The 112,645-nt window shown below is 71.0% G+C and carries 100 protein-coding genes, 1 tRNA gene and 6 pseudogenes (1 of these 107 cut by a window edge); 40 read left to right on the top strand and 67 right to left on the bottom strand.

Annotated features, from left to right (window positions below):
- Both ACWC09_RS13100 and ACWC09_RS13095 read right to left on the bottom strand, forming a co-directional pair.
- Positions 1-1,837: the 5' portion of a SpoIIE family protein phosphatase gene (locus tag ACWC09_RS13100; RefSeq protein WP_450850594.1), read on the bottom strand. It extends 239 nt beyond the left edge of the window; the window shows 1,837 of its 2,076 coding nt (coding positions 1-1,837); its start codon is at positions 1,835-1,837; its stop codon lies beyond the left edge, outside the window.
- A gap of 86 nt (positions 1,838-1,923) precedes the next feature.
- Positions 1,924-3,132, bottom strand: coding sequence for a DUF6777 domain-containing protein (locus ACWC09_RS13095; protein ID WP_450850593.1), 1,209 nt, complete (start codon positions 3,130-3,132; stop codon positions 1,924-1,926).
- A 134-nt stretch (positions 3,133-3,266) separates the two neighbouring features.
- Between ACWC09_RS13095 and ACWC09_RS13090 the strand changes: the two genes are divergently transcribed.
- Positions 3,267-4,688, top strand: coding sequence for a lipase maturation factor family protein (locus tag ACWC09_RS13090; RefSeq protein ID WP_450850646.1), 1,422 nt, complete (start codon positions 3,267-3,269; stop codon positions 4,686-4,688).
- Positions 4,689-4,692: 4 nt separating this feature from the next.
- Here the strand turns inward: ACWC09_RS13090 and ACWC09_RS13085 are convergent, their stop codons facing one another.
- Genes ACWC09_RS13085 through ACWC09_RS13050 form a run of 8 tightly spaced genes read right to left on the bottom strand, consistent with a single transcriptional unit; the run spans position 4,693 to position 12,539 of the window.
- Complete coding sequence (locus ACWC09_RS13085) at positions 4,693-5,526, bottom strand: amidohydrolase family protein (RefSeq protein WP_450850592.1); 834 nt, start codon at positions 5,524-5,526, stop codon at positions 4,693-4,695.
- Positions 5,523-5,837: an L-rhamnose mutarotase gene (locus ACWC09_RS13080; protein ID WP_450850591.1), complete on the bottom strand. Its 315-nt coding sequence runs from the start codon at positions 5,835-5,837 to the stop codon at positions 5,523-5,525. Before ACWC09_RS13080 ends, ACWC09_RS13085 begins: the two co-directional genes overlap by 4 nt.
- Positions 5,834-6,820 (bottom strand): aldo/keto reductase, encoded by a 987-nt coding sequence (locus ACWC09_RS13075; RefSeq protein WP_450850590.1) that lies wholly within the window; start codon positions 6,818-6,820, stop codon positions 5,834-5,836. The genes ACWC09_RS13080 and ACWC09_RS13075 overlap by 4 nt, the downstream gene beginning before the upstream one ends.
- Positions 6,817-7,572 carry an SDR family NAD(P)-dependent oxidoreductase gene (locus ACWC09_RS13070; protein WP_450850589.1) on the bottom strand — a complete coding sequence of 252 codons (756 nt, stop codon included), beginning with the start codon at positions 7,570-7,572 and terminating at the stop codon, positions 6,817-6,819. The genes ACWC09_RS13075 and ACWC09_RS13070 overlap by 4 nt, the downstream gene beginning before the upstream one ends.
- Positions 7,569-8,909 carry an L-fuconate dehydratase gene (locus tag ACWC09_RS13065; RefSeq protein ID WP_450850588.1) on the bottom strand — a complete coding sequence of 447 codons (1,341 nt, stop codon included), beginning with the start codon at positions 8,907-8,909 and terminating at the stop codon, positions 7,569-7,571. Before ACWC09_RS13065 ends, ACWC09_RS13070 begins: the two co-directional genes overlap by 4 nt.
- Positions 8,910-8,948: 39 nt before the next feature.
- The gene (locus tag ACWC09_RS13060) at positions 8,949-9,977 is read right to left on the bottom strand and encodes an ABC transporter permease (protein WP_450850587.1); all 1,029 of its coding nucleotides are present in this window, start codon (positions 9,975-9,977) and stop codon (positions 8,949-8,951) included.
- Positions 9,970-11,469, bottom strand: coding sequence for a sugar ABC transporter ATP-binding protein (locus tag ACWC09_RS13055; protein WP_450850586.1), 1,500 nt, complete (start codon positions 11,467-11,469; stop codon positions 9,970-9,972). Before ACWC09_RS13055 ends, ACWC09_RS13060 begins: the two co-directional genes overlap by 8 nt.
- Entirely contained in the window at positions 11,466-12,539 is a 1,074-nt protein-coding gene (locus ACWC09_RS13050) for a sugar ABC transporter substrate-binding protein (protein WP_450850585.1), read from the bottom strand. The genes ACWC09_RS13055 and ACWC09_RS13050 overlap by 4 nt, the downstream gene beginning before the upstream one ends.
- A gap of 164 nt (positions 12,540-12,703) precedes the next feature.
- Between ACWC09_RS13050 and ACWC09_RS13045 the strand changes: the two genes are divergently transcribed.
- Positions 12,704-13,405, top strand: a complete 702-nt coding sequence (locus ACWC09_RS13045) for a FadR/GntR family transcriptional regulator (protein ID WP_450850584.1) — start codon at positions 12,704-12,706, stop codon at positions 13,403-13,405.
- A 169-nt stretch (positions 13,406-13,574) separates the two neighbouring features.
- On the opposite strand, the pseudogene ACWC09_RS13040 reads toward ACWC09_RS13045, so the two are convergent.
- From ACWC09_RS13040 to ACWC09_RS13015, 6 genes and pseudogenes are all read right to left on the bottom strand, one after another.
- Positions 13,575-16,589: pseudogene (locus tag ACWC09_RS13040) on the bottom strand (alpha-mannosidase); the annotation flags it as partial.
- Between the two features lie 54 nt (positions 16,590-16,643).
- Positions 16,644-18,644 carry an endo-beta-N-acetylglucosaminidase gene (locus ACWC09_RS13035; protein ID WP_450850583.1) on the bottom strand — a complete coding sequence of 667 codons (2,001 nt, stop codon included), beginning with the start codon at positions 18,642-18,644 and terminating at the stop codon, positions 16,644-16,646.
- The gene (locus ACWC09_RS13030; RefSeq protein WP_450850645.1) at positions 18,641-19,888 is read right to left on the bottom strand and encodes a glycoside hydrolase 5 family protein; all 1,248 of its coding nucleotides are present in this window, start codon (positions 19,886-19,888) and stop codon (positions 18,641-18,643) included. The genes ACWC09_RS13035 and ACWC09_RS13030 overlap by 4 nt, the downstream gene beginning before the upstream one ends.
- 42 nt (positions 19,889-19,930) lie before the next feature.
- Positions 19,931-20,782 carry a carbohydrate ABC transporter permease gene (locus ACWC09_RS13025; protein WP_450850582.1) on the bottom strand — a complete coding sequence of 284 codons (852 nt, stop codon included), beginning with the start codon at positions 20,780-20,782 and terminating at the stop codon, positions 19,931-19,933.
- Entirely contained in the window at positions 20,779-21,708 is a 930-nt protein-coding gene (locus ACWC09_RS13020) for a carbohydrate ABC transporter permease (protein ID WP_450850581.1), read from the bottom strand. Before ACWC09_RS13020 ends, ACWC09_RS13025 begins: the two co-directional genes overlap by 4 nt.
- A gap of 9 nt (positions 21,709-21,717) precedes the next feature.
- The gene (locus ACWC09_RS13015) at positions 21,718-23,007 is read right to left on the bottom strand and encodes an ABC transporter substrate-binding protein (protein WP_450850580.1); all 1,290 of its coding nucleotides are present in this window, start codon (positions 23,005-23,007) and stop codon (positions 21,718-21,720) included.
- A gap of 219 nt (positions 23,008-23,226) precedes the next feature.
- Here ACWC09_RS13015 and ACWC09_RS13010 point away from each other — a divergent pair, with 219 nt between their 5' ends.
- From ACWC09_RS13010 to ACWC09_RS12985, 6 genes and pseudogenes are all read left to right on the top strand, one after another.
- On the top strand, positions 23,227-24,237 hold the full coding sequence (locus tag ACWC09_RS13010; RefSeq protein ID WP_450850579.1) for a LacI family DNA-binding transcriptional regulator: 1,011 nt from the start codon (positions 23,227-23,229) through the stop codon (positions 24,235-24,237).
- Positions 24,238-24,497: 260 nt separating this feature from the next.
- The gene (locus ACWC09_RS13005) at positions 24,498-24,653 is read left to right on the top strand and encodes a hypothetical protein (RefSeq protein ID WP_450850578.1); all 156 of its coding nucleotides are present in this window, start codon (positions 24,498-24,500) and stop codon (positions 24,651-24,653) included.
- 120 nt (positions 24,654-24,773) lie between these two features.
- Positions 24,774-25,000, top strand: a pseudogene (locus ACWC09_RS13000) (SAM-dependent methyltransferase); the annotation flags it as partial.
- Positions 24,992-25,220 (top strand): annotated as a pseudogene (locus tag ACWC09_RS12995) (Scr1 family TA system antitoxin-like transcriptional regulator); the annotation flags it as partial. The pseudogenes ACWC09_RS13000 and ACWC09_RS12995, both read left to right, overlap by 9 nt.
- Positions 25,221-25,239: 19 nt before the next feature.
- Entirely contained in the window at positions 25,240-25,749 is a 510-nt protein-coding gene (locus ACWC09_RS12990) for a MaoC family dehydratase (protein ID WP_450850577.1), read from the top strand.
- The gene (locus tag ACWC09_RS12985; RefSeq protein ID WP_450850576.1) at positions 25,746-26,354 is read left to right on the top strand and encodes a DedA family protein; all 609 of its coding nucleotides are present in this window, start codon (positions 25,746-25,748) and stop codon (positions 26,352-26,354) included. The genes ACWC09_RS12990 and ACWC09_RS12985 overlap by 4 nt, the downstream gene beginning before the upstream one ends.
- A 142-nt stretch (positions 26,355-26,496) precedes the next feature.
- Here ACWC09_RS12985 and ACWC09_RS12980 read toward each other — a convergent pair whose 3' ends face one another.
- Genes ACWC09_RS12980 through ACWC09_RS12970 form a run of 3 tightly spaced genes read right to left on the bottom strand, consistent with a single transcriptional unit; the run spans position 26,497 to position 32,246 of the window.
- Complete coding sequence (locus tag ACWC09_RS12980; protein ID WP_450850575.1) at positions 26,497-28,038, bottom strand: alpha-L-fucosidase; 1,542 nt, start codon at positions 28,036-28,038, stop codon at positions 26,497-26,499.
- Positions 28,039-28,057: 19 nt separating this feature from the next.
- Positions 28,058-29,905 (bottom strand): family 20 glycosylhydrolase, encoded by a 1,848-nt coding sequence (locus ACWC09_RS12975; RefSeq protein WP_450850574.1) that lies wholly within the window; start codon positions 29,903-29,905, stop codon positions 28,058-28,060.
- Positions 29,898-32,246: an alpha-L-fucosidase gene (locus ACWC09_RS12970; RefSeq protein ID WP_450850573.1), complete on the bottom strand. Its 2,349-nt coding sequence runs from the start codon at positions 32,244-32,246 to the stop codon at positions 29,898-29,900. Before ACWC09_RS12970 ends, ACWC09_RS12975 begins: the two co-directional genes overlap by 8 nt.
- Positions 32,247-32,489: 243 nt before the next feature.
- On the opposite strand from ACWC09_RS12970, the gene ACWC09_RS12965 reads away from it, so the two are divergent.
- Together ACWC09_RS12965 and ACWC09_RS12960 are read left to right on the top strand one after the other, a co-directional pair.
- Positions 32,490-33,839 carry an amidase gene (locus tag ACWC09_RS12965; RefSeq protein ID WP_450850572.1) on the top strand — a complete coding sequence of 450 codons (1,350 nt, stop codon included), beginning with the start codon at positions 32,490-32,492 and terminating at the stop codon, positions 33,837-33,839.
- A gap of 93 nt (positions 33,840-33,932) precedes the next feature.
- The gene (locus ACWC09_RS12960; RefSeq protein ID WP_450850571.1) at positions 33,933-34,571 is read left to right on the top strand and encodes a LysE family translocator; all 639 of its coding nucleotides are present in this window, start codon (positions 33,933-33,935) and stop codon (positions 34,569-34,571) included.
- A 23-nt stretch (positions 34,572-34,594) separates the two neighbouring features.
- On the opposite strand, the gene ACWC09_RS12955 is transcribed toward ACWC09_RS12960, so the two are convergent.
- Positions 34,595-35,077, bottom strand: a complete 483-nt coding sequence (locus ACWC09_RS12955; RefSeq protein WP_450850570.1) for an N-acetyltransferase family protein — start codon at positions 35,075-35,077, stop codon at positions 34,595-34,597.
- A gap of 54 nt (positions 35,078-35,131) precedes the next feature.
- The gene (locus ACWC09_RS12950) at positions 35,132-35,305 is read right to left on the bottom strand and encodes a hypothetical protein (protein ID WP_450850569.1); all 174 of its coding nucleotides are present in this window, start codon (positions 35,303-35,305) and stop codon (positions 35,132-35,134) included.
- Positions 35,306-35,675: 370 nt separating this feature from the next.
- On the opposite strand from ACWC09_RS12950, the gene ACWC09_RS12945 reads away from it, so the two are divergent.
- From ACWC09_RS12945 to ACWC09_RS12930, 4 genes are all read left to right on the top strand, one after another.
- Positions 35,676-36,782 (top strand): ABC transporter ATP-binding protein, encoded by a 1,107-nt coding sequence (locus tag ACWC09_RS12945; RefSeq protein WP_450850568.1) that lies wholly within the window; start codon positions 35,676-35,678, stop codon positions 36,780-36,782.
- A 17-nt stretch (positions 36,783-36,799) separates the two neighbouring features.
- Positions 36,800-37,987, top strand: coding sequence for a permease (locus tag ACWC09_RS12940; RefSeq protein ID WP_450850567.1), 1,188 nt, complete (start codon positions 36,800-36,802; stop codon positions 37,985-37,987).
- Between the two features lie 95 nt (positions 37,988-38,082).
- Positions 38,083-38,478, top strand: a complete 396-nt coding sequence (locus tag ACWC09_RS12935) for an HD domain-containing protein (RefSeq protein ID WP_450850566.1) — start codon at positions 38,083-38,085, stop codon at positions 38,476-38,478.
- 25 nt (positions 38,479-38,503) lie between these two features.
- Positions 38,504-39,319 carry an SDR family oxidoreductase gene (locus ACWC09_RS12930; protein ID WP_450850565.1) on the top strand — a complete coding sequence of 272 codons (816 nt, stop codon included), beginning with the start codon at positions 38,504-38,506 and terminating at the stop codon, positions 39,317-39,319.
- A gap of 17 nt (positions 39,320-39,336) precedes the next feature.
- Here ACWC09_RS12930 and ACWC09_RS12925 read toward each other — a convergent pair whose 3' ends face one another.
- From ACWC09_RS12925 to ACWC09_RS12910, 4 genes are all read right to left on the bottom strand, one after another.
- On the bottom strand, positions 39,337-39,570 hold the full coding sequence (locus ACWC09_RS12925; protein ID WP_450850564.1) for a hypothetical protein: 234 nt from the start codon (positions 39,568-39,570) through the stop codon (positions 39,337-39,339).
- A gap of 79 nt (positions 39,571-39,649) precedes the next feature.
- The gene (locus ACWC09_RS12920) at positions 39,650-41,143 is read right to left on the bottom strand and encodes an SDR family NAD(P)-dependent oxidoreductase (RefSeq protein ID WP_450850563.1); all 1,494 of its coding nucleotides are present in this window, start codon (positions 41,141-41,143) and stop codon (positions 39,650-39,652) included.
- 135 nt (positions 41,144-41,278) lie between these two features.
- Positions 41,279-42,613, bottom strand: coding sequence for a wax ester/triacylglycerol synthase family O-acyltransferase (locus ACWC09_RS12915; protein ID WP_450850562.1), 1,335 nt, complete (start codon positions 42,611-42,613; stop codon positions 41,279-41,281).
- Between the two features lie 281 nt (positions 42,614-42,894).
- The gene (locus ACWC09_RS12910; protein WP_450850561.1) at positions 42,895-45,210 is read right to left on the bottom strand and encodes a GH92 family glycosyl hydrolase; all 2,316 of its coding nucleotides are present in this window, start codon (positions 45,208-45,210) and stop codon (positions 42,895-42,897) included.
- A 264-nt stretch (positions 45,211-45,474) separates the two neighbouring features.
- Here ACWC09_RS12910 and ACWC09_RS12905 point away from each other — a divergent pair, with 264 nt between their 5' ends.
- A complete protein-coding gene (locus tag ACWC09_RS12905) occupies positions 45,475-45,861 on the top strand; it encodes a hypothetical protein (RefSeq protein ID WP_450850560.1) in 387 nt (128 codons plus the stop codon).
- Between the two features lie 12 nt (positions 45,862-45,873).
- Here ACWC09_RS12905 and glgC read toward each other — a convergent pair whose 3' ends face one another.
- From glgC to ACWC09_RS12890, 3 genes are all read right to left on the bottom strand, one after another.
- The gene (gene glgC, locus ACWC09_RS12900; RefSeq protein WP_450850559.1) at positions 45,874-47,094 is read right to left on the bottom strand and encodes a glucose-1-phosphate adenylyltransferase; all 1,221 of its coding nucleotides are present in this window, start codon (positions 47,092-47,094) and stop codon (positions 45,874-45,876) included.
- Between the two features lie 94 nt (positions 47,095-47,188).
- Positions 47,189-48,340, bottom strand: coding sequence for a glycogen synthase (gene glgA / locus ACWC09_RS12895; RefSeq protein WP_450850644.1), 1,152 nt, complete (start codon positions 48,338-48,340; stop codon positions 47,189-47,191).
- A gap of 38 nt (positions 48,341-48,378) precedes the next feature.
- Positions 48,379-49,098 carry a (2Fe-2S)-binding protein gene (locus ACWC09_RS12890; protein WP_450850558.1) on the bottom strand — a complete coding sequence of 240 codons (720 nt, stop codon included), beginning with the start codon at positions 49,096-49,098 and terminating at the stop codon, positions 48,379-48,381.
- Between the two features lie 210 nt (positions 49,099-49,308).
- On the opposite strand from ACWC09_RS12890, the gene ACWC09_RS12885 reads away from it, so the two are divergent.
- Complete coding sequence (locus ACWC09_RS12885) at positions 49,309-50,418, top strand: DMT family transporter (protein WP_450850557.1); 1,110 nt, start codon at positions 49,309-49,311, stop codon at positions 50,416-50,418.
- Here ACWC09_RS12885 and ACWC09_RS12880 read toward each other — a convergent pair.
- Positions 50,408-51,547: a transglycosylase family protein gene (locus tag ACWC09_RS12880; protein ID WP_450850556.1), complete on the bottom strand. Its 1,140-nt coding sequence runs from the start codon at positions 51,545-51,547 to the stop codon at positions 50,408-50,410. The genes ACWC09_RS12885 and ACWC09_RS12880 overlap by 11 nt on opposite strands.
- Positions 51,548-51,826: 279 nt before the next feature.
- Between ACWC09_RS12880 and gndA the strand changes: the two genes are divergently transcribed.
- Complete coding sequence (gene gndA / locus ACWC09_RS12875; protein ID WP_450850555.1) at positions 51,827-53,266, top strand: NADP-dependent phosphogluconate dehydrogenase; 1,440 nt, start codon at positions 51,827-51,829, stop codon at positions 53,264-53,266.
- A 123-nt stretch (positions 53,267-53,389) separates the two neighbouring features.
- Here the strand turns inward: gndA and ACWC09_RS12870 are convergent.
- The 6 genes and pseudogenes from ACWC09_RS12870 to ACWC09_RS12845 form a co-directional block, all read right to left on the bottom strand.
- Positions 53,390-53,539: pseudogene (locus ACWC09_RS12870) on the bottom strand (LLM class F420-dependent oxidoreductase); the annotation flags it as partial.
- Positions 53,540-53,995: 456 nt separating this feature from the next.
- On the bottom strand, positions 53,996-54,226 hold the full coding sequence (locus tag ACWC09_RS12865; RefSeq protein WP_450850648.1) for a hypothetical protein: 231 nt from the start codon (positions 54,224-54,226) through the stop codon (positions 53,996-53,998).
- Positions 54,227-54,769: 543 nt separating this feature from the next.
- A pseudogene (locus ACWC09_RS12860) lies at positions 54,770-55,192 on the bottom strand (arylsulfatase); the annotation flags it as partial.
- 56 nt (positions 55,193-55,248) lie between these two features.
- The gene (locus ACWC09_RS12855; protein WP_450850554.1) at positions 55,249-55,602 is read right to left on the bottom strand and encodes a GNAT family N-acetyltransferase; all 354 of its coding nucleotides are present in this window, start codon (positions 55,600-55,602) and stop codon (positions 55,249-55,251) included.
- Positions 55,599-56,054, bottom strand: a complete 456-nt coding sequence (panD, locus tag ACWC09_RS12850) for an aspartate 1-decarboxylase (protein ID WP_450850553.1) — start codon at positions 56,052-56,054, stop codon at positions 55,599-55,601. The genes ACWC09_RS12855 and panD overlap by 4 nt, the downstream gene beginning before the upstream one ends.
- 151 nt (positions 56,055-56,205) lie before the next feature.
- The gene (locus ACWC09_RS12845) at positions 56,206-56,412 is read right to left on the bottom strand and encodes a hypothetical protein (RefSeq protein WP_450850552.1); all 207 of its coding nucleotides are present in this window, start codon (positions 56,410-56,412) and stop codon (positions 56,206-56,208) included.
- 190 nt (positions 56,413-56,602) lie between these two features.
- On the opposite strand from ACWC09_RS12845, the gene ACWC09_RS12840 reads away from it, so the two are divergent.
- The gene (locus ACWC09_RS12840) at positions 56,603-57,352 is read left to right on the top strand and encodes a DUF6585 family protein (RefSeq protein ID WP_450850551.1); all 750 of its coding nucleotides are present in this window, start codon (positions 56,603-56,605) and stop codon (positions 57,350-57,352) included.
- A gap of 237 nt (positions 57,353-57,589) precedes the next feature.
- Here the strand turns inward: ACWC09_RS12840 and ACWC09_RS12835 are convergent, their stop codons facing one another.
- Complete coding sequence (locus ACWC09_RS12835) at positions 57,590-60,544, bottom strand: LuxR C-terminal-related transcriptional regulator (RefSeq protein WP_450850550.1); 2,955 nt, start codon at positions 60,542-60,544, stop codon at positions 57,590-57,592.
- A gap of 307 nt (positions 60,545-60,851) precedes the next feature.
- Between ACWC09_RS12835 and ACWC09_RS12830 the strand changes: the two genes are divergently transcribed.
- On the top strand, positions 60,852-62,228 hold the full coding sequence (locus tag ACWC09_RS12830) for a right-handed parallel beta-helix repeat-containing protein (RefSeq protein WP_450850549.1): 1,377 nt from the start codon (positions 60,852-60,854) through the stop codon (positions 62,226-62,228).
- Here the strand turns inward: ACWC09_RS12830 and ACWC09_RS12825 are convergent.
- Positions 62,119-62,730: an AsnC family protein gene (locus ACWC09_RS12825; protein WP_450850548.1), complete on the bottom strand. Its 612-nt coding sequence runs from the start codon at positions 62,728-62,730 to the stop codon at positions 62,119-62,121. The genes ACWC09_RS12830 and ACWC09_RS12825 overlap by 110 nt on opposite strands.
- 38 nt (positions 62,731-62,768) lie before the next feature.
- Between ACWC09_RS12825 and ACWC09_RS12820 the strand changes: the two genes are divergently transcribed.
- From ACWC09_RS12820 to ACWC09_RS12810, 3 genes are read left to right on the top strand one after another with little or no spacing between them, the layout of a single operon-like run.
- Positions 62,769-62,903: a hypothetical protein gene (locus tag ACWC09_RS12820; protein ID WP_450850547.1), complete on the top strand. Its 135-nt coding sequence runs from the start codon at positions 62,769-62,771 to the stop codon at positions 62,901-62,903.
- Positions 62,900-64,330: an amidase gene (locus tag ACWC09_RS12815; protein WP_450850546.1), complete on the top strand. Its 1,431-nt coding sequence runs from the start codon at positions 62,900-62,902 to the stop codon at positions 64,328-64,330. The genes ACWC09_RS12820 and ACWC09_RS12815 overlap by 4 nt, the downstream gene beginning before the upstream one ends.
- Positions 64,327-65,568, top strand: a complete 1,242-nt coding sequence (locus tag ACWC09_RS12810; protein WP_450850545.1) for an NAD(P)/FAD-dependent oxidoreductase — start codon at positions 64,327-64,329, stop codon at positions 65,566-65,568. Before ACWC09_RS12815 ends, ACWC09_RS12810 begins: the two co-directional genes overlap by 4 nt.
- A gap of 9 nt (positions 65,569-65,577) precedes the next feature.
- Here the strand turns inward: ACWC09_RS12810 and ACWC09_RS12805 are convergent, their stop codons facing one another.
- The gene (locus tag ACWC09_RS12805; protein ID WP_450850544.1) at positions 65,578-67,020 is read right to left on the bottom strand and encodes an APC family permease; all 1,443 of its coding nucleotides are present in this window, start codon (positions 67,018-67,020) and stop codon (positions 65,578-65,580) included.
- 59 nt (positions 67,021-67,079) lie between these two features.
- Positions 67,080-67,781, bottom strand: coding sequence for a FadR/GntR family transcriptional regulator (locus ACWC09_RS12800; RefSeq protein ID WP_450850543.1), 702 nt, complete (start codon positions 67,779-67,781; stop codon positions 67,080-67,082).
- 154 nt (positions 67,782-67,935) lie between these two features.
- Here ACWC09_RS12800 and ACWC09_RS12795 point away from each other — a divergent pair, with 154 nt between their 5' ends.
- On the top strand, positions 67,936-69,351 hold the full coding sequence (locus ACWC09_RS12795; RefSeq protein WP_450850542.1) for an amino acid permease: 1,416 nt from the start codon (positions 67,936-67,938) through the stop codon (positions 69,349-69,351).
- Between the two features lie 41 nt (positions 69,352-69,392).
- On the opposite strand, the gene ACWC09_RS12790 is transcribed toward ACWC09_RS12795, so the two are convergent.
- The 3 genes from ACWC09_RS12790 to ACWC09_RS12780 form a co-directional block, all read right to left on the bottom strand.
- Positions 69,393-69,737 (bottom strand): ArsR/SmtB family transcription factor, encoded by a 345-nt coding sequence (locus ACWC09_RS12790; RefSeq protein ID WP_450850541.1) that lies wholly within the window; start codon positions 69,735-69,737, stop codon positions 69,393-69,395.
- Complete coding sequence (locus tag ACWC09_RS12785) at positions 69,734-70,192, bottom strand: SRPBCC domain-containing protein (protein WP_450850540.1); 459 nt, start codon at positions 70,190-70,192, stop codon at positions 69,734-69,736. Before ACWC09_RS12785 ends, ACWC09_RS12790 begins: the two co-directional genes overlap by 4 nt.
- Positions 70,193-70,270: 78 nt before the next feature.
- A complete protein-coding gene (locus tag ACWC09_RS12780) occupies positions 70,271-72,172 on the bottom strand; it encodes an ABC transporter ATP-binding protein (RefSeq protein WP_450850643.1) in 1,902 nt (633 codons plus the stop codon).
- A gap of 183 nt (positions 72,173-72,355) precedes the next feature.
- Here ACWC09_RS12780 and ACWC09_RS12775 point away from each other — a divergent pair, with 183 nt between their 5' ends.
- The 3 genes from ACWC09_RS12775 (at position 72,356) to ACWC09_RS12765 (ending at position 75,441) form a co-directional block, all read left to right on the top strand.
- Positions 72,356-73,336 (top strand): lysylphosphatidylglycerol synthase transmembrane domain-containing protein, encoded by a 981-nt coding sequence (locus ACWC09_RS12775; RefSeq protein ID WP_450850539.1) that lies wholly within the window; start codon positions 72,356-72,358, stop codon positions 73,334-73,336.
- 108 nt (positions 73,337-73,444) lie between these two features.
- A complete protein-coding gene (locus ACWC09_RS12770) occupies positions 73,445-74,209 on the top strand; it encodes a crotonase/enoyl-CoA hydratase family protein (protein WP_450850538.1) in 765 nt (254 codons plus the stop codon).
- A gap of 137 nt (positions 74,210-74,346) precedes the next feature.
- Complete coding sequence (locus ACWC09_RS12765) at positions 74,347-75,441, top strand: mechanosensitive ion channel family protein (protein ID WP_450850537.1); 1,095 nt, start codon at positions 74,347-74,349, stop codon at positions 75,439-75,441.
- Between the two features lie 12 nt (positions 75,442-75,453).
- Here the strand turns inward: ACWC09_RS12765 and ACWC09_RS12760 are convergent, their stop codons facing one another.
- Positions 75,454-76,995 (bottom strand): M1 family metallopeptidase, encoded by a 1,542-nt coding sequence (locus tag ACWC09_RS12760; RefSeq protein WP_450850536.1) that lies wholly within the window; start codon positions 76,993-76,995, stop codon positions 75,454-75,456.
- Positions 76,996-77,172: 177 nt separating this feature from the next.
- Here ACWC09_RS12760 and ACWC09_RS12755 point away from each other — a divergent pair, with 177 nt between their 5' ends.
- Both ACWC09_RS12755 and ACWC09_RS12750 read left to right on the top strand, forming a co-directional pair.
- Positions 77,173-79,392 (top strand): NADP-dependent isocitrate dehydrogenase, encoded by a 2,220-nt coding sequence (locus ACWC09_RS12755; RefSeq protein ID WP_450850535.1) that lies wholly within the window; start codon positions 77,173-77,175, stop codon positions 79,390-79,392.
- A gap of 205 nt (positions 79,393-79,597) precedes the next feature.
- The gene (locus tag ACWC09_RS12750; protein ID WP_450850534.1) at positions 79,598-79,897 is read left to right on the top strand and encodes a hypothetical protein; all 300 of its coding nucleotides are present in this window, start codon (positions 79,598-79,600) and stop codon (positions 79,895-79,897) included.
- Here the strand turns inward: ACWC09_RS12750 and ACWC09_RS12745 are convergent.
- Together ACWC09_RS12745 and ACWC09_RS12740 are read right to left on the bottom strand one after the other, a co-directional pair.
- A complete protein-coding gene (locus ACWC09_RS12745; RefSeq protein WP_450850533.1) occupies positions 79,881-80,987 on the bottom strand; it encodes a DNA glycosylase AlkZ-like family protein in 1,107 nt (368 codons plus the stop codon). The genes ACWC09_RS12750 and ACWC09_RS12745 overlap by 17 nt on opposite strands.
- Before the next feature lie 137 nt (positions 80,988-81,124).
- Positions 81,125-81,466: a DUF5713 family protein gene (locus ACWC09_RS12740; protein WP_450850532.1), complete on the bottom strand. Its 342-nt coding sequence runs from the start codon at positions 81,464-81,466 to the stop codon at positions 81,125-81,127.
- A gap of 52 nt (positions 81,467-81,518) precedes the next feature.
- Here ACWC09_RS12740 and ACWC09_RS12735 point away from each other — a divergent pair, with 52 nt between their 5' ends.
- A complete protein-coding gene (locus ACWC09_RS12735; RefSeq protein ID WP_450850531.1) occupies positions 81,519-82,067 on the top strand; it encodes a YciI family protein in 549 nt (182 codons plus the stop codon).
- A gap of 6 nt (positions 82,068-82,073) precedes the next feature.
- Here the strand turns inward: ACWC09_RS12735 and ACWC09_RS12730 are convergent, their stop codons facing one another.
- Together ACWC09_RS12730 and ACWC09_RS12725 are read right to left on the bottom strand one after the other, a co-directional pair.
- The gene (locus tag ACWC09_RS12730) at positions 82,074-82,925 is read right to left on the bottom strand and encodes an RNA polymerase sigma-70 factor (RefSeq protein WP_450850530.1); all 852 of its coding nucleotides are present in this window, start codon (positions 82,923-82,925) and stop codon (positions 82,074-82,076) included.
- The gene (locus tag ACWC09_RS12725; RefSeq protein ID WP_450850529.1) at positions 82,922-83,500 is read right to left on the bottom strand and encodes a carboxymuconolactone decarboxylase family protein; all 579 of its coding nucleotides are present in this window, start codon (positions 83,498-83,500) and stop codon (positions 82,922-82,924) included. Before ACWC09_RS12725 ends, ACWC09_RS12730 begins: the two co-directional genes overlap by 4 nt.
- A 93-nt stretch (positions 83,501-83,593) precedes the next feature.
- Here ACWC09_RS12725 and ACWC09_RS12720 point away from each other — a divergent pair, with 93 nt between their 5' ends.
- Positions 83,594-84,394 (top strand): N-formylglutamate amidohydrolase, encoded by an 801-nt coding sequence (locus ACWC09_RS12720; RefSeq protein WP_450850528.1) that lies wholly within the window; start codon positions 83,594-83,596, stop codon positions 84,392-84,394.
- A gap of 116 nt (positions 84,395-84,510) precedes the next feature.
- On the opposite strand, the gene ACWC09_RS12715 is transcribed toward ACWC09_RS12720, so the two are convergent.
- From ACWC09_RS12715 to ACWC09_RS12705, 3 genes are read right to left on the bottom strand one after another with little or no spacing between them, the layout of a single operon-like run.
- Positions 84,511-85,014, bottom strand: a complete 504-nt coding sequence (locus ACWC09_RS12715; protein WP_450850527.1) for a hypothetical protein — start codon at positions 85,012-85,014, stop codon at positions 84,511-84,513.
- 5 nt (positions 85,015-85,019) lie between these two features.
- Complete coding sequence (locus tag ACWC09_RS12710; protein WP_450850526.1) at positions 85,020-85,595, bottom strand: RNA polymerase sigma factor; 576 nt, start codon at positions 85,593-85,595, stop codon at positions 85,020-85,022.
- A 59-nt stretch (positions 85,596-85,654) separates the two neighbouring features.
- The gene (locus ACWC09_RS12705) at positions 85,655-87,091 is read right to left on the bottom strand and encodes a S8/S53 family peptidase (RefSeq protein ID WP_450850525.1); all 1,437 of its coding nucleotides are present in this window, start codon (positions 87,089-87,091) and stop codon (positions 85,655-85,657) included.
- 149 nt (positions 87,092-87,240) lie between these two features.
- Between ACWC09_RS12705 and ACWC09_RS12700 the strand changes: the two genes are divergently transcribed.
- Complete coding sequence (locus ACWC09_RS12700; protein WP_450850642.1) at positions 87,241-89,805, top strand: CHAT domain-containing protein; 2,565 nt, start codon at positions 87,241-87,243, stop codon at positions 89,803-89,805.
- Between the two features lie 24 nt (positions 89,806-89,829).
- Here the strand turns inward: ACWC09_RS12700 and ACWC09_RS12695 are convergent, their stop codons facing one another.
- Together ACWC09_RS12695 and ACWC09_RS12690 are read right to left on the bottom strand one after the other, a co-directional pair.
- Entirely contained in the window at positions 89,830-90,093 is a 264-nt protein-coding gene (locus ACWC09_RS12695) for a hypothetical protein (RefSeq protein ID WP_450850524.1), read from the bottom strand.
- A gap of 146 nt (positions 90,094-90,239) precedes the next feature.
- Positions 90,240-92,144: a LuxR family transcriptional regulator AbsR2 gene (locus tag ACWC09_RS12690; RefSeq protein WP_450850523.1), complete on the bottom strand. Its 1,905-nt coding sequence runs from the start codon at positions 92,142-92,144 to the stop codon at positions 90,240-90,242.
- Between the two features lie 95 nt (positions 92,145-92,239).
- Between ACWC09_RS12690 and absR1 the strand changes: the two genes are divergently transcribed.
- Entirely contained in the window at positions 92,240-93,325 is a 1,086-nt protein-coding gene (gene absR1 / locus ACWC09_RS12685) for a beta-glucuronidase AbsR1 (protein WP_450850522.1), read from the top strand.
- Between the two features lie 311 nt (positions 93,326-93,636).
- On the opposite strand, the gene ACWC09_RS12680 is transcribed toward absR1, so the two are convergent.
- The gene (locus ACWC09_RS12680; protein ID WP_450850521.1) at positions 93,637-94,596 is read right to left on the bottom strand and encodes a helix-turn-helix transcriptional regulator; all 960 of its coding nucleotides are present in this window, start codon (positions 94,594-94,596) and stop codon (positions 93,637-93,639) included.
- Positions 94,597-94,662: 66 nt separating this feature from the next.
- Here ACWC09_RS12680 and ACWC09_RS12675 point away from each other — a divergent pair, with 66 nt between their 5' ends.
- The 3 genes from ACWC09_RS12675 to ACWC09_RS12665 are packed head-to-tail and all read left to right on the top strand — an operon-like array spanning position 94,663 to position 96,397.
- On the top strand, positions 94,663-95,034 hold the full coding sequence (locus ACWC09_RS12675; protein ID WP_450850520.1) for a hypothetical protein: 372 nt from the start codon (positions 94,663-94,665) through the stop codon (positions 95,032-95,034).
- A 33-nt stretch (positions 95,035-95,067) separates the two neighbouring features.
- Positions 95,068-95,913 (top strand): helix-turn-helix domain-containing protein, encoded by an 846-nt coding sequence (locus tag ACWC09_RS12670; RefSeq protein WP_450850519.1) that lies wholly within the window; start codon positions 95,068-95,070, stop codon positions 95,911-95,913.
- Between the two features lie 46 nt (positions 95,914-95,959).
- Positions 95,960-96,397 (top strand): VOC family protein, encoded by a 438-nt coding sequence (locus ACWC09_RS12665; protein WP_450850518.1) that lies wholly within the window; start codon positions 95,960-95,962, stop codon positions 96,395-96,397.
- 6 nt (positions 96,398-96,403) lie between these two features.
- Here ACWC09_RS12665 and ACWC09_RS12660 read toward each other — a convergent pair whose 3' ends face one another.
- Positions 96,404-97,381 carry a cytochrome c oxidase assembly protein gene (locus tag ACWC09_RS12660; RefSeq protein ID WP_450850517.1) on the bottom strand — a complete coding sequence of 326 codons (978 nt, stop codon included), beginning with the start codon at positions 97,379-97,381 and terminating at the stop codon, positions 96,404-96,406.
- Between the two features lie 201 nt (positions 97,382-97,582).
- Here ACWC09_RS12660 and ACWC09_RS12655 point away from each other — a divergent pair, with 201 nt between their 5' ends.
- On the top strand, positions 97,583-98,110 hold the full coding sequence (locus ACWC09_RS12655) for a hypothetical protein (protein ID WP_450850516.1): 528 nt from the start codon (positions 97,583-97,585) through the stop codon (positions 98,108-98,110).
- Between the two features lie 152 nt (positions 98,111-98,262).
- On the opposite strand, the gene ACWC09_RS12650 is transcribed toward ACWC09_RS12655, so the two are convergent.
- The 10 genes from ACWC09_RS12650 to ACWC09_RS12605 all read right to left on the bottom strand — a co-directional run bounded on the left by ACWC09_RS12650 (position 98,263) and on the right by ACWC09_RS12605 (position 106,300).
- Complete coding sequence (locus ACWC09_RS12650) at positions 98,263-99,636, bottom strand: NtaA/DmoA family FMN-dependent monooxygenase (RefSeq protein ID WP_450850515.1); 1,374 nt, start codon at positions 99,634-99,636, stop codon at positions 98,263-98,265.
- Between the two features lie 20 nt (positions 99,637-99,656).
- A complete protein-coding gene (locus tag ACWC09_RS12645; RefSeq protein WP_450850514.1) occupies positions 99,657-100,868 on the bottom strand; it encodes an LLM class flavin-dependent oxidoreductase in 1,212 nt (403 codons plus the stop codon).
- Between the two features lie 112 nt (positions 100,869-100,980).
- Positions 100,981-101,067: a putative leader peptide gene (locus ACWC09_RS12640; protein WP_450850641.1), complete on the bottom strand. Its 87-nt coding sequence runs from the start codon at positions 101,065-101,067 to the stop codon at positions 100,981-100,983.
- Positions 101,068-101,117: 50 nt separating this feature from the next.
- Positions 101,118-101,843 (bottom strand): GNAT family N-acetyltransferase, encoded by a 726-nt coding sequence (locus ACWC09_RS12635; protein ID WP_450850513.1) that lies wholly within the window; start codon positions 101,841-101,843, stop codon positions 101,118-101,120.
- 76 nt (positions 101,844-101,919) lie between these two features.
- On the bottom strand, positions 101,920-102,942 hold the full coding sequence (locus tag ACWC09_RS12630; RefSeq protein WP_450850512.1) for an ABC transporter substrate-binding protein: 1,023 nt from the start codon (positions 102,940-102,942) through the stop codon (positions 101,920-101,922).
- 66 nt (positions 102,943-103,008) lie between these two features.
- The gene (locus ACWC09_RS12625) at positions 103,009-103,806 is read right to left on the bottom strand and encodes an amino acid ABC transporter ATP-binding protein (protein WP_450850511.1); all 798 of its coding nucleotides are present in this window, start codon (positions 103,804-103,806) and stop codon (positions 103,009-103,011) included.
- Positions 103,803-104,783 (bottom strand): amino acid ABC transporter permease, encoded by a 981-nt coding sequence (locus tag ACWC09_RS12620; RefSeq protein ID WP_450850510.1) that lies wholly within the window; start codon positions 104,781-104,783, stop codon positions 103,803-103,805. Before ACWC09_RS12620 ends, ACWC09_RS12625 begins: the two co-directional genes overlap by 4 nt.
- Before the next feature lie 160 nt (positions 104,784-104,943).
- Positions 104,944-105,093 carry a hypothetical protein gene (locus ACWC09_RS12615; RefSeq protein ID WP_450850509.1) on the bottom strand — a complete coding sequence of 50 codons (150 nt, stop codon included), beginning with the start codon at positions 105,091-105,093 and terminating at the stop codon, positions 104,944-104,946.
- Between the two features lie 99 nt (positions 105,094-105,192).
- Positions 105,193-106,056 carry a glutathione S-transferase C-terminal domain-containing protein gene (locus ACWC09_RS12610; protein WP_450850508.1) on the bottom strand — a complete coding sequence of 288 codons (864 nt, stop codon included), beginning with the start codon at positions 106,054-106,056 and terminating at the stop codon, positions 105,193-105,195.
- Between the two features lie 130 nt (positions 106,057-106,186).
- Positions 106,187-106,300, bottom strand: a complete 114-nt coding sequence (locus tag ACWC09_RS12605) for a putative leader peptide (RefSeq protein ID WP_450850507.1) — start codon at positions 106,298-106,300, stop codon at positions 106,187-106,189.
- Positions 106,301-106,548: 248 nt separating this feature from the next.
- Here ACWC09_RS12605 and ACWC09_RS12600 point away from each other — a divergent pair, with 248 nt between their 5' ends.
- The 3 genes and pseudogenes from ACWC09_RS12600 to ACWC09_RS12590 all read left to right on the top strand — a co-directional run bounded on the left by ACWC09_RS12600 (position 106,549) and on the right by ACWC09_RS12590 (position 109,204).
- Positions 106,549-107,823, top strand: a complete 1,275-nt coding sequence (locus ACWC09_RS12600) for a hypothetical protein (RefSeq protein WP_450850506.1) — start codon at positions 106,549-106,551, stop codon at positions 107,821-107,823.
- 435 nt (positions 107,824-108,258) lie between these two features.
- Positions 108,259-108,381: pseudogene (locus ACWC09_RS12595) on the top strand (SDR family oxidoreductase); the annotation flags it as partial.
- Between the two features lie 40 nt (positions 108,382-108,421).
- Positions 108,422-109,204: an SDR family NAD(P)-dependent oxidoreductase gene (locus ACWC09_RS12590; protein ID WP_450850505.1), complete on the top strand. Its 783-nt coding sequence runs from the start codon at positions 108,422-108,424 to the stop codon at positions 109,202-109,204.
- Positions 109,205-109,303: 99 nt separating this feature from the next.
- On the opposite strand, the gene ACWC09_RS12585 is transcribed toward ACWC09_RS12590, so the two are convergent.
- On the bottom strand, positions 109,304-110,092 hold the full coding sequence (locus ACWC09_RS12585) for a hypothetical protein (RefSeq protein ID WP_450850504.1): 789 nt from the start codon (positions 110,090-110,092) through the stop codon (positions 109,304-109,306).
- A gap of 49 nt (positions 110,093-110,141) precedes the next feature.
- Here ACWC09_RS12585 and ACWC09_RS12580 point away from each other — a divergent pair, with 49 nt between their 5' ends.
- A complete protein-coding gene (locus tag ACWC09_RS12580; protein WP_450850503.1) occupies positions 110,142-110,438 on the top strand; it encodes a hypothetical protein in 297 nt (98 codons plus the stop codon).
- 90 nt (positions 110,439-110,528) lie between these two features.
- On the opposite strand, the gene ACWC09_RS12575 is transcribed toward ACWC09_RS12580, so the two are convergent.
- On the bottom strand, positions 110,529-112,316 hold the full coding sequence (locus tag ACWC09_RS12575) for an ABC transporter ATP-binding protein (RefSeq protein ID WP_450850502.1): 1,788 nt from the start codon (positions 112,314-112,316) through the stop codon (positions 110,529-110,531).
- Positions 112,317-112,530: 214 nt separating this feature from the next.
- Positions 112,531-112,604: transfer RNA gene (locus ACWC09_RS12570), tRNA-Pro, on the bottom strand.
- Positions 112,605-112,645 lie beyond the last annotated feature (41 nt).

Here is a 112,645-nt window from a genome sequence, read left to right as displayed (position 1 = left end):
TCAGGGCGTTGGTGATCAGCTCGTCGGCGACCAGTTCGACCTCGTCGGCGCGGTCCCTGGCGCCCCAGGCCCGGACGGCGGCCCGGATCATGTGGCGGGCGTGGGTGAGGGCCTCCGGGTCGCCGGGGGCCACATGCTGCTGGAGCCGGCCGCCGGACTGCGGGGTGTCCAGGCCGCGGCGGCGCAGCAGGAGCAGGGCGACGTCATCGTCGCCGCCGCGTTCCTCCGCGACGTCGATGAGGCAGTCCGCGAGGTCGCGTACGTCTTCGGGTCCGCCCTTGACCAGTGCGATGAGGGTCTGCATGCCGTCGTCGAGGTCGGCGCCGGGCTGTTCGACCAGACCGTCGGTGCACAGGAGGAGGGTGTGTCCGGGGTCGAGTTCGAGGGTGCCGACCGGGTATTCGAGACTGCCGAACTCGGCGGACAGGCCCAGCGGGAGCCCGCCCTCGACGGCGACGCGGCGGCAGCTGCCGTCGGTGCCCCGGATCAGCGGGTCGATGTGGCCGGCCCGGACCATCTGGACGACCCCGGTGGACAGGTCGGCTTCGGCGTAGAGGCAGGTCGCGAAGCGATCGGTGTCGAGTTCGCGGAGGAAGACGGAGGCGCGGGCCATCACGGTGGCCGGGGTGTGCCCCTCGGCGGCGTAGGCGCGCAGCACGATGCGCAGCTGACCCATGACGGCGGCCGCGTGCGTGTCATGGCCCTGGACGTCGCCGATGACGGCGCCGACCCGGCCGCCGGGCAGCGGGATCAGGTCGTACCAGTCGCCGCCGATGTCCCGGCCGAGGGCGCCCGAGCGGTAGCGGACGGCGACGTCGGCGCCCCGCACGCTGGGGATGGTGCGCGGCAGCATGGCCTGCTGGAGGCCGCTGGCGACGTCCTTCTCCTGCTCGTAGAAGGTGGCCCGCTGCAGACTTTGCGCGATGCTGCTGCCCAGGGCGAGCAGGACGTTGCGGTCCTCGGGCGAGAAGCCGCGCCGGTCGCTGTAGAGGAGGCCCATGGCGCCGATCGGGCGGGCCTGCACGATCAGCGGGAGATAGGCGGCCGCGGTGATGTTCAGGTCGGTGATGTGCGGCCACAGGACGGGGTAGCCCTTCGCGAACTCCTCCGGTGACTCGATGAAGCGGGGCATGAGGGTCCGTACGACCTCGCTCATCGGGTAGGGGTCGTCTATACGGGTGACCAGGGTGCCGGGCACGAAGCTGCCCTCCGGCCCCTCGGCGATCAGCCGGATGCGGCCGGCCTCGACCAGGCCCATGACCAGGCTGGTGGCGCCGAGATGGGTCAGGCCGTGGGTGTCCTTGAGGACGTCGATGACGTCCTGGACGGTGCGGGCGTGGGCGAGGGCGGCCGTGGTGAGCTGGACGACGTTGGTCTGGTCGCGCCGGGCCGCGGCCTGGTCGGCCTGCTCCCGGCGGGCCGCGAGTTCGTCGAGTTCGTCGGTCGCGTCCCGGACGATGCCGATGATCCTGCGGGGGCGGCCCGTCTCGTCGCGCCGGATGTAGCCCTGCGTGTGGGTCCAGCGCAGGCTCCCGTCGCGGCGGCGGATGCGGAGGTAGGCGCCGTAGTTCTCGCTGCCGTCCTTCAGGGCTTGGGCGACCAGGGCGTCGAGCCGGTAGGCCTCCGCGGGCGGGACGCGGATCGCGAGGGTCTCGGGGTGGTCGTCGTACTCGTCGGGGCGCAGGTCGAAGACCTCGTGGGCCTGGGCGTCCATGTGGAACAGGCCGCTGTCCAGGTCCCAGTCGAAACTGCCCATGCGGTTGAGCGCCAGGATCGGATCCGGGTGGGCGGGCCAGTCGTCCGGGAGTGACAGGGCGCTCGCTCCCCGATCAACCATGGGGCCACCTTGCCAGGGTTTGACCGATTCTTCGACCGGGACGACAGGGTTGGTTCGCAGGAGTTCGGGCCGGAGGCATGCCCCGCTCAGCCGCCGAAGACGTCGGTGGGGCTGTCGAAGATGCTGCCGGTGGTGGTGTCGTCGGGGATCAGTCCGCCGCCGTCGGGCTGGTCGGGGGTGTCGGGCACCGTCTGCGGGCCGATGTCGGCGGAGGGGGTCCGAGACGTGTGGGGCTTCCCGGGCACGGTGGCCGAGGTGCTCGTCGGCGGGGTGGCGGTCACCGTCGCCGTCGGGCAGCCGGTGGGCGGTGTGTACGGCTTCCCCGTCGGTACGACGCCGGTGGTGGCGCCCGGCGTGACGGTCGCGGTCGGCCTCACGCAGTCGGTGGCCGGTGCGGACGGCGGAGCCGAGGACTCCTCGCTCGGCGAGGCACTGGTGGTGTTGCCGGGACCGGCGCTGGACCGGCTGCCGTCGGGGCTCGGAGTGGGAGTCCTCGTGTATGTCGCGGTCGATGTCGGAGGGTCCGGCGGCGGTACGACGTGGTCGTGATGGACGTCGTGCCCGATGGGCCGCTCGATCCAGGTGTTGTTGACGACGTTGATGATCGTGATGTTGGTGACGACCTGGGGCGCCGGGGTCACGACGATCACCTGGGTGGGCCGGTAGCCGGACCAGGGGTGTCCGTTGGTGCCGTGGCGCCCCTGCTCGGCGACGGGCGGCTGCAGCGGATTGCCGCAGGCGCAGCGCACGCGGGGGACGCCCCGGTTGTCGACCAGGACGGCGGTGCCGGCCTGGAGTACGGACGGGAAGCTGGTGAGTCGGCCGCCGCGGAAGCCGTGGTCGGTGACGCGGGTGTCGGCGCGCAGCGCGACGGGGGCGAGGCCGCGCAGATAGTCCGGGACGGAGGCCTGGGAGATGCCCTCGGCCTGAGCGAAGGCCCGGGCCTTGGACGGGTCGGAGGTCAGGTAGTCGATCTGCCGGTTCACGTCGCAGCTGCCGACGCGCTCCGTGCCGCCGTAGAGGCCGGGGGTGGAGCCGGAGATCGACCGCACGGCCCGGGAGGTGCCCGTCGGGGTCGACTGCGGCGGCCGGGCAGCCGGCGACGGGGCGGCCGGCGAAGTGTCGGTGGATTCGGTGAACGGGTCCGGTCCCTGGGCCGCGACCGGCTGCAGGAAGACCTCTCCGCTCTCGCTGTCCGCCCTCGTGGCCTGGTCGCCGTTGCCGCCGCAGCCGGCGACGAAGAGCGCCACCGAGAGCGCGCAGGCGGTGACGAGGGTTCCGGTGACTCTCCGCACCTTGTCCTCCTGCCTCACTTCAGGCAATTCGTCACTATTGTCTGCTTCACTCACTCGGGTTACGCAAGCGGAGGATGGTTACACGGAGCGTGACACAGGGTTCCGGCGCGACACTGGAGTGGGAGGGCACGGCCGTGGACTGGTTCACCACACCCGACTACTGGATGAGCCGGCTGGTCTTCCAGCGGGCTCTGGCCGGTGTGTACCTCGTGGCCTTCCTCACGGCGGCTCTGCAGTTCCGCGCGCTGATCGGCGAGCGCGGCATGCTCCCGGTCCCGCGCTTCACGGAACGGGTGCACTTCAGGCGGGCGCCGAGCCTGTTCCAACTCCACTACTCCGACCGCTTCTTCGCGGCCTGCGCGTGGACGGGCTGCGCGGTGTCGGCGGCACTGCTGGCGGGCCTGGACTCCTCACTCCCGCTGTGGGCCGGGATGTCGCTGTGGCTGATCCCCTGGGCGCTCTACCTCTCGATCGTCAACGTGGGCCAGACCTGGTACGCGTTCGGCTGGGAGTCCCTGCTCCTGGAGGTCGGCTTCCTCGCCGTGTTCCTCGGCAACGACGACATCGCTCCCCCGTTCGTCGTCCTGTTCCTGCTGCGCTGGATCCTCTTCCGGGTCGAGTTCGGCGCGGGCCTGATCAAGATGCGCGGCGACGCCTGCTGGCGAAAGCTGACGTGCCTGGACTACCACCATGAGACCCAGCCGATGCCGGGCCCGCTGAGCTGGTTCTTCCACCATCTGCCGAGGCCCGCGCACCGGGTCGAGGTGGCCGCGAACCACGTCACCCAACTCGTCGTCCCCGTCCTCCTGTTCGCCCCGCAACCGGTGGCCACCGCGGCAGCCTCCCTGATGATCGTCACACAGCTCTGGCTGGTCCTGTCCGGCAACTTCTCCTGGCTGAACTGGATCACCATCGTGCTGGCCGCGTCCGCGCTACGGCTCCCGGCCGACGCACCGTCCGTGCCGAACGCCCCGCTCTGGTACGAGGTCCTGGTCCTCGCGACAGCCGCCCTGCTCATCGGCCTGAGCTACCACCCGGTCGCGAACATGATCTCCCGCCGCCAGGTCATGAACCGCTCCTTCGACCCGCTCCATCTGGTCAACACCTACGGCGCGTTCGGCAGCGTCAGCCGGCTCCGGTACGAGGTGGTGATCGAGGGCACCTCCGACGACGTGCCGCGCGAGGACTCGGACTGGCGGGAGTACGAGTTCAGGGGCAAGCCGGGCGATCCACGGCACTGGCCACGTCAGTTCGCCCCGTACCACCTCCGCCTGGACTGGCTGATGTGGTTCGCCGCGCTCTCCCCGTCCTACGCCGGCTCGTGGTTCGGCACGCTGGTGGAACGGCTCCTGGAGAACGACCGGGACACCCTACGACTCCTCCGCCACTCCCCGTTCCCCCCGGACGCCCCGCCTCGCTTCATCCGGGCGCGACTGTTCCGGTACCGGTACACGAGTTGGCGGGAGTTGCGGGAGACGGGGGCGTGCTGGGAGCGGACGTTCGTGCGGGAGTATCTGCCGCCCACGCGGTTGTCAGGGGTGAGCCGGCGGTCCTGAGCCCTCACAGGCCGTACACCCGGGCCGCGGTCTCTCCGAACACCTCCGCTCGCTCCCTGTCACTCAGGTTGACCACCAACTCCACGGTGGAATCGGCGACTTGGGCGTATGACGCGGCCAGGGTGCACACCGGCCAGTCGGAGCCGAACATCAGTCGCTCGGGCCCGAAGCACTCCAGGGCGACCTGCGCGTAGGGGCGGAGGTCGTCCACCGTCCAGGAGTCGGGGTCGGCCTCGGTGACCAGCCCCGACAGTTTCGCGACCGTGTTGGGCTGGGCGGCGAGGGCGTGGAGGTCGGAGGTCCAGGGCTGCAGGGTGCCGGAGACGACAGGGGGCTTGCCCAAGTGGTCGAGGACGAAGGTGAGGTGGGGGAGGGACGCGGCCGCCTTGGCGCATGCCGGGAGTTGGTGGGGCAGGACCACCAGGTCGTAGACCAGGCCCGCCTCCGCCACCGCCGTCAGGCCTCGGCGTACGTCCGGGCGTAGCAGCCACTCGGGATCCGGTTCGCCCTGGACCTGGTGGCGGATGCCCTTGAGGTACGCGCCCCCGGGCAGTTCGCGCAGGCGGGCGAGTTCGTCGGTGATGTCGGGGCGGGTGAGGTCGGTCCAGCCGACGACGCCGGCGATCAGGTCGTGGCAGGCGGCCAGGGCGAGGAACTCCGGGGTTTCCTCCGGGACGGTGATCGTCTGGACGAGGACCGTGCGGTCGACGCCGGCCGCGCGGGCCTCCGGTTCCAGATCAGCGACCGTGAAGTTGCGGCGGATCGGGCTGTGTTCGGGAATCCAGTCCTGGTCCCGGACCGACAGGTCCCAGACGTGGTGGTGGGCGTCCACCGTCATGGCAGCTCCCAGACCACGGGCAGCCCCGCGTCCGCGCCGTCGTCGGAGTAGTCGTGGACGACGTCCAGCAGCTCCGCCATGCGGGCCTGCCAGGTGACGTTGACCGGGAGTTTCTCGAGCTCGGCGAGGAGGCGGCCGTAGTCCTCGCACTCCAGGACATGGAAGAGGTCGGTGCCGCTGCGCCAGATGGTCCAGGAGGTCGCGCCGGCCGCGCGGATGGCGTCCGTCAGCTCCTTCGGAACCTCGCGGTGGGCGGCCTCGTACTCGGCGATGCGGTCCGCGCGGACCTTGGTGTGCAGGGCGACTCTCATGACGATTCCTCGCTGGGGACGGGGGCCTCGGCGGGCAGGAGTTCCTCGGCGCGCAGTTCCTGCCAGAAGGCGGCGGGCACATCGGCCGCGAACTGCTCCGCGGCGTCCCGGACTTCCCCGGCCGAGCGCGCGCCGACGAGTACGCTCGCGACCGCCGGATGCGCCGCACAGAAGGCCAGGGCCGCGGCCCGCAGGGTCGTGCCGTGGCGGTCCGCGATCGCCTTCAGGTGCAGGGCACGGTCCAGCAACTCGACAGGAGCTGCCGCGTAGTTGTACGTCGCTCCCGGTTTCGGGTCCGCCAGCAGACCGGAGTTGAAGGCGCCGCCGATCACGACGGACCTGCCCCGCTCCTGCGCCGCCGGCAGGAGTTCGCTGAGCGCGCGCTGGTCGAGGAGCGTGTAGCGGCCGGCACACAGGACGACATCGACGTCCGTGTCGCGAAGGAAGCGGGTCAGCATCTCGGCCTGGTTCATGCCGACGCCGATCGCGCCGACCACGCCCTCGGAGCGGAGCTTCTCCAGGGCCGGGTACGCCTCCCGGAAAGCCTGTTCGGCGTGGTCGTCGGGGTCGTGGATGTAGACGACGTCGGCGCGGTCGAGGCCGAGCCGTTCGAGGGCGGCCTCCAGGGTGCGCCGTACGCCGTCCGCGCTGAAGTCCCACACACGGCGATGGGTGGCGGGCACCGCGAAGCCGTTGGCCAGGTCGTCTCCGCCGCCGTCCCAGGGCTCCAGGCGGCGGCCGACCTTGGTGGAGATCGTGAACTCCGCCCGTGGGTGCTCCCGCAGGGCCGCACCGAGGCGGCGTTCGGACAGTCCGAGGCCGTAGTGCGGGGCCGTGTCGAAGTAGCGGATGCCCTGCTGCCAGGCGGCCTGAACGGCCTCGTGCGCCTGCTCCTCGCCGACCTCGGTGTAGAGGCTGGCGATCACCGCCCCGCCGAAGCCCAGCGGGCTGACCTCGACCTCGCTGCCGCCGAGCCGGTTCACTGGCCCACCGGCCTCAGACGAAGGCCCTGCATACCGCCGTCCACGGCGAGGGAGGTACCGGTGGTGGCACCGGACAGGGGGCTCGCCAAGTAGGCGATGGCACCGGCGACCTCGGATGCCGAGACGAGACGGCCGGTGGGCTGGCGGGCCTCCAGGGCGGCGCGTTCGGCGGCCGGGTCGGTGGCCTTGGACAGCAGGCGGCCGATCCAGGGGGTGTCCGCCGTACCGGGGTTGACGCAGTTGACGCGGATGCCCTCGCGGACGTGGTCGGCGGCCATCGCGAGAGTCAGGGAGTACACGGCGCCCTTCGTCGCGCTGTACAGCGCGCGCTGTGGCAGGCCTGCCGTGGCGGCGATCGAGCAGGTGTTGACGATCGCCGCGTGCTGCGACTCCCGCAGGTGTGGGAGGGCCGCGCGGGCCACGCGCACCATGCCGACCACGTTGACGTCGAGGACCCGGTGCCACTCGGCGTCGTCGTTGTCCTCCACCGTCCCCTGGGCGCCGATGCCCGCGTTGTTGACCAGTACGTCGAGGCCGCCCAGCTCGGCGACCGCGGCGGCCACCGCCTCCCGTACGGAGGTGTCGTCGCTGACGTCGGCCCGGAAGCCGAGCAGCGGCTTCTCGACCGAGGAGGGGTCGAGGTCGAGGACGGCGACCTGGGCGCCGCGGGCGGCCAGGAGGTCGGCCGTGGCCCGTCCGATGCCGGAGGCGCCGCCCGTGACCAGGGCCTTGAGGCCCTCGAAGTCGCTCATGCGGCCTGTCCCTTCTTCTCGTCGAGGTCGGCGACCCAGAAGTCGCCGTCGGGGAAGGTGTACCGCGCGATCGACTCGGGACGCATGGCCGCCGAGAAACCGGGTGCGGTGGGTGCCGTGTAGTGACCCTCGCGGATCACCACCGGGTCGAGGAAGTGGTCGTGCAGATGGTCGACGTACTCGATGACCCGGTCCTCGGTGGTGCCGGTGACCGCCACGTAGTCGAACATCGAGAGGTGCTGGACGAGTTCGCACAGGCCCACGCCGCCGGCGTGCGGGCAGACCGGTACGCCGAACTTGGCGGCGAGCAGGAGGATGGCGAGGTTCTCGTTGACGCCGCCGACGCGGGCCGCGTCGATCTGGACGACGTCGAGGGCGCCGGCCTGGAGGAGCTGCTTGAAGACGATGCGGTTCTGGACGTGCTCGCCGGTGGCGACCTTGACCGGGGCGACGGCCTCGCGGATCGCCGCGTGGCCGAGGACGTCGTCGGGGCTGGTGGGTTCCTCGACCCAGTACAGGTCGAACTCGGCGAGGGCCTTGGTCCAGCGGATCGCCTCGTCGACGTCCCAGCGCTGGTTGGCGTCGATCGCCATACGAATGTCCGGGCCGACGACCGCACGGGCGACCCGGCAGCGGCGGATGTCGTCGTCGAGGTCGGCGCCGACCTTCAGCTTGATCTGTGTGAATCCGTCGGCGACGGCCTGGGCGGCGAGGCGGGTGAGCTTCTCGTCGCTGTAGCCGAGCCAGCCGGCGGAGGTGGTGTACGCCGGGTAGCCGCGCTCCAGCAGGCGGGGGATGCGCTCGGCGGCGCCCTGTCGGCCGCGGCGCAGGATGTCCAGCGCCTCCTCGGGCGTGAGCGCGTCCGTCAGGTAGCGGAAGTCGATCTGCGAGACCAGCCACTCGGGGTCGGCCTCGGCGAGCAGCCGCCACAGGGGCTTGTCGGCGCGCTTGGCGGCGAGGTCCCACACGGCGTTGATGACCGCGCCGATCGCCATGTGCATCACGCCCTTCTCGGGCCCCAGCCAGCGCAGTTGGCTGTCCCCGATGAGGTCCCGGTAGACCGCTCCCGGGTCGGCACACAGCTCGTCGACCGACCGTCCGACCACGTGGTGGCGCAGCGCGTGGATCGCGGCGACCTGGACCTCGTTGCCCCGCCCGATGGTGAAGGTGAAGCCGTGCCCCTCCGGACCGTCCTCGGCATCGGTGCGCAGTACGACGTACGCGGCCGAGTAGTCGGGATCCGGGTTCATCGCGTCGGAGCCGTCGAGCTCGCGCGAGGTCGGGAACCGGATGTCGTGGGTGTCGACCGCTGTGATGCGGACGGGCGTCGGGGACACGGAGGGCCTTTCGGTCGGTGACAGAGAACGGTGTCGGTGTCAGTCCTGGGCGCGGCCCGTCGTCACACGGGCGATCATGAGGGCGACCAGGATGATTCCGCCGTAGATGGCCTGGATCCAGAAGGACGGCACCTGGGCGAGGGTGAGCAGGTTCTGCACGACCCCGAGGAGGAGTACGCCGGTCAGGGCGCCGAACATGGTGCCCTTGCCGCCGTCGAGGCTGATGCCGCCGATGACCGCCGCCGCGAACACGGTGAAGATCATGTTCTGGCCCTGGTTGGCACTGATGGCGCCGACGTACCCGGTCTGCATGATCCCGCCGACGGACGCGAGCACGCCCGCCACGACGAACACGCCGAGCATGACCCGCTCGACGCGGATACCGGCCGCGCGGGCCGCGTCCGCGTTGCCGCCGATGGCGTAGAGGGCGCGTCCTATGCGGTGGTACTTCAGGACGAGCCCGGCGACGGCGAAGGCGACCGCCGCCAGCCATATGGACATCGGGACGTTGAGGAAGGTGCTGGTGGCCAGGGTGTAGAAGCTGTCGGGCATGCCGAACAGGGTCTTGCCCTTGGTCGCGCCGACCAGCAGCCCGCGCAGGACGATCAGCATCGCGAGCGTCACGATGAAGGCGTTGAGCTTGAACTTGACGACGAGGATGCCGTTGAAGGCGCCGACGGCTCCGCCCACCAGGAGGATCGCGAACAGGGCGAGTCCGGCGGGGAGTTCGGTACCCCAGCCGGACTGCGCGGAGGGCAGCACGAGGAGGGCCCCGACGGCGGGGGCGATACCGACGACCGATTCGAGGGACAGGTCGAACTTGCCGGTGATCAGGACGAGCGACTCGGCGAGCACGACCATCGCGAGCGCGGCGGAGGCACCGAGGATCGAGATCAGGTTGCGCTCGGTGAGGAACGCGTCGTTGACCACCGCGCCCAGCACCATCAGCAGCAACAGGGCGGGTACGAGGGCCAGTTCGCGGGCCCGGCGCAGCAGTACCGTCTTGGCCGACCGCGCGACGGGGGCGCTCGGCGGTGCGAGCGGTTCGGCCGCCTTGGTGTCAGCCATGGTCCACTCCTTCGATGGAGGCGATCAGCTCGTGGTCGCGCCAGCCCGCCGGATGCTCGGCGACGACGCGGCCGTGGAAGAGGACGAGGACGCGGTCGCAGCGCCGCAGGTCGTCGAGTTCGTCGGAGACGACGAGCACCGCGGTGCCGTCCTCGCGGGCGGTGTCCACGCGGGCGAGCAGGGACTCCTTGGACTTCACGTCGACGCCCGCGGTGGGGTTGATGAGGACGAGGAGCGTCGGGTCGGAGGCGAGGGCACGGGCCATGACGACCTTCTGCGCGTTGCCGCCGGACAGGTCGGAGACCGGCTGCTCGGGGCCCTCGGTGTGGATGTCGAGGCGGTCGATCAGCTCGGTGGCGAAGCCGCGTTTGCGGTCGGTGCCGATGAAGCCGAAGCGGCCGAGCCGGTCGAGGACGCTCATGGTGGCGTTGTCGCCGATGGTCATGGAGCGCACCAGGCCCTGCTCGTGCCGGTCGCGCGGGACGCACCCGACGCCTGCCTCCAGGGCGGCCTGCACCGAGCCGAACTTCAGCCGCTCGCCGTCGAGTCGGGCCCATCCGGCGGTGGGTGTGCGCAGGCCCGCGAAGGCCTCCGCCAGCTCGATCTTGCCGCTGGCGCTGGACCCGGCGAGCCCGACGACCTCGCCGCGCCGGACGGTCAGGTCGATGTCCTCGTACGCCTCCGAGGTGAGCCCGCGTGCGTCGAGGAGGACGGGCGCGCTGTCGTCGACGAGCCCTTCCTGTACGGCCTGTTCGGCGATGGTCTCGATGGACTCCCCCGCCATGGCCTCGATCAGCGCCGCCCTCGGCAGGTCGGCGACCGGGGCCGTGGTGATCCAGCGCGCGTCGCGCAGGACGGTGACGGTCTGGCAGACCTCGTAGACCTCCTGCAGATGGTGGGAGATGAACAGGAAGGTGACACCTGAGTCCTGCAGGCCGCGCATCCGGTCGAAGAGCCGCTCGATCTCGCGGTTGTCGAGCTGGGCGGTCGGCTCGTCGAGGATGATGAAGCGGGCGCCGAAGCTCAACGCCCGTGCGATCTCCACCATTTGACGGTCCTCGACCTTGAGGTCGGCGGTGCGCGCCTCGGGGTCGACGTGCACGTCCCAGGTGTCGAGAAGGGCGGTCGCCTCGCTCCTCAGCCGACGCCAGCTGATGAAGCCCCGGCGCTGCGGCTGACGGTTGATGAAGAGGTTCTCGGCGACCGTCAACTCAGGGACTACGGTGGGGTGTTGGTAGACGCAGGCCACCTTGCGGCGCCATGCGTCGCGGTCGGCGAGCGGGGGCGCGGGCTCACCGTCGAAGCGGACCGTGCCCTCGTCGGGCGCCTCCAGGCCGGTCAGGATCCGGACCAGGGTCGACTTGCCGGCGCCGTTGCGGCCGACGAGGGCGTGGGACTCGCCGGGCAGCACGGTGAGCCTGCCCTCCGCGAGGGCGGTGGTGGGGCCGTAGCGCTTGACGATGTCCCGCGCCTCAACAAGTGGCGTACTCATTTGACCGTGTTGCCCCAGAGCTTGGGGTCGTCGACGTTGGACTTGGTGACCAGTGGGGCCGGCAGCTGGTCCTCGAGGATGCCGCTGGGCAGCTTGACGATGGTCGAGTCGTGGTCGGTCGGGCCGGGCTTGAAGGTCTTCCCCTCCATCGCCGCCTTGATGTAGTACATGCCGTACTTGGCATAGGCGTCGGCCGGCTGGGAGACGGTCGCGTCGATCTCGCCCTTGCGGATGGCGTCGAACTCCTGCGGGATGCCGTCGTTGGAGACGATGACGATGTGGCCCTTCTGGCCCGCCGTCTTCAGCATGTTCTTCGACTTCAGGGTCTGCAGGGTGGGCGCGAGGTAGACGCCGCCGGCCTGCATGTAGATGCCCTTGATGTCGGGGTTGGCGTTCAGCAGGGTGTCGAGCTTCGAAGCGGCCGTGTCGGACTCCCACTTGGCGGGGATCTCCAGGACCTTCAGCTTGGGGTACTTCTTCTTCACGCAGGACCGGAACGCCTCCGAACGGTCCCGGCCGTTGACCGAGGCCAGGTCGCCCATGATCTGCACGACCTTGCCGCTGGTGACGTGCTGGCCCAGGTAGTCGCAGGCCTTCGTGCCGTACGCGACGTTGTCGGCGCGCACCACCATCGCGACCTTGCCCTTGTCCGGCGCCACGTCGACAGCGACGACCGGCACGTCCTTGCGCTCGGCCTGGTCGAGGCCCGCCTCGATGGCGGCGCTGTCGAGCGGGGCCACGACCAGGCCCTTGACGCCCTGGTTGAGCTGGTTGTTGATGTCGGTGATCTGCTGCGAGGGGTCACTGTTGGAGTTGACCGTCTTCAGCGCGTCGACGCCCTCGGACTTCGCCATCTTCGGCACGTAGTCGTTGTACGACTGCCAGAACGGCGAGGTCAGCAGGGGCAGGATCACCCCGACCTTGCCGGTGCCGCCGCCTCCCGCACTACCGGAGCCCCCGGTGTCCTTGGTGCTGCCGCACGCGGCGAGCGCGAGCGAGGCGCTCGCGGCCACCACCATCACTGAGACCATGCGAAACCTGTTCCGCTTCCCCACTGTTCTGCCGGGCATCTGGCGGCTCCTCGTTGAGCGTGTTCGAGCAGATGACCGCATACTTATCAGACCACTCGGCCAGAACAACACCCTCCAGCGGCAGATTTTCACGGATTCGAGCCATAGTGGTCCGACCACATCGCCGGTTAGACTGCGGCGCACCCGGTGAGTGGAGGAATGGCGTGGACGAGACAGCCCCGCAGAAGGGCACCGTGACCCAACGCGCCATCGAGCAGATCAAGGCGCTGATCGCGGAGGGCAGGCTGGAGCCGGGCCAGCGCCTGCCCACCGAGCGCGACCTCGCCGTCCAGCTGGGCATCTCCCGCAGCTCGATGCGGGAGGCGATCCGCGCCCTCACCGTGCTCGGCGTGCTGGAGGCCCGCCACGGCTCCGGCATCTACGTCACCCAGCTGGAGGCCGGCGATCTGCTGGAGACGTTCGGCGTCGTCGCCGACCTGTCCCGGGGCCCGCGTCTGGTGGAGCTCCTGGAGGTCCGCCGCATCCTGGAGTCGACGGCCACGGCACTGGCGGCGGCCCGCATCACCCCGGACCAACTGGCCGAGGTCGAGAAGCACTTGATGGCGATGAACGCCACGGACGACCCGGACGAGATCATCGCCCACGACCTCGCCTTCCACCGCGAGATCGCCACGGCCGCCGGCAACGAGACCATGGCCGCCATCCTGGAGGGCCTCTCCTCCCGCACCTTCCGAGCCCGGGTGTGGCGCGGCTATCAGGAGGAGGGCGCCTTCGAGCGCACCCGCCGGGAACACACGGCGATCCACCGCGCGCTGGTGGCCCACGACCCGGAGGCGGCCCGGGCGGCCGCGGCCGCGCACGTGGGGGAAGTGGAGCAGTGGCTCCGGACGCAGTTGGGGGGCTGAGAGCCCTTCCGACCGATCGAGTCCCCTGCCGACCTGATGTCGGCCTCCTGGCGCACGAGGACATGCACTGCCGCGACTCGTGGTCCTCTCAACGGCTCTTCGAGAACGGGCAGGCGACAGCCGGGCGAAGCCCCGCCCGGCTGCCGGCCGCTCCCGCCACGGTCCAGCCCCTCCGCATCCGCAGGGTGACCAGCTCGAACGGCCGCAGGCGTACGGCGACGCGGTCACCGTCGTGCTCGACCGCCGCCGCGTCGGACAGCGGCCGTTCCAGCAGGTCCGTCGCCGTGACCTCCGCGACCTCGAAGCCGGCCGTCAGCACCGCCCTGGCCCGTCCCCCGTGCGCCTCGTGGAAACGGACCACGACGTCCCCGCTGCCGTCGTCGGCCAGCTTGACCGCCGTGACCACGACGGCCTCCTGATCCACCGTCACCAGCGGCGCGACCTCGCGCGCACCGTCGACTCGCCGCTGCGGAAGGTTGATCCGCCATCCCTCCCGCACGGCGTCCCCGATCCCCGCCCCCGGGACGAGAGCGTGCCGGAAGCGATGGACGCCCTGGTCGGTCTCGGGGTCCGGGAAGCGCGGGGCGCGCAGCAGGGAGACGCGGACCGTGGTGGTCGTACCCCGGTCGCCGTCCGTGCGCACGGTGCGGGTCACGTCATGGCCGTACGTCGAGTCGTTGACGACCGCGACGCCCCAGCCGGGCTCCTCGAAGTGGACGAAGCGGTGGTTGCAGGCCTCGAACTTGGCGGCTTCCCAGGAGGTGTTGGTGTGCGTGGGGCGGTGAAAGTGCCCGAACTGGGTCTCCGACGCATAGCGTTCGGCGTGCAGGTCGAGCGGGAAGGCGAGCTTCAGGAACTTCTCCGTCTCGTGCCAGTCCACCTCCGTGTCCAGCACCAGCCGCCGCTCCCCCGGCGCCAGTGACAGCACCTGAGTGACACGCGAGGAGCCGAAGGACCGGACGATCCGCACCGATGTGCCGTCCCCGCCGGGGGTCACCTCGTCGGCGTCCGTGAGGTCGGTGACCGTGTTGCGGTAGAACTCGTCCACGTCCCAGGCGTCCCACATGTTCGGGAAGTCGGGGTGGAGTTGAAGGAGGTTGGCGGCCCGTCCCGGGGCGATCGTCTCGCGGTCCGCCTCGATGTCGTACGCCGAGACGACCAGCCCCTGCGCGTCGATCACGATCCGCAGGAGTCCGTTGTCGAGGACGTGTCCGCCCTCAGGGCGTGAAGTGAGGGTGGTGGCGCCTTGTGCGACCGCCGTGCCCGCGCCGCCCGCCGGGACGCCGGCGCGGGTGTGCGGGGCCGAATTGAAGACGAGGGGCGTCGATCCCTCGCCCGCCAGGGCGCGTTGGGCCGCATCGACGATGGCGTTCAACTCGGCGGCGAGGCGCTCGTAGGTCGCCCTCGCCTCCCGGTGGACCCAGGCGATGGACGAGCCGGGCAGGATGTCGTGGAACTGGTGCAGCAGCACCGTCTTCCAGATACGGTCCAACTCCTCGTACGGATAGGGGAATCCGGTCCGTACGGTCGCCGTGGCCGCCCACAGCTCGGCCTCGCGCAGGAGGTGTTCGCTGCGGCGGTTGCCCTGCTTGGTCCTGGCCTGACTGGTGAGGGTGGCGCGATGGAGTTCGAGGTAGAGCTCGCCGGCCCAGACGGGCGGTTCGGGGTATTCGGCCTCGGCCTTCTCGAAGAACTCCCGCGGTGTCTCCCAGGCGACGGTCGCCGAGCCCTCCAGGTCGTGGACACGGGCCGCCTTGGCGACCATCTCACGGGTCGTGCCGCCGCCGCCGTCGCCCCAGCCGGTCGGGGCGAGCGAGTGGCGGGCCACTCCCTTGTCCTTGAAGTTGCGTGCCGCGTGGGCGAGTTCGCTGCCCTTCATGGAGCAGTTGTAGGTGTCGACGGGCGGGAAGTGGGTGAAGATCCGGGTGCCGTCGATGCCCTCCCAACGGAAGGTGTGGTGCGGGAACTTGTTGGTCCGGGACCAGGAGATCTTCTGTGTGAGCAGCCACTTGGACCCGGCCGCCTTGATGATCTGCGGGAGCCCGGCGGCGAAGCCGAAGGTGTCCGGCAGCCAGGCCTCCTCGTTCTCGATGCCGAACTCGTCGAGGAAGAACCGCTTGCCGTGCACGAACTGGCGGGCCATCGCCTCCGAGCCCGGCATGTTGGTGTCCGACTCCACCCACATCCCGCCGGCCGGCACGAACCGCCCGTCCGCGACCGCCTTCTTCACCTTCGCCCACACCTCCGGCCGGTGGTCCTTCACCCATGCCCACTGCTGGGCCTGCGACATGGCGAAGACGAAGTCGGGCTCGTCGTCGAGGAGTGCGGTCATGTTGGAGGTCGTACGGGCGACCTTGCGGACCGTCTCGCGCAGCGGCCACAGCCACGCCGAGTCGATGTGGGCGTGACCGACGGCGCTGATCCGGTGGGCGGACGGGGCGGCGGGGGTGCTCAGGACCTCGGCCAGGCGTGCACGGGCCTGCTCCGCGGTGCCGTTGACGTCCTGCAGGTCCACCGCGTCGAGCGCCTTCTCCACCGCCCGCAGGATCTCCCAGCGCCGTGCCGACTCCACCGGCAGCTCGGCCATCAGCTCGCCGAGCACCTCCAGGTCGAGGACCAGCTGCCACACCGTCTCGTCGAAGACGGCCAGGTCCATCCGGGTGAGGGTGTACTGCGGTTCGCCGCCGGCTGTCTCCTTGTCGCCCAACTGGGTGGGCAGGAAGGGGTGGTAGTCGAGGATGACGGGGTTGGAGGCCGCCTCGATGTGCAGGCGCACCTCCTCGCCGCCCTCGGCGGGCGCGCCGACGCGCACCCACTGGTTGCGTGGGTTGAGGCCCTTCACCGGGGTGCCGTCGGGCCGGTAGACCAGGCCCTCGCACTGGAAGCCGGGCATGTTCTCGTCGAAGCCCAGGTCGAGGACCGCTTCGACCGTCCGGCCGGCCCACGCCTCGGGGACCCTTCCGGTGACCCGGAACCAACTCGTCCCCCACGGAGCACCCCACCGGGCGCCCACCGCGATCGGCTCGGGCTCGGCCGCCAGTCCCTCCTCCACCGGCACCGGCTCGCCGGGCGCGTGCCACACCGCGACCTCCAGCGGCACGGACTCGGGGTACACGGCGGGCCGGATGCGCTCGTCGAGGACACGCTTGAGACGGGCTTCGACCAGGGTGCGGTCGTCATGCATGCGGGGTGCTCCAAGGGTGGGAGAAGGATACGGCGGATACGACTGATACGGGTGCTACCAGGTGTGGGTGACGGTGACGGGGTCCGACGAGGTGTACGGCTCCCCCACGGCACGCAGCTCCAGCCGCGCCTCCGTCTCGCCCTGTTCGGGCTGGAGGCCGGCCAGGAAGTAGGCACGCTGGCCGGTGGCTCCGAGGAAGCGGCGGGTGCCGTCGGGCAGGAGGCGGTGGAGGGTGTAGTGGCGTACGTCGCCGGGCGCCGGGTCCCAGGCGAGGCGCAGGTCGCCTCCGGTGGCAGCGGTGATGCGGAGGCCGGAGGGGGCTACGGGGGTGTCGACCGTGTCCCGTACCGCCAGCGCACCCAGTCGCCACTGCACGGGACCATCGATCGCGGTGAGTCGCACACCGATGGCACGGATGGTTCCTGAGAGGCCTGTGAGCGGGACAGTCACAGTGTTCCAGTTGTTGACCGAGTTCACGGGCAGATAGGTGTACGGCGGTGTCGCACCCGGTGAACTCGGCTCGGCTGTGGCCACGGCGAGCTCGACGTTCACGGCGCCCGCGTCGACCCGGTGCGTGAGCTCGACAACCGTGTTCACGGCAATCGGCAGGTGTGTCGCGTACAAGTCGAGCACCGCGGGTTCGCTCAGTTCACCCTCCACCAGCACACTGCTCCCACCCCGCCACGCGTCCGCGAAGTCGAACGAGACAGTCGGCCGCTCCCCCGCCGTCCGCACCACCCACCGCCGCGACGGCAGCCGGTCCTGCAGCCCGAGGTGGTTCCACGCCACGTCCGACGTGACGGCCCCCTCCTCGTACCACCGCAGCCCATGCCCCGTGTTGAAGGTGCTCGCGAACGGCACCCCGCTCACCGTCGACCGATCCGCGACCGACACGGCGGGCGCCCGCCAGGGATCACCTGCGTCCGGCTGCGCGGGATCGAGCGAACGCCCGGTCCAGAACCGGTCGTCGGCGGCGTGGAAGTCGGCCGGCGTCCGGGAGGCCGGGAGGTGGTTACGGGTCCACTCGGGCCGGTAGAAGCCGATCGACGTGATGTGCGCCGTGGCGCTCGGCACGATCGCGTCCCAGCTCACGCTCGTACCGGACCCGTTGGACTCGACGTCGACCCCCGCCCACAACTCGTAGCGGCTGCGCCCCAGTTGATCGGCCTTCGTCCCGGACGAGGACAGTGTGCTCGCGCTCCACCGGAAGTCGACGAACATGTCGTCGGCGGCCTGGAAGAAGGCCTGGTTCTGGCTGTTCAGCGCGCCCTGCCAGCTCACCGTCCCGTTCACGGTCATCGCGTCGTACCAGGTCACACGCTGCCCCCGTGCGGAGGCCAGCGACTTCAGCTCCTTGACGAAGCCGAGCATGTCAGCGCCCAGGGCCGCATCCCCGCCGCCGGTCTCGGCGTTGACGAACCATCCGTCGAAGCCGTACGCGGCGGCGACGGCCACCAGCTGGGCGGCGAGCGGACAGTGGCCGGAGGAGTCCTTCTGGACCAGGTCGCGGGTCCACTGGAGCCGGCCACCGTAGGCGGTGGGCGGCAGGAAGATGTTGCCGAGGACGGGCACGCCGTGGCGGTGGGCGGCGTCGACGACGGGCGCGTTCGGCGCGAGGATCAGCCCTTCTCCCGACGAGCCGCCCCAGAAGACGAGTTCGTCGAGGTAGGCCCAGTGGGTGAGGGCGTAGTAGTCGGCGGTCGCCGAGCCCTGGGAGGGGTTGCCGGAGGTCGGCCCGAAGGAGACCAGCGACTGGATGCGGGCTTGCCCGGAGCGGGCAGTGCTGTTCGCCGGGGTCGGGGTGAAGCGGGGCGCGAGCGGCACGGAGGCGGCGTTGAAGGCGAGGTCGGTGTCGCCGTCCGCCGTCCAGGACTTGAGGCTGCGCCAGGTGATGCCGGCGCCGGGGGTGCCCGAGGGCAGCGAGTCCGGGTACCAGTAGGAGGCGTACGGCTGAGTGGCCGTGGCGGCGGCCTTCGGGGCGGCGGAGGCCGGCAGGGGCGGGAGCAGGGCGGCTGCCGCACCGGCGAGCAGGACGGTGCGTCTGGTGGGGTTCACGAGCTGGTGCCTCCTTGTGGGGTGGGGAGTACCTGTTCGGGAGTGACGACTTCGGTGATGCCGCGGGCGGTGAGGTGGTCCTTGTCGTCCGCGCGGGTGTCGAGGACGGTGGTGGGGCGGGCGCCGTCGGCGGTCAGCCGGAAGTAGGCGTCGAAGACGGGGCCGCCGGGTGCGCAGAGTGAGCGGACGGCCGGATCGGCGGGGACGACGAGCGCCGTGGTCCTGGGAGCGGCCGCGTAGGTGTCCGCGCGAGCCGCGGCCTCGGTCAGGACCCGTGCCGCGTCCTTGGGACGCCGGTCATTGGTCAACAGGCCGAGCCCGTACTCGAGTTCGGGAAAGTCCGCGAGCTCCCGGGACACGTCGTGGGAGCACCACCAGGTGATGCCCCACAGGTCGGGGCAGTCCAGGGCGTTCGCGACGGTCGCCTCGGTGAAGGCGGCGGCATGCTCGGGCGGGATCAGCGGGGCGGGGGCGCCGACCTCCTGGAGCCAGACGGGGCGGTGCGGGTCACCGGCCCAGGCCCTGCTCAGTTCGACGAGGTACGCGGCGTGGTGTTCGGTGGGGACGGAGGTACGGCCGTGGCGCTGGGCGGTGCCGTTGAAGACCCAGGAGTGCACGGCTGTCATGGCGCCGTGCCGGGCGGCCTGGGCCGGGGTGAACGGCATGTCGTCCTGGTACCAGGTCGCGTCGTACTCGGCGTGCAGGTGCAGCCGGCCCGGGGCGCCCTCCGCGCAGGCGGCCAGCATCCGCACCAGCCAAGCCTCGATCTGCTCCTCGGAAGCCCGGTCGGGATCGGGATGCGGGCACGCCGAGAACTGGTTGACCTCGTTGCCGAGGGTCATGCCGAGGAAGTTGGGGCGGTCGGCCAGGGCGGTGGCGAGGGTGCGCAGGTAGGCGGCCTGGCCGTCGATCACCGCCGGGTCGGTGAAGAGGTTCCGTCGGTGCCAGGTCCGTGTCCAGGACGGCAGGAAGTCGAAGCTGCTCAAGTGCCCCTGCAGACCGTCCACGTTGACGTCGAGTCCGCGTTCGGCGGCGGCGTCCGCGAGGGCCACGAGCTGCTCCACGGCCCGGGGCCGGATCAGCGTCCGGTTGGGCTGGAAGTACGGCCACAGCGGGAAGACCCGGATGTGGTCGAGCCCCAGGGCGGCGATGGAGTCGAGGTCGGCGCGTACGGAGTCGAGGTCGAAGTCGAGCCAGTGGTGGAACCACCCTTCGCTGGGGGTGTAGTTGACGCCGAAGCGCACGGCAGCAGACATGCAGCAGTCCTTGAGGCTCGATGGCGGCGGTCAGCCCTTCACGGCCCCCTCGCCCACCCCGCGGAAGAAGTACCGCTGCAGACAGGCGAAGAGGGCGATCAGCGGGGCCACGGCGATGACCGTGCCCGCGGCGACGAGCCGTTCGTCGTTGGCGAAGGTGCCGTGCAGATAGTTGAGGCCGATGGTCAGGGTGAACTTGGAGGGGTCGCTCAGCACGATCAGCGGCCACAGGAAGTCGTCCCAGGCGCCCATGAAGGCGAAGATCGCCACGACCGCGACGGTTCCCCGCACCGACGGCAGCGCGATGCGCAGGAACCGCTGCCAGACGTTGGCGCCGTCGACATAGGCCGCCTCCTCGATCTCGTACGGCAGGTTGAGGAAGGCGTTGCGCATCAGCAGCACGTTCATGGCGCCGATGCAGCCCGGCAGGACGACACCGATGAGGGTGTTGTTGAGGCCGAGCTCCCGCATGGTCGTGAACTGGGCGATGATGATGCCCTCGACGGGCACGAGCATCGCCAGGATGAAGACGAGGGTGGCGACCCGACGCCCCCGGTACCGGAGTCGGGCCAGGGCGTAGCCGGCGAGGGCCGAACCGACGCAGTTCGTCACGACGTTGGCGGTAGCGACCTTCAGCGAGTTGAAGGCGTAGTCCCAGACCGGGATGGTGTCCGCGACCCGTTCGTAGTTGTGCAGGGTGGGATGGCCGGGCAGGAACTTCGGCGGGGAGCTGAAGATGTCCTCGGTCGGCCCCTTGAGCGAGGTGGACAGCTGCCACAGGAACGGGCCGACGGTCAGGGCGAGTACGGCGAGCAACAGGGCGTAGCGCAGGGCGAGTTCCCAGACCCGGACGCGGCGGCCGTGTTCGTCGGTGATGCTCACGCCTCGCTCCTCCGGTCCGCCCGCAGCACCAGCAGCATCAACGCGACGGTGACGACGAAGACGACGACCGAGATGGCCGAGGCGTAGCCGACCCGGCCCGTCAGTCCGGTTCCCGTGCGCTGGACCAGCATCACCAGCGTCGTGTCCTCCCCCGCTGGGCCCCCGCTCGGCCCCGCCATCAGATACACCTCGGAGAACACCTTGAACGCGGCGACCGAGGACAGCGCCCCGACCAGCACCATGGTGGACCGCACGGCCGGCACCGTGACGGCCATGAACCGGCGCACCGCCCCGGCACCGTCGACCGCGGCGGCCTCGTGCAGTTCCCGCGGGACGTCGGCCAGAGCCGCCAGATAAATGATCATGTAGTAGCCGAGGCCCTTCCACACCGTCACGGCCATGGCGCTCAGCAGGAGCAGCCACTGGTCGCTGAGGAAGCCGACCCGGCCGACTCCGACCGTCTCCAACAGGGAGTTGATCAGGCCGCGTTCGTCCAGCAGCCACACCCAGATCAGCCCGACCACGACGATCGAGGCGACGACCGGGGTGTAGAAGGCGGACCGGAAGAAGGTGATGCCGGGGATGTTCTTCTGCACCAGCAGCGCGAGCAGCAGCGGCAGGACCACCAGCGCGGGGACGACTCCGAGGACGTAGAGCGTGCTGTTGCGCAGGCCGATCCAGAACATGTCGTCGTGCAGCAGCTCGCGGAAGTTGGCGAGCCCGACGAACGTGCCCGGGATCAGGGTGCGCCGGTCGGTGAAGGCGTTGACCAGCGTGGAGACGAACGGGTACAGGATGAACACGCCGGTGATCAGCAGTCCGGGTGCGGCGAACAGCCAGGGGCTGGCGGGCAGTTGGCGCCGCACGCGCTGCTCACCCCGACGGCTTTGCACGCGCCGCACCCCGGACACGGAGGACAAGGCCATCTCCCGTCCCTAACCCTGCTGCTGGAGAAGCGTGTTGCAGGCCTTGACAGCGTTGTCGAGAGCCGCCTTGGGACTCTCCTTGCCCTGCAGGGCCTTGGCGACCTCGTTCCGCAGCGCCGTCTTCATCTGCTCGCTGAACAGTACGGGCGTGTAATTGACCGCGTTCTTCAGGGACTTGGCGGCGGCGATCCGCACCCGCGTCTCGTCGGTCCCGTCCTCCTTGGTGAAGTACGGGTCGTCGAGGGAGCCGGCGGTGCTCGGGAAGATGGCGACCTTCTTGGCGAAGGACATCTGGTGCTCGGCGTCGGTGACCCAGTGCGCGAAGGCGACGGCCGCAGGGGTGTGCTTGGTCTTGGAGTTGACCATCACGCCCATCACGTACATGTTGACGTGCCCGGTGCTGGTGATCTGGTCGGTGATGCCGATGTTCTTGTACAGGTTCGGCGCGTTCTTCTTGAAGTTGCCGAGGTCGAGGGCGCTGCCGGGGTTCATGGCGACGGCCTCGGTGAGGAACTTCTTGCCGGACGACTCGGGGGTGGCGGTCAGCGCCTGCGGGTCGAGCGCCTTGGCCTCGTACAACTCCTTGTACTTGGTGAGGAGTTGTACGCCCTTGGCGTCGTTGAAGGAGAAGGCGGTGCCCTGCTTGTTCATCAGCTCGACGCCGTAGCGTCCGAAGTCCTCGACGGTGGGGACGTTGGCGAGGGTGGCGACCTTGCCGTCGCTCTTCTTCGCCAGCTCCAGGGCGTCGTCGAAGAGTTCGTCGTACGTCTTCGGCGGCTGGTCGGGGTCGAGGCCGGCCCTCTTGAAGAGGGACTTGTTGTAGAAGAGCGGGCCGGTGTTGAGGTACCAGGGGAAGGCGTACGTGCCGGTCATGCCCGGAATCCGGTGGCTGGCCCAAGCGCCCGCCAGATACTCCTTCCTGTACTTCGCGGCGGCCTTGTCGAGGTCGAGTGCGAGGCCGGCCTTGGCGAGCGGGGCGACGAGGTCCGGGGAGACGTTGACGACGTCCGGCAGGGTGCCGCTCGCCGCGTCCGCGCTGATCTTGTCGGCATAGCCCTCGGCGGGCTGGTCGATCCACTTCACATGGGTGTCGGGGTACTTCTTCTCGAAGTCGGCGATGACACCCTCGAAGTACGACTTGAAGTTGGCGCGCAGATTCCAGGTCTGGAAGGTGATGTCGCCCTCGACCTTGCCGGAGGCGTCGGTCGAGCCGCCGTCGTCCCCGGAGCCGCAGGCGCTCAGCGGCAGGACGAGGGCGGCAACGGCGGCCGCGGCGAAGGTTCTGCGGGATGTGGGCACGGTGAACCGGCCTCCTTGGGGGCGGAGTTGGCCAATGACGCAGACCTTGCACGCCGTTTCCCGGGCCCGTCAATGGCTCCCACAGAGCTAATCTCATTAGTTGCTAATACGCATTAGAGAGTTCCAGCTGAACCGCATTAGTGCATACTGACCCGGGAATGTGTCAGTGGATTGGGGAACAGCGTGTCAGGCAAGCGGTCACCGGCGCGCCGCCCGACGATGAAGGACATCGCACGGCACGCCGGCGTTTCCCAGAGCGCCGTCTCGTTCGCCCTCAACGACCGTCCCGGTGTCTCCGAGGTGACCCGCGACCGGGTGCGCCGGGTGGCCGAGCAGCTGGGCTGGCGGCCCAGTGCGGCGGCCCGCCAGCTGTCCGGGGAGGGCGCGGCGACGGTCGGCTTCGTGCTCGCCCGACCCGCCGACACCCTCGGCGTGGACTCCTTCTTCCTCCAGCTCGTCTCGGGCATACAGGAGGTGCTGGCCGAGCGGCATCTCGGCCTGCTGTTCCAGGTGGTCGAGGACGTCGACGACGAATGTGCCGTCTATCGCCGCTGGTGGGCGGAGCACCGGGTGGACGGCGTCCTCGTCGTCGACCCGCGCACCGACGACCCGCGCCCGGACCTCCTCGACGAGCTCGGCCTGCCCGCCGTGGTGATCGGCGGCGCCCCCGACGAGCGCCACCCCGGCCTGTCGACGGTCTGGGCGGACGACGCGGGCGCCATGGCCTCGGTCGTGGACGAGCTCTCCACGCTCGGCCACCGCCGGATCGTGCACATCGCGGGCCTTCCGGGCCTCGCCCACACCGAGCGCCGTATCCGCACCCTGCGCGCGGAGGCCGAGCGCCGGGGCCTGACCGAGGTGGAGTCGGTGACCACCGACTACTCCGACGCGGAGGGCGCGGCGGTCACCCGCCGGGTCCTGCGGCGCCCCGCTTCCCCGACCGCGCTGATCTACGACAACGACGTGATGGCCGTGGCCGGCGTCGCCACCGCGGCCGAACTGGGCTTCTCCGTGCCGGCCGATGTGTCGGTGGTGGCCTGGGAGGACTCGGCGCTGTGCCGCATGGTCAAGCCGTGGCTGTCGGCGCTGTCCCGGGACAGCGTGGAGTTCGGGCGTACGGCGGCCAGGGAGCTGACGGCGCTGGTGGACGGCGGACCGGCGCGGACGGTGCGGGTACCGGTGCCTCGGGTGATCGTGCGGGACAGCACCGGGGTCGCACGAGGGGCCTGAGCCGGAAGCGGGCCGTGCTCTCCACCAGCGGCGGACGCACCGCACCCGGCTCGCCGTCCACCGTGGCCGCCACGTACGTGAGCATCCGGCCCACCCGTCGGTTGAGGTCGCACGGCAGGTTCAGGGTCGGGGCCGACGCCTCGTCCAGCCGCGCGCTCTGCTCCGGGGTCAGCCGGACCTCCGGCCCCACGAGGTCGGCCTCCAGGAGCTCGCCCGTCCCTGCGGCATGAGGCCGTCCCCCTTCCACCGGCACTTCCGCGGTGGCGACCATCGGGTTCGCGGGCGGCTTCGACAGCGCCTCCCGGTTCGGCCGCGCGTACCGCCGTCGCTTCGGGCTGCCGCCGGGACGGGACGCCGTACGGCTGCGGGCCGCGCCACGCCAGGAGCCCACCGCGGGTTCACCGACGCCCAGGTGACCGCCGTGGTCGAGACGTCAACGGCCGGACACCGCAGGCGACTTCGTGTGACGCTTTCCCCATGACTTCCGAAGACCCGCTGGACGACCGGCTGCAGCTCGACCCGCCCACTCGGCGCGTGTGGGGAACTTCCTGCTCGGCGGCAAGGACAACTACGCCGCCGACCGTCAGGCGGGCGAGATGATCCTCAAGATGTTCCCGGCCATCGCCCTGCTCGCGCGCCTCCAACGGCGCTTCCCGGTCCGGGCGTGAGCCGTCTCGCCGGAGAGGCGGGCATACGTCAGTTCCTGGACATCGGCACCGGGCTGCCCACCGTCGACAACACCCACGAGGTCGCCCAGCAGGTCCCCTTCCACGTCGGCGGCCACGCCGCGGCCGGCGGCCCGATCACCGTGCTGCGCTTCCCGGTCCCGGACCTCCATCGTCTACCTGGAGCAGCTCTCCAGCGCCCTCTGCCTCGACAAGCCCGAGGATGTCGACCACTACCTCGCGGTCATGGACCGGCTGAGCCTGGTCGCGCTGTCGGCCACGGACTCGGTGGGCTTCCTGGAGCGGGTCCTGGCCGAGTATGGAGCACATGGGATCAATGACCACCACCACGCTGAGCGACGCCGACTTCGCCGTGCCCGCCGAGGACCGCTGGTTCGAGGACTACGTCCCGGGCGCGGTCTACGTCTACGGCAGCATCACCGTCACGGAGGAGGAGATCCTCCGCTTCGCCGACGAGTTCGATCCGCAGCGCATCCACACCGATCCGGAGGGTGCGCGACAGGGCCCCTACGGCGGTCTGATCGCCAGCGGCTGGCACACCTGCGGGATCATGATGCGGCTGTACGCCGACCACTACCTCAGCAAGGTGGCCGGGCTGGCCTCGCCGGGCATCGACGAACTGCGCTGGGTGCGCCCGGTCCGCCCAGGTGACACGCTGTCCTTGCGGACGACCGTGCGCAGTGCTCGGGTCTCCCGCACCAAACCGGACCGCGGCCTGCTCCACACCGGGATCGAGGTCCTCGACCAACACGGAGAGCCGGTCCTGACCATGACCGCGATGAACATCCTGCTGCGCCGCCCGGACAGGGTGCTGGTCAGACCATGAGCACGCTTCTCCACTGGCTCGACGACCTGTCCGGGCCCGTGGTGTACGTGGTGGTCGTGGCGTTGGTGTTCGCCGAGGACGCGCTGTTCTTCGGGTTCCTGCTCCCCGGCGAGACCGCCGTGATCGTCGGCGGAGTGCTGGCCCGACAGGGCGTCGTCAACCTGGCCTGGCTGACCGTGGCCGTCGTCCTCGCGGCGATCATCGGGGACGGTGTGGGCTACGAGATGGGCCGGCGTCTGGGGCCACGTCTGCTGGGCAGCCGCCCGCTGCGCCGGAAGGCCGAGCGGGTGGAGAAGTCGCGCGACCTCATCCGGCGGCGCGGCGCGGCCGCGGTGTTCCTCGGCCGCTTCGTCGCCCTCTTCCGCTCCTTCGTCCCGGCGATGGCGGGCGCCTCGGGCATGCCGTACCGCCGCTTCCTGCTGTACAACGCGCTCGGCGGTGTCATCTGGGGGGTCGGCAACGCCCTGCTCGGCTACGCCGCGGGAGCCGCGTACGAGCGTGCCGAGAGCCTGGTCGGCCGGACCGTCGCCGTGGTGACGGCCGGGCTCGCGATCGTGGCCTTCGTCGTCTGGCGTGTCCGCCGGTACCGCCGAGACCATGCGTGACCGCGACCGGGCCCGCTGATCCTGGCCGGAGCGGCCCTGGCCTGCTCCGTGGGCATCCTGACGTCCCCGCGCCCCGAGAGCCTTCCCGACGAGCAGTCACCAGGTCGCCGACGTCCTGGTGACCGCCCCGCGCGGGCTCCCCTCAGACCCGCGACCGGTACAGCCCGAACTCCGCGAGGTGTACGGCCGCCCGTGCCGCCGTGACCCGCAGCCGCCAGCGCCGGGCCCGCACCGGCGCGTCCAGCAGCAGGATGCGGCTCGCGCCGATCGTGCCGGCGGTCGCGACCTGCGTCCAGGAGCCGCCGACCACGGCCTCGACCACGAAGCCCTCGACCTGCTGACCGTGTCGGATGTCCTCGGCGAGCCGGACGCGGTCCACCTCACGGGCCGCACCGAGGTCGACGGTGCGCACCCCGGCCGAGTCCGTGACGTGCGCGCCCCGGGCCAGGTCGGCGGGCAGCTCGGCCTCGATCCGCTCACGGAACTCGCGCAACCGTGTCACGTCCCGGTCCGCGAGCAGGCCGTCCGTGTCCGGCGGCACGTTGAGCAGCAGGACCGAGTTGCGGCCCACCGAACCGAAGTAGATGTCGATCAAGTCATCGACGCTCTTGGGGAGCTGGTCGGGGTGGTAGAACCAGCCGTCGTGGATCGACACATCACATTCGGCGGGCCACCACTGCAGGTAGTCGGTGTTCGGCTGCGCCGTGACGAGCGCGCTGCGGCTGCCCTCGTCGGCGGTGTCGTACGACAACGCCCAGTCGGTACGCCCGTACTGGTTCTCCTTGACCGGGATGACACTCCACTCGTTCTCGCGCGCGGTGCCGCCCTCGTTGCCGACCCAGCGCACGTCCGGGCCGGTCACGGCGATCGCCGCGTCCGGGGCGAGTGAACGCACCAGCGTGTACCAGCTGTCCCAGTCGTAGTCCTCGACCTTGCCCGGCGGGATACGGCCCTGCGCCCCGTCGAACCACACCTCGTCGACGGGGCCGTACTCGGTGAGCACCTCGTAGAGGGTGTTGAGCATATGGGCGCCGTAGTCGGTGGCGTCCAGGGTGTAGGAGCGGTCCGGGGTGCGGTCGTCGCCGCCGACGAGGGTGGGGATGGTGCGCGTCGAGCGGGCGCTGCCGTTGGCGTAGTCCCCGTGCAGGTACTGGTTCTCGTCGGCGGGCGAGATGTAGACGCCGACCTTGAGGCCGTGGCGGCGCATGGAGTCGGCGAAGGAGCGCAGGACATCGCCGTGGCCGCCCTCCCAACTGCTCGACGCCACCGTGTGGTTGGTGTACCGCGAGGGGTAGAGGACGAAGCCGTCGTGGTGCTTGACGGTGAGGATCGCGAGCTTGAAGCCGCCGTCGAGCAGGGCCCGCGCCCACTGGTCGGTGTCCAGGCCGGCGGGCTGGAAGACATTCGGGTCCTCGTCGCCCGTTCCCCATTCGAGGCCGGTGAAGGTGTTGACCCCGAAGTGCAGGAACGCCGTCTGACCGAGCTGCTGCCAGACGATCTGCCGTGCGGTGGGCCGGACTTGGGAGGCCTTGCGGACCAGCTCGTCCGGAGTGTCGTCGGGGCTGACGGAGATCAGGGAGCCGGCCGGACCGGCCGCGGAGACCGCCAGGGCGGGCGCCGCGGGGACGCCGACCGAGGCGAGCGCGACGGCCGAGGCGACGAAGGTACGTCTGGAGACTGCCATGGTGTTCGGGCTCCTCGGGTCAGGCGGCGGTCAGGTGCCACACGGCGGGGGTGCGCTGGTCCGGCGGGTACTGGACCAGTCGGCCGTCGTCGGTGACGCTCAGCGCCATCTGCGTGATCGTGTTGACCAGTCGGTAGCCGCCCTCGCCGGGCTGCAGCTGCCAGCGCTGCAGGGTGTCGGTCGCGTCACAGGCCGCCCGGTCGGCCTCGACGCCGGGCTGGAGCGGCACGTTGAGCGTGAGCTTGCCCCCACTGATCTCCAGGCAGCCGTCGGTGGTCCTGAGGGAGGCATAGCCGTCCGCGGTGCGCGTCAGGTCGGCCGTGAAGGACGCGCCGTCGGTGGTGAAGGTGTACGACCCCTCCGGCACCGGCAGCCGCGTCAGGTCCCGCCACCCGGGAGCGTGCCCGACTGCTGTGCCACGCGCGGTGAACTGGGCGTATGTGGCGTCGGGATGCGGGTCGCCCCAGGTGGCCTGCGCGATGTGGCGCAGGGCGGGCCACAGCTCGACGGCCACCTCGTTCTCGGTCTCACCGCGGCCGTTGTCCGGCCAGAGGCTGATCTTCGCGCCGGTGATCCCCTTGCTGGAGGCGACCTTCTCGCCGTCGAAGCTGCGCGGGTCCCAACTCTGGTCGTACAGCGACGCGGTGTCGGAGTGGAAGCCGCCGCGGATCAGGTAGAGCGAGTAGGCGGCGTTCATCAACGGATAGCCCTGGGCGATGAGTTGGCTGGGCTTGACGGCCACGTTCAGCCAGTGCTCGACCGTCGTCCCCGCCGCCACCGGCACGGTGTTGGCGCCGGTCAGACCGTCGTTCCAGATGCGCAGCCGCTTGCCCTTGCTTGCCGCGTAGGCCTGGACCCGGTTGATGAAGTCGATGTAGGCGTCCTGCGGAGTGGCGCTCGAACCGTACTTCTCCTGGGCGTACTTGAGCATCTGCGGGTACTTGGAGTAGTCCGAGCCGAGCATGTACTCGTCGGCGCCCATGTGCCAGGACTTCGCGGTGAAGACCTGTGCGTACTCGTCCATCAGGCTGGTGTAGTAGTCGAAGGCCGACTGCTGGGTGACGTCGAGCCGGGCGGGCTGCTTGTTGCCGTCGGAGTCGGTCAGCTGCAGGTCGGGGCGGTTCTCTATCCACGGGTCCATATGGCCCGGGGAGTTGATCTCGGGGATGATCTCGACGTGGTACCTGTCGCCCAGGGCGACCAGCTGCCGTATCTCGTCCTTGGTGTAGTAGCCCCAGGTGTCGGCCTCGGGATGGGCGTCGCTCTTCACCTTCAGCTCGACCAGCAGCTGGTTGAGTTTGTCGTACGCCATCTCCCGGACGAGGTTCTCCAGCCAGGGCAGCGTGATGTGGATGTAGCACGCGCAGACGCCGACACCCCGCTCCTTGTAGCGCGGTACGTCGACCGTCCGCCCGGCCGGTATCCGGTCGCCCTGCGCGAGGAGTTGGAGGAGGGTGCGGGTGCCGTAGAAGGCGCCGGTCTCGGTGGCACCGGTCACCGACAGCCGCTTGCCGGCCTGGAGTTCGTAGCCCTCGGCGCCCAGTGAGGTCCGGGACGGCTGGACGTCGATCACGATGTCGCCGCTACGAGCGCCCCCGGGGACGATCGGAACGGTGCCGTGGCCCGCCGCCCGCAGGTCGTCGGCGAGCGTGCCGGCGACCCGGCGCTCGGCCGGAGTGTCGGCGACCAGCCGAGCACCCGACCCGTACACGTAACCACCTTGTTCCGCCGACCAGTTGGTCAGCGCGGGCACCGTCACCGGTGCCTTCTGCTGCTCCTGCGCGACGGCCGATGTCGGCACCACGAGCAGCGTCAGCGCCGCGACCGCACCGAGCAGCCGCAGCGCTCTCTTTCTCAACTCACCCATGCCACTCCACCTTGAACACCCACACGTACCGACCCGCCTTCCGGGCCGTCTCGGGAACGTCGATCACCAGGGCACCGCCCCGCACGGTCCAGCTCAGCGGCCGGTCGTGGCCGAGCAGCGTCACCTTGTCGCCGGCCCGGATCGGCACCGGCGCCTCGACCATGAGCTGCGCGCCCGGCTCGGCCAACGAGTGGATGTAGAACGCCTCGTCGGGACGGACCGTGAACCGCAGGTCCTCGCCGAGTTCGGCCATGCGCGACCAGTACGTGGTGTCGTAGATCGCCTCGCCGTTGGTGCGCAGCCAGGCGCCGGTCTCCCGCAGCCGGGTCTGCAGGATCTCCGCGATGGTGCCGTCGGCGCGCGGGCCGATGTCGAGCAGGAAGTTCCCGTTCTTGGAGACGATGTCGACGAGGCTGCGCACGACCTCCTCGGCCGTCATGTAGGCGTCGTCGGGGGTCGCGCTGTTGTAGCCGTAGCTGAAGGGGTCGAGTCCCCGGCTGGACTCCCACTTGGCGACGACCGTGTTCTCGTACGTCGTGTACTCGGGCGTCGTGAAGTCGTGGAAGGCGATGCCCGACCGGTTGTTGACCGTCACGTCGATCGGACGGGCCCTGTTCTTCGCGTGGTTGAAGTACTCGGCGAGGACGTGAAGGCTGTCGTTCACGCCGCCGATGTCGCACCAGATGATCTCCGGGTCGTAGCCGTGGACCAGTTCGAGCATCTGCGGGGCCTGATAGTCCCTCACGTAGTCCTTGCCGGAGGTGTATCCGGTGTAAGGGACCGGTTCGAGCGTGTACGGGTTGCGCGGGGCGTGGCCCATCCACGGGTTGTCCGGGTTGAACCACTCGGGCATCGAGAAGTAGAGCCCGCGGTGGAGTTCGGGCGTGTACCGCCGGGACGCCTCGAACAGCTCCTTGATCAAGTCCCGCTTGGGGCCCATCTGCACGGCGTTCCGATCGGACACCTTGGTGTCCCACAGCGCGAAGCCCTCGTGATGTTTGGAGGTCAGTACGTGGTACTGGGCACCGGCGTCGCGGAACAGCTCCACCCACGCCCGCGGGTCGAACTTCTCGGCGCTGAAGCGCGGGATGAAGTCGTCGTACGCGAAGTCCTCGCCGTAGGTGGCCCGGTGGTAGGCGTAGGTCGGGTTGTTCGGGTCCTGCATCTGGTCCCAGTACCACTCGGCGTACTGCTTGCCGACCGGCGCCCAGGCGGGCACCGAGTAGACGCCCCAGTGGATGAAGATGCCGAACTTGGCGCCGTTGAACCAGTAGGGCGCCTGGTGGCCGGAGAGGGAGGCCCCGGTGGGCTGGTAGTCCGCGGTGCCGAGCGTCAACTTGCCGGACTGTACGGCGACTTGGGACCCGCGCCCGCTGACCCGCACCGTGCCGTCCTGCTCGGTTCCGGGTGCGGTGCCCGCGCGGTTGCGGATGCCGACGCGGACGCGCGCCTGTTCACCGGGGCCGAGGCGGCGGATGCGGGCGGGCTCGACCGTACGGGCACCGGGGACGTCGACGCGTACGGAGACCTCGTCACCGGTGAGGATCGCGACGGTGCCGGCGTTGACGACGGTCGCCTCGACGCTCTGGGCCCCGGTGCGGTCGAGCAGCGAGCTAGTGGAGTGGGCGTTTCGCAGGGTCAACGCCCGTCCCTGGGCGACGGGTTGGAGCGAGAGCGCGAAGATGTGCAGGGCCGTCCTGCCCGCCTCGGCCGGGTCGCCGACCGGCAGGGTGATCGCGACGGCCTCACGCTGCGGATCGGCCCAGACCTCCGAGGTGCCGATCCCGACGCCGTGCTCGTCCTTGGTGCCGTCCGGCGTGTAGCGATACGGCGCCGACAGCGAGCCGCCCGCCGCGTACCAGTCGGCGCCGCTCAGCCCGGCGGTGGTCGTGGTGCCGTCGGCGTAGTGGACGGTGGCCTTGCCGGAGGCGTTGCCGTAGCTGCCGGCGGTGAGGAAGACGGCCGAGAGGTAGCGGCCCTTGGGAAGCTCGATGCGCTGGCCGAGGGCGACGACATTGTTCTTGGCGCCGGCGGTCGAGGTGGGGAAGTCGAAGGGGATGCCGTCGACCTCGACCCGGCCGGCGGGGAGTTCCTCGCCCGGGAACGTGTAGCCGGAGCCGTCGAAGTCACCGCCCCTGGCGGTGGCCGTGTCGATGCCGTCGTTGTCGAAGAGGGTGTCGATCGGCACGGGGAGCGGGTCGGGGACGGGGACCCACTGCCCGGCCCGGCCGGCACCGGGTTCGGCGGCCCGAGCGTCCGTCGCGGAGGTGAGGGCGAGGGCGGCAGAGGCGGTGACACCCGCGGCGGCGCCCAGGACCTGACGTCTTGGATACGTACGCATGAGCGGCTCCAATTCATCGGATGTCTGATCATTGGGCTGCGATCAGGGGCTGTCAATGGGGCGCGGACGCAGCCGAGTTGAGCCATTGGTCGGATGACCCGCTGGTCAACGAGCACATACTCAGAACCGGCGCTCAAAAAGTCCAAGAAGACGGGCCCGAATGTCCAAGACCGGCCGCCCCTCGACGTGACGCCCCGGTACGGGCACAGTTCTCCCTACATACTCGCCAGTAAAGGAGCGCCCGTGACCAGCTGGGTCGGCCGGAGTGCCACCGAGATCGCCGCCGCCGTACGCGAGAAGCGGGCCACGCCCCGGGAGGTGGTGGCCGGGCATCTCGACCGGATCGAGCGGCTGGACGGACGGGTCGGAGCGTTCCGGGTGGTGCGCGCGCAGGCGGCGCTCGCCGAGGCCGACGAGGTGGCCTCACGCGCCGATCTGGCCGAACTGCCCCTCGCGGGCGTGCCGGTGGCCGTCAAGGACAACCTGGCGGTGCGCGGCGAGTCCACCCGGGTCGGCTCCGCCGCGACACCGGACACGCCCGCCGCCGAGGACCATGTGACCGTGGCCCGGCTGCGGGCGGCGGGCGCGGTGGTCGTCGGTCTGACGAACGTCCCGGAACTGTGCATCTTCGGCACCACGGAGGGCGTGCACGGCACCGCCCGCAATCCGTGGGACCTCACCCGCACGGCGGGCGGCTCCTCGGGCGGCAGTGGCGCGGCCGTCGCGGCCGGCTTCGTGCCGATCGCCCTCGGCAACGACGGCATGGGCTCGCTGCGCATCCCGGCGGCCAACTGTGGCCTGGTCACCATCAAGCCGGGCCACGGCGTCGTCCCGGCGGGCATCGGCGACGGCGACTGGTTCGGCATGTCGGAGAACGGTCCGCTCGCGACCACGGTCGAGGACGCCCGTCTGATGCTGGCGGTCCTCGCGGACACGGACACCGAGGCCGTACGGGCGCCCGAGCCCGCCGTACGCAGCATCGCCGTCTCACTGCGCAGCCCGCTGACCGGCGTCGCCATCACCAAGCCGTACACGACCGCGGCCCGCGACGCCGCCGGCGTCCTGATCAAGGCCGGCCACCAGGTCCGTCGCGCCGACCCGCCGTACCCCCTCTCCCTGAGCACGACCTCCCTCGCCCACTGGACGGCGGGCACGGCCGTCGACGCCCAGGGCCTCGACCCGCGCCTCCTCACCCGGCGCACCCGCGTCCACGCCGCCATCGGCCGCCGCTTCCTGAACAGCGTCCGCACCAGCGACAGCCGGGACCGGCTGCGCCGCCGCATGGAACCGTTCTTCGCCGAGTACGACGTCCTGCTCACCCCGGCGCTGGCCCGCCGCTCCCCCAAGTCGGTGGCCTGGCACGAGCGGGGCTGGCTGCCCAACATCCTCGCCAACACCAACTACTCGCCCCTCACTCCGCCCTGGAACCTGACCGGCTGGCCCGCGATGTCCGTCCCCTTCGGCACCCTGCCCTCCGGTGCCCCCACCGCCGTACAGCTGGTGGGCCGCCCGGGCTCGGAGGCCCTGTTGCTGGAGGTGGCGGAGCAGCTGGAGAAGCTGCATCCGTGGCAGCGGACGGCACCTCTGGACTGAGGCCCGCGCCGGCAGGCCACCGACCGAAGCGGGTGAGCGGGGACCGGGAAAATAGGGCTGAGGGCCGACCCCTGCCCGTGCTTGCATGGACCCATGATGTCCACCGACCGTCTGCTCGCCTTCGCGGCGCTGTCCTTCCTGCTGATCGTGATCCCCGGTCCGAGCGTCCTGTTCGTGATCGGTCGGGCCCTCGCGCAGGGACGCCGGGCGGCGCTGACGACCGTCGTGGGCAACACGCTCGGCGCCTACCTGCTCGTCGTGGCCGTGGCGGTCGGCATCGGCTCGGTCGTGGAGCGTTCGGTCCTGGTCTATACGGCGCTCAAGCTGGCGGGCGCCGCGTACCTGGTGTACCTCGGCGTCAAGGCATGGCGTGAACGCGGCTCCCTGCGGGCCGTGTTCACCGGCGCCGGATCCGCCCACAGTGCGCTGCGCACCTTCTGGGAGGGGTTCGCGGTGGGCGTCACCAACCCCAAGACGATCGTCTTCTTCGCGGCCGTGCTGCCCCAGTTCGTCGACCGGGGCGCGGGCCATGTCACCCTGCAGATGCTCCTGCTCGGCCTGGTCTTCAACGCCATCGCGGTGGCCTCCGACAGCGTCTGGGGCCTGGCCGCGTCCACGGCCCGCGACTGGTTCGCCCGCTCCCCGCACCGCCTCTCGCTGATCGGCGGGGTCGGAGGCCTCACCATGATCGGCCTGGGTGTGACGGTGGCGGTGACGGGGCGCAAGGACTAGGGCGACTCCCCCCGAAGCGTCCTCTACAGCGCCCGGTACATCACATGCAGCCCGACCCGTCCGTGGCGCGGGTGCTCGAACGCCTCCGGCACCGTCCCGAGAATCTCGAAGCCCAGCGACAGCCACAGCTTCACCGCCGGGTTGGTCTCCACGACCGCGTTGAAGACCATTCCGCGGTAGCCGTCGGCCCGGGCCGCCTCGACGACGTGCTCGGCGAGGGCCCGGCCGATGCCACGGCCTGCCTGGTCCGGGTCGACCATGAAGCCGGCGTTGGCGATACGCGCGGCGGGGCCGCCGTAGTTGGGGGTGACGAAGGCGGAGGCGACGATCGCGCCGGTCTCGTCCTCGACGACGTAGACCCGCTTGGCCGGGTTCATCCACAGGGACCGGGCCGCCTCCTCGGAGGTGGCCCGGTCCCAGGTGTAGGTCTCACCGGCGGCGACGATGCGGTGCCAGAAAGGCCAGATCCACGGCCAGTCCTCGGCCGCGGCTTCTCTGATCTGCATGGGCGCGAGTCTGGCACGCCCATGCGGTCGGCGATCGCGAGGGTCCTGCGGGGGTCAGTCGACGCTGGGCAGGATGTGGGGCTCGGCGAGGTCGTCCTCGTAGCCCGCCAGACGGATCGGGGCCGCGTGGGCCCAGACTTCCAGGCTGCCGAGTTCGTCCGACCGTCGGCCGGGGCGCTCCGTGCGTTCCTCGGGGCGCTGTTCGCGATTCGTCTTCTCCGGTGTCACCGCGCACTCCTTATGTGTCGGGTCACCCTCGGGGCGTGCCGGCCACTGGCGGTCCGGCGCCTGACGCCCGCTCGGGTGTGAGTCGAAAGCAGTTCGGACGCGGTGGCGCCGGTAACTCGTGTACGAGCAGGCCGTTGTCGGCTCGCCCCGGGACGGACGTGGGTGTGGGTGGGACCCGGTGGTGCTGTCCGTCCGCTCCAGATTAACCAAATGAGCGGCACCCCGCTCTATGGGGTTGAAAACTTGGGGTTACTGTCGTGAGACGCCCTGTTTCATCCCCATCTCCTTTCACTCATTCGGTCTAGAGTCGTGCCGAGGGGCAACACCCGTTCCACTCTGGGTTCCAGGACCTGTGCGGGAGGGGGATGTCATGGCGTCCGTCACCTTCGAGAAGGTCACCCGGCGCTTCCCGTCGGGCGACCGGCCGGCCGTCGACTCGCTCGACCTCGAGATCGAGGACGGCGAGTTCATGGTGTTGCTCGGACCTTCCGGGTGCGGGAAGTCGACCTGTCTGCGGCTGCTCGCCGGACTGGAGGACGTCGATGCGGGGTCCATCCACATCGGCGTCCGGGACGTCACCCATCTTCCGCCCCGGGACCGGAACGTCGCGATGGTGTTCCAGAACTACGCGCTGTACCCGCATTTGTCGGCTGCCGACAACATCGGCTTCGCGCTGAGGATCGCCCGCATGCCGCGCCGGCACGCCCGCCAGCGGGTCGAGTTCGCCGCGTCCGTCCTCGACATCGAGCAGTACCTGGAGCGTAGGCCCAGGACGCTGTCGGGCGGCGAGCGGCAGCGGGTGGCGACCGGGCGGGCACTGGTGCGGGATCCGCGGGTCTATCTGATGGACGAGCCGTTGTCGAATCTCGACGCCCGGCTGCGGGTGGAGACCCGGGGGCAGATCGTCCGGATGCAGCACCATCTCGGCATCACCACGGTGTACGTGACGCACGACCAGACGGAGGCGATGGCCATGGGCGACCGCCTCGCCGTGCTCAGGGGCGGGGTGCTGCAGCAGGTGGGCCGGCCGAGGGAGGTGTTCGCGCATCCCGCCAACACGTTCGTGGGCGGCTTCATCGGCTCGCCGGCGATGAACCTGTTCCGGCTGCCCCTCCGCGCCGACGGCGTCCGGCTGGGCGGCCTGGACGTGCCGCTGCCCCGCTCCGTTCTGAGGACCGCCGCGGCCGAGGGCGCCGACGCGGTCGTGCTCGGCGTCCGGCCCGAGCGGTTCGAGGTCCTCCCGGCGGAGGACCGTACGACCCCCGGGCTGGACCTGGTGGTCGAGGCGGTCGAGGACACCGGAGCCGTCGTGTACCTGCACACCACCGCGGGTCCGACCGACGAGCTCGGGCATCTCGTCGTCCGGCTCCCGGGACGGCCGACGCACGGCAGGGGCGCCTCCCTGCGCGTGACGGTCCACGCGGACGACCTGCACTGCTTCTCGGCCGTGACGGGCAGGTGCTACCGATACCCCTAGGGGGTACAGTCGTCCGCATGTCCGCGATCCTCCACGCACTGTCCATCGCCGGTTCGATGACCTGGGAGATCACCTGGGCCCTGGTCCTCGGCTTCGCGCTGTCCGCCGTGGTCCAGGCGGTGGTGCGCCGCTCCACCGTCGTCCGCCTCCTCGGCGACGACAGCCCCCGCACCCTGTCCCTCGCGGCCGGCCTCGGCGCCGCCTCCTCGTCCTGCTCCTACGCCGCCGTGGCCCTGGCCCGCTCCCTGTTCCGCAAGGGCGCGAACTTCACCGCCGCCATGGGCTTCGAGATCGCCTCCACCAACCTGGTGGTCGAACTGGGCGTGATCCTGGCCCTGTTGATGGGCTGGCAGTTCACCCTGGCGGAGTTCGCGGGCGGCCCGATCATGATCGTGCTGCTGGCCGTGCTGTTCCGGCTCTTCCTGCGCGAGCGCCTGCTGCGGCAGGCACGCGAGCAGGCCGAGCGCGGGGTGGCCGGTTCCATGGAGGGTCATGCCGCGATGGACATGTCGGTCGGCGGCGAGGGGTCGTTCGCACGGCGGCTGCTGTCGCGGGACGGGTTCACCTCGGTCTCGCACGTCTTCGTGATGGAGTGGGCGGCGATCCTGCGCGACCTCGTGGTGGGCCTTCTGATCGCGGGCGCGATCGCCGCCTGGGTGCCCGACTCCTTCTGGCAGTCCTTCTTCCTGGAGGGCCATCCGCTCGCCGCCAAGCTGGTCGGCCCGCTCCTCGGACCGCTGGTGGCGATCGCCTCGTTCGTCTGCTCGATCGGGAACGTGCCCCTGGCCGTCGTCCTGTGGAAGGGCGGCATCAGCTTCGGCGGCGTGGTCGCCTTCATCTTCGCGGACCTGTTGATCCTGCCGATCCTGAACATCTACCGGAAGTACTACGGCCTGCGGATGACCGCCTTCCTGCTGGCCACCTTCTACACGGCGATGGTCCTCGCGGGCTACGCCGTGGAGCTGGTCTTCGGCGGCCTCGGGCTGGTCCCCGACCAGAGCACGGCGAAGATCCCGGACGAGGGGATCTCCTGGAACTACACGACCTGGCTCAACATCGCCTTCCTGCTGCTGGCCGCGGTGCTGGTCTGGCGGTTCGTGCGGACGGGCGGGGCCGCGATGCTGCGGATGATGGGCGGAGCGCCGCCCGCCGAGCCGGACACCGCCCCCGCGCACCATCACCATCACCATCACGGACCGCAGTGAAAGGGCCACGCAGTTCAAGTCCCGTTGGCCGATTCGAAACACGGCCATGATCTGCTGACGGACGGCAACGGCTTGTCCGGCGGAAGGGCTGACGCATGGAGCTGCGCAGTGTCGAAGAGCTGATGGATCTGCTGTACGCCTGCCGGTACCAACACGCGCTGCGCACCGCCGCACTGCTGCGCCGCAGCCGCCCCGCCGACAAGGAGCTCCAGGTCGCGGGGCTGGTGCACGACATCGGACAGTTGCTCAGCCCCGGTGACGAGACCCGCCGGACCGAGTGCGCGGCCGAGGCCGTACGGCCCCTGCTCGGCGAGCGTGTCTACCGTCTCGTACGCCGTCATGGCCCGGCCGGCGACGACGACCTGCTGCGCCTCAGGCTGGCGGACGAGGAGAGCCTGGCCGCCGGGTTCGACGCCGGCGTCCTGGAGGACTGGCGCACCGTCCTGGAACTGGTGGCGGCACAGAACTCCCGCCTCGGGGCTGTCGACTGACGGACCGTCATGAGACGGTACGGCGATGACGTCGTCGTACGCGCAGGACGGGCTGGAGGGCCGGGTCGCCGTGGTGACCGGCGGGAGCCGGGGCATCGGGCGGGCGGTCGCCGAGCGGCTGGTGGCCGCCGGTGCGCGGGTGTGCGTGACCGCGCGGGACGCGGACGAGGTGCGGCGTACGGCCGCTGAGCTGGGCGGTGTGGGGGTGAGCGGCAGTGTCGGCGATCCACGGCATCTGCGGGAGGTCGTCGACAGCGCTCTGGGCGCGTTCGGCCGGATCGACGTGGTGGTCAACAACGCCGCGACGAACCAGCCGTACGGGCCGCTGATGGAGGCCGATCCGGGGACATGGCGGGAGGCCTTCGTCGTGAACGTCGAGGCGCCGCTCAGGCTGGTGCAGGGTGCCTGGCGGGCGTGGATGCGGGAGCATGGCGGCTCGGTGGTCAACGTCTGCACGGAGGGGGCCGCACATGTCGGGCCGAACGTGGGGGCTTACGGCACCAGCAAGGCGGCCCTGCTGCATCTGACCCAGCAGCTCGCGGGCGAGCTGGCGCCGAAGGTGCGGGTGAACTCCGTCTCCCCCGGGCTCGTGCGCACCGAGATGGCGCGGTTCGTGTGGGAGCCGGACGAGGAGCGGGTGGCCGCCGGGCTGCCGCTCGGGCGGATCGGGGAGCCCGACGACATCGCACGGGCCGTGGTGTGGCTGGCCTCGGACGCGGCGCGCTGGATCACCGGCGCCGATCTGCTGGTGGACGGCGGCACACGCGTGAGGACGGCGCACCCCGGAGCGGGGTACGCCGTCCATGACTCTCTTCGCTCATACGCACCACCTCGCTCGTGACGGTGGCTGGGGCTCCCTCACGGGAACAGTGCGATCCCCACGAGGATCAGCAGGATGATGCCGGCGACGAGCGCGACCGTGGCCCACGTGCCGCGGTGCTTCACCGGCATGGTGGGCCCGCCTCCGCGGGGCCTGTCCTCCGGCAGTACGGCGTGGTCCGGGCGGTCGCTGCCGTAGAACTCCTCGTCCGTCGGGTAGCGGTTGCGCGGATCGTTCTGTGCGCGTGGATCAATGCTGTGTGGACTGCCCATGGTCACTCCCTGGCGCGGTACTCACCAGGGTCCGGGTTCCCGACGGGCGCCGGTACACACGTCACGATCGGTGGTGCTTTCACCACTTTCCGGGCGCGTAGTCCTTCAGGAAGACGCCGTACAGGTCCTCGCCCTGCTCGCCGCGCACAATCGGATCGTAGACCCGGGCGGCCCCGTCGACCAGATCGAGCGGGGCGTGGAAGCCCTCCTCGGCCAGGCGCAGCTTGTCGTAGTGGGGGCGCTCGTCGGTGATCCAGCCGGTGTCGACGGAGGTCATGAGGATGCCGTCGGTCTGGAACATCTCCTGGCCGCTGGTCCGGGTGACCATGTTCATGGCGGCCTTGGCCGCGTTGGTGTTCGGGTGGCCCGCGCCCTTGTAGCCGCGGCCGAAGACGCCCTCCATCGCGGAGACGTTCACGACGTACGCGCGTCCGCTCCGCGCCTTCTTCGCGGCGGCGGCCATCACCGGGCGCAGCGCGCTGATCAGGATGAACGGCGCCGTGTAGTTGCACAGCTGGGTCTCGAGGAGCTCCACCGGGGAGATCTGCTCGATGGTCTGCACCCAGGTGTTGGTGTCGACGACGTCCGGGACGAGGCCGCCCGCGTCGATGGCGGTGCCGTCGAGGTGCCGGGCGACGCTGGCGTTGCCGGCGACCAGGGCCAGATCGGCGACCTGCTGGGCGTCGAGGCCGCTGGTGCCGAGGGGCAGGGCCGCGAGGCCGTCGACCGCGCCGGAGTTGAAGGCGCCGATGACGTGGTGGGCGGGGAGTTCACCGGCGGGCAGCGGGGCGCTCTCGCCGTCGACCAGGGCGGCGTAGGCGGAGGGCAGACGGCGTACGGTCTGTGTCGCGTTGTTGACCAGGATGTCGAGCGGGCCCGCCTCGGCGACCTGCTCGGCGAGGGCCACGGCCTGGGCCGGGTCGCGCAGGTCGATGCCGACGACCTCCAGGCGGTGCATCCAGTCCGCGGAGTCGTCCATGGCCTTGAAGCGGCGGATGGCGTCCTTCGGGAAGCGGGTGGTGATCGTGGTGTGCGCGCCGTCGCGCAGCAGCCTGAGCGCGATGTACATGCCGATCTTGGCGCGACCGCCGGTGAGCAGGGCGCGCTTGCCGGCGAGGTCGGCTCGGACGTCGCGCTTCGTCCGGTTGAGGGCGGCGCAGTCCGGACAGAGCTGATGGTAGAAGTAGTCGACTTCCACGTACCGGGTCTTGCAGGTGTAGCAGGAGCGCGGGCGCTGGAGTATCCCCGCGATCCGGCCCTCCTCGGTGATCGACGACGGGAGGATGCCCTCGGTCTCGTCGTCGATGCGCTGGGCGGATCCGGTCGCGGTGGCCTCGGTGACCGCCTTGTCGTGGGCGGTCTTGGCGGCCCGGCGCTCCTGGCGGCGCCGCTGCTTGACCGTGCGGTAGACGCCGGCGGTGGCCCGGCGCACGGCGATCGCGTCCGGGTGGTCGACCTCCAGCTCGTCGAGCTCGTCGAGCACGCTGAGGCAGACGGCGAGCCGCTCCGGGTCGATGCCGGGCCCGTAGACCACCTCGTCCGTGGTCGCCGAGCCTTCCTCTGTCACCGTCATCGCGCTGCCGTTTCCCTGATCACCCGAGCGGCGCTCCGATCGCACCCGCTGTCGAACAGCGAATTTTACGGAGCGCCGGGCCCGTCCTCCAAACCCGCTCGCGAGTGAGCCGCAGGGGTGCGCCGGAAACGGAGCTCAGGAACCGCATGCGGTGATCAGCGTCTCCACCTCCGCGGTGAGCGCCGCGGCCAGGCGGTCCAGGTCCGGTACCGCCTTCGCGTCCGCCACGAGCCCGTAGTGGACGTGTCCGCGATACGTCGACACCGCCACCGCGAGGGCCTGGCCGCGGGCCAGCGGGGCGAGCGGGTAGACCTCGGTGACCGGGTTGCCGCCGAGCTTCAGGCCGATGCTGGGCAGCGGGACGCTGGTGACCAGGATGTCGAACCAGAGCCGGGCCGCCTGGCTGACCAGGGGACCGCCGAGCCGGTGGGCGAGCGGGGGCACATGGTCGGCGAGCAGGGCGACGGCGCCCGCGCCCCGGTTGGGGCCGGCGTCCTTGTTGCGGTCCATGGCGGTGCGGACCGTACCGAGACGGCCCAGCGGGTCGGGGTCGTCGACCGGGAGCCGCATCAGGTAGCCGGAGAGCCGGTTGCCCTGTGGGTGGGCGGTGCGCGGGCGGCGCTTGGAGACGGGGATCAGGGCGCGGGGCGCGACGCCCTCGCTGCCGTCGCCGCGCTCGTCCAGCCAGCGGCGCAGGGCGCCCGCGACGACCGCGATCAGCACGTCGTTGACGGTGCCGCCCTCGGACTTGCGGATGCGGTGCACGTCGTCGAGGTCGAGAACCACGCCGGCGGTGCGGCGGGTGCCGGTGGCCTCGGCGGCGAAAGCGGGCGAGGAACGCACCGCCAGGCTCGACACGGCCACGGAGGCGCCGATGTCGAGAGCGCGCCCCACGTCGGACACGGCGCCCCTCACCAGCCCGGGCAGCTTGCGCACATCGGGCAGCAGCCCGCCCTTCGGCTCCTCGGGGCGGGGCTTGCGGACCGGCATGTCCATCGGGTCCAGGACGGCGGCGGCGAGCGCCAGCGCGCGCAGCCCGTCGGCCAGGGCGTGGTGGAACTTGAACAGCACGGCGAAGGAGGTGCCGTCCTCCCCCGGCAGCACATGCGCCTCCCACGGCGGCCGGCCGCGCTTCAGCGGACGCTCCATCAGCCGGCCCGCGTCCGCGTGGAAGTCGGCGGTGGGGGCGTGCAGCCGTACGTGGTGGAGGGGATCGAAGTCGGGGTCGGCCTCGCGGGTGGCACCACCGAAGGCCGACGGCCGGAAGGAGAACGGCTGCCATACGTCCCGGATCCGCATCCGCAGTCCGGGCACCGCCGCGGCCCGGGCCGCGAGGAGGTCGGCCGCGTGGGCACCCGCGGCGGGCGAGTGGGCCGAGAAGACGCCGAGTGCGCCGAGGTGCATGGGATGTTCGGCGGACTCGATGTTCCAGAAAGCCAGGTCGAGAGGAGCGAGCAGGTCAGATGTCAATGGCTTGCCTCGCGTCGACGACGGGTGAGCAAGCAGTCAACCCCCCGCAGGTGATTACGGTCAAGTACGATCAAGCTACGCACAGTTAACAACGGATTAAGTCCCGTCGCACGGCGGCGGGTGTGACCCATGGGACACCTGTGGTCACACCCGTGCGGGTGATCCGGTCACGGCCCAGTCAAGCGGGCATCGTCGAGCAATGGGGCCGGCGTCCACCAGTACGCCGTGCTGCCCGCGCCCCGCCGCGACGAGCGGGGCCGGGACTCGTCAGGCTTCCGGCGTCACTTCAGCGCAGGCGGTGCGGCCTGTGCCGAGGTGCCCCACTCGGACGGGCGCGGGCCGACGGTGAAGTCGAGCGAGTGCAGGGAGCGGAGGTCGGCCGTCGTCACATAGGTGCGGGCGTGCGGTGTCCCGTCCGTATGGACCGACTGGATGTAGCGGTCGGTGGCGGAGGTGCCGGGAGCGGTGATCGTGAAGGTGCCGTGCGGGTAGTACCGGCGGTCCAGGGCCAGGTCGACCCGGTCGAAGACCGGCGTGGACAGGCCCCAGGTGTCGTAGCCGGGCTGGACCGGGAAGATCCCGATGGACGACAGCACGTTCCAGGCGGACATGGTGCCGAGGTCGTCGTTGCCGGTCATGCCGGTCGGACCGTCCGTGAACAGGGTCAGCGCGGCGTGCACGACGTCGGTCGTCTTCCAGGGCTGACCGGTCGACAGATAGGTGTACGGGGCGATGAGGTCGGGCTCGTTCTGCGGGTTGTACCTGTCGGCGTTGTAGTAGGCGTACGGTCCGTTGACCCACACCTCGCGTGCCGTCCTCGCCGGGTCGGCCAGCAGCCGGTCGTAGGCGAAGAACGAGTCGAGCCGGGTGTTGGCCGCCTGCTCGCCGCCGATCAGGGCGACCATGCCCGGCAGGTCCTGCGGCACCAGCCACTGGTACTGCCAGGACGTGCCCTCGTGGAAGCCCACGCTCTGCGCCGGGTCGGCCGGTCCGGCGAAGGCGCCGAAGGCGTCGCGGGCGCGGAAGAAGCCGGTCGAGGGGTCGAAGATGTTGCGGTAGTTCTGCGAGCGGGCGGCATAGCGCGCCGCGTCGGCGTCATGACCGAGGTCGCGCGCCATCTGGGCGAGCATCGCGTCCGACAGGGCGAACTCCAGGGTGGCCGAGGCCCCCTGGTGGTAGTCGGAGTCGCCCATCTTCGTCTTCGGCCGGCCCTTGACGTACGGGGCGAACCCGTCCGCGATGTACTCCCTGTTGCTCTCCCGGCCCACGTACATCGAGTCGACGGGCGGCACCCCGTCGGCGTTCCGCCGCAGCGCCCGGTAGGCCTGTTCCTCGTGCCCCTTGAGCAACCCCTGCTGATAGGCGTTGGTCAAAAACGGTGTGACCGGGTCCCCGGTCATGATGTTCGTCTCGACCGTGCCGTAGCCCCACTTGGGCAGCCAGCCGCCGTCCTCGGAGATCCTGATCACCGAGAGGGCCATGTCCCGGGCCTCGCGCGGCGCGAGGAGGGACAGCAGTTGGGACTGGGTGCGGTAGGTGTCCCACAGGGACCAGTTCTGGTAGTACGTGAAGCCCCTGGCGCGATGGATGCCCAGGTCCCAGCCCCGGTAGCGGCCGTCGGCATCACTGCCGATGTTCGGTGCCAGGAAGGACCGGTACAGGGACGAGTAGAAGGTCCGGCGCAGGGTCTCGTCGCCGCCTTGGACGCGCACCAGGTCGAGCCGCGCCGCCCAGGCCCGCCGGGCCGCCTCGCGCACGGTGTCGAAGGACCGCCCGCCCTCGGCACTCAGGTTGGCCGCCGCGCCGGCCGGGTCGACGTACGACAGCGCGGTGGTCGCCTGGACGGTACGGTCCTCGGTCGTGTCGAAGCGGACATAGGCGCCGCCGGCTCCCGTCCTGGCGCCCGCCGTGACCGTGCCGCCGTCCCAGGTGCCGTAGGCGGTGAAGGGCCGGTCGAAGCGGGTGACGGTGTAGACGGTGTACGGCTTGGTGTCCTGGCAGAAGCCATGACCGCTGATCTCGGTGCGCACGGTGTGGTCGTCGAGGATCTCGACACTGCTGGAGACCATCTTGTGCAGCGCCTGGCCCGCGTTCAGCAGCACGTTGGCCTTGTCGGTGGCGGGGAAGGTGTAGCGCTGCACGCCGGTGCGCGCGGTCGCCGTCAGCTCCGCCTCGATGCCGGTCTTCAGGCCGACCCGGTAGTAGCCGGGGCTCGCCGACTCGTCGTCGTGGCCGAATTCGGCCGCGTACCTGGCGTCGTCCGTCTGTGTGACGTCACCGGTCGTCGGCAGCACCGGCAGGTCGCCGCCGATGCGGCACCCGACCCCCGAGAGGTGGACCAGGGAGAAGCCGCGGATGTGGGACAAGGAGTAGTCGTAGCCCGTGTTGTGGCCGGTGTCCGGCGACATCTGCACCATGCCGAAGGGCACGGCCGCGCCGGGAAAGGTGTTGCCTTCGTTCTCGGTGCCGATGAACGGGTTCACCAGATCGGTGAGTCGGCCGTTCCTCGGCTCGGCCGCCCGGGCGGCGGGAGCGGCGAGCAGCGCGGACGCCACCACCCCCGCCGTGCACAGACGCAGACGCCGGGTCCATCTCATGTCGGAAAGCCTCCGGAGCGTGAGACATCGTTGTCTGCATGATCCGGTCAGATGGTCAGTTGCCCGTGCATCCCACGGGGTTCGGCTGCGACGCGTCGCGGATCAGGGCCTGGACGGCCCCGTTGCTCCTCTCGCAGGTCAGGGCCCGCACCTCGATAGGCGTGATCGTCAGGGACATGACAAGTTGATCGGACCCGGCGAGTGGCCCCCTCACCGGCACCGGCGAAGAATGGGGGTGTCACTCGGCAGAAAGGGGTGAGGGAGATGTCGAAGGTATCCAGGGAGACGGCCAGCCAGGGCGGCGACTTCGGAATCGTTCTCGACCGGTCGGAGGAGTTGGACGACTACACGGTGGACTTCATCACCTTCCGCGAGAACGTCGATCACACGCCTCTGCTCAAGGGACTGCCCGACGACCGGTGCCAGTGCCCGCACTGGGGCTATGTCTTCAAGGGGCAGCTGGCCTTCCACTACGCGGACCACGACGAGGTCTACGAGGAGGGCGACGCCTACTACGCACCGCCCGGTCACGTCCCCGTGCGCACCGCGCCCGGCACCGAGGCGCTGCAGTTCAGCCCGACCCGGGAGATGCGGCCCACGACCGACGCCATCATGAAGAACTTCCGGGCCATGCAGGAGTCCGCCGGCTGACCGGAGCGGCGCCTACGAGACGATCTGCCCCTTCCCCAGCGCGATCACCCCGCCCTTGGAGACGGTGTACAGCTCCGCGTCCCGTTCCGGGTTGACGCCGATCGTCGCGCCCGGCGGTACCTCGACGTTCTTGTCCAGGACCGCCCCGCGCACGACCGCGCCACGGCCAATGTGGACGTTGTCGTGCAGGATCGAGCCCTGGACCACCGCTCCCGGGTCGATCCTGACGCCCGGCGACAGGATGGAGCGGGTGACCTGGCCGCGGATGAGGCAGCCGGCGCTGATGATCGACTCGCTGGCCATGCCGCCCGCGTTGAAGCGGGCCGGGGAGAGCTGGTTGGCGTGGGTGTAGATGGGCCACTGACGGTTGTAGAGGTTGAAGGCGGGGCGCTCGGCGATCAGGTCCATGTGGGCGTCGTAGTAGGCGTCGAGGGTGCCGACGTCCCGCCAGTAGCCGCGGTCGCGGTTGGTCTCGCCGGGCACGTGGTTGGCGCTGAAGTCGTAGAGCTGGGCCTCGCCGCGGTCGGTGAGCTGGGGCAGGATCGAGCCGCCCATGTCGTGCACCGAGTTCTCGTCCTCGGCGTCCCGCTGCAGCGCCTCGATCAGGGCCTTGGTGGTGAAGATGTAGTTGCCCATCGAGGCGAAGACCGTCTCCGGGTCGTCGACCAGTCCGGGCGGGTCGGCGGGCTTCTCCAGGAAGCGCTCCACGGTCAGACCGTCCGAGCCCGGGGTGATCACGCCGAACTGCGAGGACTCGGAGCGCGGGACACGGATGCCGGCCACCGTCACGCCCGCGCCGCTCTCGATGTGCTGGTTGAGCATCTGCCGGGGGTCCATGCGGTAGACGTGGTCGGCGCCGAACACCACGACGTACTCGGGGCTCTCGTCGTGCACCAGGTTCAGGGACTGCAGGAGCGCGTCGGCGCTGCCCAGGTACCAGCGCGGGCCGAGCCGCTGCTGGGCCGGGACCGGGGTGACGTAGTTGCCCAGCAGGCTCGACATCCGCCAGGTGGTGGTGATGTGCCGGTCCAGCGAGTGCGACTTGTACTGCGTCAGCACGCAGATGCGCAGGATGTCGCCGTTGACCAGGTTGGACAGCACGAAGTCGACGAGCCGGTACGTACCGCCGAAGGTGACGGCGGGTTTCGCGCGGTCCGTTGTCAGGGGCATCAGGCGTTTGCCTTCTCCGCCCGCCAGTACGATCCCGAGCACCGAAGGTCCGCCACGACGCATGGCCGCTCCCCTCACCGTGGTTGATCCATCCTTGCCCCTGAGCAGAGCGGTGTAAGCCTGTTCGAGGAACTCCCGACTGTTCTGTTTCCGCTTTCTACTCCTGCTTGAGGATCTCCTCGTAAAGCCGGACCGTACGGCGGGCGACGGCATCCCAGCCGAACTCCTCCACCGCGCGCTGCCGTCCGGCCTCACCCATCCGCCGGGCCACCTCCGGATCGCCGACCACCGCGTCCAGCGCCCGCGCCAGGTTCGCCTCGAAGTCGTCGTCCACGTCGACGAGCAGACCGGTCCTGCCGTCGTCCACGACCTCGGGGATGCCGCCGATCCGGGAGGCCACGACGGGTGTGCCGCAGGCCATCGCCTCCAGGTTGACGATCCCGAGGGGTTCGTACACCGAGGGGCAGACAAAGGCGGCGGCGTGCGTGAGGAGTTGGATCACGTCGGGACGCGGCAGCATCTGCGGGATCCAGTGCACGTGCTCGCGCACCCGGCTCAGCTCCTGGTAGAGCTCGCGGAACTCGCGGTCGATCTCCGGGGTGTCCGGTGCTCCCGCGCACAGCACGACCTGGACGCCCGGGTCGATGTCCCGGACGGCGCGCAGCAGGTGGGGCACGCCCTTCTGCCGGGTGATCCGGCCGACGAACAGGAGGTAGGGGCGGTCGGTGTCGAGGCCGATGCGGTCGAGGACGTCGGTGCCGGGGTCGGGGCGGTACAGGGTGGTGTCGATGCCGTTGTGCACGACCTGGACCCTGGCCGGGTCCAGCGTCGGATAGCAGCTGAGAATGTCCTCGCGCATCGCGCCGGAGACGGCGATCACCGTGTCGGCGGTCTCGATCGCGGTGCGCTCGGCCCAGCTGGACAGGGCGTATCCGCCGCCGAGTTGCTCGGCCTTCCAGGGGCGCAGGGGCTCCAGCGAGTGCGCGGTCATCACATGCGGTATGCCGTACAGCAGCTTGCCGAAGTGGCCGGCGAGGTTGGCGTACCAGGTGTGGGTGTGGACGAGCTCGCGGCCTTCGAGGCCGGCGGCCATGGCGAGGTCCACGGAGAAGGTGCGCAGCGCGTCGTTGGCGGTGTCGAGGGCGGCCCAGGAGCGGTGGCGTACGACGCCCACTCCGCGGCCCTCGCCCCAGCAGTGCACCTCGAGGTCGACCAGGGAGGTCAACTCCCGGGCGAGGAACTCGACATGGACGCCCGCGCCGCCGTACACATCCGGCGGGTACTCCCGGGTCAGCAGTCCCACTCGCACCCGCAACCCCCATGTCTTGACGACCGGCTCCCTCATGGTCACCCAGATGAGCCGCGCGGGGAAGAGCGCGGCGGTCGTGTGAAGCAACAGTCACCACACGTTCCCCCGCCGGGCACCCGATAGTAGAGGCAGCAGCTGCGGCGCCGGAAGGCGGTGCCGGTGAGGGTACCGGTGCCGGACAGGAGGGGGTGGGCGAGGAGTGCGACGGTGAGGGGGCGCGCCGCGGCACCGAGTTGCCGGGCGGTTCCGGTGAGCGCGGAGGCAGCGTTGCCCCACAGCAGACCGGGAGCGATCCGGTAGTGCGCGCGGAGGGCCGCGGCCAGCGGTTCGAGGTGTCCGCGCAGGACCACGTCCACGAGGGTCGCGGCGTCGGCGGGCCGCGGCCGGACCTGCGAGAGCCACAGGTCGTCGGGGGCGCTCGCGCCGGGGTCCCAGTGCAGCGACCCGGGGTCGAGGTCGGGGACTCGACCGTAGGAGACCGCGCAGCCCAGCGTCACCGACCACAGCCGGGCCGCGAGCCCCTGCTGGAAGATGGAGGCCGCGATCCGCAGCTCGGGGGCACGCAGAGCGGCGGCGACCTTTTCCACACGGAAAGTAATAGAATTTCCGTAAACCTCCGATGGCCGATTTTCGTACACCTGCGCGAGCGTCGGCAGTGGTCCGCGTGCCGCTCCGCCCGTGCGTAGTACGAAGAAGCCGCCGAGCGGCGTGAGGGCGGCGAGATCGGGGTCGAGGTCCACGAGGAGCAGTAGTACCAAGGCCCCTAGGGGATGCCTCCAGGGGGTGTCCGCCTCCTGTCGCCCACCCTGGGGAGGACAGTGCCCGATTCGTACTCCATCGGCAGTAGGACCCAATGCCTGCTCAGGGACGACGACGGGAACAGATCGACAGGGCATCGTGTTCGTTATGAAGGCCGACCGTTCGTCGCGCAGGGGTCACCGCCCCCGCCTCACGCAGAGGAGCAGCTCATGAGCGCCCTCGCGTTGTCCGTGATCCTGTCCCTCGTCTCCGCCGTCGCCTACGCCGGCGGGGCGATCGTGCAGGAGCACGTGGCGGTGTCCTCGCCGGGCGAGCAGTACGCGCCGCTGCGCCGGCCGACCTGGTGGGCGGCGGTCGCGCTCAACGGCCTCGGCGGGCTGCTGCACGTGGTGGCGCTGGCCTACGGCCCGCTGAGCCTGGTGCAGCCGCTGGGCGCCCTGACGATCGTGTTCGCGCTGCCGATGGCCGCGCTGTTCGTGGGCCGCAAGGCCGGCGCCACCGCCTGGCGGGGCGCGATCATGGCGACCGTCGGCCTCGCCGGTCTGCTCGCCCTGGTCGGCTCCTCGGACGGGCATTCACTGGACACCGCCCAGCGGGTGGCCGTCGCCGTGGTCACCGGCGGCGTGGTCGTGGCCCTGATGATCGCGGCCCGGGCCGCCCACCGGCACCCGGCGGTGCGCAGCATGCTGCTGGCGACCGGGTCCGGCATAGCGTTCGGCATGTCCTCGGTGTTCACCAAGACGGTCGCGGTCGACTGGACCGGCGGGGTCACGCTCTCCGACCTGCCGTCCCTCGCCGTGATCGGCGTCTTCGCCACGGCCGGCATGCTCCTCTCCCAGGCCTCCTACCGCGGCGCGGGCCTCGCGGCCCCGCTGGCCACCCTGACCGTCGTGAACCCGGTGATCGCGGCCGCGGTCGGCATCACGATGTTCGGCGAGACCTTCCGGTACGGCTCCACGGGCACCGCGCTGGCCCTGAGCTGCGGCGTGGTCGCGGCGGGCGGCCTGATCCTGCTCACGACGGAGCGGCTGGCCCGCAGCACCGCGGAGCCGGAGGCGGCCGAGCCCGTCGGCGAGCCCACGCCCGTCGAGGAACTGCTCGCCGAGCTCCCCGAGCAGCCACTGTCCGTGCCCCGGGAGGCGGTCCTGGTACCGGCCCAGGTCGGACCGTCGGTCCTGGAGGTCTCGTACGACGAGTCCGCCGAGGACGACGAGCTGCTCACCGACCCCACCCGGTACCGCTTCTACGGGCCCTTCTACGGCGGCTCGTACGTCCCGGTGCCGGTCGCGGACCGGCACCGGGAGCGGGTCAGATCCTGACGCCGCCGGCCCTGAGATAGGCGACAGGGTCGATGTCCGAACCGAAGCCGGGCCCCGTCCGCACCTCGAAGTGCAGATGCGGGCCCGTCACATTGCCCGTGGCCCCCGAGCGGCCGATGCGCTGCCCCTCGCCCACGCTCTGCCCGGCCCGCACGGAGATCGCCGACAGATGGCCGTACTGCGTGTAGCGCCCGTCGGAGTGCCGGATCACCACCTGGTAGCCGTAGGACCCGCCCCACCCGGCGCTGACGACATGGCCCGCCGCGACCGCCTTCACCGAAGTGCCGGTGGGGACGAGGAAGTCGACGCCGGTGTGGTAGCCCTTCGACCAGGAGGAACCCGCCACGTGGTACCCGGTGCCGATCGCGGCGTTGACCGGGGCGACCAGGGAGTGGCGGGTGCCGGTCTTCTCCTCGGTGTGCACCTCGGTGTGCGAAGAGGCCTTCTCCGTCGAGGACTTGGAGCTTCTGTGGGTCGTCGGCGCGGCGGCCTTGCCGTGCAGGTTCAGGCGCTGGCCCGGCAGGATCAGGTCCGGATCGGATCCGATCGTCCTGCGGTTCGCGGCGTACAGACGCTGCCAGCCGCCCGGCAGATGCTCGGTCTCGGCGATCTGCGAGAGCGAGTCCCCGCGCACCACGGTGTACATCTCGGCCGTGCCCGCCCTCGACTGGGGCGTGGTCTGCGGCTGTACGTCCTTGACCGAGGTCTTCCTGGTGCTCACGTCCGCGGTGTGGATGTCCGGGGTGTTCCCGCCGCGCGTCAGCCCGGCCTGCACCGAGCAGACCGGCCAGGCCCGCGGCCCCTGCCCGTCGAGCACCTTCTCGGCCACGGCTATCTGCTGGTCCTTGGTGGCCAGATCCGCCCGCCGGGCGTACTGGGCGCCGCCGTACGCCTCCCAGGTCGACTGGGTGAACTGCAGGCCGCCGTAGAAGCCGTTGCCGGTGTTGATGCTCCAGTTGTTGCTGGACTCGCAGGCGGCGACCTTGTTCCAGGTGGACACGTCGGCCGCGTGGGCGGTGCCGGCGCCGATCAGCGGGATCGCCATGCCGGCGCTTCCGGCCGTGACGGTCAGTGAGGCCCGGTTGATCCTGTTCGGCTGATACCGGCGGTGCCGGCCGCGTACGGCCATGAAGATCCCCCTCGACATGCGTCAGGAGGGCCAAAAGTAAGCGCCCCGAACAGGCCATGACAAGACGGCAATTCGGCCGTGCTGTCTCCCGGGGAAACAGGAATACACCGCAGTTGCGGAAGTGCTGAGGCAGGTGGGGCCGGTCGTGCGTATCAGGCTGCGGAACAGCGGGCGACCCGGACACGCGCTCGGCGTACCGGCACGTCAGGATGGTCGGTGGGGCGATACTGACGGGCACGACCGGCACCACCGATACCGGATCCTCAAGGAGCCAACCGAATGAGCAACACAGCCCAGATCGGCGTCACGGGACTCGCGGTCATGGGCCGCAATCTCGCCCGGAACTTCGCGCGCAACGGCTACACGGTCGCCTTGCACAACCGGACGGCGGCGCGTACGCACGCCCTGGTGGAGGAGTTCGGGGACGAGGGCGACTTCATCGCGGCGGAGACCGCCAAGGAGTTCGTGGCGGCGCTGGAGCGGCCGCGGCGGCTGGTCATCATGGTCAAGGCGGGCGGCCCGACGGACGCGGTGATCGACGAGTTCGCGCCGCTCCTGGAGCCCGGCGACATGATCATCGACGGTGGCAACGCGCACTTCGCGGACACCCGCCGCCGTGAGAAGGCGCTGCGCGAGCAGGGCATCCACTTCGTCGGCATGGGCGTCTCCGGCGGCGAGGAGGGCGCGCTGAACGGCCCGAGCATCATGCCGGGCGGCCCGAAGGAGTCGTACGACTCGCTCGGCCCGATGCTGGAGAAGATCTCGGCGAAGGCGGCCGACGGCGCGCCCTGTGTGACGCACGTCGGTCCGGACGGCGCCGGGCACTTCGTGAAGATGGTCCACAACGGCATCGAGTACGCGGACATGCAGCTGATCGGCGAGGCGTACCAGCTGCTGCGCGACGTGGCCGGTTACTCCCCCGCACAGATCGCGGAGATCTTCCGCACCTGGAACACCGGCCGCCTGGACTCCTACCTCATCGAGATCACCGCCGAGGTGCTGTCCCACGTGGACGCGGCGACGGGCAAGCCGTTCGTGGACGTGGTGGTGGACCAGGCGGAACAGAAGGGCACGGGCCGTTGGACGGTCCAGATCGCCCTCGACCTCGGCGTCCCGGTCTCGGGCATCGCGGAAGCGGTCTTCGCCCGCTCCCTCTCCGGCCACGCGGCGCTGCGCGAGGCGTCCCGGGGTCTGGCGGGCCCGAAGGCGACGCCTCTCTCCGAGACCGAGGCGGCGGCCTTCGCCGACCGTGTCGAACAGGCCCTCTACGCCTCCAAGATCGTCTCCTACACCCAGGGCTTCCACGAGATCGCGGCAGCCCGCGAGGAGTACGACTGGGACATCGACCTGGGCGCGGTCTCCGCGATCTGGCGGGGCGGCTGCATCATCCGCGCCGCGTTCCTGGACCGCATCCGGTCCGCGTACGACACCCGGGCCGACCTGCCGAGCCTTCTCTCGGACGAGACGTTCGCGCGCGAGATCGCCGACGCCCAGGACGACTGGCGCGAGGTCATCGTCGCCGCGACCCGCCAGGGCGTCCCGACCCCGGGCTTCGCCGCGGCCCTCGCCTACTACGACGCCCTGCGCGCCGAGCGGCTGCCGGCCGCCCTTACTCAGGGCCAGCGTGACTTCTTCGGTGCGCACACCTACCGGCGGACGGACCGGGACGGCTCGTTCCACACGCTGTGGGGCGGGGACCGGTCGGAGGTCACCGCCTAGGCGAGTAGCCGTACGAGGCGGCGGGCGGCCCGAGCGGTCGCCCGCCGCCCGTCTTTTCGGGGACGACGTTTCGGCGACGACGTTTCGGCGACGACGCAGGATTCGGCGGGCACAGTGGGGCTCTCAGCCGGACGCCAGTTCTCCCAGCAGCTTCCGGGCGCTGCGTCGGTCCTCCTCGCCGCCCAGGTCCGTCGCCGTGAACACCACCTCGGTCGCGCCGGCCTCGCGGTTGCGGCGGAGCTCCGCGGCGACCGTCTCCTCGTCGCGCACGACAACCTCGTTACGGCGGCTTGGCCTTGACCTCGCGCCGGGCCGGGCAGATGGGGCCTCGACCACTGTCTCCGGCCCCTCCTGCGGCCGTCTCTCACGTTCGCGGGTTCAGGTCAGGGGTGGTCCCGGCTCCGGGTTCGGTACCGGTTCCGGGCCCGGGGGGACCGGTGACGGGGAGGGGTCCGGGGGCGGGGTCGGCCTCGGGCGCGACGGTGGCTGGGGGAGCGGGGTGGGCTCCGGGGAGGGGAGTGGTTCGGGGGTGGGGACCGGGGAGGGATACGGGTCCGGGGGCTGGGGTTTCGGGGCGGGGCTGGGGCCCGGCGGTAGAGGGTCCGGGTACGGGTCGGTCATGGCGTCCTCCGGCCAGTCGGTCGACGTCGGCTCTGGACTACTCCCCCGCCTACCCGACGGCCGCTTCCCCACTCACCCGCCGGTATGACGGCAGGCGCCCAGGTGGGCCTACCCGCCGAGCGCGGCCACGGCGCCCGCCGCGAGGCCCGCGCGGGGGCTGGACAGCACCGGAACCGGCGTGGTCGTCAGCTGATGGGCCGGGGCCATGGAGCCCTGGGCGAGAACGATCACGTCGGCGTCCGCAACCGCGTCGGCGGCGACCGCCACCAGACGTGCGCAGCCTTCGTCATCACCCGCCGCGAAGCACTCCCAGGCCCCCTCGACGAGCCGCGTCCGCACCTCGACCGGCCCCCCGCCGAGAGGGCCCTCGACCTCAACAGGGAGTCCGGCGCGACGATCCTCATGCTCATCCCGGCGCCCGCCACGACGACCCTCATACCCATCCCGGCGCCCGCCACGACGAACCCCCACCCCGACCGGGAACCCACCACAACCGGCCTCCTCCACGACAGGTCGACCCCCACCAAGAGCCTCCTCCACGACCGGGCGGCCCGCACGACCGGCTTCCTCCCCGACCGGGCGGCCCGCACGACCGGCTTCCTCCCCGACCGGCCGACCGCCGAGACGAGCCTCGACCTCAGCCGGGAGTCCGGCGCGACGACCCTCATACCCATCCCGGCGCCCGCCACGACGAACCCCCACCCCGACCGGGAACCCACCACAACGGGCCTCCTCCACGACAGGTCGACCCCCACCAAGAGCCTCCTCCCCCGCCGGGCGACCCCGACCAAGAGCCTCCTCCCCCGCCGGGCGACCCCGACCAAGAGCCTCCTCCACGACCGGGCGGCCCGCACCGGCTTCCTCCCCGACCGGCCGACCGCCGAGACGAGCCTCCACCCCGACCGAACACCCGGCGCGACGCGCCTCCTCCTCGATCAAGGACACCGTCGGTTCGAGCGTGCTCTCCACCGTGGCGAGGACCATGATCCGCGAGCCGGCGGCGACGGCGGCTGCCGCCATCGGGCGGTCGCTGCGCAGCACCGGGAGCCCGGCCTCCGCACCGGCCGCCTCCACGACGCCGCCGATGGTCGAGCAGGTGCACAGCAGGGCCCGCGCGCCCTCGGCGACGGCGCGGAACAGTACGGCCCGCACCTCGTCCGCCACCGCCTCCGGCCCCTCCCGCCGGGCCCGGGCCAGCAACTCCTCGTCGACGAAGTGCCGTAGCTCCAGGCCCTGGTGGTCCTCGTCGCGCAGGGCGTCGAAGACCGGGATGTGCGCGGGCGAGGTGTGCAGGAGGGCGAGCATGCGGGGCTGGGTCTCTCTCAAAAGTGCGGTGTGCTACGGCGTTCAGGCACGTCGGCTCAGAACCGGCCAGGATGCGCCACCAGCCACTCCTTCGCCGCCCGCAGCAGCGCCGGGTCGGCCGGCGGAGCGACGTCGGGGTGGCGCTCGGCCCACTTGACGACGTACGGGCACAGCGGGGCGACGACGACGCCCTCGCGCTCGGCGACGGCGTACAACTCGCGCGCCAGCGCTCCCGCGATGCCCTTCCCCTCGTGGGCCGGCTCCACGATGGTGTGGACGGGGACCAGGGCGCGCGCGGGGGTTTCGAGGACGAAGTACTCGATGTGGCCGACGACTTCGCCGTCCGCACCGTCGCCGAAGGCCTCCAGGCGGCCTGCCGCCCGGTCGTCGCGGATCTCGATGTCGCTCATGGGCACGCTCCTGGTCCGGGCGTCGGTAGGGGGCAGACCGGTATGGCCTGCGGGCTGCGCTGCTGGTCCGAGCCCGGTACCGGCTCGGACGGGTCGGCGCCCAGGGCCACGACGCGGTTGTCGCGGTCCACGTGCACGACCCGGGGTTCGAGTACCCGGGCCTCGGCGTCGGTCACCTGAGCGTAGCTGATGATGATCACCAGGTCGCCGGGGTGGACGAGATGGGCGGCGGCCCCGTTGATCCCGATCACGCCGGACCCGCGCTCGCCCTCGATCACGTAGGTCTCCAGTCGGGAGCCGTTGGTGATGTCGACGATGTGCACGAGTTCGCCGGGCAGCAGGTCGGCGGCGTCGAGGAGGTCGCCGTCGATGGTCACCGATCCCACGTAGTGCAGGTCGGCCTGGGTGACGGTGGCACGGTGGATCTTGGACTTGAACATGGTACGAAACATGAAGCAACTCCCGATTCGTCTGCTCCCTGCCTGCTTCTGCAGGTCAAGGGCGGTCTTCGGAGGCTACCTCGTTTCGCATGCGCGGTCAGCTGTCGCCAGGCGTCTGAGGAGTCACACCGACCCGTCCTTCAGGCAGACGATCGGCGGTGGGTCACGACCGCGATGTCCGAGCCGCCGTGTCCCACAGGTACACCACATGCCCGTCGTCGTCCTCGTCGTAGTGCGCCGTGGCGAGCCGGGTGTGCCCGTCGGCGAACGGCAGGGCCGCCATCGCCACGACGAGCCCACCCTGTTTCGAGTTCTCCCGCAGGGGGCCGCCCACCTGCTCGCCGGTCACCGGGTCCCCCAGCAGCACCACGTCGTCTTCTTCGCCATCGCCCGACGCGGCCAGCAGGACGCGATCGCCCCCGACGTGACCGGTACGGTAACCGCCCCCACCGACACCGACACCGACCCGGCGGGCCGGCCACCCGCGCGCGGAAGATACGTAACCGCCTTACGTAGATCCACGGTTGTCACGTACGGACGCGGCTCGGAGGCTCGTCCTCATGACTCCACTCACCCCCGCGTCGCCCGAGGTCGCCGACCTGGCCGCCCGCCATCGGCTGGGGGCTCTCCAGGTCGTGTTCGTGCCGAAGCGCCTCCGCCGGGTGGCGTACGCCGCCCATGTCTTCAACTGCCTCATGCTCATGTCGTTGTTCCTGGTCCCCGGGTTGCTGTACTACTGGTTCGCCATGCGCCGCTTCCCCGACTTCAGCCGGAATCGGGCCGCCCAGCGACTGCACCTCTTCGAAGAGGGGCTGGTCGTGCACCCGCCGTCCGGCGGCGAGCCGGTCGCCCTGCGCTGGGACTCCCTGCGCCTCCAGCAGGAGATCGTCCAACTGGTCATCAACGGCGTGCCCGCGCCGACCAAGTACGTCTACTCGGCGAGCACCCCCGGCCAGGGGTCGGTGCGGATCACGGAGTTCTACGAGGATCCCGACGTCTGGGGTCCCCGGATGCAGGACGCGGTGCTGCGCGCCCAGGGACCGGCCGTGCTGGAGACGCTTCGCGAGGGCGGCACGGTCCCGTTCGGAGGGCTCTCGCTCTCCCGCACGGCCGTGAGCGCCCGGGGGAAGGGCAACATGCCCTGGCCCAAGGTCCGGGAGGTCCGTGCCGCGGGCGGCCTGGTCCGCATCATGACCACCGACTCGTCGGGCGCCCCCGTCCTCTGGTCCAACCATCTGGCCAAGGACATCACGAACCTGCACCTGTTCCTGGCGGTCGCCCACAGCCTGCACGAGCAGTCCGCCGCCTGACGCCGAGGGGACGGACGCCGGAGCCAGAGCGGACCGGCTCCGATCCGGCGATGGCCGGCGGCGCCTGTATGCAGGGCTTCAGGACGGTCCGCAACGACCTTCGGCTACTGGTTCGGGACGGCAACCTGGCGTGCGAGGTCCAGGTACAGAGCCTCGCACCCCTGACGGATCAACAGGTCAGCGCAGCGGACGGCCCGGGCGGGCCCGCAGGCGACGGGGTGGGATCAGAGCGACCGGTCAGACGGCCGGCCGGTGGACCACTTGGCCGAGTGCGCGCGGCAGTGCCGCCCGGGACGGGATGCCGAGCTTGCGGTAGATACGGCCCAGGTGGGTTTCGACCGTCCGGGTGCTGACGAAGAGCTGCTCCGCGATCTCCTTGGTGCGTTTGCCCTCTGCCGCCAGTTCCGCGATCTCCCGCTCTCGCTCGGTGAGAAGGACCATCGTCGCCGGGGCGCCCGCGTCCTGCGCCGTTGCGACCTCTGCACCGGTGGCGGCGTGGGAAGCCGGCAGCAGGGCCCTGACCCGTGCCGCCTCCTCACGGATCCGCTGTGCGCCACAGGCCCGAGCGGTCCTTCCCGCCGTGTCGAGCCATTCCAGCGCCTGCTGGGTGCCATGGGCCGCGTGGACCGAAGGCGCCCCGGTCACCAGGGTCCAGGCGTGTTCCACCGGCAGGCCCGCGCGGCGGAACGACTCCGCGGCCTCGTGGAACAGCCCTGCCGCCAGGTGGTGTTCTCCCTCGGCGGCGTGCAGCGCGGCCCGGGCTCTGCGCACGTGTTGCTGTTGCAGCGGCAGCCCCAACTCCTCGGCGACGGCCTCCCCCGTCCTGGCCCAGTCGCGTGCGGCGTCGATGTCCCCGCACCGCAGTGCCGCGACGGAGGCGAGGGCCAGAAGAGACGGCTGCCAGGTCCGCAGCAGCCGCCGCAGCTGCGGGCCGCCCTCCTCCACGAGGGTGCGCAGACAGCCCGCCGGGTCCCCTCCGATCAACTGGGCGTGGGCGTGCAGGCCGACCGCCACGGCTGCCCGCCAGCCCCGTTTGCGCAGGGCGAGGGAGAGTCCTTCCCCGGTGAGTTCGAGGAGTCTGTCGGTGTCCCGCCGTGGACGTGTCCACAGCAGCCCCGTCCCCCGCAGGATCATGGCGATCCCGGCGGCTTCGTCGACCCCGCTCATCCGGGCGAGCAGCTCGGCCTCCCCGGCACGGCGACAGAGCGACTCCAGACGCCCCGTCAGCTGGTCGAGATGGCACAGGGCCACCAGTTGGTTGATCCGGATGAACCTCCGGGTGGCACCCGTGGTTGCCTGAAGTCCTCGTTCCAGATGCCGGTAGGCGTCATGGAACCGCTCCTGGAACAACTCCGCACAGCCGAGCATCGCCAGGACGTCGGGCATGGTGACGGCAGCGGCGTCCGGCAGGGCGTCCACGATCCGCGCACAGTGGGTGACCTCGGTGGCGGCCTCGGGCAGCAGCCCGAGCTGGGTGTCGCCGAGGGCGCCCAGGGCCCGCAGGTAGGGCACCGCCGGGCCGGCCGCTCCGGCAGCCTCCGCCGCCTCGCGGACCACGTCACGTGCCTCGCCGTAGGCGCCCCGGAACAACTGCACTCGCCCGTATGTGGTGATCAGTTCGGCCGCCGGTGCCGGGAGCGGAACCGGCAGTGGGCGGGGGACGAGGTCCAGTGCCGTCCGGACCACGGCTTCGGCCTCCTGGTGGCGGCCCAGCAGCCGCTCCAGCTCTCCGCAGACGGCGTAGGCGCTCAGCCGCAGGTCCTCGGAGAGATCCGACTGGTGCCGGAGCAGATCATGTACCAGGGAACGGGCTTCCCGTAGGCGGCCCACGGCACTGAGGGCCCGGCAGGAGTCGAGCACCAGAACGACCCGGGCCGCGCTGATCCTGTCCCCGGCGGGCAGGTGGTCCAGCGCCAGGCGCAGCCAACGGGCAGCGACAGCCGGCGACTTGCCCATCGCCTCCGCCGCGCCCTCGACCAGAACCTGCCGGGCCCGCGCACTGCCCGCGCCCACCAGGTGCTCGGCCTGCCGGGCACGTCGGAGTGCCGACGCTCCTCGCGTGGTGAGCAGATCCAGGGCCCGTGTGTGGGCGTGCACGCGCAGGGACGGCGAAGCGTGTTCCAGGGCGACGTGGCCGAGCACCGGGTGCCGGAAGACGTAGCCGCCTCCCGAGGGCAGCGGCCGTATCAAGTCCGCTTCGACGAGTTCGGTGAACGCTCCGAGGGCTCGTTCCAGGCCGAGCTCGGAGACCGCGGCGACGTCGTCCGGCAGGAAGGGATCGCCGAGAACGGCGGCGACGTGGACCGAGAGCGCCGCGTCAGCGGTGAGGGAGTCCAGCTCGCTGACGACGGAGGCGGCCTCCCGCAGCATGCCGTCCCGGTCCGGACCGGCACTCAGCGGCCACTCGTCCGGGTCCCACCGCGCCGCGACGAGGATCCGCAGCATCCGCGGGTTGCCGCCGGAGGCGGCGTGCAACTGCTCGGCGTAGGTGCCGTCGACCACGGGTGCCGGGGAGGCGCCCCACTCGGTGTACGCATGGTCACGCGCCGAGTCGGACAAGGCGTGCCCGGAGGTGGTGTCAGTGTGAGACCCCCTGTGTCCGAGCAACGCGGATATCGCCCGGCAGTCCAGGGAGGACGCGGCCAGGCGGATGACCGAGCCGGTCTCGACGCCGTGTTCGAGCGCTTCTCTGAGTACCGGGCTGGACTGGCGCGGGCGGTGCGCCAGCGCCAGGACGAACGGGCCGGGCGGGGGTGTCCGCACAAGCTGCGCGATCAGTCTCGCGGACTGCTCGTCGCACAGATGAACGTTGTCGAGGACAAGCACGCCGCCGCGCCGCGCCGCCCAGCGCCCCAGTACGCTCCGCCCCTCGGCACCCGCGCCGCCGCCGGGCCCCTGGTCCGCTGGGGACTCCCCCACCCCCAGGGCGTCCAGCACCTCTGTGATGACCTGGCCGGGTTGCGTCGTACCGCGCGCGGCGTGGGATCGCGCCACCAGGGCCCCTGCCCCGGCTGCCCGCTCGGCGAGCAGGGCGAGCAGGGCGGTCTTGCCGATCCCCGGCTCACCAGTGACCTCCAGGACCGTCCCCCGGCCGTCGGTCAGATCCTGTACGACCGCGGAAAGACACTCGATCTGCGGGTGTCTGCCGACGAGAACGGCGCCGCTCTCGTGGGCCCGATCCTTGGGGGGCAAGTGATCCTCTCCGTTCCCATGGATGTGCACACGAGCCATGACGCCCTCTGTTGTCGATTCGGATATTAGGCCATCACATGGGCCGACTTGTCGCCTGAACGGTGATCTGCGGGAGGGCCGGGACCGGGTCGGCGGCACGCACCCCGGCCCGGGTCGTACGTCGGGGGCCGTCCCGGATCGTGCCCCTAACTCCCTTCGCAGGGGGCTCACACGCATCGCACAGCAGGGTCACAACGGCGAGCCGGAGGGTGGGGGACACGGCCGCCGTAGGCGGCCCGTGAGCTGCGCGCATCCGCCGGAGGAACCGATGAACAGCCGTACGACCACCCGCCACCTGTCGAGATCCGTCCTCGCGGCCACCGCCCTTGTCGCCTCCCTCGTGCTCGTCGGCTGCGGCTCCTCCGCGAGCACCACCGCCTCGACCTCGACCTCGGCCTCCGCCCAGGCGGGCGGCCCCGGCGGCACACCGCCGTCCGGGGCGCCGGGCGGGTCGGGCGGTCAGGGCGGGCCGGGTGCCTCGACGCAGCAGTACACGGCGACCGGCACATACACGCTGAAGAGCGGCACGGTCTCGAAGTCCGGGGCGTCGTACACCTCGTCCACCAAGGACAGGTCCGCGGTCCTGGTCACCAAGAGCGGCAGGCTGACGCTGACCGACGCGAAGGTGACCACGTCCGGCACCACGTCGTCGTCGGACGAGAGCAGCTTCTACGGCCTGAACGCGGGCGTGCTCGCCGAGAACGGCGGCGACATCGTCCTCGACGGCGGCACCGTGAGCACCACGGGCAAGGGCGCCAACGGCGTCTTCGCGTACGGCTCCGGCTCCTCCGTGACGCTCACGGGCACGAAGATCAAGGCCACCGGCCGGTACGCGCACGCCGTGATGGCCTCCGGCGGCGGCAAGCTGACGCTGAAGAACGTCACGGCCGACACCACAGGAGCCAACTCGGCGACCATCGCCACCGACCGCGGCAGCGGCACGGTCGACGTCACCGGCGGGACGTTCACCACGAGCGGGCAGGACGCCCCCGGCGTCTACTCCACCGGCAAGATCACGGTGACCAAGGCGACGGTCACGGCGACCGGCGCGGAGGGCGCGGTCGTCGAGGGCGCCAACTCGGTGGTCTTCAAGGACAGTACGGTGACCGGCGGCAAGAACGGCGTGATGCTGCATCAGAGCGGCTCCGGCGACGCCCTCGTCGGCACCGCCGTGTTCACCATGGACGGTGGCTCCCTCACCGCGAAGGGCGGCGACCTGTTCTACGTCACGAACACCACCGCCACCATCACCCTCAAGGGCGGCGCCGAGGTCAAGGAGAGCAACGGCAAGCTCCTCGACGTGACCACGAAGAGCAAGGCGATCCTCAAGGCGTACGGCGAGAAGCTCTCCGGCAGCGTGCTCACGGACAGCACCAGTTCGGCCTCGGTGGTGCTGAAGCAGGGCAGCACGCTGAAGGGCGCGATCAACAAGGCGGCGCTCACGCTCGACTCCAACAGCAGCTGGACGGTCACCGCCGACTCGACCCTGACGAGCCTGACCGGCGCGGAGATCTCCGGCTCGAAGATCACCAACATCACCGGTAACGGCCACACCGTCTACTACGACAAGTCCCTCGCCGCCAACAAGGCGCTCGGCGGCAAGACGTACACCCTGGCGGGCGGGGGCAAGCTGGTCGCCAAGTAGGGGAGTTCGGGGGCGTCAGCCGCGTGGCCGGGGCGCCGGCATGCCTCCCCGCTTCAGTGTGCCGAGGACCAACGACACATCCACCGACGCCGTTTCGTCCGACCAGGGCGAGCGGGTCACGAAGTCGTGGAGTGCCGCCTCGTCCGGGAAGGCGGTGAGGACGAGCAACTGCCGTTCGCCGGTGACGTAGCTGACGTACCGGACGTGGGTTGGACTCGACGAGGCCGGCCGTCACCGCCGCGACGGCGGCCGGGGCGGCCCGCACCCACAGCACCGGCTCGATCACGGCCCGGATGCGGACGCGTCCCTCTCGGCGCAGGGCGCCGAGCCGACGCCGGGCGGTGGCCTCGGAGACGCCGGATACGCGGGCGAGTTCGTCGTAGGTGCAGCGCCCGTCCTCGGCCAGGACGTGCACCAACAGCCGGTCGGACCGGGAGAGTTCGGGCGGGCCGTCGAGCGGCTCGGGGGCGTTCGCCGGAGTGCCGTCGCCGAGTGCGGCCATCTCCGCCTCGGTGAGCAGGCCTGTCCGGGGCGCTGCTGGTGCTGCTGAACCGGCGGACCGTCGAGCCGCCGTACCGCAACAAGACCGTGTCCAACGTGCTGCTGGCGGGCTCCTTCGTGGTGTTCGGGGTGCTCGCCGTCGTCCAACTCAAGGAAACCCTGGGAGGGTTGTGAACCCCGCCGACCTGTGCTTCAGCACCGCCACCGAGCTCGCCGCCGCGCTGCGGCGCCGTGAGGTCTCCGCCCGTGAGGTGGTCGGGGCTCATCTCGAACAGATCGAGCGCGTCAATCCGTCGGTGAACGCGATCGTCACCCTTGTCGCCGACCGGGCGCTGGAGCAGGCGGCCGAGGCGGACGAGCGGCTGGCGTCGGGGGAGGAGGTCGGGCCGCTGCACGGGCTGCCCGTCGCGCACAAGGACCTCCACGACACGGCCGGCATCCGCACGACGTACGGTTCCCCCGTCTTCGCCGACCACGTCCCCCACCGGGACCATCTGGTCGTCGAGCGCCTCCGGCGGGCGGGGGCGATCACCATCGGCAAGACCAACGTGCCCGAACTCGGCATGGGTTCGCACACCGTCAACCCGGTCTTCGGCGCCACCCGCAACCCCTACGACCTCTCCCGCAGCGCGGGCGGCAGCAGCGGCGGCGCGGGGGCGGCCCTGGCCTGCGGGATGCAGCCGATCGCCGACGGCATCGACACCGGGGGCTCGCTGCGCAACCCTGCGTCCTTCAACAACGTGGTGGGGTTGCGGCCTTCGCCCGGACGAGTCCCGTCATGGCCCGACAAGGCGCCGTGGGGACAGCTCTCGGTGAAGGGACCGATGGCCCGGACGGTCACCGACGTCGCCCTCGCCCTCTCCGTGCTGGCGGGCCCCGATCCGCGCAGCCCGCTGGCCCTGGAGACCCCGGGGTCGGCCTTCGCCGGGGGTCTCGACAGCGATGTGCGGGGTCTGCGGGTGGCCTGGTCGCCCGACCTGGGCGGGACCGTGCCCGTCGAGGCAGAGGTCCGTGACGTGGTGCGGGGCGCGGCGGAGGTGTTCGCCGGACTGGGCTGTGAGGTGGAGGAGGCCTGCCCCGATCTGGCCGGTGCCGACGAGGCGTTCCTCGTCCAGCGGGCCTGGCAGATGGAGCTCGCCGTCGGGTCGCTGCTGGACCTGTACCGCGACCGTATGTCCGCCGACGTGATCTGGAACATCGAGGAGGGCCGCAAGCTCACCGGCCCGGACCTGGGCTGCGCCCAGCTGCTCCAGGCCAGGCTCTTCCGTCGGGTGCGGGAGTTCTTCGAGCGGTACGACCTCCTGCTGCTGCCGGTGAGCCAGGTCGCGCCCTTCGACATCGGGCTGTCGTATCCGCCCTGGGTCGACGGCACTCCTATGGAGACGTATCTGGACTGGATGCGCTCGGCCTCCCTGGTCACGATGACCGGCTGCCCGGCGCTGTCCGTCCCGGCCGGCTTCACCCCGGCCGGACTGCCGGTCGGGCTCCAGGTGGTCGGGCCGCACCGGCAGGACGGGGCCGTGCTGCGGGCCGGGTACGCCTTCGAACAGGCCACGCTCTTCGGGGAGCGCAGGCCCCTCGTGGAAGGGAGTCGGTCATGAGCCCGAGCAGCGCGGTCGTCGTCGGCGCGGGGATGGCGGGGCTGGCGACGGCCTGGTTCCTGCAGGAGGCGGGAGTCGAGGTCACGGTGGTCGACCGGAGGGGCGTGGCGGCGGGGGCGTCCTGGGGCAACGCGGGCTGGCTCTCCCCGGCCTTGACGGTCCCGCTGCCCGAACCAGCCGCCCTCAAGCTGGGGATGCGCACGTTCCTCTCCCCCGCCTCCCCGCTCTACATCCCCCCACGCGCCGACCTCCGGCTGGCCCGCTTCCTGCTGGCGTTCACCCGCAACTGCACCCACCGGCAGTGGCAGGTGGCCATGGCGGCACTCGCCACGCTGAACCGCCGTGCGCTCGCCGCCTACGACGACCTGGCGCGGGGCGGGATCACCGAGCCGACGCGCACGGGCGACCCGCACCTGATCGCCTTCACCTCGGCGGCCGGCCGATCCGGGGTCGTGGCGGAGCTGGAAGCGGTGCGGGCAGCGGGCCAGGACGTCGCCTACGACCTGCTCACCGGCGCCGAGGCACGCGAGCGGGAGCCGGCCCTCTCGGCGCGCGTCGAGGCCGCCGTGCACCTGCACGGCCAGCGTCGTCTGAACCCCGGGGCGTATGCCGCCGCGCTCGCCGACGCGGTGCGGGACCGGGGCGGGAAGTTCGTCACCGGAGCGGACATCCGACGGATACAGGACCTGGGCACCGGGGTCGCCGCGCTCGCCGCCGACGGTACGACCGTGCGGGCGGACGTGGCCGTCCTGGCCTCGGGGGCCTGGCTCGACCGTCTCGCCGCGCCCTTCGGTGTCCGCACGCCGGTCCAGTCGGGCCGCGGCTACAGCTTCAGCCTGCCTCCGGACGGGCTGCCCGCCCGACCCACGTACTTCGCCGAACAGCGCGTGGTCTGCACACCGCTCGGGGACCGGGTGCGGGTGGCGGGGATGATGGAGTTCACCGCGCCCGACCGGCCCGCCGATCCCCGCCGCGTCGAGGCGATCGTCAACGCGGCCCGTACGCTCCTCCCCGCGGCCGACTTCGCCCGCCGCACCGACGAGTGGGCGGGCCCCCGCCCCTGCACCGCGGACGGCCTGCCCCTGGTCGGCCCGACCCGCTCGCCGCGCGTGCACGTCTGCGGCGGCCACGGCATGTGGGGCATCGCCCTGGGCCCGGTGACCGGCAAGCTCCTGGCGGAGTCGATCGTCACCGGCCGCCCGGCGCCCGAACTGACCGCACTGCACCCGCTGCGCTGAGCGCCCGGCTCACTCCGCGTCGGCGACGACCGACCCGACCCGCTCGGCCAGGCCGGGGTCGCGGCGGACCAGGAGGGTCGCGTAGCCGACGGAGAGCAGCAGGGCGGCGAGTGCGGCGACGGGGAACCAGCTGTACGGCGCCGGCTGGCCCGGCTTGGCCAGGTAGTACAGCGGCACCAGGATGGCCAGGGCACCGAGGGCCGGCAGCACCAGGTGACGAACCGCGCGGAACTCCTGCGGGCGATAGCGGCGGTAGTAGAACGGCAGGGCGATGTTGGACGCGAGGTAGACCAGCAGGATCAGGATGGCGCCGAGGCTGGAGGACTCGGTGAAGAAGACCACCGGGTTCATCGGGCCGCCGTTCGGGCCGAGCAGGTGCCCGAGACCCCAGCCGCCGATGATCAGCAGGGAGATCGCGGCGAAGGTGACGATCGCGTTGACCGGCGTACGGCGGGTGGGGTGGACGTAGCCGAAGAAGGACGGGAGCAGTCCCTCGCGTCCGGCGTTGAACACCAGCCGCGCCTGGGAGTTGATGCCGGCGATCAGCACGCCGAGGGTGGAGGTCAGGCCTCCGATGTAGGCGAGGAAGGCCAGCGCGCCGAGGGTGTCGTGGGCGACGTCGATGAACGGGATGCGGGCCTCGCCGAGGCGGGCGACGTCGTAGTCGAAGCCGGTGACGGTGGCGTAGGAGAAGAGGATGTAGCTGACGGTCATGATGGCGAGGGAGAAGAAGACCGCGCGGCCGACGTTGCGCCGGGGGTTCTCCGTCTCCTCGGCGAGGGCGGCCGAGTTCTCCCAGCCGATGAAGAGGTAGACGGCGAGCGGGAAGCCCGCGGCGAGGCCCTTGAGGCCGTCGTGGATGTGGTCGGGCCGGAAGGGGGCGGCGGAGAGGTTGCCGCGGTGTTCCACGAGCGCCGCGACCGAGACCACGACGAGGACCAGCATCTCGACGCCGAAGAAGTAGCCGGCCCACTTGGTGGAGACGACCACACCGCGCAGCATCAGGACGACCGACAACCCGGTCAGCAGCAGGGTCCAGATGATCCACGGCAGGTCGACGCCGGTGTAGTGGTGCAGGGTGATCTGGACGAAGCCGCCGGAGATCGCGATGACGGCGGCCATCCCGATGATGTAGCCGAGGCCGGCCAGCAAGGCGGTGGTCACCGCGCTGACCGGGCCGAAGGTCTTGCCGACGAAGGTGATGAAGCTGCCGGCCGAGGGGTGCGCCCGGGAGAACTGGGCGAGCGTGTTGCCCAGCAGCGCGACCGCGACGCCCGCGGCGAGGATGGTCAGCGGGGAGGCGACGCCCGCGGTGGTGGCCAGGAAGGCGAAGCCGAAGAAGAAGCTCATGGCCGGGCCGACGTTGGCCATGGTGGCGGCGGCGATGTCCGCCATGCCGAGGACGCCGCCGCGCAGCCGCTGGGGCGTGCCGACGACTTCGGGGTCAGGCATGACGACGGCTCCTTCTGCTGGGCGGCGGCGCGAAAGCGACGGTCGGATGCGACCGGGTGTCAGCTCGGGCGGGCATGCGGATGTGCTTTCACCGCCTCGATGGCCGGGGCCAGCGCGCCGCGGCCGAGTTCGGCGAGCAGTTCGGCGTGGCAGCGGTTGCGGGCCCGTACGACCTCGGGGGCCGGGGCGGGCTGGACCAGGCAGAGCCTGCCCAGGAGGTCGGCGGCGAGTTCGCGTATGCCCTCGCCCCCCAGGGTTTCGGCGAGGTCCAGGTGGAAGCGGGTCTCCAGCATGAGCAGCCGGGTCGGATCGTCGGTCAGGTCCAGCTCGTCGACCAGCGCCTGGAGCGCGGCGAGCCGCTCAGGCTCCACCTCGCCCGCGCCCTGAGCCACCAGACCGCACTCGAGCAGCAGGTGGAAGGCCTCCAGCGAGGCCGCCTCGTCCGCGTCGTGCAGCAACGGTACGACCGTCTCCCAGCCCTGGGCGACGAAGGTGCCGCCGGCCCGGCCGCGTCGGCGATCGAGCAGGCCGTCCTGGCACATGCCCTCCAGCGCGCGGCGCACAGTGATCTCGCCTATACCCAGCTCTTCGGCCAGCACTCCGGCGTCCGGCAGCCGCTCCTCCGGGGGCAGGGACGTCAGCCGCACCTGGAGGGCGATCCGTGAGCGGACGAGTTCCGATCCGCTCTGGCCTCTGACCGCCGCCGACCGCGACGGACCCTGCTGGTTGTAGGGCCCGAACTTGCCCGCTGTGTTCACCACGACGTCACCTTAAACGGGCCGTTCCGCGTCAAACGGGCTGTTCCGCGTTGCACGCAAAATAGAGCACGATGAACAATTAAACAAGTCTTGTTCTTTTGGATCGTACTGAACTAATTTCCGGGTCACCGTCCCCACTCCCCTGATGGATGTCGCGATGACCTCAACGATCACCAAGAGTCCGCCCACCGAGCCGGGCCTCAAGCCCGGCCTGAAGAACCGCCACCTGTCGATGATCGCCATCGGCGGCGTCATCGGCGCCGGCCTGTTCGTCGGCTCCGGTTCCGGCATCGCCGCCGCCGGCCCCGGCATCCTCGTCTCCTACGCGCTCGTCGGCGTCCTCGTCGTCCTGGTGATGCGGATGCTGGGCGAGATGGCCGCGGCGAACCCCACCTCCGGCTCGTTCTCCGCGTACGCGGACCGGGCGCTCGGCCGCTGGGCCGGCTTCACCATCGGCTGGTTGTACTGGTTCTTCTGGGTCGTGGTGCTCGCGGTCGAGGCGACCGCCGGCGCGAAGATCCTGGCCGGATGGATACCGGCGGTCCCGCAGTGGGGCTGGGCCCTCATCGTCATGGTGGTGCTGACCGCCTCCAACCTCGTCTCGGTGAGCTCCTACGGCGAGTTCGAGTTCTGGTTCGCGGGTATCAAGGTCGTCGCCATCGCCGCGTTCATCGTGCTGGGCGGCCTCGCGATCTTCGGTCTGCTGCCCGGCTCGGACCACCCGGCGAGCGGCTTCTCGAACCTCACCGCACATGGCGGCTTCCTCCCGAACGGCCCCGGCGCGATCCTCACGGGCGTGCTGATGGTGGTCTTCTCCTTCATGGGCAGCGAGATCGTCACGCTCGCGGCCGGTGAGTCGGAGGACCCGCGGGGTGCGGTCACCAAGGCCACCAACAGCGTGATCTGGCGGATCGCCGTCTTCTACCTGGGCTCGATCCTGATCGTGGTGTCGCTGCTGCGCTGGGACGACCCGGCGATCCTCAAGGACGGCTCCTACGTCGCCGCCCTGGAGTCGATCGGCATCCCGCACGCCGCGCAGATCATGAACGCGATCGTGCTGACCTCGGTGCTGTCCTGTCTCAACTCGGGCCTGTACACCGCCTCCCGCATGGCCTTCTCGCTCGGCGGGCGCAGCGACGCCCCGGCCGCCTTCGGGCGGACCACGGGTAGCGGTGTGCCGCGCACGGCCATCCTGGCCTCGGTGGTCTTCGGCTTCGTCGCGGTCGCCTTCAACTACCTGTGGCCGGACACCGTCTTCCAGTTCCTGCTCAACTCCTCCGGTGCGATCGCCCTGTTCGTCTGGCTGGTGATCTGCTTCTCCCAGCTGCGGATGCGCAAGATCATCCAGCGTGAGACGCCGGAGAAGCTCGTCGTGAAGATGTGGCTCTACCCCTACCTGACCTGGGCGACCATCGCCCTGATCACCTTCGTGCTGGGCTACATGCTCACCGACACGGCCGACGGCGGCGGGCGCGACCAGGTGGTCCTGTCGACGCTCGTGGCGCTGGCCGTGGTGGCCTTCGCGGTGGTGCGCGAGCGGGTGGGCCGGAAGAAGGACGCCCTGGTCTCGTAGCAGACCCTGGCACGGTGAGGCGGGCGGCGACGACGCCCGCCTCACCGCGTTGTCTCGCTCTCCGCCAGCTCCTTGATGAGTCGCAGGCGGCTCTCCCACCGGGCAGCGAGGTCGTCCATCCACCGCGTGGCCTGCCTGAGCGGCCGCAGGTCGGCCTCGTAGCGGACCTCCCGCCCGGCCCGGTGCGCCCGGACCAGTCCCGCGCGGTCCAGGACGGCCAGATGCTTCGCCACCGCCTGCCGGGTGACGGGCAGCCCGGCCGCCAGGGACGTCGAGGTCGCGCCGCCGTCGCGAGCCAGTGCGGCGAGGATCTCCCGGCGGATCGGATCGGCCACGGCCACCAGGACGTCGTCCGGGGCCGGAGCGGTGTCGGCGGTGCGGGTCATGCCTGGGTCTGCTCGCATTCCGCACGCAACTGGTCGAGCTTGCCGGGCCAGTTGCCGCTGTTGGCCCGGTGGCGTACGGCCGCCTCGTCGCCGGGCAGGCCCAGGCGCGCGAAACCGCTCTCGACCATGGTCAGCCGGGTGCCCGCCGAGGACTCGTCCTCGGTCAGGGTGAACTCGACCAGGGTGGCGTTGCTGTCGTCCGGCTCTTCGCCCGCGGCGCTCTGGGACCACCGCCAGGAGAGCCGGCGCGGCGGCTCGACCGTCTCAAGGCGGGCCGGGATGACGCCGTGCACACCGTGGTCGAAGACGAGGAGGCCGCCCGGGCGCGGGTCGATCTTGACCGGCTCACCGTTGCCGAACCAGCGCCCCAGGAAGGCCGGTTCGGTGAGCACCGTCCAGACGCGCTCCACGGAGGCGTCGATCAGGATGCTGCGTTCGATCGTGTCGGGAACCATGGCGACCTCGTCTCGTCGGGATGCGCTACCTACAGGTTGCACATCCACTACCCGAATACGCAACCACCTGGTTGCACATCAGGCCACCGCCTCCCCGGCCGCCGCGATCTCCGTCACCTCCGGCGCCCGCTCCTCGAACTGCGTCCGGTACAGCTCCGCGTAGCGTCCCCCCGCCGCGAGCAGCTCCTCGTGCGTGCCCCGCTCGACCACCAGCCCGTCCTCGATCACGAGGATCAGATCCGCCGCCCGGACCGTGGAGAGCCGGTGTGCGATCACCACCGCGGTCCGTCCCTCCAGGGCCTCGGCGAGTGCCTCCTGCACGGCGGCCTCGGACGTGTTGTCGAGGTGAGCCGTGGCCTCGTCGAGAATGACGACGCGCTGACGGGCCAGCAGCAGGCGGGCGATGGTCATGCGCTGGCGTTCGCCGCCGGAGAGGCGATAGCCGCGCTCCCCCACGACCGTCTCGAGGCCGTCGGGCAGGGAGCGGACCAGGTCGTCGAGGCGGGAGCGGCGCAGGGCGTCCCAGAGTTCGGGCTCGGTCGCCTCGGGGCGGGCGAGGAGGAGGTTGGCACGGACCGTGTCGTGGAAGAGGTGCCCGTCCTGGGTGACCATGCCGAGGGTCGCGCGCAGGGAGCCGGCGCTCAGATCGCGGACATCGACGCCGCCGATGCGTACGGCACCCTCGTCGACGTCGTAGAGACGAGGGAGCAGCCCGGCGATCGTCGACTTGCCGGCACCGGACGAGCCGACGAGCGCGACGGTCTGTCCGGGCTCGGCACGGAAGGTGATGCCGTGCAGGACCTCGGCGCCGCCCCGCGTGTCCAGGGACGCGACCTCCTCCAGGGAGGCCAGGGAGACCTTGTCGGCGGACGGGTAGGCGAAGCGGACGTCGTCGAACTCGACGGCGACCGGCCCCTCGGGGACGGACCGCGCGTCCGGCTTCTCCTCGATCAGCGGCTTGAGGTCGAGCACCTCGAAGACGCGCTCGAAGCTGACCAGGGCGCTCATCACCTCGACACGGGCGCCGGCGAGCGCGGTGAGCGGGGCGTACATACGGGTCAGGAGAAGGGCCAGGGACACGACGGCACCCGGCTCCAGGCTGCCGCGCAGGGCGAACCAGCCGCCGAGGCCGTAGACGAGGGCGAGGGCGAGGGAGGAGACGAGGGTCAGCGCGGTGATGAACACCGACTGGGCCGTGGCCGTCCGTACACCGATCTCCGCGACCCGGCGGGCGCGCATCGCGAACTCCTCCGACTCCTCCTCCGGGCGCCCGAAGAGCTTCACGAGGGTGGCGCCGGGTGCCGAGAAGCGTTCGGTCATACGGGTGCCCATGGCGGCGTTGAGCGTGGCCGCCTCGCGCTGCATGCGGGCCATCCGGCTGCCCATGCGCCGAGCCGGTACGACGAACACCGGGAGCAGGACCAGCGCGAGCAGGGTGATCTGCCAGGACAGCGTGAACATGACCGCGAGGGTGAGCACCAGGGTGACCAGGTTGCTGACCACTCCGGACAGGGTGTTGCTGAAGGCACGCTGGGCGCCGATGACGTCGTTGTTGAGCCGGGAGACCAGTGCGCCCGTACGTGTCCGTGTGAAGAACGCGACCGGCATCCGCTGCACATGATCGAACACAGCCGTGCGCAGATCGAGGATGAGCCCCTCCCCGAGCGACGACGAGAGCCTCCGCCCGAGGATCCCGAGCGTCGCCTCCGCGACCGCGATCAGCGCGATGAGCAGGGCCAGACGTACGACGGTGCCCTGGTCGCCGCCCGACACGATCGCGTCGACGACATGCCCGGCGAGCAGGGGGGTCGCGACCGCGAGCAACGCGGTCACCACCCCGAGGAGCACGAACTGTGCGATACGGGCGCGGTGCGGGCGGGCGAACGCGGCAATTCGGCGCAACGTGGCACGCGCCACAGGGCGGCGCTCCTGCTGGGCGGTCATGACACTGTGCAGCTGTGTCCACGCTGTGGTTTCCATGCTCATGGGAGAGAACGTAGAACCTCGAGCGTTGTCGAGGTCAATACTCCCGCCATTCCGTCCCCTCCCCCGAAGGACCCCATGGCCCTGCCTCCCCCGCCTCCCCAGCCGCTTCCCGTCCGTAAGACGCTGTCCGCGATCCCGCAACCCGCAGTTGGCGCGGTGCGGAAACCCTCTCCAGATGTGACTGCGGTTCAACTTCCCCAAGGCCCCATCCCTCCGGGACGGTTCCCCCGTCGCGTCCCGGTCCGCCAGATCCTGTGCCTGGTTCCGCTCCTGCTGGTCACCGTCGTCGCCGTGCAGCACCGTGGCGTCCTGGCCGAGGGCTTCGGCCATCTGCGCTCGGCCGAGTGGCCCTGGCTGCTGGCCGCGGCCGGTGCCACCTGTCTGACCTGGGTGGCGGCCGCGTTCACCCGGCAGGGTGCGGTCGTCGACCGGCTGCCGAAGCGACGACTGCTGGCCACCCAGTTCGCGGCCGGCTCGGCCAACCATCTGCTCCCGACCGGCCTCGGCGCCAGTGCCGTCAATCTCCGCTTCATGACCGTCTGCGGGGTCCCGCTCGCCCGCTCCTCGGCCGCGCTCGCCCTGTATCTGCTGGCGGAGTCGGTGGCCCGGCTGAGCCTGCTGGCGGCCCTGCTGCTCGTCTTCCCGGACGCGCTGAGCTTCGGCGAGCTGCTGCCCAAGGGCACCGTGGGCCCGCTGCTGCTGGCCGTGGGCGCGGTGCTGGTCGTGGCGGCGGGCGTCCTCGCTCTCGTACGACGGCTGCGCAGCGCTGTCGCCTCGTTCCTGCGCACCGCGCTGAGCGAACTGCGCTCGGTGCACACCCGGCCGTCCCGTGCCCTGGCCCTGTGGGGTGGCTCGCTGGCCTTCCCCGTACTGCAGGCGGCCGGGCTGGTCCTGGTCGGACAGGCGCTCGGACTGCCGGTGCCGCCCGTGCACATGGCCGTGGCCTACCTCGCGGCGACGGTCGCGGTCGCGCTGGTGCCGACGCCGGGCGGGCTGGGCTCGGTCGAGGCCGCGCTGGTCGTGGCGCTGGTGGCGGCGGGCGGCCCCGTGGCCGTGGCGACGGCGGTGGTGCTGGCGTACCGGATCATCACGGTATGGCTGCCGCTGCTGCCGGGCGCGTTGACGCTGGGGGCGTTGGTGCGGTTGAAGGTGATCTGAGGGTCGTCGAGCCCCGACGCCGACCGGGCGGTCCGCGCCCCCGACCGCCATCGGCGAGACTCCCCCTGTACGGAACCCTCAGACCCGCACAGGAAAAGGGAGCCCACCATGCCGGTCCGCACCGAGCGCCAAGGGCACGTCACCACGGTCGTCCTCTCGCGACCCGAGGTCCGCAACGCCGTCGACGGTCCGACGGCCGCCGGACTCGCCGCCGCCTTCCAGGAGTTCGAGGCGGACGACCAGGCACGGGTGGCGGTGCTGTGGGGCGAGGGCGGCACGTTCTGCGCGGGCGCCGACCTCAAGGCGATCGGCACCGAGCGCGGCAACCGGGTGGCGGAGGACGGCGACGGGCCGATGGGGCCGACCCGGATGCGGCTGTCCAAGCCGGTGATCGCCGCGATCGCCGGACACGCCGTGGCGGGCGGGCTGGAGCTGGCGCTGTGGTGCGATCTGCGGGTCGCCGAGGAGGACGCGGTGTTCGGCGTGTTCTGCCGACGCTGGGGTGTGCCGCTGATCGACGGAGGCACGGTACGGCTGCCCCGGCTGATCGGGGAGAGCCGCGCCATGGACATGATCCTGACGGGGCGTGCCGTGGGGGCCCGGGAGGCCTACGAGATGGGGCTGGCCAACCGCGTCGTGCCCACGGGTGCGGCTCGCGCCGAGGCGGAGACGCTGGCCACCGAGATCGCCCGCTTTCCGCAGGCGTGCATGCGGGGCGACCGGGCGTCGGTGCTGGAGCAGGGCGGGTTGACCGAGGAGGCGGCGATGCGGGGTGAACTCCGGTACGGGACGGGCGTGTTGGCGGAGGGCATGGAGGGGGCGGCGCGGTTCGCGTCGGGGGCGGGGCGGCACGGGTCGTTCACGGACGGGTGAGACGACGTGTGGGACACGGTCGCCTCGGCGCCGAGGGGATCGTCCGAATCCGCACCATCCGGACAGCCACCAGGTACGAACCCCTGTGCGGATAAGGCAGGATGAGCCGCTGCACATCCTGAACTTGGAGGTAGTCGGTGAACCGAGCGCTCACCGTGGACGACCTGGTCATCGCCGGAATCGCGCTGGCCGCGGGCCTGTTGGCCGCGTTCCTGCTGCGCGTCCTGATGCGGTGGCTGGGCAAGCACGCCGACCGTACTCGTTGGAGCGGTGACGACGTCATCGTGGACGCGTTGCGCACGGTGGTGCCGTGGGCGGCGTTTCTGGGCGGTGCCGCCTCCGCGGGTGCGGCGCTGCCGCTGACCAGAACGGTCCAGAACCACGTCAACCAGGTGCTGACCGTGGTGCTCATCTCCGTCGTCACGGTCACGGCGGCCCGGGTGATCGCCGGCCTGGTGCGGGCTGTCACCCAGTCGCGGTCCGGGGTCGCCGGGTCGGCCACGATCTTCGTCAACATCACCCGCGTACTGGTCCTGGCGATCGGCTTCCTGGTGGTGCTGCAGACGCTGGGCATCTCGATCGCCCCGATGCTCACCGCCCTGGGTGTGGGAGGTCTCGCGGTCGCGCTCGCGCTGCAGGACACGCTCGCCAACCTCTTCGCCGGCATTCACATCCTCGCCTCCAAGACCGTGCAGCCCGGCGACTACATCCGGCTGAGCAGCGGCGAGGAGGGCTATGTCGAGGACATCAACTGGCGTCAGACGACCGTCCGCGCGCTCTCGAACAACCTGGTCGTCATCCCCAACGGGGAGCTGGCAAAGGCGAACATGACCAACTTCATGCGCCCCGAGCAGCAGTTGACGATCACGGTCCAGGTCGGGGTCGCCTACGACAGCGACCTGGAGCATGTCGAGCAGGTCACCTGCGAGATCGTCTCCGAGGTGATGACCGAGATCACCGGCGCCGTCCCGGACCACGAGCCACTGGTCCGCTTCCACACGTTCGGGGACTCCCGGATCGGCTTCACGGTCATCCTCGGGGTCGGCGAGTTCAGCGACCAGTTCCGGATCAAGCACGAGTTCATCAAGCGGCTGCACCGGCGCTACGCCGAGGAGGGCATCCGCATTCCGGCGCCCGCACGGACGGTGGCGCTGCAACAGGGTTCGATCGCCATCCCGCAGCAGCGCACCCACGAGGAGGTGGGCGACGCGCGCGCCGCCCACCTCGACTGAGACCCCGCCGGATCAGAGCGTCGCCGAGTTCTCGTGCCAGTGCCCGCCCCTGCGGCTGTGCGGTGAGGCCGGCGCCGAGTTCACCGGCGTGACCGTCCAGTCCGGGTGGCCGGGCATCCGCGGCGTCCTGGTGCCGTGGAGCCAGTCCCGCAGGAATCCGGACAGATCCCGGCCCGAGACCTCCGAGGCGACGGCGATGTAGTCCTCCGTCGTCGCCGAGGAGTTGCGGAAGCGGTCGAGGAAGCCGCGCTCGATCGCGTGGAAGACGTCCTCGCCGACCAGTTGGCGCAGCGCGTACAGGACCAGGACGCCGCCCGTGTAGCGCTGGTTGTCGAAGAGGTTGACCTCGTCGGGCGCGGCGACCGGGCCCGAGTCGTGCCGCCACTGGTCGCCGAGACCGTAGGTGTACTTCATGCGGTCCTCGAACGTGCTGTAGCCGAGCGAGTCGGTCCAGCCGCGCTCGTAGCGGTACAGCAGCCCGTAGAAGTCGGCATGGCCCTCGTTGAGCCACAGGTCGGCCCAGGTGGCGGGAGCGACGAGGTTGCCGAACCAGGAGTGGACCAGCTCGTGCATCATGTGCGAGCCGATCTTCTTCTCCTCCTGGAGCAGGTAGTTCGGCTTGTACAGGGTGAGGGTCTGGGTCTCCAGGCCCGTGAAGTCGAAGGCCTTCGGGTCGTCGGAGTTGCAGGGCAGCAGGCCGTACGTCTCGAAGGGGAACGCGCCGAGCCGCTGCTCGATCCACTCCAGCAGCCCGGGAGTCAGCGCGAGCGCGGGTTCCAGGGCGGCGGCCCGGGCCGTGGGCACGACGTCCCGCAGGGGCAGCCCGTGCGGGCCCTGCCGGTCCTTGACGACGTAGTCGCCGACCGTGATCTGCGCCAGCTCGGTGGCCATCGGCTCGCGGGACACGTACGTGTAAGCGGTCCGGTCGCCGTCGAGGCTCTCCGTGCGGACGAGCGTGCCGTTCGCCACGCCGCGCAGGCCGCTCGGGACGGTGACGCGGAAGGTGAAGTCCGCCTTGTCCGACGGGTGGTCGTTGCACGGGAAGACGGTGTGCGCCGAGTTCGGCTGCGGGCAGATCGCGAAGCCGTCCGGGGTGACGACCCACGCGGTGTGCGGGAGGGTGCGGCTCGGGTCGGCGCCGTACTCGACGCAGATCGTCACGCGGGCCTTGGCCGGCAGGGGCCGGACGGGCGTGATCCGCAGCTTCTCGTCCGCCTGCTCGAAGGCGGCGGTGCGGCCGTCGACGCGGACGGAGCGTATGTCGAGGCCGAGGGCGTCCAGGGAGAGGCGCGTGAGCGGCTGCGTGGTGCGCAGGCGCAGGGTCACGGTGGCGTCGACGAGCTTGGTCGTGGCCTCGTAGGCGAGGTCGATGCGGTAGGCCGAGACGCGGTAGCCGTCGTTGCCGAGGCCCGGGAAGACGGGGTCACCGAGGGTCTCGGGGCCGGGGGTGCCGGTGTCCCCCGGCACCGCCTGGGCCGCTCCCCCGATGGTCAGTGCCGCGGCCGTACCGATCAGGGCGGCCGCGGGGGCCGTCACTCTGGTGCGATATCTCATGGTCAGCTTTCGCTCGGGCGGCCGGCTGGTCAGGTCCGGCCGTCGACGATCAGATGCACGATCTCCCTGCAGGACCGCAAGATCGGACGTTCGGTTGCACGGACCCCTGTCGAGCCCGCCCCGATCACGAGATATCTTGATGTCGAGCAATGTTGCAGACGTGGAGCGGAGCACCCGGTGACTGACTCGACCATCATCTATACGCACACTGACGAGGCCCCGGCCCTGGCGACGTATTCCTTCCTGCCGGTGGTCCAGGCGTACGCCTCGCAGGCGGGTGTCGCCGTGACGACGCGGGACATCTCGCTGGCCGGGCGCATCATCGCCGTGTTCCCGGAGTACCTCACCGAGGACCAGCGGATCCCGGACGCCCTGCACGAGCTGGGCGAACTGGCCAAGACGCCCGAGGCCAACATCATCAAGCTGCCGAACGTCTCGGCGTCCATCCCGCAGCTCAAGGCCGCCATCGCCGAGCTGCAGAGCCAGGGCTACGCGCTGCCGAACTACCCGGACGACCCGAAGACCGACGAGGAGCGGGACGTCCAGGCCCGCTACGACAAGATCAAGGGCTCCGCCGTGAACCCGGTCCTGCGCGAGGGCAACTCCGACCGCCGCGCCCCCGCCTCGGTCAAGAACTACGCGAAGACCCACCCGCACCGCATGGGCGCCTGGTCCGCGGAGTCCAAGACCAACGTCGCCACCATGGGGCAGAACGACTTCCGCTCCACCGAGAAGTCCGTCGTGATCTCCGAGGCCGGCGCGCTGAAGATCGAGCTGGCCGCCGAGGACGGCACCACCACGGTCCTGCGCGAGTCCGTACCGGTTCTCGAGGGCGAGGTCGTCGACGCGTCCGTGCTGCACGTGGCCGCTCTGCGTGAGTTCCTCACCGCGCAGATCGCCGAGGCCAAGGCCCAGGGCGTGCTGTTCTCCGTGCACCTCAAGGCCACGATGATGAAGGTCTCCGACCCGATCATCTTCGGTCACGTCGTCCGCGCGTTCTTCCCGAAGACCTTCGAGCAGTACGGCGCCACGCTCGCCGCCGCCGGTCTGTCCCCGAACGACGGTCTGGGCGGCATCTACAAGGGCCTGGAGGCCCTGCCCGAGGGCGCCGAGATCAAGGCCTCCTTCGACGCCGAGCTCGCCGAGGGCCCGGCCCTGGCGATGGTCGACTCCGACAAGGGCATCACCAACCTGCACGTGCCGTCCGACGTCATCGTCGACGCCTCGATGCCGGCCATGATCCGCACCTCCGGCCACATGTGGGGCCCGGACGGCCAGGAGGCCGACACCCTCGCGGTCCTGCCGGACTCGTCGTACGCCGGTGTCTACCAGGTCGCGATCGACGACTGCCGTGCCAACGGCGCCTACGACCCGTCGACCATGGGCTCGGTCCCGAACGTCGGCCTGATGGCGCAGAAGGCCGAGGAGTACGGCTCCCACGACAAGACCTTCGAGATCAAGGCGGCCGGTACGGTCCGTCTGGTCGACCAGGCCGGCAACGTCCTCATCGAGCAGCCGGTCGCCGAGGGCGACATCTTCCGCGCCTGCCAGACCAAGGACGCGCCGATCAAGGACTGGGTGAAGCTGGCCGTCACCCGCGCCCGCGCCACCGGCGACCCGGCCGTGTTCTGGCTGGACGAGACCCGTGCGCACGACGCCAACCTGATCGCCAAGGTCAACGCGTACCTGCCGGAGCACGACACCGAGGGTCTGGACATCCGCATCCTGGCTCCCGTCGACGCGACGAAGCTGTCCGTGGAGCGCATCCGCCGCGGCGAGGACACGATCTCGGTCACGGGCAACGTCCTCCGCGACTACCTCACCGACCTCTTCCCGATCCTGGAGCTGGGCACCAGCGCCAAGATGCTGTCGGTCGTCCCGCTGATGGCGGGCGGCGGCCTGTTCGAGACGGGCGCCGGCGGCTCCGCGCCGAAGCACGTCCAGCAGCTGGTCAAGGAGAACTACCTGCGCTGGGACTCGCTCGGTGAGTTCTTCGCGCTGGTCCCGTCCCTGGAGCAGTACGCGACGGCCACGAACAACCCCAAGGCCAAGATCCTCGCCGACACCCTCGACCGCGCCACGGCGACCTTCCTCAACGAGGACAAGTCCCCGACCCGTCGCGTCGGCGGCATCGACAACCGCGGCAGCCACTTCTTCCTGTCCCTGTACTGGGCGCAGGAGCTGGCGGCGCAGACCGAGGACGCCGACCTGGCCAAGGCCTTCGCCCCGCTCGCCGAGACGCTCTCCTCGAACGAGCAGAAGATCGTCGACGAGCTGATCGCCGTCCAGGGCAAGCCGGCCGAGATCGGCGGCTACTACCAGCCCGACCCGGCGAAGGCCGCCGCGGTCATGCGCCCGTCGGCCACCTGGAACGAGGCGCTGGCGTCCCTGAGCTGACGCGAGGGGCCTGACGGCCCGCTCTCCAAGGTCTCCTGCCCCGGCCGGCACCGTGCCCGGCCGGGGCAGAGCCATGCCGTCCGGCGGATGGTGACGCGCGACCGCCGATGGGTGGATGCCTGGCACGAACGGCCTACCACGGCAGGTGGTCGGTACCTCCGGCCGGTCTACTGAGCGGGGGGAACCGAACCGAGGAGGCATTCCCATGGCCGTTGTGTTGTCCCTGCGCTGGAGTGGTGTCACGCCCGAGCAGTACGACGCCGTCCTGAACACGGTGCGCTGGGAGGAGCAGCAACCGGAGGGCGCCGTCATGCATGTGGCCTGGTTCGAAGGGGGCGCGCTGCACGTCACCGACGTATGGAAGGCCCAGGCGGACTTCGAGCGGTTCTTCGCGGAGCGGCTGACGCCCGCTGTCAAGGAAGCCGGCATCGCCGGGGAGCCCGAGGCCCGGTTCTCGCCGCTGCACCGCCGTTTCGTGGCCTCCGGGGTCAGCGGCGCCGCCTGACCAGCTCCAACTCGAGCCAGCGGGCCAGGTCTTCGATCTCCCGGTCGATATCCGTGCTCATCGCCTCGGTGAACGGGACGTCCTGATGGACGGCGTCGACCCGCAGCACCCCCGCCTTGCGGTCGGCTGTGGCGTCGAGCTTTCCGACCAGTTGGTCGCCGTAGAGGATCGGGAGCGCGAAGTAGCCCCAGCGGCGCTTGGCGGCGGGCTTGTACATCTCCAACTGGTACTCGTACTCGAAGAGTTCGGTGGTGCGTCTGCGGTCGTGGACGAGCCGGTCGAACGGTGACAGGAGGGCCGCGCGCCCCTCGAAGGGCAGCCCCAACCGGTCAGGGTCCACGCGCCACGTGCCCCGCACCCCCTCGACGACGGCCTCCTCCCCCGCCTCGCCCACGTCCGCCGGCTCGACCTGGCACTCGGGTCCGCGGGCGCGGGCGATGCCGAGGGCGCGCAGCCGGCGCTCGTCGCGGATGCGCAGGGCCTCCTCGACCGGGATCGAGGGTGCGTCGGGGTAGACGCGGTCCGCCAGGTCCCAGAGGCGGTCGCCGCCGCTGCGGCCGGCGACGGCGACCTCGCCGCGCTGGACCATCAGCTCCAGGAGCTTGGTGACGTTGCGGTTGTTGGTCCAGCCGCTCGACTTCCACGGCTTGGCGCAGGTGTCGGGGAGGGCTCGGGAGGGCAGCGGGCCCTCGGCGTCGAGGCGGGCGAGGATGTCGCGGCGGCACGCGTCATTCGCCGCGACCCACGTGCGGTGGTGCTCCCGCCAGGACGACGGCGTCCCCCGATCCGGCCACTCGGCCATCTCGGCGCGGTACAGCGCGAGATCCTCGCCGGGCCGGATCATCGCCTGCAGCTCCAGCAGCGAGCGCTTCTCCAGGGCGGCGGTCAACTCGGCCGGGGAGTACGCCGATCCGAGGCGGCTCCAGGCCACCAGATCGGCGTTGGGCGCGATCGCGGCGGTGGGGTCGATCTGCAGCAGGGTCAGCCCGCGTACGACCTCCAGCAGACTGTCCGGCCGTATGGCGTCCAGGAGTTGGGCGCGTACGGCGATGCGGCGGGCGTCGGTGCGCGAGAGCTCGTGGACGGTCATGGTTCGAGACTAGGCGAGGGGTCTGACAGCAGCGCGCGGACCGGCCGAGGGTGATCGAGTCGCCGTACGGGCACGACGGGTTTCTGATCGAGACCGGGCAAGTCGCGGGTGTTGTCGGGGAGTTGCTGGGCTGGGGCTCACCACTCCCGGGTGGCGATGAGCTTCTCCGCGTCCGCGTCCTCGAAGCCGTAGGCCTGGGCGATGAACCAGAAGTCGCCGCCGATCTCCTCCCGCGCCACGGTCTCGATCTCGCTGCCCGCCTCGTCGAACTCCGCCTCCAGCGCGTTGAATTCCTCGGTGGCGGCCTGTGTCAGCGCATACAGCGCCGCGAGGTCGGCGGGCCGCTCGGCCTCGATGCGCTCGCACAGGGCCAGCAGGATCGCCTTACCGCGGTCCAGCACGTGATCGGGGAAGTAGTCGTCCTCGTAGAGCACTTCCAGAAACGCGCGCTCGGTGATCCGCCGGCTACTGATGGGCATGGTGCTCCCCGCCGGTGCTCGTCGTGCGACAGTCGGCCATACGGTATGCGTCATGGAGTTCTTCTGCTACCACCGCGACCGGCCCGGTTCCTCCTCCCTGCGCGACGAGCTGATCGAGGAACACTGGTCCTACATGGACGGGTTCGCGGCCGAACTCATCGCCCGTGGGCCGACCTTCGCGGACGACGGCGAAACGCCCACCGGGAGTGTGCACATCGTCGATCTGCCGGATGCCGCCGCCGCGCGGGCGTTCGCCTTCGAGGAGCCCAACTACCAGGCGGGCGTGTACCGGGACGTGTTGGTGCGGCGGTGGCGGAATCTGTTGGGGCGGACCATGTGGGACTTCGCCGGTGGTCGGTCCGGTGGGAACCGGTATCTGGTGCTGGGTCTCGGGGCGGGGCCCGAGGTCGACCTTCATGTGCCTTCGGATCAGGGCGAGTTGATCGCGTACGGGCCGCTGCTCTCCGACGACGGCGAGACCTGGGTGGGGACGGCGGTACTGCTCCGGGCCCCGGACCCGCAGACAGCACGTGCCGTCCTGACCGTGGACCGGTACGCCGCCGTCGAGGTGCACGACTGGGAGTTCGGCGGGCGACGCTAGGCGGGGCTATCGGGCGAGCTCGGCCGGTGTGTCCAGGCGCGTCAGCTTGCGCGGGTTCGCCACCGCGTGGATGCGGGTGATCCGGCCGTTCTCCACGACCAGGCTCACCGCCGCCACTTGGCCGTCGACCTCGATACGTCCCGCGGGCGCGCCGTTGAGCCACACCGCCGACACCGTCCGGTCCGGGCGTGCCAGCAGCCTCGCCACCACGTCGGCGCCGTGGATCGGGGCCAGGGCCGCGTTCGCGCTGCCGCCGCCGTCGGCGACGAGGACCACGTCCGGTGCCATGAGCTCCATCAGCTCCTGCAACCGGCCGGTGCGCAGCGCGGCCAGGAACCTCTCCACCACGGCCTGTTGCTCGGACAGACTCACCTGCACCCGCGGTCGCCGGGCCGCCACATGCTCCCGGGCCCGTCGCGCGATCTGCCGCACGGCCGCCGAGGACTTTCCGACCGCCTCGGCGATCTCGTCGTACGGCAGGTCGAAGACCTCGCGCAGCACGAACACCGCGCGCTCGGCCGGTCCGAGCGTCTCCAGCACGGTCAGCATCGCGATCGAGACGCTCTCCGCGAGTTCGACGTCCTCGGCGACGTCCGGGCTGGTCAGCAGCGGCTCCGGCAGCCACTCGCCGACGTAGTCCTCGCGGCTGCGGGACAGCGTCCGCAGCCGGTTGAGTGCCTGCCGGGTGACGGTCCGGACGAGGTACGCCCGTGGCTCGCGCACCTGCGCCCGGTCGACGTCGGCCCAGCGCAGCCAGGACTCCTGCACCACGTCCTCCGCGTCGGCGGCGGAGCCGAGCATCTCGTAGGCGACCGTGAAGAGCAGGCTGCGGTGGGTGACGAAAGGGTCCTCGGTCATGCCGTCGGCACCGCGCCGGACGTCTCGGCGCGCGTGGCCAGCGGGATCTCGCAGGCGTCGGAGTAGCCCTGTGACGTGATGCCATGGGCCGTGTTGCACCTGGTCGCGAGGTTGGCGAAGCCGATGAACACGGTGAGCTCGACGAGGGCCGCCGGGCCGAGCCGGTCGAGCAGGGACGCGGAGAGCTCGTCGGTGACCGTCGGCGGGGTGTTGGTCATGGCCTCGGCGTATTCCAGGACGTCCCGCTCCAGCGGCGTGAACACGTCCGAGTCCCGCCAGCGCGGCACCTGGCTCGCCTTGGCCGGGTCGAGGTCCTGGTTCAGGGCGTGGAAGTAGTTGACGTCGAGGCACCAGCTGCAGCCGACCTGCGCGGCGACGGCCATGTGCGCGAACGTCTTGAGGCTCGCGTCGGCCGCGTCCCAGGTGGCCACCTTGGCCGAGAACTCCTGGTTGGCCAGGGCGAGTTCGGGGTTGTTCCAGAGCACTTCGACGGGCTCGGGCACGGCGCCGAGCTGCTGGAGCACGGCCTCGCGGAGCTCGGCGGGGAGATCGGCCTTCGGAACGCGCAGCGTCATGGTGTTCTCCTTGTATGCGGACCTGTTCGGGCGTTCGGCATGAAGACACCGCCGGGTCTGTGAATGTGACACCCGAACCCCAGGGAGCAGCCCATGCCGCACGCCGGCGCACCGTCCTTCCAGTTCCTGCCCGGCGCGGACGACTCCCCCGTGATCCTTCACGTCCCGCACTCGGCACGGGAGATCCCGCCTGAGGTGCGGGCCGGCATCGTGCTGGACGACACCGCGCTGGTGCGCGAGCTGGACCACATCACCGACGCGCACACGGCCGAACTCGCCGAAGCGGCGGCGCGCGCGGCGGGCGTCACCCCGTGGCGGTTCGTGAACCGGTTGTCGCGGCTGGTCGTCGATCCGGAGCGGTTCCCGGACAAGCGGGAGGAGATGCTGTCCGTGGGGATGGGGGCCGTCTACACGCGGACCACGCACCGAGAGGTGCTGCGGGGCGAGGGCACCGCCCCAAAGCCGCTGATCGACCGCTACTTCCGGCCGTACGCGCAGGCCATGACGGACGCGGTCGCCGAACGGCTGGCGGCGGCCGGTCGGGCCGTGATCATCGACGTCCACTCCTACCCCACCGCACCGCTCCCCTACGAGCTGCACGGCGAGGGCCCGCGGCCGCCGGTCTGCCTGGGCACCGACTCCTTCCATACGCCGCCCGAGTTGTCGGCGGCGGCGCGGAAGGCGTTCGCGGCGGCCGGGGAGACAGGACTGGACAGCCCCTTCGCCGGGACCTACGTGCCGTTGGAGTTCTACGGGAAGGACGCGCGGGTCGGTGCCCTGATGGTGGAGATCCGGCGGGACACCTACATGACCGAACCGGGCGGGCCCGCCGGGCCGGGGCTGCACCGGCTGGGGTCGGCGCTGGCCGCGCTGGTGGACGCCGTATCGGCCTGACCTCCGGCTTCAGCCGCGGAAGTGACGCACCGTCAAGTGACCGGACCGGCGTACCACTTCATGCCCCGGCCGGGTTCGCACTCCTTCGCCGACCGGTCCGACCACGAGCGGCTTGCTCAGACCGTCAGCCAGTCCGTGACGAGGGTCGCCTCGCCGGTCCGCAGTCTGAGGGCGAAGGGGCCGGTGGGGGGTTCGTCGTAGGTGAAGCGGCCCATGGCGTCGGTGGAGAGCGGTGAGCCCGCCTGCGGACCACGGAGCACCTCGACACGAGCCGTCTGAGGCGGCAGCACCTGCCCCATCAGTCCGTGCGCGCTCAGTTCCACGTCCACGGTCAGCCCGCCCGCGTGGAACGTCAGCATCCGCGGAGCCTCCACGGCTCCCCTGACCGGGAGGGCGTCGACCACCGAGTCGAAGGTCAGTTCCGCGATCTCGGCGTCGAGGTCGTGGAGCGCGAAGGCCTCCACGGCGATCTGCCGCAGTTCGGGCGGCACCGGGTCCAGGATCGCGGCGGCCCGGCGCAGCTCCTCCTCCAGCAGGTCGAGGTCGAACTCCTCGCCTTCGACGGGCTCTTCGTCGTCGTTGATGTCGTTGATATCGTTGATGTCGTTGATGTCGTCCATGTCCCTCACACCGCTCCCCGTGCCTCGAGTCGCGCCCGCAGGCGTCGCAGACAGCGCTGACGCAGCGGTCCGATGCTGCCCACGGCGATCCCGAGCGCCACGGACACCTCCTGGTACTTGGGTGTCGGCGAGGCCATCAGGACGCGCAGCAACTGCCGGCACCGCTCGCCCAGTCCCTCGAACTCCTGCCACAGATGCCTGATCCGCTCGGTCTCGGCGGCGGCGTCCTCCAGGTCGAGGAACGACTGCTCTGGCGTACGGTCGTCGCTGACCCGGTCGAGCAGCTGTGCGTCGTCCGTCGGCATCAGTCGCCTTAAGCTCTTGAGCACCTTCAGCGACTCGTGCCGTGCGGTGCTCGCCAGCCATGAGCCCGCCTTGTCGGGTTCGCGGATGCGCCCCAGGTGCTGGGCGAAACGGAACCACACGGTCTGGTACACCTCGTGCGCGTCGGCGTCGGAGAGCCGGTGCGAGCGCACGACGGACCACACCAGTGGGCTCAGCCCCTCCACGAGCGCCTTCCAGGCCGCCGCGTCGCCGTCGACGGCGGCCCGGACCAGCGCGCCGACATGTGCTCGGTCCACGGCCCCACTCCTCGTGTACGGCCTGTCATCGTACGCCGTGGAAGGGGCCGTTCCAGACCTCATGCCGGAGGAGCCAGCTGCGTGACCGGCGCCGGGCGCCAGCCGGCCGGGCGCAGCGCCGGTACGTGCGCCCCGCGCACTTCGGCGTACACGGCGTCGGTGGCGAGAAGCTGCCCGGCGGCGGCACGCGGGTCGCTCTCCTTGTCGGCCGTCATCCGGGCGGCGACCAGCCCGGCGGCGACCGGGGTGGCGAAGGAGGTGCCGCTCCAGTAGGTGTAACCCTCGAACATCACCTGGTCCGCCTTGCCGGAGGTCGGGGTGCCGGCCTCGCTCAACACGCCGGTGTGGCGCGGGTACTGGCAGGTGCACGCGTAGGTGAAGCCGTAGCGGCAGGCGTCGTACGTGGTGTGCTGGTAGGTGTACGGCACCGGCGCGTCGAAGCCGGTCAGGGTGCTGGTGAGACGCTCGCCGGGGGCGTACACGCTCACCCAGGAGCCGTGGTTGGTGAAGCAGGCGCCGAACTCGCCGTCGCTGCGCAGCGCGCCGACCGCCAGCACGGCGTCCTGGTAGTCGGGCAGGGAGGCGTACGCGGCGGGCCAGAACGGAGTGGCGCTGGAGTTGTTGCCGGCCGCGGCGACCAGGAGCGTGCGCTGCTGCCGCAGCTCCTGCATGAAGCTCTCGACGCCGAGGAGGCCGTCGGTGCGGCCGTTCGAGGTGCCGGCGGAGAGGCTGATGATGTCCGGCCAGCCGTGGTCGTCGACCGCGTCGAAGAGCCGCTGTCCGAACTCGGACTCCAGGACGGCACCGGCGTCGTTGAGAGTGTTGCGCACGGTGATGTTCGTGTTGGGTGCGACGGCGGCGAGCAGGCCGGCGATGAAGGTGCCGTGGCCGACGTACTGCAGGAGGTTGCCGTCGCCGTCGGTCTCGGTGCCGTGGAGATCGCCCTCGACATGGGCGAGCAGCGGGACGGTCGCGAAGTCGTGGGTGAGGCCGTTGTCGATGACCAGGACGCCTACGGCGGTGTCCTCGTCGTACGGGGCCTGGGCGGGGACCGGGTTGGTGCCCTGGGTGAGCGGGGCGGGCACCGGCTCGTCGCCGGGACAGGAGTTGACGGCGATGGAGACGATGTGGTTGCGGCTGACCAGCCGGCGCCGCTGCCGTCCTTCGTGCTCGCGCATGGCCCGCAGGGCGTGGGCGACGGCCCGGTCGCCGCGGCGGTCGCCGTGGCCGGGGTCGCCGACCTGGATGCGGGTGATGCCGGAGCGGTTGGTCTCCGGGCTCGCCCGGCGCACCTGATCCGCGGTGAGGCCGGTGGCCTCGGTGAAGTGGGTGCGCACGGTGTCCTCGACGAGACGGGCCTCCTCGCCGTCCCGGGCGAGGACGACACCCTTCTCGTAGATGAACTCCGCCGCGTCGTCCGGTCCCAGGGCCAGCGGGACGTCGGGCATGGAGCGCTGGATCTGGTCGAACTGCTCGTGGAATCGCTGTGGTGCCATGGCGTGTCCTCCCCCTTGAGGCGGCAGTCGTCAATCAGAGTCACTCGGCCTCAGCTTGATACAGCGCCAAACGGGTGTGGTGCGCAACCAGGGCCACTACCATCCTTTGGGTGACAGCGGGAAGCGACTCGGTTCTCGAACTGCTGCCGATGGTGTTCGCCGCACCGAACGAGGCTCTGGCCCGGGCGCAGGGGGTGCTGGAGTCCGATCCGTCGGCGTCGAGCGCCTCCGTGGCGCATCAGGTGATCGGGATCTGGCAGCGGGACTGGGGCGATCTCAGGATCGCGCTGCATCATCTGCGCCGCGCCCGTGATCTGGCCGCGCGCGCCCAGGACCCCGACCGGGAGGCGGACGTGCTGGCCGCGCTCGGGGTGGCGCTGATCCACGCGGGCCGAACCCGGCAGGGTCTGGAGGCGCTGGAGCGGGGTGTCGCGGTGAGCAGCGGGCACACCCGCGCGCGGGTGCTGTTCCGGCGGGCGTACGCCTCCTGGGTGCTGGGGCGGCACAAGGAGGCGCTGGAGGACGTACGGCGGGCGATTCCCGTACTGCGGCAGGTGGACGACGTCATCTGGACGGCTCGGGCGCTGACGCTGCGGGCGACCGTGCATCTGGCGCTCGGTGCGGTGGACCGGGCGGACGCCGACTTCACGGCGGCGGAGACGCTGTGGGACACCACCGGCCAGGACCACGACAAGGCCGATGTCGTCGAGAGCCGGGGCCTGGCCGCCTTCCGGCAGGGCGACGTGCCGGCCGCGCTACGGCTGCTGGACGAGGCCGAGGAGCGGTACGCCAAGCTCGGCACGCCCTCCTTCATGCTCTACATCCGGCGCTGCGAGGTCCTGATGGCGGCCGGGCTGGCCCCGGAGGCGCTGGGTGAGGCCGACGCGGCGATCGGGGTGCTCGACCGGATCGGCGGTCAGTCGACGCGCAAGGCGGAGCTGCTGCTGGTCGCGGCCCGGGCGGCACGGCTGGCGGGCGACCCGCACACGGCGATCGCGCGTGCGGCGCTGGCGGTACGGCTGTTCGCCGGGCAGCGGCGCGCCTGGTGGGAGACGCACGCCCGGCTGGTGCTGATCGAGGCGCGGCTCGCCGCCGGGCGCGGCTCGGGGCGGCTCGTCGCGGACGCGGCGGCGGTGGCCGAACGGCTCGCCTCCTTCGGCGCGCCGGCCGCGCCCGAGGCCTCGCTGATCGCGGGTCGGATCGCGCTCGGCCTCGGCTGGACGGCGGACGCCGAGCGGCACTTGGCCGTCGCCGCCCGCAGCCGGCACAGCGGGCCGCCGCTGGCCCGGATGACGGGCTGGGCGGCGCAGGCGCTGCGGGCGCGGGCCGCAGGGTCGGGCCGGGGTGTCCTGGAGGCGTGCCGGCGCGGCCTCGACGTGCTCGACGACCACCGGATGACGCTGGGCGCCTCGGAGCTGCGGGCCCGCGCCACCGCGCAGGGTGCGGAGCTGGCGGCGCTGGCACAGCAGGCCAGCCTGGACTCGGGGGCGCCACGACGGCTGCTGATGTGGAGCGAGCGCTGGCGGGCGACCGTGCTGTCCACCCCGCCGACCCGGCCACCGGCCGATCCGGCACTGCAGGGCGGTCTGACCGCCTTCCGGGAGATCGCGGCCCGCGCCGAGGAGGCCCGCAGCGACGGGCGCCCCATACCGGCCCTGGAGCGTGAACAGCGGCGGCTGGAGCGGGAGATCCGCTCCAGGACCCTGCATCTGCGCGGCGACGGGCCCGGTGCCGAGGACCGCTTCGATCCGGCCCGGCTGCTGGAACGGCTCGGCGAGGTACGGCTGGTGGAACTCGCCGTGCTCGACGGGCGCGTACAGGTGCTGCTGTGCGGGGACGGGCGGGTACGGCGGTTCCGGGCGGGCCGGCTCGCCGACGCCGAGATCGAGGCCGAGCACATCCAGGCGGGGCTGCGGCGCCTGGCCCACCCCGGGGCGGAGGCCCGGCTGCCGCTGGTCGAGGAGATGGGGCGGCGCGTGGAGGAACTGCTGCTGGGACCGGCCGCCGCGTACCTGGGCTCCGGGCCGGTCGTCGTCGTACCGCCCGGCAGGCTGCACCGCGTGCCGTGGGCGCTGCTGCCCTCGCTCAGGGAACGAGTGCTCAGCGTGTCGCCGTCGGCGAGCAGCTGGCTGCGGGCCCGGGAGACCGAGCCGCCGCCCCTCGGCCGTCATGTGCTGGTCCGTGGCCCCGGCCTCGCGACCGGTGGCGCCGAGGTGCCCGAACTCGCCGACCGGTACGGCAGACCGACCCTGCTGGAACACGACGACGCGCGCGTGCCGCGCGTGCTGGAGGAGATCGACGGCGCCACCCTGGCCCACATCGCCGCGCACGGCGCCTTCCGCGCCGACAGCCCCCTGTTCTCGTCGCTCCGGATGGCCGACGGCCCGCTGATCGTCCATGACTTCGAGCGCCTGGACCGCAGCCCTTACCGGATCATCCTGTCCAGCTGCGACACGGCTCGTTTCGCCTCGGTCGGCGCCGACGAGCTGCTCGGTCTGGTCACCGCGCTGCTGCCGCTGGGCACGGCGGGGGTGGTGGCGAGCAGCGCACCGGTCAACGACCATGCGGTGGTGCCGCTGATGCTCGCGCTGCACAAGGGCCTCAGCGCGGGGCTGTCCCTGGCGGAGGCGCTCCGCGACGCGCGGGCCGCGCTGCCCGGGGATGCCCTGCACCAGGCGACCGGGTGGGCGTTCACCGCCTTCGGGGCGGCCTGACCCCGCGAGGTCGCCCAGGCACGATCACAGGTACTGTCCGTCGTCGGCGCCCTTGACCAGCCCCGGCCACACCTTGACCGCGACCACCTTGGCGAAGTCGACCAGCGCGAAGCCGTTCCCCGCCTCGTCCGGGCCGGTCAGTTCGAACCGCAGCGTACGGCCCTGGGCGAGAGCGTCGTTCAGGGCGCCGACAGCGGCGTCCAGCGTCTCGAAGTCGCGACTCCTGACGGCGAGAGCCTCTCCGTTGACCGGCTGGAACCAGATGTGCAGCTCGGGGTTGTGCGGCATGCGTTCGCTCCTCCGTTCGACAGGGCAATGCCACGATGCGCGCTCTGCGCGGTCGGTACAAGTGCGCACGGGGACCGGGGCATGAGTCGGCGGCCTGACCCCTCCCCCGAATACTGGGGGTCAGACCGCCGGTCCCTGGGTGTGGCTCAGGCCGACTGCGCGTCCGGCAGTTCCACGAGCCACGGCAGCGCCGCCCGGTCGCTCGCGCCGAGGCGGGCGTAGGCGCTGTAGAGGTGGTTGCCCACGGTGCGGATGGACAGCGTGAGCTGCTCCGCGATCTGGCGGTTGCTCAGGCCGGCGGCCGCCAGGGTGACGATCTGCCGCTGGCGGGCGGTGAGTTCGCCGAGGACGAGGCCGGACAGGGCCGGGGTGCGGGCGCCCTGGCAGCGACGGGCGAGGGCGACGGCACGCGTGCGTGCGGTGCGGGCCGCGCTCGGGTCACGGTGCACCCGTGCGGCCTGTGCGTGCGCCTCGGCGGCGTACAGCAGGAAGCCGCGCTCCTCCAGCGCCTCGGCCGCACGGACCAGAGCCGGGCCGTCCGCGCGCGCGAGCGCGTCCGCGTGCAGGGCGAACACACCGTCGGCCGGGAGGCGTTCGGCGACCTTGTCGGGGGCACCGAGGCGTACGGCGTCGTAGAGGGCGTGGGCGAACTCGGCCGCGAGTCCACTGCTGAACCCCGCGGCCGGGCCGTCACCGCCGTACCTCTGCACCATGCCGTCGGTGGCGTCGCCGATCGCGGCGAGCGCGCCGTCGAGGTCGCCGCGCGCCGCCGCGAGCCATGCGACCTGCTCGGCGAGCTCGGGCCGTCCCTCCACGGCCCGCTCGGCAGCGGGCGTGTCCCCCGACTGTGCGGCGGCCTGGGCGAGTTCGGTGCGGCAGGGTGCGTCCCCCGGCGCGTGCCGCAGTCCCTCCCTCGCCCAGGCCGCCGCCTCCCGCAGCTCCCCCCGAAGCCGCGAGAACCGGGCGCGCACCGCCGCGTATCCAGCCGGTACGGGCGCGCCCTCCCGCGCCAGCCACTCCCCCACGGGTGTCGGCAGCGGGCGTACGTCGAACTGTTCGATCCGTGCGTTCAGTACGGCCGTCTCCGCGGCCAGCGCCGCCCCGCACTGCTCCGGGGTGCGGGCCAGCCGCCTCGCCCGCAGCCGGCCGGCCGCGGCCCGCAGCACCGGGCCGTGCAGGGGGTGGGCGAGACGGGCGGCGCCCTGGTCGTCGACGGCGATCAGCCCGTCGGCCTCCAGGGTTTCGAGGGCCCGTAGGTCGAGGTCGTCCATGGGGAGGTGCAGCGGCTCCGAGAAAGCGAGGCGTTCGAGAGTCACACGCTCCTCGCGGGAGGGACGGTCCAGGACCTCGGCGGTGCGTTCGCGGATCGTCGCCGTCATCGGGACCGGGCCCCGCCATGCCCAGGCGTCGGTGTCCCGCACGCGCGTGTGCAGTCCGCCTTCGCGCACCGCGTCCACCAGGTCGCGCAGCAGCCGTAGATCGCCCCGGGCGAGGTGGAGCAGGCGGCCCAGGGTGAGCGGTTCCAGGCTTCCCCCGACGCCGGCGGTCAGCAGCAGCTCCGTGTCCACACGGGACAGGGGCTCCAGGGCGAGGCGGGGCAGCAGTTCCCCGGTCCAGAGGCGGGAGATCGCACCGGGGTGGGCGGCGCCGTCCGCCGCGACGACGATCAGGCGGGTGCGGCCGTGCACGGCGAGCTGGTGGACGAGGGCGGCGGAGGCGTCGTCGAGCAGATGCGCGTCGTCGACGACCAGCAGCCGTACCCCGGACAGGAGTTGGACCGCTCGGTGCAGGGAGACCGACTCGGGCAGCAGGTGCGCGAACGCGGCGAACGGGATGTGCCGGGTCTCGGGCGTCCCGGCCGCGCGGACACGGTCGCCGCCCCGGACGGCCTCGGTCACCAGGCGGGTCTTGCCGCAGCCCGCCGGGCCGGTGACCACGATGCCGTGGTGGCCTGCGGTGAGGGAGCGGCGGATCAGCTCCAGTTCGTCCTCACGTCCGGTGAACTGCCACGGCAGCTCGAGGGTCTTCGCTTCCCGTTCGAAAGTCGTCACGTGGGTATGAGCGCGAGTACTCACTCCTGATACAGGGTGACTTGAGTAGCCCCCGACTCAGGCGCCTGTGACCCTGCTCACGGCAGGCTGTGCGCATGACCGGACGCTACTGCAGCCTCGCGCAGCAGTCGGCCCCCGCCTTCGCACCGGGGCTGACCGCGGAGCGGCGCAGTGCGCTCGTCTCGGGCAACCGGATGTGGGTCAACGGCACGGTCCTGCACTACTACTTCTTCGACGGCGACGCCGACGGGTCGGTCATCCCGGTACCGGGGACCGGGTCGTTGCGGCGGGTCTCGTGGGGCGGTGGCCAGGAGCAGCGTGACGTGGTGCGCGACTGCTTCCGGGAGTGGCGGGACCTGGGCATCGGGCTGTCCTTCGTCGAGGTCGGCGACCGCTCGGAGGCCGAACTGCGGATCGGCTTCCAGCAGGGCGACGGCTCCTGGTCGGCGGTGGGCCGGGACGCGCTGCGGGCCGGGCAGCACGACCGCACGATGAACTTCGGCTGGGACCTCGCCGCGCCCGGTGACCGTGGGACGGCCCTGCACGAGATCGGGCACGCGCTCGGGATGCTGCACGAGCACCAGAGCCCGTTCGCCGGCCTCGCCTGGGACGACGAGGCGGTCTACGCCGATCTGGCGGGCCCGCCGAACTTCTGGGGCCGGGACACCACGTTCTTCAACATCCTGCGCAAGCTGGACCCGGACGAGGTCAACGGCTCGGTCTGGGACCCGCAGTCGATCATGGAGTATCCGTTCCCGGACGGCCTGATCCTGGAACCGGAGCAGTTCCGCGGCGGCCTCAACCCGCCCGGCACGCTCTCCACGGTCGACAAGGAGTTCGCACTGCGCTGGTATCCGCCGGCCGACCGCTCGCGGCCGCCGGCGCTGGTGCCCTTCCGGTCCGTGCCGCTCGGGCTCGGCCCGGGCGAGCAGGCCGACTTCACCGTCGAGCCACCGGAGACCCGCGAGTACACCGTGGGCACCTTCGGCGCGAGCGACACCGTGGCCGTGGTCTTCGAGGAGCGGGACGGGGAGCCCCGCTACCTCGTCGGCCGGGACGACGGCGGAACGGCGCACAACGCCACCATCCAGGCCCGGCTCGTCAAGGGCCGGCGCTACTTCGTCCGAGTCCGTCTGTACTCCGCGTGGGGTCCGGGGGAGACAGCGGTCATGTGCTGGTGACGGCACGGACCGCCCACGCGGTGGCTGGACCCACTGTCCGGCGCCGGGGGAAGGCCGCGGGTAGATCACCTTCGGGGGAGGGAGATCTGCCCGCGGCCCATTTTCGCGCCCCGGCACCGCTCGCGAACAGCGTGTTCCCATCTTGCGAACAGGCCGTCGAGGTTCGGTGGGCCGAGGTGGAGGTGATCTGTTCGGATCCCGAGGAGTACCGGCAGCGGGCGGTCTCACGGTCGGTGGACATCCCGGGGCTGCCGTTGCCCGGCTGGGAGGAGATCGTCGCCCGGGAGTACGAGCCGTGGGAACCCCACTCGTCATCCGTAGCGAGCCGCCGTTCGGCGCGCCCACTTCGCCAACTCACGCCGGACGTCGGCCGGTTCGAGTACCTCGGCGTCCGGGCCGAAGCCCAGCAGGCGGCGGCAGGCGGCCCGCGAGGAGTCGAAGTGGAGGGTGAGGCGGTGCCAGCCGTCCTCCGGGTCCGGGTGCGCGCGGGTGGCCGCGGTCGCGTCGCCGAGAACCTCGGGGAGAGCGGCGAGGCCGGCTGTCGTGAGGCGTACGGTGACGGGGAGTTGGTCGAGGCTCGACTCGAACTCCGCCGTCCAGTCGGCCCAGAACGCTGCCAGGTCGAAGTCGGCGGGGCGGGTGAAGGTGGCGGGGAGGCGCTCCGCCGCCGTGATGCGGGATGCCCGGTGGGCGCGGATCTCGTCGTCCGACCGTGCGACCAGATACCAGACACCGGCCTTCGCCACGAGGCCCAGTGGGTCCACGGCCTTGGTGACGGTACGGCCGTCCCGGCGGCGGTGTGTCACGCGCAGGTGGCCGTCCTTTCGTACGGCGTCGACCAACTCGGCGAGACACGGCACTGGTTCGGGCTCCTTGAACCAGGCCTGTGTGTCGAGGTGGAAGCGGGTCGCCGCGGAGTGCGTGCGATCGCGGCTGGACGGCGGGAGCGAGGCGAGGAGTTTCAGACGGGCCTGGGCGAGGGCGTCGCCGAGGGCGATCCGCTCCAACGGGCCGCCGGCCGACACCGCCAGCAGCGCCGTCGCCTCCTCCGCGCTGATGCCGAGGAGCGGGCTGCGCCAGCCCTCCAGCAACCGGCAGCCGCCACCCGGTCCCCCGCTCGCCACGACCGGCACCCCGGCCGCACCGAGCGCCTCCAGGTCCCGGTAGACGGTGCGGACCGACACCTCGAGCTCGTCCGCCAGTTGACGTGCCGTCATCTGCCCACGGGACTGGAGGTGGAGGAGCAGCGACAGCAGGCGGTCTGCTCTCATCTCGCGATCACTTCCTCACCGTATGACTGACACAGGATGTCAGCCATGGGTCCCTAGTGTCAGTGCATGATCAGTGGATACGTCATCGGTGAAAGCCTGCGCCCCGGCGCCGAGTTCCTGTCGCCCGGGCTGCGGCTGCGCAGAGTCGCCCGGCTCGACCTGGCCGGAAGTGCGAGCGAGGACCAGCCGCGGGTGTGGACGCTCGTCGAGTGGGAGAGCGAGGGGGACGACGCCGACGGTCTGGCCCGGGCCCTCGCCGACGCGCTGGAGCCGGCCAACGGGTGGTATGCCGACTTCGTGGTCGGGGAGGAACGGGTGGTCGTCTTCGCCGGGAAGGTGTTCCGGTATCGGCGCGGGGACGAAGCCGGGCGGGCCGAGGCGGTCGCCCATGGCCGGTCCGTGGGCACGCCCGAGCATCAGCTCGACTGGAAGGAGTGAGCGGCGAAGGGGCTCGCGCAGGACAATGGCCGTATGGGCGCCGAGATCGTGGACGAGGCGGTGCGGGTGGCTCCCGCGGCGCCGTTGCGGGGGCTGGTCGGCTGGTACTCCGGGTATCGGCAGCGCGGGGTTCCGGCCACCCGGCACCGCGGGCTGCCGTCGCCCTGGCTGACGCTGATCCTCACGCTCGACGAACCTCTCAGCATCGCCTCCCATCCCGACCCGGCCGCCACCCCCGGCGACTACCCCACTCTGCTGGGAGGCCTGCACACCACCCCCGCGTTCATCGACGTCCCGGGACGCCAGTCCGGCATCCAGGTCGCGCTCAGTCCGCTGGGGGCCCGCGTCCTGCTGGGGCTGCCCGCCGGGGAGCTGGCCGGGATCGACGTCCACGCCGACGACGTACTGGGAGCAGGCGTACGTGAGGTCCATGACCGGCTGCGGGAGGCCCCCGACTGGGGCGGTCGTTTCCGTGTCGTCGACGGCTGGCTGCTCGGGCGGCTGTCCCGCGGTCGGGACCTCACGACGGTGCCGGTCGCGGAGGCCTGGCAGCGGCTGCTCCGCGCCGGCGGACGGCTGCGGGTCGACAAGCTCGCGGCCGACGTCGGCTTCAGTGAGCGGCATCTGCGCAATCTGTTCCGCGCGGAGATCGGCCTCACGCCCAAGGCGGCCGCCCGGGTCATCCGCTTCGACCTGGCCCGGCGCCGGCTGGCCGACCGGGTCCGTACGCCCGACCTCGCCGGTCTCGCCGCCGACTGCGGGTACGCGGACCAGTCCCACCTCGACCGCGATTTCGCCGCGCTGGCCTCCTGCACGCCCAGCGCCTGGCTGGCGCAGGAGTTCCGAAACATCCAATCCGGCCACCATCCACCGGCCTGACGCTGGTGGGGTCAACCGACCGGTTCCGTGACGGAGGCGCATCCCCATGGCCAGTACGCCAGAGACCACCGAAGAGACCACCGAGCAGCCGCCCGCGCCACAGGTCTGGCCCACCCTGCGCGCCCATGACGCCCGTGGCCTGATCCGTTTCCTCGTCGACGCCTTCGGCTTCGAGGAGACGGTGGTCTACGGCGACGGCGACCGGGTCGAGCACGCCCAGCTCAGCTGGCCCGAGGGCGGGGGCGTGATGCTGGGCTCCGTCCGCGAGGACCAGGACAGCGACAGCGGCCCGACACCGCCCGGCCACTTCAGTGCCTACGTCGTCACCGCCGACCCGGACGCCGTACATGCCCGTGCCAAGGCCGCCGGCGCGGAGATCACGACCGACCTGCACGTCACCGACTACGGCTCCCGGGACTTCGCCGCCCGCGACCCGGAGGGCAACCGGTGGTACTTCGGCACGTATCGCGGAGAGCCGCGTTAGGGCCCGTTACGCCCCCGGTCCCTGCTGCCGGATGCGCTGGGCGACCGCGCTGTTCTCGGTCTCCCACCAGGGCCGTACGAGATCGGCCCCCTGCTGCGGGCCCTCCGTGGGCGCCGCCGGGACCAGCTCCCTGTCCAGGCGGCGGTCCAGAGCGACCGTCTCCGCGCGTTCCGTGCGGGCCCACTGGACCAGGATCGCCAGCAGGAAGGGCAGGGCCACCAGTTCGGCGATGCCGATCATCGCGCCGCCGCCGACCTGCTGGTCGTGCTGGACGTCCGGCGACCAGGACGGGGCGTGGTGGAGGTACCAGGCGCCGGCGATCAGGGTGCCGTGGGTCATGACCACGATGCCCGGTACGGCGTCGACGATCCCGTCGAGGAAGACCAGCGCCGCCCGCACCGGATGCGTGCACCACTGCGGCAGCGCCTCCTCGCGGGTGAGCACCGGCACCACGAACAGGCATCCGGCGAGCAGCAGATGCAGATACATCAGCTGGTGCAGCCAGCCATCGCGCAGGGCGGTCTCGAAGTACGGCGTGAAGTAGATCGTCAGTTCGGTGGCGAGCACCAGGACCGTGCTGACCAGCGGGAACGTGAGCAGCCGTACCAGCCGCCCGGTCATCGCCCGCCGCACGCGCCCCGCGGCGGGCTCGGGCAGGGCGTGCAGGGCCAGTCGCAGCGGGTCGCCGAGTGCCAGGCCGAGCGGGGCGACCAGGTCGAGGAGGATGTTCTGCACCGCGGCCGGCCAGAACAGCTCGCGGTCGTAGACGGCGAGGGCGGACATGGTGGCCACGACGAGCGCGCCGAGGCCGAGTACCGCGAAGGCGACGACACGGGCCACGGGCCAGGGCTCGCCCCGGCGCCTGAGCCGCAGGACGCCCCAGCCGTACAGAACGCCGAGCAGGGCCACGAGCAGCAGCGCGGGCACGTCCGGTTGCCAGGAGGAGAGCAGGCGACCCGGTGTGAGCTCCGGCAGACTCCCCATAGCGACCTCTCTCCACGGCACCCCGGCCTCCCGACCGGACTCGCCGTGGCACTTTACGCCGCTCCTGACCGGCCCCCTCGCGCCGGGCCGGGTCAGCGCCGGCCGTCATACCGATCTCATGACGAACCCTTACCGAGACCGACGGGACGATCTTCCTTCGGCACTGATCGGCTACGCTGACCGCCGACCTCAGGGGGAGACATGTTCAGGACAAAGCGGCTGCTGGTGGCCGGGGTGACGGCGGTCCTCATGGCCGGGCTCGGCGCATGCGGTGGAGGTGACGGCACCGCCGCGACCGCTGCCGACACGCACCGCGGTGTCACCGGGCAGGCCCAGCCGAGCCCGGAAACCGTCTCCGGGTTCCGGGACACCGTCCGGCACCTCAACCGGAAGACGGTCGCGGACACGCGGGCGCACCTGGTCAGGAAGTGCACGGCCGCCACCAAGCGGGTCCGGCACACCTCGCGTTCGGGCTCCGGCACCCACAGGACGACCCGCGTCTGGTACACCACCGAGCACTACCAGAGCTGCAGGAAGGTCCAGCAGGGCACGGAGAGGTACCGGCGGGTCGTCCGTCCCGAGCGCTGGTGCGTGAGCCTCGACGACGTGAACGGCGTCAAGGCCCAGGACGACGTCTGGTACCAGGTCTCCCGAGCGACCTACGACCAGGCACAGGCGGCGGACCAGCACACCCGTATCGAGTTCACCCCGACCGCCTCCGGCTGCTGAGCGTCACCGTCGCCGCCACTCCTCGGCCAGGAGTTCGTACGAGCGCACCGGTCGTTGTCACGGCCGTGAAGAGCCGGATCCACCGGGTGATCGCGGCGACACGGCCCAGCACCACCGGCGGCGAGGACACGATCAGGCTGAAGCGAGGAACTTCACGACGCCGCCCGCTGGTCGGCGACCTCGTCGGGGTGGGCGAGGCCGAGCTGGTGGCGGAGGGTCGGGCCCTCGTACTCCGTACGGAAGACGCCCTGCTCCTGGAGGAGCGGGACGACCTTGTCGGCGAAGACGTCGAGGCCGCTGGGCGTGATGTGCGGGACAAGGATGAAGCCGTCGGCGGCGTCGGCCTGGACGTACTCGTTGATGGTCTTGGCGACGGTGGCCGGGGAGCCGATGAAGTTCTGGCGGTTGCCGGTCTCGATCACGAGGTCGCGGATGGACCAGTTGTTGGCCGCGGCCAGCTCGCGCCACTCGCGGGCGGTGGCCAACGGGTCGCGGTACATGCGGACTTGGGCGCGGCCCTTGGCGATGTGGTTGTCGCTGACGTCCGGATCGACGTCGGGCAGCGGGCCCTCCGGGTCGTACGAGGACAGGTCCCGGTTCCAGACGAACTCCAGGTGCTTGATGGCGGTGGCGCCGCTGACCTGTTGGCGGCGCACCTTCTTGCCCAGCTCCTCCGCCTCGGCGTCGGTGTCGGCGAGGACGAAGCTGGCGGCGGGCAGGATCAGCAGCTCGTCGTGGCGGCGGCCGTACTTGGCGAGGCGGTTCTTGACGTCCGTGTAGAAGGCCCGGCCGCCGTCCAGGGTGGCGTACCGGCTGAAGATGGCGTCGGCGGACGAGGCGGCGAACTCGCGGCCCTCCTCGGAGTCCCCGGCCTGGAAGATGACGGGGCGGCCCTGCGGGGAGCGCGGGACGTTGAACTGGCCGTGGATGTCGAAGTGTTGGCCGGTGTGGACGAAGGAACCGGCCTTGGCGTCCCGCAGGAAGACGCCGGTCGCCTGGTCGGCCACGATCTCGTCGCCGTGCCAGGAGTCGAAGAGCTCGTTCGTGGTGGTCAGGAACTCCTTGGCGCGGGAGTAGCGGTGCTCCTGCGGGAGGAAACCGCCGCGGCGGAAGTTCTCGCCGGTGAAGGCGTCCCAGGAGGTGACGACGTTCCAGGCGGAGCGGCCGCCGGAGAGGTGGTCGAGGCTGGCGAACTGGCGGGCCACCTCGTAGGGCTCGTTGAAGGTGGAGTTGATGGTGCCGGTCAGGCCCAGGTGCTCGGTGACGGCGGCGAGCGCGGCGAGGATCGTGAAGGTGTCGGGGCGGCCGACGACGTCCAAGTCGTATATCTTCCCGCCCTGTTCGCGCAGCCGGAGCCCCTCGGCGAGGAACAGGAAGTCGAACTTGGCGCGTTCGGCGGTCTGCGCGAAGTGCACGAAGGAACTGAACTCGATGTGGCTCCCGGCCTTCGGGTCGCTCCACACGGTGGTGTTGTTGACGCCCGGGAAGTGCGCGGCCAGATGGATCTGCTTCTGCGGCTTGCTCATGTCGGTGCGGTCCTTCCGGCTCAGGCGGTGGCGGCGTAGCGGTTGGCGGGGCGGGTCAGGCCGAGCAGTCCACGGAGGGTGTCGGCCTCGTAGGCGGTGCGGAAGGCGCCCCGGCGCTGGAGTTCGGGGACCAGGTCACGGGTGATGGCCGGCAGGTCGTGTCCGGCGACGGCGGGCCGCAGCCGGAAGCCGCTCAGACCTGTCTCCCCGAACTCCTGGAGCAGGTCCGCGAGTTGGGCGGACGTACCGGCGAAGATACGGGCGTCGCTGGTGTACGGCTCTCCCGCGAGGGCGTCGAGCCGCGCCCGTCGGTCCTCCGCCGCCGCCTGGTTGTCGTCCAGGAAGACCACCAAGTCGCCGAAGACATGCAGGAGTTCGTCGGAGCGTCCGGCCGCCTCCTGCTCGGACCGGATCTCGGCGACGATCGCACGGGCCTGGTCGGAGTCGTGCGGGGTGACATAACCGACGTCGGCCTGGCGGGCCACCAGGCGGTAGGGGACGGTCTGGTGGGCGAGGGAGGTGACGAGGGGCTGCCCCTGGGGCGGACGCGGGGTGATGGAGGGGCCCTTCACGCTGAAGTGCTTGCCCTCGAAGTCGATGTAGTGCAGCTTGTCGCGGTCGACGAAGCGGCCGGTGGCGACGTCCCGGATCTCGGCGTCGTCCTCCCAGCTGTCCCAGAGGCGGCGGACCGCCTCGATGTAGTCGGCGGCCTCGTCGAAGAGGTCGGTGAGCCGTTCCTGTCCGGCCGGGCTCCGGAGTTCCTCCAGGCTGATCGGCGGGAGGGTGCGGCGGCCGAAGTGGTCGGCCTCGTGCGGGCGGGCGGAGATCTGGACGCGCAGACCGGCCCGGCCGGTGCTCACGTAGTCGAGGGTGGCGATCGCCTTGGAGAGGTGGAACGGCTCCGTGTGGGTGACGATCGCCGTCGGCACCAAGCCTATGTGCCGGGTGAGAGGCGCGATACGGGACGCGATCAGTACGGCGTCCAGGCGGCCGCGCACCTGGTCGGTACGGCCGTCCAACTCGCCGTAGTGCGAGGACTGGAGGCCGAGTCCGTCCTCCAGGGTGACGAAGTCGAGCAGACCGCGCTCGGCCTCGGCGACCTGGTCGGCCCAGTATCCGGCGGTGAACAGGTCCCGGGGGCGGGCGACTTGCTCGCGCCAGGAGGCGGGATGCCAGCCGGTGCCGTCGAGGGCCACGGCGAGATGCAGAGGGGAAGCGGGGGTTGAGGACACGAGGGTGCCTTCCTGGAGGTCCGTACGAGATGGCCGGGCCGCGGGAGTCGGGCGCACGGCGGCTGGGCGACCGAAGGGAGATGGGGGTCCCCGGCCGAAGGCTGGGGGAGGGTCAGGAGCGACAGAGGGCGCCGGCCACGCGCTGCAGGTCGATGTGGGGCCGGGTGTGGAGGCGGACGGCACGCAGTACCCGTGTCATCCGGCCCACCTCCGCTCGGTACATCGCCTTCGACAAGGACAACGGCACGGCTATGCCGTTTCTTCCAGGACGGCGGCCTCGGTGGCTCGTACGAGCGAGAAGACCGTATGGCGGCGCAGGGTGAAGCCGATCGCCTCGTACAGCCGGATCGCGCCCGCGTTGTCGGCCCTGGCGTGCAGGAAGGGCTGTTCGCCGCGCTCCTGGATGCCGGCGGCGACCGCCCGGACGAGCCGTGTGGCCAGGCCCTTTCCCCGATGGTCGGGATCGGTGCAGACCGCGCTGATCTCGGTCCAGCCGGGCGGGTGGAGACGTTCACCGGCCAGGGCGATCAGTCGGCCCCGCTGACGGATGCCGAGGTAGGTGCCCATCTCGACGGTGCGGGGCAGGTAGGGGCCGGGCTCGGTGCGGGCGACCAGGTCGAGGATCTCGGGGACGTGCGCGGGGCCGAGCCGTACGGCCTCGGGGTCGGGCTCGGCGCGCAGGCCGGTGTCGACGAGTTGGACGCCGTGGCCGGTGCGGACGAGTTCCCAGCCGGGAGGTGCCTCGGTGACGCCACGCACGGACGCGGTGCCGCCGGGGCCGACGAGGGTGGCCAGGTCGGCCCAGGCGTGGGGGTCCTCGGTGTCGGAGAGCGCGTGGAAGGGGGCGACGTCCTGCGGGTACCGGGCGGCCCGGCCGACGCGCTCGGCGAAGTGGGCGTGCGGGCCGTTGAGGGCGGCCCAGGCGGGGTTGTCCAGGATGTGGGAGGAGGTGGCTTCGATGCTGACAGTGGACATCGGGAGGCGGCTCCGGTGCTGGTGACGCGAGGGGGACCCCACCGTGAGGTGACGGCGGGGTCCCCGGTGGAGGGGGTCAGGAGTTGGTGAGCGGCAGGCCGGGCGGGTTGACCTCGGACGTGGCGACGGCCTCGTTGGAGAGGTTCCAGGCCTTGAGCCAGGCGGCGTACTGACCGTTCTTGATCAGGTAGTTGATGGCGTCGGCGAGGGGCTTGGCGAGACCGCTGTCCTTCTTGGCGGTGGCGGCGATCAGACCCTGGAGAGAGGCGCCCGCGCCGGAGTACGTGCCCGCGTTCCGCGTCGGGCTGGGCGTGTTCGCCGTCTGCCTGATGTGGTAGGCGATGCTCGGGTTGGGGCCGAAGTGGGCGTCGATCTTGCCGCTGTTGAGCGCCAGATAGACGCCGTTGGCGTCCGGGTAGTGCTTGATGGTGAGCTTCTTGCCCTCGCTGTGCAGCTTCTTCTGCCACTCCAGGAGGATGCGCTCCTGGTTGGTGCCCGAGCCGACCTCGATGGTCTTGCCGGCGAGGTTCTCGTAGTCGCCGTCGAAGTTCAGCCTGCTCGACTTGAGCACCTCGAAGGCGAGGTTGTCCTGCCGGTAGGAGGCGAACTCGTACTTCTTCTTGCGCTCCTCGGTGTCGGTGACGTTCGAGAAGGCCACGTCCACTTTGCCGCTGTCGATGCCGACGAAGAGGTTCTCCCAGGTGAACCGCTTGATCTCCGGCTTCAGGCCGAGCACCGCGGCGACCAGACGGGCGAAGTCGGGCTCCGAGCCGGTCTGGGTCTTCTGGTCGCTGCCCACGTAGTCCAACGGGGCGAAGCCGGCGGGCAGGCTGCCGCTGCCGATCTCCAGCGTGCCGCTCTTCCTGATGGCCGCGGGCAGTTCGGCGCTGATCGACTTCACCTCGGACACCTTGAGGGTGGTCTCCTTGGCGGCGCCGTTGGAGACCCGGCCGATGGTCACGCCGCCGGCGGCGTCGGATGTCTCGGTGACGGCGTCGCTGTCCCCACCGCAGGCGGCGAGCCCGGTGGCGAGGGTGGCGACGGCGGTCGCCGCGGTGATGCCGCGTATCAGGCTGCGTCGGGTGAAGTGGATGGACATGGCCATTCCTTGTCGCTCAGAGGTGAGGAGGGTGGGCGTGGGGGGAAGTCGCGGTGCCGGGCGGGGTCAGAGGACCTTGCTGAGGAAGTCCCTGGTGCGCTCGTGCCGCGGCTTGTCGAGAACCTCGGCGGGCGGGCCCTGCTCGACGATGCGGCCGTCGTCGATGAAGACGATCCGGTCGGCGATCTCGCGGGCGAAGCCGATCTCGTGGGTGACGATGACAAGCGTGGTGCCGGTGGACGCCAAGTCCTTGATGACGGCGAGAACTTCGCCGACCAGCTCGGGGTCGAGGGCCGAGGTGGGCTCGTCGAAGAGGATGACGCCGGGGCGCAGCGCGAGGGCGCGGGCGATCGCCACGCGCTGCTGCTGGCCGCCGGAGAGCTGGCGCGGGTAGGCGTCGGTCCTGTCGGCGAGGCCGACGCGGCCGAGGAGTTCGCGGGCGAGCTCCAGGGCTTCCGGCTTGGTGAGCCGGCCGGTGGCGACCGGGGCGGCGGCCACGTTGTCCAGGACGGTCAGGTGCGGGAACAGGTTGAAGTTCTGGAAGACGAACCCGATCCGCCCGCGCTGGGTGAGGATGGCCCGCTCGCTCAGTTCCTTGAGCCGGTCCCCTTGTCGCTTCACTCCGATCAGCTCGCCGTTGATGCTGACGTGGCCGATCTCGGGCTTCTCCAGGTGGTTGATGACCCGCAGCAGGGTCGACTTCCCGGAGCCGGAGGGGCCGAGGACGACGGTGACCTCGCCCGGACGCACGGTCAGGTCGATGCCGTTGAGCACCCGGTGGGTGCCGTACCACTTGTGCACGTCGTGCACCTCGACGGTCGCGGCCTCGACGTCCGCCAGGGGTTCGAGGGTCTCGGTGGTCATACGGCGGCCTCCCCGTGGATGCGGTCCCGCAGGTCGGTGAGACCGGTGCGGAGCTTCTGCAACGGCGTCGGCGGCAGGGAGCGCGTGGCACCCCGGGCGTAGTACCGCTCGACGTAGAACTGGACGATGGAGACGACGCTGGTCAGGATCAGGTACCAGACGGTGGCGACCAGCAGCAGCGGCACGATGTCGCCGGGGTAGGTGGCGCCCATGGTCTGCACCGAGCCGAACAGGTCGAGCAGCGACACGTAGAAGACCAGGGAGGTGCTCTTGATCAGACCGATGAGCTGGTTGACGTAGTTCGGGGTGATCGACCGCAGGGCCTGCGGGAAGACGATCCTCGCGAACTGGTACCCCTTCGGCAGACCGAGTGCCGCCGCCGCCTCGTGCTGGCCCTGGTCGACGGAGAGGATGCCGCCGCGGACCACCTCGGCCGCGTACGCCGCCTCGTTGAGGCTGAGGCCGACGACGGCGATGACCATGTCGGTGGCGAGCTTCGACTCGTCGAAGGAGAAGAAGGCCGGTCCGAAGGGGACACCGACGCTCAACGTCTTGTACAGGGCGCTGAAGTTGTAGAGGAAGAGCAGGAGCACGATCAGCGGGATGGAGCGCAGAGCCCAGATGTAGGTCCAGCTGACGGCGCGCAGCACGGGCGACTTCGAGAGCCGGGCCAGCGCGAGGACGACACCGCCGAGCAGGCCCAACACCGCACTGAGCGCGGTCACTTCAAGAGTGATGAGCAGGCCGTCCAGGACGGTCGGCCGCAGGAACCAGTACCCGAAGCGGTCCCACTGGTAAAAGGGGTTGGTCGCGAGGCCGTGCACGAACTGGGCCACCAGGACCAGTACGACGCCGGTGGCGATCCAGCGTCCGGGACGGCGCAGCGGCAGAACTCGCTGTGCTGCCAGAGGTTTTGACAGGGCGTCGGCAGGCGGTGCCCCGGCGAGGGACACAGCGGTGCCTGGGGGTTCACTCATGGTGGGCTCCGGCGGATTCGGACGCCCCCCATGGCCGCGACAGCCGTGCGCTGTTACGACTCGTTCAGCGCACGGGAATGCGGGGGCACCGGGGGCGGGGAGGGCGACGGATCACCGCTCGGGCGGTGATCGTCAGGGGTGCGGGGGCTGAGGAGAGGTGTCAGCCCCGACAGCGGGCACGGCCCGGTGCGGTACACAGTGCGCTGTTCACGCGGAGAAGGTCGACGCTGCGGTCGGCGACGAGCGGGTCGGCGTACGGCAGTACGCAGCTCTGGACGCGGCGCTGGGCCGTCCTGGGAGCTGCGTACATCACGTCACCGTCACTGTTCCGGCCCAGCGGGCCTCGCGTTTCGGGTAGTCAAGACAAGTGACCGGGGCAATGTCAACGCCGGTCCACCACGTGGAACGGCTAACGGGCCGCGTGGGCCGCCCAGTCCAGGATCTGGACGGCGGCTCCGGCGGCCTCCAGTCCCTGACAGCGGGCGTGGTGCCGGCGGGCGATGCCGTCGAGGTCCAGGTGGGCGCCGAAGGCCGGTTGGGCGGCCAGGCGGCGGGCGTAGGCCCACAGGGTGGGGTGGTCGGCGATGCGCTGGACGGCGGAGGCGTCCAGGTGGTTGCGGTGCACGGTGTCGAGCTGGACCAGGGCGGTCCACAACTCGACGTCCGCGGCGGTGACTTCGTCGCGGATCATGTACGTGCGTCCTTCGAGCCAGCGTTCGAGGGCGCCGAGTGTTTCCAGCAGCGTGTTCAGTGCTATGTCACATACCACTGGCTCCCCGCCGGCCGATCCGGCCCGCTGCGCCGCCCGCTCGATGCCCTCCGCGCACATCCGCTCGACCGCCTCGATCTCCGACTCCGCGCCGCACGGGTAGAGCGGGAGGCGGTCACCGCCGAAGCGGTGGGCGAGGTCGCGCATGATGTCCGGGGCATGCGTGCTGACGATCCGTCCGGACCAGGCGTCGCTGAGCACCGGCGCCTTGGCCGGACCGGTGTAGCGGTGCGCGCTCGCCTCGTACAGCGGACGCAGGGCGGAGTGCCCGCCCTCGGGGCAGTCGGGTACGGCGGGCAGGAAGGTCGCCGGACACACGGTGTCCAGCCCGAGCAGGCCGTGGACGACGGCGATGCGCAGACCGTCGGGACACGCGGTGGACAGATGGAGCCGGTAGCGGCCCGGAACGGCGTAGTGGCCACTGCGCGCGTCCCGGCCGATGCGCCCCCGGAAGGCGGGCGCGGGCTGGGCGGACGGGTGGACGGCCAGCGGTGTGACGGTCATGACTCTCCCCGGGAGCGGGCGCGGACGTACGCGCGGCGGAAGCGACGTCGGGCGAGGGAGCGGGGCTCACCCGTGCGCGCCGGACGGGCATGCGTCACGGGGGACGCCGTCGGCGCGGGATGGGCGCGGCTCAGCCCTGGGCGCCGATCGCACTGCAGACGCGCTGCAGGTCGATGTGACGGCGGGAGGTGAGAAGGAGAGGCGAACGGCCCGCTCGTACGGTGACCGGTTCAAGGCGCCTCATGCGTTCCCTACCTATTCACTAGGATTCCCCAACTGGAGTGTCGATCGAGGTGGGGACGGCGTCAAGAGGGCCGTCCCGCATCGCGGACAGCCCGATGGACACCGGCCCTTCACCGGCCCCTGGGATCACTGCCGTCACACGGATCCCCGGTGCAACCATTCGGCTTCGGGCGTTGTCTGTTGTTGCGGAACGCACGTTCGCGTGCAGTTCGCCCGTCCGATGCCGATGCTTCACCCAGAGGACCCCCCATGCTCCAGAGCTCTCCCGGCCTCCGTCCGCTCCGACAGGCCGCCGGCACCCTCGGCGCCGTCGCCTTAATCGCACTGGGCGCGACGCCGGCCGTCGCCGACGACGGTTCCGGAGCCGTACTCGCCCTCGACGGCATGACGTCGATCGACGGAGTGCGGCCGGGCAGCACCTTCCAGGTGCCGACCACCTTCACCAACACCGGGGACGCCCCCCTCGACAAGGTCTACCTGTCGTACTCCGTCACCCGCGGCCTGAGCCACACCGAGCTGCCCTCCAACTGCCTTCGCTACGAGGTCGGTTCGTTCGACGAGGCGCCGAGCAAGTCCGAGGCGGTCTGCGAGTTCGACCAGACGGTGAAGCCGGGTGTCGTCTACGGGCTCGAGAAGCCGCTGACCCTCAAGGCCCTGGACCGCGCCCTGTACGACCGCCTGCGGGTGGTCGTCTCCGCGGACGACCCCGCCCCCACCGACGGTGCCGACGCTCCCGTCCGCGGCACGGGTCCCGCGGTCGCGTTGGCCGAGCGACCCGACACGAAGCCCACCGGAGCGAACACCTCGTCGCACCCGGGCTGGGACGACGCCAATGTGAAGGTCACCGCGGAGAACACCGCCGACTTCCAGGTCACGGGCGCGGACCTCAAGGGCGAGGTCGGGGACACGGTCGACCTGACGGTGAAGTTCACCAACGCCGGGCCCGCCTGGGTGCTGCGGGACGGCGACATCCCGGTGACCAAGGTGAAGATCAAGATGCCGGCCGGCACGACGGTCACCAAGGCCCATGACTTCTGCGACAAGGTGGCCACCGGCAGCTACGAGTGCGGCACCAGCCAGTCCTGGGAGGACGAGGGCGACGGGGAGACGTACACCTTCAAGCTGAGGATCGACAAGGCGGTACAGGGCGCCAAGGGCTCGGTCTCCCTCGGCGGCGCGCCCCGGCCGTTCGACGACGACAAGACGAACGACACGGCCGACATCACGCTCGCCGTCGCCGGCGGCGACGGGTCGACGGGCGGCTCCGGCTCGTCCGGCGGCGACGGCTCCACGACGTCCGGCGGCTCCGGCGGCTCGTCGACCGGCGGTTCGACCGGCGGCTCCACCTCCACCGGGGGCGGCTCGTCGACAGGCTCCACCTCCGGCGGCTCCACCTCCGGCGGCGACCTGGCGAGCACCGGTTCCGGCCCGGTCCTGCCGATCGCGGGCGCGGCGGCCGCGGCTGTCGCGGTCGGTGCGGGCGCGGTCGTAGTGGCGCGTCGTCGGCGGGCGTCCCGGCGGTAGCCCCGGAACACTCGCGATGGCCGGCCGGAGATCCGACGGATCTCCGGCCGGCCATCGGCGTGTCTGCGCATCGACTTCACGCGCAGGGCGTCGAGGGTCGCGTACACGGAGCCCTCGTCGGTGTTGGTGCCGACCAGCAGGGGTACGGGATGCTGGCGTCCGGTGGCGAAGACGTCGTCGCTGGGCTCGGTGAGGGCACGCCCGTCGACGACCGGGCCGGCCATTCCCCTGACGAAGCGGGCCACCGAATCCGGGTCGGAGGCTCGGCCGTCGATGCCGGGGAAGTCGTAGACGCCGGGCTCGACCATGCCGGCGCTGCCCTCCCAGGAGGCGGCCTTCAGGCGCGGTCCGGGCATCCAGCCCTCGGCGAAGGCCTTACGGACGGCGATCTCGGTGCGAGGCAGCCGGTTGCCGCCCGAGTAGGAGGGTCTTGTCCCCGCCGGGCGCCGGGGCCGGCCCGAGGACCTGATCGGACCGGTGCTGTTCCTCGCCTCCGCCGAGTCCGGGTTCGTCACCGGGCAGGTGCTGTACGCCGACGGCGGGCGCACCCTCGTATGAACGCCCTTGTCCTGCACGTGATTTCACGAACGGAGCTCGTATGACCACCCCCGTGCCTCAACGCTTCATCGGCAGGACCGTTCTCGTCACCGGTGCGGGTACCGGATACGGCGCCGAGATCGCCGTGCGGGCCGCGCAGGAGGGTGCGCGGGTCGCCGTGCACTACCGGAGTTCGGCCGCGGGTGCCGACAGGACCGTCTCGCGCATCAAGGACGTGGGCGGCGAAGCGTTCACCGTGCAGGGCGACATCTCCGTCCACGCCGATGTGATCAACATGGCCGAAGAGGTCTTCGAGCGGTTCGACGGACTCGACGTGCTGGTCAACAACGTCGGTGACGTGGCCGGCGACCAGATGTCCTGGCGGGACCTCACCGAGGAGTCCATCGACCATGTCCTCGCCGTGGACGTCAAGGGAACCATGCTCTGTGTCCACGAGTTCGGCTCGCGGATGCTGGAGCAGGGGCACGGCGCCATCGTCAACATCGGGTCGACGGTGATCGTGCGCGGGAGTGCGCGGGCTCCGCAGTACGCTGCCGCGAAGTACGGGATCCTCGGCATCACCAAGTCCTATGCCCAGGCGTTCGCGCCTCACGTCCGGGTGAACACCTTCGCGCCCGGGTTCATCGAGACGGAGACGCTGATGAATCGGGCGGACTGGAGGTCCGGACGGCGGGAGGACATGATCTCCAAGACGCCGATGGGGCGGATACCGGGGCCGGCGGAAGTGGCGGGGACGGCGTTGTTCCTGGCCACGGACGACGCTTCGCACATGACCGGGGTGTACCTCAATGCCGACGGTGGCTTCAACATGATCGGCGCGTAGGCGCTGCGCCGGCCTGGCCGCATTGTGTCCGCGGGTGCGTGGAGGCTTGTCACGCGGTTCCCCGCGCCCCCGAGAGAAAGTCGGCTGCACCACCGGCACTCAAGAGCTCCGGCCCCCCGGGACTTGGTTCGCATCCCAGGGGGTCGGTTCATGGCCTTGCCACGACACCGTCAGCGTGAGCGCTCCCGTGTACGTGCTGCCCGCCTTGAGCTCCGTGGCGGTGCCGTCGACCGTCAGGGTCACCGTCCCGCCCGATGCCGCCGTCACCGTCGCGTCCGACGCCACGGTGAGGGCGCTCAGGTAGGACGTGCCGGTGACCGTCCAGTTCGAACCGGATCCCAGAGTCACGATGACGCCGTTGTTGACCACCTCGCTCGGCGTGTTGGTGACCTCGCTGATCTCCCGGTACTCCGTGGACGTGATCGTCGAGACGTTGTGCTTCGTGGTGCTGGCGGAGATGACGCCCTCGACCGTGGAGCCCGTGAAGGTGAGGACCAGGTTCTGGCCCTGGAGGCTCGCGTTGCCGCCGCCCCGGACCGAGTTGTAGAAGTCGCCGGTGAGTTCGATGTCGGTGAAGGTGCCCCTGGCGTCCGTGGACTGGGCCGAAGTCGTCACCCGGCTCGCCGACTTGGTCGGGGAGCCCGTGGGCTCGGTGTACCTGCCGATCGTCTCGGACGACCATGGCTCGCCCGACACCGTGACGCTTCTCGGGCGGTCCGTGTCCATCAGCTGGAAGAGGACGCCGTTGCCGGTGGTGATCGTGGCGCCCTCGGAGCCGTCGACCGTGACGGTGCCCGCCACCGCCTTGCACATGAACGTGGTTTCCCCGGTGGTGACTTGGGTGCCGCCGTCGATGACGACCGACCCGGCCGCGTACCACAGCACCATGAAGCGGCCGGCGTCGTTGACGGGATATCACACGGCCTGGAATCACCCTGTGACCGGCACCCACGCCTTCTGCTGGGGCGGCATGGACCTCATCACCCAGGAGACGGAGATCGATCCGCTCCTCCACAACTGCCTGGAGCCCGCACTGGTGGGCAACACACGCGAGGTTCCCTTCAGCCCGGACAGCGGGCCCTACACCCTGGCCGACGAGTTGGCGGCACTCGGCACCGAGCTCGGCCATGACCAGCTGAACGAAGTGCTCGTTCGGGCAAGGGAGTTGATGGCACACGAAGGCCGACTGCTCACGGACGAGGACCTGGCCGCGCTGACGGATGACCTGCGCTGACCGGTCGCCGGATCAGGTCCGGTCGATCGCCGCGAAGCCGTCCACCAACGCCTGCACACCATCGCGAGGTGCGGGTGCCGGCACCGGGGTTCAGTGCATCTCGGCCCCCTCGGGACTTTCGGAGACGGTCGCGCTGTCGTCCAGGAACCCGCCCGACTGGTGCTGCCAGAGCTTCGCGTAGGCGCCCTCCACCGCCAACAGCTCCTGGTGCGTGCCCTGCTCGACGATCCGTCCGCGGTCGAGGACCACGAGCTGGTCCATGCCCGCGACCGTGCTCAGCCGGTGGGCCACCACGAGTGCCGTCCGGCCCTCCATGAGCCGCCACAGCGCTTCCTGGACGAGGAGTTCGCTCTCCGAGTCCAGGGCGCTGGTCGCCTCGTCGAGGAGCAGGATCGGCGCGTCGCGCAGGATCGCCCGGGAGAGGGCGACGCGCTGGCGCTGACCGCCGGAGAGTTTGACGCCGCGCTCGCCGACCATGGTCTCGAAGCCGTCCGGCAGTGCGTCGGCGAACTCCGTGACGTGGGCCGCCTCGGCCGCGCGGCGGATCTCGGCGTCGGTGGCGTCCGGCCGGGCGAAGGCGATGTTGTCGCGGAGGGTGCGGTGGAACATGGCCGGGTCCTGGGGGACGTAGGCGATGAGGCCTCGCAGGTCGGCCTGGCGCATCCTGCTGATGTCCTGGCCGCCGATGAGGATCCGGCCGCCGTCGATGTCGGTCATCCTGAGCAGCAGGCGGGTCAGGGTGGTCTTGCCGCCCCCGGAGCGGCCGACGAGACCGATCTTCGTCCCGCTGGGCACGGCCAGGTCGAGGCCCTGGAAGAGCGGCTTCCCTCCCCCGTGGGCGAAGGTCACCCGCTCGAATCGGACATCGGCGTTGCCGCGCGAGAGCGGCTCCGGCGTGGCCGGGTCGAGCACCGTCGGCGGAACCAGCAGCAGCTCGGTGAACTGCGCGGCCTCCGTCATCGAACTCTCCAGACGCCGGTAGATCTGGTTGAACTCGAACATGATCTTCGTGGCGTTGGTGTAGTAGGTGAAGGCGACCACGACCGCCTCCACCCCGTGCTCACCGCCGCCGAGCGCGACCGCGAGCAACAGGCCCAGCACGTTGGTCAGGACGGACATCGGTGCGACCAGGGTGTCGATGCGCAGGTTGCCGTAGTCCCAGGACCGGAGCGTGAGCCGCCGCGAGTGCGCGACGCGGGACCGGTGCTCGGCCGCCTCGCGTTCCTCGGCGGCGAACGCCCGGACCGTGTCCATGTTCATCAGGCTGTCGGCGACATGGCCCGACACCAGGGCGATCGCCTCCTCACGCTCGTCGACGAGTGCCTGACGGCGGCGGATGAGCGGTACCACGATCAGCGCCGTCAGCGCGATCATCACCAACAGGCCCACGACGAGCAGCGGTTCGTAGCGCCACAGCACCACCGAGCCGAACAGCAGTGGCACGAAGCTGCCGACGACGTTGAAGGTCAGGGTGTCGATGAACTCCTCGAAGCGGGAGGCGAAGCTCAGCACCCGCTTGGTCAGCGATCCGGCGAAGTTGTCGTGGAAGAACGCCGCGTCCTTGGCGAACAGTTCGTCCATTCCGATGACGTAGAGGTGCTCGATGCCGAGTGCGTCGAGGCGGTTGAGGCAGTGCAGCCCGATGCGCCAGACGCCCTCCCCCGCCAGCATGACGCCGGCGAAACCGAGGACGTACGGCAGGGTCGAGCGGAGGTCGGAGCCGTCGTCGCCGGCGATGCGGGCGACGAGTTTGGCGACGAGCAGGGGGGCGATGTAGTTGAGTCCGATGTTGCCGAGAGCCGGCAGCAGCATGGCGGGGACCGTCAGCCGCTTGAGCCGGGCCAGCTCCCGTCCGTAGTAACGAAGCGCGAGGAGCACCGAGCCCCTGCGCGCCGGAGTTTTTCCTGATTCAGGCAGTCCCATCCCGATCCTGTGGGTTCGTGCGGCGGGGGTAGGAAAAGGGAGTCTCCCGCGACGGCACCCACCCGGTCCACGCGTTTTTTCCGGCCACAGACCCGGCCGGAACACCCACAGGAACACCCATACGAAAAGGGCCTCCGCAGACTCTCGCCTGCGAAGACCCTTCGCACCGTCGGGACGACAGGATTTGAACCTGCGACCCCTTGACCCCCAGTCAAGTGCGCTACCAAGCTGCGCCACGTCCCGGTGCGCTCTCGCGGTGAACCGCGTGATCACGCAGGTCAACC

The sequence above is a fragment of the Streptomyces sp. NPDC001617 genome (genome assembly GCF_053596855.1).
Note: the sequence above shows the minus strand (reverse complement) of the source record. Positions and strands in the feature narration are given on the sequence as shown.

Coding starts and splice junctions, on each gene's coding strand:
- ACWC09_RS12780 (WP_450850643.1), bottom strand. CDS start 72,172: ATGGAAACCACAGCGTGGACACAGCTGCACAGTGTCATGACCGCCCAG.
- ACWC09_RS12990 (WP_450850577.1), top strand. CDS start 25,240: ATGACCACCACCACGCTGAGCGACGCCGACTTCGCCGTGCCCGCCGAG.
- ACWC09_RS12610 (WP_450850508.1), bottom strand. CDS start 106,056: ATGACCGTCACACCGCTGGCCGTCCACCCGTCCGCCCAGCCCGCGCCC.
- ACWC09_RS13020 (WP_450850581.1), bottom strand. CDS start 21,708: ATGGCCTTGTCCTCCGTGTCCGGGGTGCGGCGCGTGCAAAGCCGTCGG.
- ACWC09_RS12700 (WP_450850642.1), top strand. CDS start 87,241: ATGGTGTTCGCCGCACCGAACGAGGCTCTGGCCCGGGCGCAGGGGGTG.
- ACWC09_RS12585 (WP_450850504.1), bottom strand. CDS start 110,092: ATGGTGCTGTGGTACGCGGCCGGGTCGGTCGTCATCGACGGCGGCACC.
- ACWC09_RS12910 (WP_450850561.1), bottom strand. CDS start 45,210: ATGAGATGGACCCGGCGTCTGCGTCTGTGCACGGCGGGGGTGGTGGCG.
- ACWC09_RS12745 (WP_450850533.1), bottom strand. CDS start 80,987: ATGACCGTCCACGAGCTCTCGCGCACCGACGCCCGCCGCATCGCCGTA.
- ACWC09_RS12940 (WP_450850567.1), top strand. CDS start 36,800: ATGTCCGCGATCCTCCACGCACTGTCCATCGCCGGTTCGATGACCTGG.
- ACWC09_RS12935 (WP_450850566.1), top strand. CDS start 38,083: ATGGAGCTGCGCAGTGTCGAAGAGCTGATGGATCTGCTGTACGCCTGC.
- ACWC09_RS12605 (WP_450850507.1), bottom strand. CDS start 106,300: ATGAGGCGCCTTGAACCGGTCACCGTACGAGCGGGCCGTTCGCCTCTC.
- ACWC09_RS12770 (WP_450850538.1), top strand. CDS start 73,445: ATGCCGGTCCGCACCGAGCGCCAAGGGCACGTCACCACGGTCGTCCTC.
- ACWC09_RS12625 (WP_450850511.1), bottom strand. CDS start 103,806: ATGACCACCGAGACCCTCGAACCCCTGGCGGACGTCGAGGCCGCGACC.
- ACWC09_RS12975 (WP_450850574.1), bottom strand. CDS start 29,905: ATGGGTGAGTTGAGAAAGAGAGCGCTGCGGCTGCTCGGTGCGGTCGCG.
- ACWC09_RS12695 (WP_450850524.1), bottom strand. CDS start 90,093: ATGCCGCACAACCCCGAGCTGCACATCTGGTTCCAGCCGGTCAACGGA.
- ACWC09_RS12885 (WP_450850557.1), top strand. CDS start 49,309: ATGAGCGCCCTCGCGTTGTCCGTGATCCTGTCCCTCGTCTCCGCCGTC.
- ACWC09_RS12830 (WP_450850549.1), top strand. CDS start 60,852: ATGAACAGCCGTACGACCACCCGCCACCTGTCGAGATCCGTCCTCGCG.
- ACWC09_RS12680 (WP_450850521.1), bottom strand. CDS start 94,596: ATGAGAGCAGACCGCCTGCTGTCGCTGCTCCTCCACCTCCAGTCCCGT.
- ACWC09_RS13010 (WP_450850579.1), top strand. CDS start 23,227: ATGAAGGACATCGCACGGCACGCCGGCGTTTCCCAGAGCGCCGTCTCG.
- ACWC09_RS12880 (WP_450850556.1), bottom strand. CDS start 51,547: ATGGCCGTACGCGGCCGGCACCGCCGGTATCAGCCGAACAGGATCAAC.
- ACWC09_RS12905 (WP_450850560.1), top strand. CDS start 45,475: ATGTCGAAGGTATCCAGGGAGACGGCCAGCCAGGGCGGCGACTTCGGA.
- ACWC09_RS12735 (WP_450850531.1), top strand. CDS start 81,519: ATGGAGTTCTTCTGCTACCACCGCGACCGGCCCGGTTCCTCCTCCCTG.
- ACWC09_RS12600 (WP_450850506.1), top strand. CDS start 106,549: ATGCTCCAGAGCTCTCCCGGCCTCCGTCCGCTCCGACAGGCCGCCGGC.
- ACWC09_RS13060 (WP_450850587.1), bottom strand. CDS start 9,977: ATGGCTGACACCAAGGCGGCCGAACCGCTCGCACCGCCGAGCGCCCCC.
- ACWC09_RS12970 (WP_450850573.1), bottom strand. CDS start 32,246: ATGCGTACGTATCCAAGACGTCAGGTCCTGGGCGCCGCCGCGGGTGTC.
- ACWC09_RS12825 (WP_450850548.1), bottom strand. CDS start 62,730: ATGGCCGCACTCGGCGACGGCACTCCGGCGAACGCCCCCGAGCCGCTC.
- ACWC09_RS12665 (WP_450850518.1), top strand. CDS start 95,960: ATGGCCAGTACGCCAGAGACCACCGAAGAGACCACCGAGCAGCCGCCC.
- ACWC09_RS12640 (WP_450850641.1), bottom strand. CDS start 101,067: ATGACACGGGTACTGCGTGCCGTCCGCCTCCACACCCGGCCCCACATC.
- ACWC09_RS12795 (WP_450850542.1), top strand. CDS start 67,936: ATGACCTCAACGATCACCAAGAGTCCGCCCACCGAGCCGGGCCTCAAG.
- ACWC09_RS12840 (WP_450850551.1), top strand. CDS start 56,603: ATGACTCCACTCACCCCCGCGTCGCCCGAGGTCGCCGACCTGGCCGCC.
- ACWC09_RS12810 (WP_450850545.1), top strand. CDS start 64,327: ATGAGCCCGAGCAGCGCGGTCGTCGTCGGCGCGGGGATGGCGGGGCTG.
- panD (WP_450850553.1), bottom strand. CDS start 56,054: ATGTTTCGTACCATGTTCAAGTCCAAGATCCACCGTGCCACCGTCACC.
- ACWC09_RS12750 (WP_450850534.1), top strand. CDS start 79,598: ATGGCCGTTGTGTTGTCCCTGCGCTGGAGTGGTGTCACGCCCGAGCAG.
- ACWC09_RS12980 (WP_450850575.1), bottom strand. CDS start 28,038: ATGGCAGTCTCCAGACGTACCTTCGTCGCCTCGGCCGTCGCGCTCGCC.
- ACWC09_RS12670 (WP_450850519.1), top strand. CDS start 95,068: ATGGGCGCCGAGATCGTGGACGAGGCGGTGCGGGTGGCTCCCGCGGCG.
- ACWC09_RS12715 (WP_450850527.1), bottom strand. CDS start 85,014: ATGGACGACATCAACGACATCAACGATATCAACGACATCAACGACGAC.
- ACWC09_RS12620 (WP_450850510.1), bottom strand. CDS start 104,783: ATGAGTGAACCCCCAGGCACCGCTGTGTCCCTCGCCGGGGCACCGCCT.
- ACWC09_RS12785 (WP_450850540.1), bottom strand. CDS start 70,192: ATGGTTCCCGACACGATCGAACGCAGCATCCTGATCGACGCCTCCGTG.
- glgC (WP_450850559.1), bottom strand. CDS start 47,094: ATGCGTCGTGGCGGACCTTCGGTGCTCGGGATCGTACTGGCGGGCGGA.
- ACWC09_RS12930 (WP_450850565.1), top strand. CDS start 38,504: ATGACGTCGTCGTACGCGCAGGACGGGCTGGAGGGCCGGGTCGCCGTG.
- ACWC09_RS12650 (WP_450850515.1), bottom strand. CDS start 99,636: ATGAGCAAGCCGCAGAAGCAGATCCATCTGGCCGCGCACTTCCCGGGC.
- ACWC09_RS12635 (WP_450850513.1), bottom strand. CDS start 101,843: ATGTCCACTGTCAGCATCGAAGCCACCTCCTCCCACATCCTGGACAAC.
- ACWC09_RS12725 (WP_450850529.1), bottom strand. CDS start 83,500: ATGACGCTGCGCGTTCCGAAGGCCGATCTCCCCGCCGAGCTCCGCGAG.
- ACWC09_RS12660 (WP_450850517.1), bottom strand. CDS start 97,381: ATGGGGAGTCTGCCGGAGCTCACACCGGGTCGCCTGCTCTCCTCCTGG.
- ACWC09_RS12760 (WP_450850536.1), bottom strand. CDS start 76,995: ATGAGATATCGCACCAGAGTGACGGCCCCCGCGGCCGCCCTGATCGGT.
- ACWC09_RS12655 (WP_450850516.1), top strand. CDS start 97,583: ATGTTCAGGACAAAGCGGCTGCTGGTGGCCGGGGTGACGGCGGTCCTC.
- ACWC09_RS12590 (WP_450850505.1), top strand. CDS start 108,422: ATGACCACCCCCGTGCCTCAACGCTTCATCGGCAGGACCGTTCTCGTC.
- ACWC09_RS13055 (WP_450850586.1), bottom strand. CDS start 11,469: ATGAGTACGCCACTTGTTGAGGCGCGGGACATCGTCAAGCGCTACGGC.
- ACWC09_RS12920 (WP_450850563.1), bottom strand. CDS start 41,143: ATGACGGTGACAGAGGAAGGCTCGGCGACCACGGACGAGGTGGTCTAC.
- ACWC09_RS12705 (WP_450850525.1), bottom strand. CDS start 87,091: ATGGCACCACAGCGATTCCACGAGCAGTTCGACCAGATCCAGCGCTCC.
- ACWC09_RS12805 (WP_450850544.1), bottom strand. CDS start 67,020: ATGCCTGACCCCGAAGTCGTCGGCACGCCCCAGCGGCTGCGCGGCGGC.
- ACWC09_RS12955 (WP_450850570.1), bottom strand. CDS start 35,077: ATGCAGATCAGAGAAGCCGCGGCCGAGGACTGGCCGTGGATCTGGCCT.
- ACWC09_RS13050 (WP_450850585.1), bottom strand. CDS start 12,539: ATGCCCGGCAGAACAGTGGGGAAGCGGAACAGGTTTCGCATGGTCTCA.
- ACWC09_RS12855 (WP_450850554.1), bottom strand. CDS start 55,602: ATGAGCGACATCGAGATCCGCGACGACCGGGCGGCAGGCCGCCTGGAG.
- ACWC09_RS12730 (WP_450850530.1), bottom strand. CDS start 82,925: ATGACCGAGGACCCTTTCGTCACCCACCGCAGCCTGCTCTTCACGGTC.
- absR1 (WP_450850522.1), top strand. CDS start 92,240: ATGACCGGACGCTACTGCAGCCTCGCGCAGCAGTCGGCCCCCGCCTTC.
- ACWC09_RS12720 (WP_450850528.1), top strand. CDS start 83,594: ATGCCGCACGCCGGCGCACCGTCCTTCCAGTTCCTGCCCGGCGCGGAC.
- ACWC09_RS12630 (WP_450850512.1), bottom strand. CDS start 102,942: ATGTCCATCCACTTCACCCGACGCAGCCTGATACGCGGCATCACCGCG.
- ACWC09_RS12985 (WP_450850576.1), top strand. CDS start 25,746: ATGAGCACGCTTCTCCACTGGCTCGACGACCTGTCCGGGCCCGTGGTG.
- ACWC09_RS12740 (WP_450850532.1), bottom strand. CDS start 81,466: ATGCCCATCAGTAGCCGGCGGATCACCGAGCGCGCGTTTCTGGAAGTG.
- ACWC09_RS13070 (WP_450850589.1), bottom strand. CDS start 7,572: ATGAGCGACTTCGAGGGCCTCAAGGCCCTGGTCACGGGCGGCGCCTCC.
- ACWC09_RS12945 (WP_450850568.1), top strand. CDS start 35,676: ATGGCGTCCGTCACCTTCGAGAAGGTCACCCGGCGCTTCCCGTCGGGC.
- ACWC09_RS12925 (WP_450850564.1), bottom strand. CDS start 39,570: ATGGGCAGTCCACACAGCATTGATCCACGCGCACAGAACGATCCGCGC.
- gndA (WP_450850555.1), top strand. CDS start 51,827: ATGAGCAACACAGCCCAGATCGGCGTCACGGGACTCGCGGTCATGGGC.
- ACWC09_RS13080 (WP_450850591.1), bottom strand. CDS start 5,837: ATGAGAGTCGCCCTGCACACCAAGGTCCGCGCGGACCGCATCGCCGAG.
- ACWC09_RS12615 (WP_450850509.1), bottom strand. CDS start 105,093: ATGTACGCAGCTCCCAGGACGGCCCAGCGCCGCGTCCAGAGCTGCGTA.
- ACWC09_RS12960 (WP_450850571.1), top strand. CDS start 33,933: ATGATGTCCACCGACCGTCTGCTCGCCTTCGCGGCGCTGTCCTTCCTG.
- ACWC09_RS13085 (WP_450850592.1), bottom strand. CDS start 5,526: ATGACGGTGGACGCCCACCACCACGTCTGGGACCTGTCGGTCCGGGAC.
- ACWC09_RS12675 (WP_450850520.1), top strand. CDS start 94,663: ATGATCAGTGGATACGTCATCGGTGAAAGCCTGCGCCCCGGCGCCGAG.
- ACWC09_RS12790 (WP_450850541.1), bottom strand. CDS start 69,737: ATGACCCGCACCGCCGACACCGCTCCGGCCCCGGACGACGTCCTGGTG.